Genomic DNA, 115,343 nt, shown 5'->3' with positions numbered 1-115,343 from the left:
GATGACCCAGGACTCGCGCAAGAGCACGCGCGCCTTTTTGGGTCCCCATGGGGACCCCACCTTCACCCGCCGGTTCAAGGAGATCATCGCGCCGCTCGTAGACCGCTTCGTCATGCCCGCCGGACGCTTTGGCCCGCGAGAGTCCGCCGTCGTACGCGAGTTCTACCTCTCCGGGCTCGTGGCCGTCATTAGCGCGTGGATCGTCGACGAGGACCCCATGCCCATCGACCAGTTCATCCTCCTCATCCTGCGTACCGTGCTCTAGCACTTCTCCTCCTTCTGCTTTTAAATATGAAATTGACTTTTATTTTCTATTGACATCACCAGGACCGGGTGCATAATTAAAACTGGTTTTCATATTACAAAGTGGATTTCTGAATCGACGGAGGCGGTTCGCAGTCCTACGATACTTCCGAGAAGACTCCGGGAGGCTTTATGGGCAAGAGAGCAGAGTACAGCACCGAGCAGCGCAGGTTGGTCATGTCGCACATGAATGCGCACGCAGATCGCTACCAGACCATCGACGAGGTCTTCGATGGCCTGCACGGTTGCGGGGCTCGCATTGGGCGCACCACGGTCTATCGTGCGCTTGAGAAGCTGGTCGACGAAGGCCTCGTCTCCAAGGTGGCTGCCGCGCGGGGCGCCTCAGCGTCCTACCGGCGCATAGACACCGCGGCAGACGAGCCGCAGGGACAGCTTCTGTGCCTCGACTGCGGGCGGGCATTTCCGCTCGACTGCTCCATGCTCCAGGGCTTCGCCGACCACGTTCGGGAGCACCACGGCTTTGTGATCGACCAGAGCAGGACCGTGCTGTGTGGGATATGCGAGGACTGTCGCCATGCCGAGGATGGCGTCCCAGAAGGGAAAGACGGACATGACTAGGCATGCACTGACCACGTATCAGGCGAGCGACTCCGACGAGGGCTTCTGGAGGCGTCCGCTCTCGCGGAGGTCCCTCCTGTCTGCCGCGCTTGGCGTGACGGGAGCGGCGCTTCTCGCCGGCTGCTCCGTGCCCTCTTCCAACGAGGACTCGGCGACGCCCGCCGCCGCTGACGCGGACAGCAAGCTCTCCGTCGTGGCGAGCTTCTACGCGCCCTACGACTTTGCCACCAAGGTCGCCGGAGACCACGCCGACCTCACCAACCTCACACCCGCCGGCACCGAGCCCCACGACTGGGAGCCCGCACCCACCGACATGGTCACGATCCAGAACGCCGACTTGCTCGTCTACAACGGCGCGAACATGGAGCACTGGGTCGACGACCTGCTCGCCTCCCTGGGCGACAAGGCCCCCGCGACCGTCAAGGCCTCCGATGGCATCACGCTGCGCCAGGGCTCCGAGGAGGACAACGGCGACAGCACCGACCCGCACGTGTGGCTTGCGCCCAAGAACGCCAAGCACGAGCTCGCCAACATCCGCGACGCGCTCGTCAAGGTAGACCCCGACCACGCCGATGACTACAAGGCTAACTACGAGAAGCACGCCTCTGACCTCGACGAGCTCGACAAGGAGTACTCCGAGCGCCTCTCCCAGGTACCTCATAAGACCATCGTCGTGTCGCACGAGGCCTTTGGCTACCTCTGCGACGCCTACGGCCTCACGCAGATTCCCATCACCGGCATGGACGCCGAGGGGGAGCCAGACGCCCAGACGATGGCCTCCATCATCGAGCAGGTCAAGGACCAGGGCGTTAAGACGATCTTCTCGGAGGACCTCGTAAGTCCCAAGGTCGCCCAGGCCATCGCAGACGCGACCGGCGCGACCTGCGAGGTGCTCAACCCCCTTGAGGGCCTTGAGCAGGATGACATCGACGCGGGAGCGGACTACGTGAGCGTCATGCGCGACAACCTCGACAAGCTCGTCGCCGCGCTGAGCTAATCTATAACGCATGGCATCTCACGAATCAGCGCTGGCGTTCGAAAACGTCACCTTTGCCTTTCCCAACCGGCTCGCCCCCGTCCTCGAGGGGGCGAGCCTCGCCGTGGCCCCAGGCGAGCTGTGCGTGCTCATCGGCGAGAACGGAGCGGGCAAGTCGACCCTTGTGCGGCTGGCCTTTGGCGAGCTTGCGCCCGACAGCGGCTCGGTGCGCATCCTTGGCTCCGACGTGCGCGCGCTCCACGATTGGACCTGCGTGGGCTACGTCCCACAGGCGGGCGCGGGAGGGCTTGCCGGCTTTCCCGCCACGGTACGCGAGGTGGTGCGCGCGAGCGTGACCGGCTCTCACCGGGAGGCCCGGCAGCGCGCCGACGAGCTCATGGAGCGCCTGTCGCTCACGGGTCTCGAGCGCCACCTCATGGGAGAGCTCTCAGGAGGGCAGCTCCAACGCGTCATGCTCGCGCGGGCCCTGGCCAACCAGCCTGGGCTTCTTCTGCTTGACGAGCCCACGAGCGGCCTCGACGAGGATGGGGCCCGGGACTTTGCCCGCCTCCTGCCGTCGCTTTTGCACGACGACCGCACGGCCGCGCTCCTCGTGACACACGACCTCGCGCGCCTGGGCGTGCTCGTCAGGGGCGCCCACGTCGTTCGGCTCGAGAACGGAAGGGTCGAGGACCATGCCTGACCTACTTGCCTACGGCTTCATGCAGCGTGCCCTCATCGCGGGGGCCATCTTGGGGGCCGCGATTCCGCTCGTGGGGGTCATCGTCGTCATTCGCCGGCTCTCGATGATCGGCGACGCGCTGTCCCACGCCTCGCTCGCCGGCGTGGCGGCCGGTCTCATCGCCGGGGTGAACCCCGTGCTCGGAGCCACCGTCGCCTCGCTCGTGGCCGCCTCGTGCATCGAGGCCATCCGTCGGCGCTTCGCCGACCGCGCCGAGCTGTCCATTGCGATCGTGATGTCAGCTGGCGTGGGCCTCGCGGGCGTGCTCTCCGGTTTTGTCCCCAACGGGGCCACCTTCTCGAGCTTCCTCTTTGGCAGCATCGTGACCGTGAGCGACGCCGAGGTGCTTGCCGTCGTGATCATCGGCGCGGCCGTGATCGCGGGCTGTGTGGCGCTTCGTCGTCAGCTGCTGCTCGTGGCCCTCGACGAGCGAACGGCACGGCTCGCGGGGGTGCGCACCGGGGCCCTCTCGGCCCTCTTCACGCTGGCCTGCGCGCTGGTGGTCTCCATCGCGTCGCGGACCGTGGGCTCGCTCATCGTCTCGGCCCTCATGGTGGTGCCCGTGGCGGCGGCGCTGCAGGTGGCCCGCAGCTGGCGCGGCCTCACCGTCATCTCGTGCGCGATCGGCGTGGGCGCCAGCATTGCCGGCCTGGTCATCTCCTACTACGTGGGTACCAAGCCCGGCGGCACCATCGTCCTCGTAGCAATCGCGGCGCTCGCCGTCTGCGCCGTCGTGAGGGCATGCCTGCGCCTTTCCAGCCGACGCAACGGCGCGGGCTCAAAATCCATCCCATCCGCGAGCGCCTAGGTGCGCGACAACCCCAGTCCCCGGGAGGCTCTGTGGACCTCTTCTCCTATCTCGAGCGCGAACTCGCCACCTTTGACGAGAGGCCCCTGGGCCCCGTGGACTCCGCGGCGCTCTCCCAAATCTGCATGGTCGACGGCGTCGGCGTGATTCCCGGGGCGTCAGGACACTCCACAGATGCGCCCTCACAGAGTCGCGCAATTGGCCGTCTGACCGAGCGCTGGCGCGCCCGTCGCGTTCCGAGCGTCCGCTTCTGTGACCTCTTCCGCGCTGAGCTCTTCGAGGGGATGTTTCGCGGGCTCACGCCCGAGCGCGTAAAGCACGAGCTCGCAGCTCTCGTGGCCAGCCCGCGATTCCGTGACCTCAGGCTCTGCGACTACACCTCCGTCATGGACGGAGCCGCGCACGTGCAGTTCTCGGCCACGACGTTCGTCTGGCACGGGCGAAGGCGCGACTCCGACTTTGCCTACATGGCCTTTCGTGGCACAGACAACTCGCTCGTGGGGTGGCGCGAGAACTTCGACATGGCCGTGGAACCACCCGTCCCGGCCCAGCGCCTGGCCGTCGACTACCTCGAGGACGTGGCCCGCCATCTGCCCGCGCGGCTCTACGTGGGCGGTCACTCCAAAGGCGGAAATCTGGCCACCTATGCGGCACTTCGCTGCTCAGAGGGCATTCGCGCCCGCATCGAACGCGTCTTTGACCACGACGGTCCCGGCTTCAAGCCCGGGTTTGCCAGCGCCGGGGAATTCGAGCGCCTCGCGGGACGCATCCACCGAACCGTGCCCGAGGAGTCCGTCGTAGGCATGATCATGGAGACTCCCGCGCCCACGCTCGTTGTGCGCAGCACCGCGCGGGGCATCGACCAGCACAGCATCTTTACCTGGGAGGTCTCCGGAGACGACTTCGCCTACGCAGACGGACTCTCTGACGGCGCGCTTCTCACGCACGACGTGCTGGCCGAGTGGCTCGACTCGCTCACCGACGCGGAGGAGCCACGGGTTGTGGAGGCACTCTTTCGCGCGATCGATGCGTCGGGAGTCACGGACGCGCGTCAGGTCTTCTCGGGAGACGCCCGGCCGGTCGCCCTTGTGGTGGAGGCTGCGCGTACCATGAGCCACGAGACGCGCGACGTCCTGGTACCCGCCCTCTCGCGACTCGCCGCCATCACGGCCCGCCGCGCCCTCCAGCGCCGCTAGGGAGCTTCCAAAAGCACCAAGGGGACTTATCCATAGATTTCGCGAGACACCCTGAGCAGTAGGCCTCGATGCTCTTACAGAAGACGAGGTCAGAGGCTTGCCCAAAATCGGGCTACTCGACCTTCCCCGTCAAATCTATTGACAAGCCCCCTTTTGCTCTCCGGGGGGCCAAAAAAACCACCTCGCGGCCTACTCCTCGCGGAAAAACGCCAGCACGATGGCGCCCGGACCCGCGTGAGTGCCAATCGTGGCCCCCACGAGAATGATGGGCAGGTCCTCCTCGCGCACGCGACCCTCCCAGATGCTCCGGTTGTCCTCAAGATACGTGCGCAGCAGCTGGTCGGAGAGGCCCGAGTAACCCAGCATGACGGGCATAGTGAAGTCGATGGCGCTTCTCTCGACCTCCTGGTGCAGGAGGTTGCGGCCGTTCTTGGAGCCACGCGCCTTGCCCAGCATGACGACCTCGCCGTCCACGACACCTATGACCGGCTTGACGGACAGGAGCTCGCCGATCGCCCCCACGCTCTTGGGAATGCGTCCGCCACGCCGCAGGTACTCAAGGGTATCGAGGAGCGCGACCAAGCAGACGTGCGAACGCTCTTGCTCGAGCTGGGCGGCTATCTCAGCCGCACTCAGCCCCTCGTCGACCAGGGTGAGCGCTCGCTCCACGAGGATGCGCTCGCCCACGGTCGCGTTCAGGCTGTCGACCACCTGGGCGCCGGGAAAGTCGGCCGCCGCCGAGACGGCACTTCGATAGGTCCCCGAGAGCTTGGAAGACAGGGTCACGATCACGGCCTCGTCGCCGGCCGCGCGCACCTGCTCGAGCGCCTGCGAGAAGGCGTAGGGGGTAACCTGTCCCGTCGTGGGCAGCTCGTCTCTTTCAGCGAGAAGCTGGTAGAAACGCTCGTGCGTAAGGTCGACGCCGTCGGCGTACGTCGTGGTGCCAAACGCAATGGAGAGTGGCAGCACCGTGAGGTGCGGGCTCAGGGCCCCCGTGATGTCGGAACCGGAGTCGGTGATGATGTGAACGGGCATGGCCATCCTTCCTGCGCCGCGCGCAAGGCGCGACGACGCACGCCTAATCGCGTGCGATGCTTTCCAGCCGGTTGAGTATCTGATTAAGCGAGTCGTACATCTGCGTGCGCTGTGACTCTGAGAGAACCTCGCCCGTCTCCCTGAGCACGCCGTTCACGATATCGTCTATGGGGCGAGCGGCTTCGTGGCCCCGCTCGGTAAGCGTGACGGGGACACGATAGCGCGTGGCATCACTCTGCGAGGAGCCCATCTCGACGAGCCCCTCCGCCTCCAGACGCGCAACGGTGCGAGAGATGGCCGCGCGGCTCACATCCGCACGACGCGCCAGCTCGGCGCTCGTAAGTCCCTCGGGATGACGCGCGAGGTAGTGGAGGCACATGACATCCGCACCCTTAAAGCCCAGCTGTTCGGCCTCAGATGCCTTGATGCGCCGAATCTCTCGATGAAGCGCGTCGATAAGCCCCACGAAGTCCTCGAATCGCTCCTCTGCCACTTCTTCTCTTCCTCTCTCTTCTCATTGTTGACTGGTTAACAATATGGAGCGAAGGGGAGACTGTCAACGCGCTCCTCACAAACGGCACGGGACCGCCACTCACCACGAACCGCTTTGTTTCAGAACGAAAAACTGTGAATTGTCTCCTTGCGCGCATGCTGCGCGGCGACGTATAGTCACCGCAACGCAACGAGAAGCTCACCGAAGGGAGCGCCCACCATGACCCTCATCGTCCGCAGCACGAATCTGTCCATGAACTGGTGGTGGCGCAGCCTCTCCTCGATCGGTCGATCGTGAGTCTCTCGCGCCATACCTTTACGCGCACAGAGGGCTTCCGGTAGACCGGGGGCCCTTTTTTATTGCCTCGATCCAACGTTTTCGAACCCAAATCCGCACGAACCCGAATGTCCATCACACAGCCAAGGAGAATCCCATGTCCGCAGATACCGACAAGAACACCGCCCGCACCGTCGCGACCACCGACCACGGCAAGCTCGACGTCCAGGCGCTCGTCCTGCTCGCCGTCCTTCTCGCCGCCGGCTTCATCTTGAACTTCACCGTGGGCAACGCCGTCTCCACGATGACGGGTGGCTTCATCCAGCCCGAGTTCATCATCGCCGCCTTCTGCCTGATGATCCTCATCGTGCGCCCGAGCGTCGCCCAGGCGCTCGTCATCGGCCTGATCTCGGCCGCGGTCATCCAGCTGACCACCAAGTCACCGCTCATCGACTTTGCCGCTGAGGGGGTCGCGGCCATGCTCATGGCCGTCATCGTCAAGGTCGGGATGCGCGGCGGCGCCAAGCGGTTCGTGCCCGCCGTGGGCACGTTCGTCTCCACCGTGGTCTCCGGCACCATCTTCATGATCATCAAGATGGCCACGATGGGCTTCGCCCAGAACCTGACCGCCGTGATGCTGCCCGTCGTGGTTGCGACCGGCGCCTTCAACGGCATCCTCGTCGCAGCCCTCTACCTGCCCATCAGAAAGGCCCTCAAGCTCGCGGACTAGCCCGGTCGTCCCGAACCGCCCGCCCGTAGGATCGCCCCACCTTGAAAGGAACCCCCATGTCCGAGAAAGATCCCGCCGCCCGCACCGTCAGCGCCGAGGCCCAGTCCCACGGCCTTCTCGACATCACGTCGCTCGTGCTTCTTGCCATCCTCCTGGCCGCCGGCTTCATCCTCAACATAACCGTGGGCAACGCGCTCGCCATGACGGGCATCAAGCCCCAGTTCATCATCGCCGCCTACGCGCTCGCCATCCTCCTCACCAACGCGAGCTTTGCCCAGGCCGCCCTCTACGGGCTCATCTCCGCGGCGCTCATCCAGCTCAGCACCTCCATCCCCGGCCTTAACTTCCTGACCGAGGTCGCCGGCGCCCTCACCATGGCCGCCCTCATGCGCCTCGACCTCACCTTTGCCGGCAAGAGGTTCACGCCGCTCGTCGCCGCCTTCGTGGCCACGCTCGTCTCGGGGAGCCTGTTCGCCGCCGTGGGCACCGTCGCGATGGGTGCCGAGCTGGCCACCGCCGTGGTCAAGATCCCGGTCGTCCTGGGCACGGCCGCCTTCAACGCCGTGGTGGTCCAGGCCCTCTTCGTCCCGCTTGCCAAGGTGCTCAGGCACTAGGGGCACTACCATGTGAGACGCCGCCTTCGGGCGGCGTCCTTTTTGTGAGAACGTCCGCAGGCCATGCCCACAAGCAGGGAGCAACTCAGCATGCCATCCACCACAGCACTCATCGAGATGCGCGACGTCTCGTTCACCTATGCGCAGGCAGACCGGCGCGCGCTCGACCAGGTGAGCCTGTCCGTGGGCGCCGGCGACTTCGTGGGCGTGATCGGCCCGTCAGGCGCCGGCAAGTCCACGCTTGCGGCCGCCCTGTCTGGCGCGATCCCCCATCACTTCACCGGCGAGCTCTTTGGCTCCACGCTCGTGGACGGCCAGGACACCTGCGAGGTCAGCCTCACCGATATCTCGCACGTGGTGGGCAGCGTCCTTCAGGACATAGATACCCAGATGGTCTCGTCCGTGGTCGAGGACGAGCTCCTCTTTGGGCTCGAGAACTTCGGCGTGGCCCACGACCAGATCGAGGGTCGCCTGGCGCGGGCCCTGGACACCGTGGCCATCCCCGATCTGCGCAAACGCGAGATCGCCACGCTTTCCGGCGGTCAGAAGCAAAAGGTCGCCATCGCGGCGATCCTGGCCTTGCGCCCCCGCGTGCTCGTGCTCGACGAGCCCACCGCAGCGCTCGACCCCGCAAGCTCGAAGCTCGTCTTCGAGACGCTGCGCACCATCAACGAGGACGAGGGCATCACCGTGGTGGTGATCGAGCAGAAGGTGGCGCTGCTCTCGGAGTACTGCAGGCGCATCCTCGTCATGAACGAGGGGCGCCTCGCCCTTTCGGGGACCCCCCACGAGGTCTTCGCCCACGGCGAGGAGCTCAGGCGCATGGGGGTGGATAGCCCCCGCGTGGCACGCGTGTCCAACAGCCTGGTGCAGCACGGCGTCGCCGCAGCCGGCAACGGGCCGTGCCTGAACGTCGCCGAGGCCGAGCGGTTCGTGGGCGACCTCGTGGCGGGGCACGTCTCGCCTGTCGCGGCGGACGTCGGACCCGCACCCGCCGCAGGCCGCACGGACTCTCCGCACGCGCCCGTGCGGCCGCACGCCCAGGGGGCCGAGCCCGTGGTCAGCCTCGTCGACGCCTGCTTTGCCTACCCCGGCAGCGGTGACGCCGTCCGCGACCTCTGCCTGACCGTCTACCCCGGAGAGCTCGTGGGAATCGTCGGGCAGAACGGGGCCGGCAAGACCACGCTGACCAAGCTCGTGAACGGCCTTCTGCGCCCCGCGTCTGGCGAGGTCCGCGTAGCCGGCCTCGCCACGCGCGAGACTCCCGTCTCCCAGATTGCCCAGCACGTGGCCACCCTCTTCCAGAACCCCGACCACCAGCTCTGCCGTGACACGGTCCTTGACGAGGTCGCCTTTGGACCAGAGTTGCACGGAGTGACCCCCGAGGAGGCGCGCCGTCAGGCCGCTGCGGTAATCGAGCGCTTTGGCCTGCCGTCCAACGAAGCGCCCTTCTCGCTGTCGCGCGGGCAGCGGCAGATGGTGGCCCTTGCGTCCGTGGTCGTGCTCAGGCCGCAGGTCGTCATCTTGGACGAGCCCACGAGCGGCCTGGACTATCGCGAGTGCATGACCGTGATGCAGACCGTGCGCGAGATGGCTGAGACGGGCTGCGCCGTCATCATGGTCTGCCACGACATGGAGGTCGTCTCGGACTTCGCCGAGCGCATCGTCGTCATGGCCGACGGCCGCGTCCTCGCGCGTGGCGAGAAGGACGGCCTGTTCGCAGACGCCGACCTCATGCGTCGCGCGAGCGTGGAGGCGCCCCAGGTCGTCCGCCTGTCCCAGGCGCTCGCTGCGGGCGTCTCGCCCGAGTTCGCCGGGATAAGCCAGGTCTCCGGCATCGTCGACCTCGTCCAGGAGATGGTCACCCGTGATTAACGTCATCGACTACGTGCCCGGCGCCACCGTGCTCCACCGCCTGAACCCCGTGACCAAGCTCGCGCTCGCGGCCGCCATCATCGTGGCCACCTTCCTCGCACAGACCTACGCGGCCCTGCTGGGACTTTTCGCGCTCACGCTCGCTCTGGGTGCCTATGCAGGCGTTCTGGGGCGTCTGGGGTCTCTGCTCAAGCTGCTCGTGCCGCTCGCCGTGGCGATGCTCCTGCTCCAGACGGCCTTCATGCGCACGGGCGAGCCGGTCTTTGCCTGGATCACCATCGACGGCCTGGCCACGGGGTCCAAGGCGTGCCTGCGCCTTCTGGGCGTGGCGCTGCCGCTCATCCTCGTTCTCACGGTCACCAAGCTGGGAGACCTGGCCAATGCCTGTGTCGAGGTGCTGCACGTACCGTACCGCTACGCGTTCACGTTCACCACGGCGCTGCGCTTCGTGCCCGTGTTTGGCCAGGAGATGAACGCGATCATGGAGGCGCAGACCGCCCGCGGCGTGGAGTACGACACCAAGAACCCCCTGAAGAAGCTCCGGCTCATGCTGCCTCTGTGCATACCCTTGTTGGTGAGTTCGGTGGGCAAGACCGACGCCACGGCGCTCGCCGCCGAGCAACGCGGCTTCTACCTGCGCTCGCGTGAGAGCAGCTACAAGCGTTACCCGCTCGTCGCGCGAGACAGAGCCGTCCTGGCTGCCTGCGTGGCGCTTATCGTGGTGGGCGCACTGTTCTAGGGGCTGACGGAGTGCCTAGCGCTCAGGGCTTCCTTGCCGACCATACCCGAACGCCGATTTGAGGCCATTTTGGACACCAGATCGGGCGTTCGGGTATGGTTCGTTTTTTACACCTACCCCCAGATGAGACCCAGAGGGGCCATGGGGATGAAGAGCACGATGATGCAGCCGCCCATTGCATCCCTTTCATCGGGGATTGCCCCTCCATGCTACGACTCCGACCGTCGCCCCTGCGCGCCCTTTCGCGTCATACTGTCTGGTAACACGTTGTTGGATGCTCGATAAGGAGGTCCCATGGCAGATTCCAATTCCACCGCCGCTCCGCTCGATTCGGCCGCCGCCGCGAAGGCGGCCTTTGAAGACGTGAGCGAGCGCCCCTTCCCCACCGACGTCTTCACCGCGCCCCACCTGCGCTGGGCCGTCATCGGTTGCGGCGTGATCGCCAACCAGATGGCGCAGTCACTCGCGCTGGCGGGCCGCTCGCTCGAGGGCGTCGCGAACCGCCACGTGGGCAAGGCCCGCGCCTTCGCCGAGCGCTACGGAGTCCCCAGGGTCTACGAGAGCTTCGAGGAGCTCTACGCCGATTCCGACATCGACGCCGTCTACATCACGACGCCGCACAACACCCATATCACCTATCTGCGCGGGGCCCTCGCGGCCGGCAAGCACGTCTTGTGCGAGAAGTCCATCACGCTCAACTCCGCCGAGCTCAACGAGGCCCGCACTCTCTCCCACGCCCACGGCGTCGTGCTCATGGACGCCACCACAGTCCTTCACATGCCACTCTACCAGGAGCTTCTCCGGCGCGCAAACGCAGGGGAGCTCGGTCCTCTCAACCTGGTCCAGCTCAACTTTGGCAGCTACAAGCCCTACGGGGACTTCACCAACCGCTTCTACAGCCCCAAGCTCGCCGGCGGAGCGATGCTCGACATCGGCGTCTACGCACTCTCGCTCGCGCGCCTCTTCCTGGCGAGTCAGCCCGATGAGGTCGTCTCTCTGGGCAACCTCGCCACGACCGGCGTGGACGAGGAGGGCGGCATCGTGATGCGCAACGCCGAGGGTCAGCTCGCCACGGTCACGATGTCGCTTCACTCCAAGCTGCCCAAGCGCGCCGTCCTCTCCTTCGACCGCTGCTACGTCGAGGTCATGGAGTACCCCCGTGCCGACACCGCCACCATCGTCTGGACCGAGGACGGCCGCCGCGAGGTCGTGCGCGCGGGCACCGAGGGTTACGCCCTGTGCTACGAGATGGCCGACCTCGAGCGCGCCGTCGCCGGAGACGCCGGAGCACGCGGGCTTTTCGACTACGCCTCTGACGTCATGGCGCTCATGGACCGGCTGCGCCGCGAGTGGGGCGTCGTCTACCCCGAGGAGCGCTGAGCTCGCAGGCGCCTGACAGGACAGTGCGGCACGCAGTAGCCGAGAAGTGCCGCATGCGCCCCGCATAGCCAGGGTCCGCTCTGCCCGGCGGGGCAATCGCCGCGTCACTCTCAACAAAATCGCCGCATGTGCCCCGCTACGCATAAGCTTCCTCGTTGCGCGGGGCGCTTACAGTGTTTCTCGGTTGTGGAATGCCGCATGTGCCCCGCTGCGCACTTCTCCCTGCCACAAGGCGGGGCATATGCGGCACCTCTGAGACACATCCCCTCTCGTTGCCATAAAATCCACGACCGAGGCGCACAATAAACAGCCGTCCGCCACGTCCCAAGGAGCTTGTCGCATGCCGCAGATCACGCCCGCCCAGGTGCTCAAGGAGACCTTTGGCTACGAGGCGTTTCGGCCCCACCAGGCTCAGATCATCGACGCAGCGCTCGCCGGCAGAGACGTGCTCGCTGTCATGCCCACCTCGGCCGGAAAATCGATCTGCTACCAGATTCCGGCCCTCATGCTCGGCGGCCTCACGGTCGTGGTCTCGCCGCTCATCTCGCTCATGGCCGACCAGGTAGGGGCTCTGCGCCAGTCGGGCGTGGCCGCGAGTTGTCTCAACTCGGCTCTGGGTGCCCAGGAGCGCGCCGACGTGCTGAGCGCCATGGCCGCGGGCGCGCTGAGCCTGGTCTACGTGGCCCCCGAGCGCCTCGACGACCAGCGCTTCCTCGAGGTTGCCGCCAGCTGCGGGGTAAGCCTTCTCGCCGTGGACGAGGCCCACTGCATCTCCCAGTGGGGAAACGACTTTAGACCCAGCTACCAGCGAATCATTGACTTCGTGCACGCGTTGCCCGCGCGCCCGCCCGTCATGGCGCTCACGGCCACGGCCACCCGCGCCGTCCGCGACGACATCGCAGGTGCGCTCGACCTCGCGAGCCCCCTCGTGGTGGTGGCGAGCTTCGACCGCCCCAACCTCTCCTTTGCCGTCGAGCGGCCTCGCGGCCGCGCCGAGAAGGACCGCGCCCTCGTGTCCTTTGCCCGCGAGCGTTCCGAGCTCTCCGGCATCGTCTACTGCTCGAGCCGCCACGCCGTCGAGGAGGTGTGCGACGCCCTCTGCGACGAGGGTCTTCTTGCCACGCGCTACCACGCCGGGCTCTCGGCCGCCGAGCGCGAGCGCAACCAGGAGGACTTCCTCTACGACCGCCGGCGCATCATGGTGGCCACCAACGCCTTTGGCATGGGCATCGACAAGTCCAACGTGAGCTATGTGGTCCACTACAACCTGTCCCTCTCGCTGGAGAACTACTACCAGGAGGCGGGCCGCGCCGGACGCGACGGCACGCGCGCCGAGTGCCTGCTGCTCTACTCCCCCGCCGACGTCCACACCGCTGAGTTTCTCCTGGACAGAAGCGAGCGCGACGACCTCACGGCCGGGCAGGCCGCCGAGCTGCACGAGCATGACGAGCGACGCCTGCGCCAGATGGTCTTCTACGCCACCACGACCGACTGCCTGCGCGCCCACATCCTGCGCTACTTTGGTGAGGAGGCGCCCGCATACTGCGACAACTGCTCGAACTGCCTGACCAGCTTCGACGAGGTGGACGCCACCACCGACGCCCTCAAGGTGGTGAGCTGCGTGGCGCGCATCGCCCAGCGCGGCCAGAGCGCCGGGGCCGCCGCCGTGGTGGACGTGCTGCGCGGCTCTCGTGCCGAGAAGATCTGCCGGCGCGGCTTTGACACCCTGTCCACCTACGGCATCATGCGCGACGTTCCCGCCCGTCGCCTGCGCCAGCTCATCGACGAGCTGGTCTTTCGCGGCGTGCTCACGCGCTCGGGCGGCACCTATCCCACGCTGGGGCTCTCCGGCGCGGCCAGAGGATTCCTGCGCCGAGAGGCCCCCTGGGACGCCCCCCTCATGCTCAAGGTCACCCAGGGTGCGCCACGGGCGGAGCGCTCCTCCTGGGCACCCGCGCGCGAGAAGACCCGCGCCGCCGCAGACGTCTCGGAACTCGACGCCGCCGGCCAGGAGCTCTACGAGCGTCTCGCGGAGCTGCGCGGCGAGCTCGCCCGCGAGCAGGGCGTCCCCGCGTACTTCATCTTCAACAACACGACCCTCGTCGACCTGTGCGCCAAGCGCCCTCGCACGACCGAGGAGCTCCTGGGCGTCTCGGGCGTGGGCGCCAAGAAGGCAGAGCGCTACGGCGATGCCTTCCTGGGGCGCATCAACGCCGCGCAGTCGTGACGCCGTCCCCGGCCTTTCGGGTTTGGGTTTGCGGCGGCGATCCCGTTGAGTACACTTCCTACAAAAGTGCAGATAACCCCGCTTTTAATTTCGTTTCGTATGATTTGGCGCCGTCGGGTGAACCCAAACTCAAATCGGGGTTTGGGTTCACTCGTGGCTACGAAAGAATCGTCCTCTGGCAAAAGACCGGCATAGGGCGACGTGGCTCCTCTGCACGGCCGGTACCACTAACCCAAATCCGTAAGAATGGCCACAAGAGGATGTGGGAGAAAGCTATAAAGACACCATCCATGGGGTTTTCGTCCCTAAATTGCCACTTATCAACTATCATTGCGTCAGCCACACAAGATGACAGGAGAACGATCACATGAACATAGTCAAGCGTGACGGGCGCAACGAGCCCTACGACGCGAACAAGATTACCGCGGCCATGGGCAAGGCCTTCGCCGACGTGGGCGAGGCCCCCAAGGCAGGCGAGCTCGAGGCGCTTCTCGCCTCCGTCGAGGACGAGCTGGGCACGGGCGGCGCAAGCGTGGAGGGAATCCAGGACCTCGTCGAGCTCGCCCTGATGGAGCACGGCCGCTACGACGTGGCCAAACGCTACATCCTCTACCGACACCGCCGCTCCGAGCTGCGCAGCGCGCGCCAGGCGATCGCGCGCGAGGCAGCCGGCGACGACGCCGAGCTCACAGACGCGCTGGACGCCGTCCTCGACCGCGTCCAGCACGACTTCCCCGACGAGCCTTACGCGCTGCCCACCCTCCTGGGACGCTTTCGCGCCTTCCTCAAGCCGCACATGGATGACGCCGAGCGCCTCGAGGCCCTCACGCGCGCGACCGTGGAGCTCACCACCCAGGACGCCCCGCGCTGGGAGATGGTCGCGGGACGCCTGCTCGCACTCTCGTTCGACCGCGAGCTCGCGTCCGCCTGTGAGGAGCGCGGCCTCTCCACCTTCTACGACAAGGTCCGCTACCTCACCGACCAGGACCTCTACGGCTCCTACATCCTCGAGCGCTACACCCGCGCCCAGATCGAGGAGGCCGCGGGCTTTCTGCGCCCGGAGCGCGACGACCTCTTCACCTACTCAGGCCTCGACCTCGTGCTCAAGCGCTACGTCATCCGCACCCACGATCACGTGGCGCTCGAGAGCCCGCAGGAGATGTTTTTGGGCATTGCCTTGCACCTGGCCATGGAGGAGCCGGTCGAGACGCGCATGGACTGGACCCGGCGCTTCTACGACACCCTCTCCAAGCTGGAGCTCACCATGGCCACGCCCACGATGAGCAACGCCCGCAAGCCCAACCACCAGCTCTCCAGCTGCTTCATCGACACCGTGCCCGACAGCCTCACGGGCATCTACCGCAGCGTGGACAACTTCGCCCAGGTCTCCAAGTACGGCGGCGGCATGGGCATGTACCTGGGCAAGGTTCGCGCCACAGGCGGCTCCATCCGTGGCTTTTCGGGCGTGGCAGGCGGCACCACCCGCTGGATCCGCGTCATCAACGACACCGCCGTGGCCGTGGACCAGCTGGGCGTCCGGCAGGGAGCCGTGGCCGTCTACCTGGACGTCTGGCACCGCGACCTGCCCGAGTTCCTCCAGCTGCGCACCAACAACGGCGACGAGCGCATGAAGGCCCACGACGTCTTCCCTGCCGTGTGCTACCCGGATCTCTTCTGGAGGATGGCCGAGGAGAGCCTCGACCAGGACTGGTACCTCATGGATCCGCACGACATTCTCACCGTGAAGGGCTACGCCCTGGAGGACTACTTCGGCGAGGAGTGGGAGCGCCGCTACCGCGGCTGCGTGGCCGACCCGCGTATCGAAAAGCGCGTGGTCACGATCAAGGATGTCGTGCGCCTGGTCCTCAAGAGCGCCGTGGAGACGGGCACGCCCTTCGCCTTCATGCGCGATACCGTCAACCGCGCCAACCCCAACCCGCAGGCCGGCATCATCTACTGCTCCAACCTCTGCACCGAGATCGCGCAGAACACGAGCCAGATCGAGGAGGTCAGCCGTAAGATCGTGAACGAGGACGGAGATACCATCGTGGTCACCACCACGCGCCCCGGCGACTTCGTGGTCTGCAACCTGGCCAGCCTCACCCTAGGCCACCTGGACGTGGAGGACGACGAGGCCTTGGGGTACGTGGTCGAGACGGCTGTGCGCGCCCTGGACAACGTGATTGACCTCAACTTCTATGCGCTGCCTTATGCCAAGCTGACCAATCGCCGCTACCGCTCGATCGGCCTAGGCGTCTCGGGCTACCATCACATGCTCGCCTCGCGCGGCATCGACTGGGAGAGCGAGGGGCACCTGTCGTTCGTGGACGACGTCTTCGAGCGCATCGCCTACCATGCCATCGACGCCTCCGAGCGCTTGGCCGAGGAGCGCGGCTCATATCCGCTCTTCGAGGGCAGCGACTGGGCCACGGGTGCCTTCTTCGAGAAGCGCGGCTACGACTCCGAGCGCTGGCAGGCCCTGGCGAATCGCGTGGCCACCCACGGCCTGCGCAACGCCTACCTGCTCGCCATTGCGCCCACGAGCTCGACCTCGATCATCTCGGGCACCACGCCCGGCATCGACCCGGTCATGCGCAGGTTCTTCCTCGAGGAGAAGAAGGGCTCCATGCTCCCGCGCGTGGCCCCCGACCTCTCGCCCGAGACCTACTGGTACTACAAGCCCGCGCACCACATCGACCAGAGCTGGAGCGTGCGCGCGGCCGGCGTGCGCCAGCGCCACATCGACCAGGCGCAGTCCATGAACCTCTACATCACGAACGACTATACCATGCATCAGGTGCTTAATCTCTACCTGCAGGCCTGGAAGGTCGGCGTCAAAACCGTCTATTATGTGAGAAGCAAGTCGCTCGAGGTCGAGGAGTGTGAGAGCTGCTCCTCGTAGACGCTCGGACCGGTACCCCCGCGCCCTCTAGGGGGCACGGCCTTGCCGCACGAACAACGGGGGCGGGCCCATCAGCTGGGCCCGCCCCCCAATTACGACAACGTCCCACAACCGGGCGGAACCCGGCTCAGCGGGCGTCAGACACCAGGTGAACCCATCGATCAAAGGCGGCCACGTACCGCCCGAGGAACGAGCGCGTCGACTCGTCGGTGAGTCTTCCCTCGTCATCGAGCAGAGAGGCTACCTCACGGACGTAGGCCTCGGGCTGCTGCAGCATGGGGACGTCCAGGAACATCATGACCTGGCGCAGGTGATGGTTGGCACCAAAACCGCCGAGCGAGCCCGGGGAGACGCTGACGATTCCACTTGGCTTGCCCGCCCACACGTTCTGCCCATAAGGTCGCGAGGCAACATCGAGCGCGTTCTTGAGAACGGGAGGGATTGAGCGGTTATATTCAGGCGTGACAAACAGGAACCCGTCAAACGACGCGACCTTCTCGCGGAAGGTCACCCAGCTCTGAGGCGTCCTTCCCTCGTCATCGTAGTCCTGGTTGAAGATGGGCAGGCCATCGATGTCGACCAGGCTCATGTCGAGCCCCTCCGGGGCCATACCCACAATCTCGCGCGCGATAGCCCGGCTGAAGGACGCCTTCCTGAGGCTGCCGACCAAGACACCTATCTTCTTCGCTTCACTCATGTGCTACATCTCCTTGTCTTCGTGCGGGACATCGGCGTCCGTCCAGGGGACACCTTCTACAACATACTAAGGGGATACCCTCTTCGCACCTTTTGAACGGGTGGAGGTCAAACAGGCCGCGACGAGCGGACAGCTCGGCGAGGCGCGCCAAACGGAAGTCGGCACGTGCAAAACTGCTCTGCCGAACGCGCATTCCCACCTATGGGTTATGCTTTAATGATAGGCAAGGCCGTGCAGACAGTGCTTCCTTTGACACGAAAAGGGGTTTTCCATGACAGACGCAGCCCCGCTCGATCTCACGCGCAAGCCCTTGTTCAACCCGGAGGGGGACACGGATATACGGGACCGCCGGATGATCGGCGGCAACACCACTAACCTCAACGACTTCAACAACGTGAAGTATCCCTGGACCACGAGCTGGTATCGACAGGCGATGAACAACTTCTGGATTCCGGAGGAGATCAACCTCGCGCAGGACGTCAAGGACTATCCCAAGCTCGAGCCGGCTGAGCGGGATGCCTACGACAAGATTCTCTCGTTTCTCATCTTTCTTGATTCCCTGCAGTCCGCAAACCTGCCCAACGTGAGCGAGTACGTCACGGCCAACGAGGTGAATCTCTGCCTGCACATCCAGGCGTTCCAGGAGTGCGTGCACTCGCAGAGCTACTCCTACATGCTCGACACCATCTGCAGCCCCGAGAAGAGAAACGAGATTCTCTACCTCTGGAAGACCGACGAGCGCCTGCTCACGCGCAACACCTTCATCGGCAACCAGTACAACGAGTTCATGGACCACAAGGACGCCTTCACGCTGCTCAAGGTCATGATGGCCAACTTCATCCTCGAGGGCGTCTACTTCTACTCCGGGTTCATGTTCTTCTACAACCTGGCCAGAAACGGCAAGATGTCGGGCAGCGCCCAGGAGATTCGCTACATCAACCGCGACGAGAACACGCACCTGTGGCTCTTCCGCAGCATCATCCTGGAGCTGCAGAGGGAGGAGCCCGGGCTCTTCTCCGACGAGAACGTCGCCGTGCTGCGCGGCATGCTCGAGGAGGGCATTCGCCAGGAGATCGCCTGGGGCCAGTACGTGATCGACGACAAGATCGCCGGTCTCACGCACCAGATGGTCGAGGACTACATCCTGTACCTGGGCAACCTGCGCTGGCGCTCCCTGGGCTTTGGGACCCTCTTCGAGGGCCACGACGAGGAGCCCGCCGACATGGCCTGGGTCAGCCAGTACAGCAACGCCAACATGGTCAAGACCGACTTCTTCGAGGCGCGCTCTACCGCCTACGCCAAGTCCACGGCCCTGGTGGACGATCTGTAGGAGCTGCGGGGACGCATCAAAACCTGGCCGGGGGTCGTTTTGCACATAGTGCGGCGGCCCCCGGTTTTCTCGGCAGCGCAGGAGTCTGCGGAACCCCATCCCTAGATTCGAACCCCAAAAACCCTCCAAGACCTCAAGAAAAATATTTATGTCGCCTCAGGTCGTACATAAATATCTATAAAACACCGGGTCGCCAGTCGACAAACGGCTAGCATCCATTATTTATGTACGAGTGCGATTATAAATAAATAATTTAATCAATGGGGATCAGGGGGCAGCACGAGCAGAGATGCTCTCCCCCGAGCTCTCGACCGCAAAAGCCCCCCCTGCGTGGCACCGTAGTCGCGAAAGGCACCGCTCGGCTCGGTGTTGGTGTAGACCAGTCGGCCGTGAAGCGGCGCGCCAGATTGCAGCACGGACCTTCCCTCTCTGCCTAATCCCCATAGGCTTGGAACTACTGCTGAAAGGCCATTGTGACGTGCGTTGAAATCAGGCAGAGAGGGTGACGCGAGAAGTTAACGTAACCGTCGTTGGCGGCGATTACGCAGAGGGTCCGGACACGTGTCCTAGCGGATGAAGTTCGTCTGCACGCTCTTGGAAGCCGCTGGCAGCTCGATGCCCGCCGCGCGCCCGGCCTCGATGCAGCGAAGCATCCACGCCATGTTGGCACCCAGCTGCCGCAGGATCTCGACGCCCTCCTCGTCGCGCAAGACGTCCTCGGCAGCGACGCCATGGATCAGGGGCCAGTAGAACGAGCTCACGAGCGGCATCTCGGCGTACTCGGGGTACTTGGCAAGCGCATCGAGCGTGGTCGTGGTTCCCGCGCGGCGCGCGGAGGCGAGAATGGCGCAGGGCTTCCCGGCCAGAAGATCGCGCGACGCCCTGCCCCAGAGAAGATCGAGAAACGTCTTGGCCTCGCCCGAGGGGCCTGCCCAGTAGACCGGCGAGCCAATCACAAGGCCATCCGCGTCAGGAAGCAGCCCCAAGGTGCGGCTGACCGCGTCCGCGTCCGTCACGTGGACAACCTCGGAGTCGATCCCCTGCTCACTGAGCACGTCAGACACGATGCCGAGCCCCGTGTAGGTGCAGCCCTTCGCACGACGACTGCCGTTGATCATCACTACGTTCATGTGCGCTCCTTCTGCCGGGTCCATTTGACGGCAACCATATACCTAGCGCCCCGCCTCCATCGTGCTGACGCACCCCGAAATTACTGGGTATGCTACGAAGCATGGCAAGCTCGTCCGTGACCACCGCAGGAGGGAACCCCTATGAGCTTTGAGACACGCGATAACGCTGTCGTCTATCTTGACGAGAACGGAAGCACGCTTGCTGAGGCGACGTTTCCCGAGGAATCCGCTGGCATCGTAAACATCGACCACACGTTCGTGGACCCGTCTTTGCGCGGCCAGGGCATGGCCGGCCAGCTCATGCGCCATGTAGCCGATGCACTGCGCACTACCGGACGCCGGGCGCACCCCACCTGCTCCTATGCCGTCACCTGGTTCGAGAAGCATTCCGAAGAAGGCGATCTGCTCGCCTAGGGTTGTTTTTTTGACCCCCAGGGGGACTTTCATCTGCCTTCTTCCAGAAAGGCGGCGGTCACAGAGTCTTCTGTGACCGCCGCCTTTCATAGGCTAAGCATGCGAGCTATACGATTCCCAGCAGGCCTAGCCCCAGGCCAATAATCATCGTACCAATAATGAGCCAGTTGACACTTACGTTCTTCCTCAGCAGCTTGAGACAGCCAAGCGTGTAAAGAATGGGCACGAGCCCCTTGAAAATGGTATCCAAATAGGTCTGGATCATGACCGGATCGCCCTGTGGCAGGGGGATGGACAAAATCATGTTGAACTTCACAAAAGACGCGGTCATGGCACCAATCATGAGCAGGCCCAACGTTCCGGCGAGCTTTGTCAGGATGCCCATCAAGCCACCCTCATAGAGCTTGGTGATGAAGCTCGACCCCACTCGATAGCCCAGGACGGTCAGGACCCAGCGACAAATCCAGGAGGGGACGTTGTAAATGAGAAGGAACGCAATGGGTCCTAGCACAGTGCCGTTGTCGGCACAAAGTGCCATGCCCACGGAGGCAGCAATCACACGCAGAACGCCCCAGAATATTGCGTCTCCAATGCCCGACATCGGCCCCATGAGAGAGGCCTTGACCGAGTCAATGGAGTGCGTGTCAAAGTCAGGCTTCTCGGAGTTCTCCTTCTCCATGGCCGCAACGAGACCCATGCAGAACGTTCCCACGTTTGAGGTAATGTTGTACCAGGTCGAATGCCTCTTAAGGGCATCGCAACGCCCCTCCTTCGTGGGGTAGAAGCGTTCGATGGCCGGCCAGATCGACCACATAAAGCCAGAAGCCCCCGCACGAGCACCGCCGCAGTACATGGCGAAGACGTTGAACGAGTGCCAGAAGATTCCATGCAGCATCTTCCTGTCCTCGTGTGAGAGGTCCTTGGTGGAGAGGGAAATCTTCTGACTTGCCCCGCTTTGCGACCCGCCGCTCTCGGGGGAAATCGTTTGAGTCGTGCTTGTCTCCTGAGTGCTCATGCGAAGAAATCCTCCTCTTCAAGTTCGGCCGGCGATGTGGCTCCACCCGATATTCCCTGTTCACGTAAGGTTCTAATCTGATTCTTGATATCGAACTCCTGCATGTCGCGCAGGCCGGTCACAACCACGACAACGGCACCCACGGCGGCCACCGCAATCATCGGCATGTTGAGATACGTGAAGAGAACAAAGCCCAGCAGGAAGAAGATGGCGGTCTTATTGTCCCAGAGCATACGTAGCAGAAGGGCCATGCCCACGGCGGGAAGCAAGCCTGCAGCAGCATTGAATCCGTTAGTCACCGCAGCGGGGATAACGTTCACAAGGTTTGCCACCGGCTCGGCACCCACGTAAACGCCAAGAAACGAGGGGACCGCAAATGCGGCATTCATAACAACGGCACCACCAAAGTGAACGAGAGCCACCTTGCTGCGCTCGCCCGATTCAGCCGCCCAGTCAATGAGTGGCGCCCAGAATGACATCAAGACGTTGAATATGAGCGAGTAAATGAGATTTGCAAAGACAGCCACGGCGACACCAAGGGTAATCGCAATGCCCTGATCCATGTTCATCTGCGTTACGAAGCAGATGGCCATAACCGTACCAGAAACCGGCTCAGCAGACGTTGCACCACCAACGTTGACACTGCCGATAAAAATCGCCTGGAGGGCCGCTCCGATGATAATGCCCGTTGTGACGTCCCCAAAAAGAAGGCCGGCCACCAGACCCACCCCAAGAGGCTGGTCGAGCATGGGCTGACCAAATGTCCATTGCACAAAATAGCAGATAAACCCGGCGAAAAACGCCATGAGCGCAGGACCCAACATGCCAAAGCTCCTTTCATATCGACTGCATATAACCGCACCCCCGCACACCTAGAACGAGGAGATGCATACCTCCTAAAGTTTGGCGAGAAGATCTGAGACCTTCGTCTTAGGATCCAAGACGCCCACCTGGTGCACGACGGGCATGTCAAGCTTGCAGAGTTCCCGAGCTGCATCGAGCTCCTGGGGATTGAGGGTGACCCCCGTTGTCAGCAGAACCTTTGAGGCCTCGTCCGAGCGATCAAAACGTCCGACGTTCGCTATGTTGATGCTTCCGATCTTGTCAGGCGCTCCCTGGGCAAGGCGAAGTGCGTCCGCGACGCTGTCCGTGAGCGCAAAGATGCGCATCTGCCCACCACGAGGGTCATTGACCACCTTGACGGCGTCATCAACACTGCGAATGAGCAGTTTCTGCCCTTGGGGGCAGGCCATCTTAAGCGTGGCTGCCTGCGTCGCATCAGATGCGGCATGGTCGTTGGCCACGACTATCCCCTTCGTATTGAGCTCTTTGCCCCACATAAGCGCGACCTGCCCATGGATTAGCCGGTCGTCAACGCGCAGCTGTACGATCATGTCCGTCTCCCGTCAGTAAAAACCCTTGCATCCCACACGCCGACTGACATGTGGACGCCTTTACGCGAAGAAGCTATCCTCGGTCTCCTCGTCCTCCCGTGCCTCAGGCTCGACGCTTATACGTTGCAACTGCGCCGACGCCGTAGCAATAACCTCGTCCACCACAGCTGGTGTCAGAGGCTCATCGGACAGCAGACACCCCAGAACGGCAATCAGATTGAATCCCGTAACATGCGTGATGCCGTGTTTCTCTGGCTGAAGCGTCAGTACCTTGTTGCAGACGCTTCCCCCCAGCAGATCCGTAAAGATGACCGCATCGTCTTCGGGCCCTACTGAGTTGATAAACGCCTCGACGACAGGCGTCTGGTCGGACTCATCCACGTAGAAGTCAACAGCAGTGAGCGCGCTCACGTCGCCCGTCAGAATCTTTACGGCACTTTTCATGCCGCTTGCTACATGACCATGAGATGCAATAAGAATCTTTCTCATACGACATCGTCCGCCTAAGCAAGGGGGGCTGCGCCATTGGCGAATACCTTGACCACATGTCCAAACGTCTGGACAAAGCTCTCGTAGGCGGCAACCGTCATGTCATGCCAGTAGACGATTGCATCCGAACCCTGCTTGGTGCGATCATCTATGACTGAGCGCACCGCCTCGCCGGCGTACTTGGCCCCATAGGTGTAGTAGTTGATCTTGCGAATTCCAGCGTCAATGGCGCTCCGATAGTCATCGTCTGAGACACCCGAGCCGCCGTGCATGACCAGAGGTACCTTAATGCGCTTGCGAATCTGCTCCAGCACATCAAAGTTAAGATGTGGCTCTCCCCTGTAGATACCATGCACCGTACCAAAGGAACAGGCCAGTATGTCCAGACCGGTACCTTTCACAAAGTCGGCTGCCTGGTCAGGATCGGTGTAGATGGCCCCGGCCTCCTCGGCCGTCCCGCCCTCGTCACGCTCTCCCCCCTCACGCGAGCCCATGGATCCGAGCTCGCACTCGAGTCCCGCCCCATACTCGACGCACATCTCTGCAGCGCGGCGAGAGTACTCGACATTCTGCTCGTAGGGGAGCGTCGAGCCATCGAACATGACCCCATTGAATCCCAGGTCGAGCGCGCGCTGCGCATAGGAGAGATGCTCACAGTGATCAAGGTTAATGCAGATCTGCGCACTTGAGCGCTCGGCGAGCGCGACGACGGCAGGTGCAATGGTCTTAAGCGGGACAACGCCCTCGTGTGCCTCGGCATGCTGGATGATGATGGGATAGCCCGTCTGCTCGGCCACGTCAATGGCGGCTCGGACCGCCTCCAGGCTTGCCGAGTTTACGGCGGCAAGCGCCATGTTGTTCTGCTCGGCAATCGCGCAGATATCTCGTAGGTTAGTTAGCATGTCCTGTTCCTTCCTCTTTGTCAGACCCAAAGCGAACTTAAATAGAACCATTTTTCGGTTTCAAATATACACGTTTATTTTCGATAAGTACCTCTTATGACCGTTTTTCAAAATAGTTTGGTGAGCGGTTTGTTTTGATTCGTAAGCGGTATGCTAGCCGCAAGATATAATTCAAAACGAATCCATCGAGAGGCACCCTATGGCCGAGAATCGCTCCTACTACCTCGAAGAGCGTCAAGAGCTGATTCTTTCTCAGCTGGAAAAGGATGCCATCGTACGCGTCGCCGACCTCAGCGCCCAGCTTGGCGTCTCGACCGCCACCATTAGAAAAGACATCCGCAGCCTTGAACATGAGGGCAAGCTTCGCAGAACGCATGGAGGTGCCATTAAGCCCGCAGCTGATAGCATCGAGATGAACGTGGACGTGGCAGCCTCGCGCGCTCACGCCGAGAAGGTCAGGATCGGCCGTCAGGCTGCCCAACTTGTCTCGGACGGGGACACGTTCTTCGTGCAGTCGGGCACAACGTGCACCGAGTTTGTGCGCGCGCTGCGTAACAGGCGCAACATCACGATGATTACCAGCGACTATGCTATTGCCATGCTCGCCGAGCAGATCCTCAAGGACAGCTCCGTTATCACCTTGGGAGGAACGCTACGCATGGGGTTTCATTATGCCCAGGGGTCCGAGACGCTCAAGCAGCTCGAGAGCTACTATGTCCCGACAGCCTATATGTGCTGCAACGCCTTCTCCTTCGAGCACGGCTTTACCGCGCATCGCCTCGAGCAGGCAGAGTACGTGCGCACTCAAATCAGGGCGTCCGAGCGGCACATCATGCTCCTTGACTCGACCAAGATAGGTTCGAGTGCGCTCACGCAAGCAGCCAGCCTTTCTGAAATCGACTGTCTCATCACCGACTCGGCCGTAAACGATGCCACACGCACCCGGTTTTTGGAGGAAGCTCCCAGCCTCGAAGTCATCTACGCATAGCCTGTAAGAGAAGCGCCTCTTAGAACAAGGCATGTCGGCTTTGTGACGAGAGCCCCTGTCGCAATTTATGTTCCACGCTCCCCTCATCATGGTTCTTAATCAGAACATGTGTTTGTGCGAGGGGGAACCATGGAACACTTCTATCTGTGCATTGACCTCAAATGCTTCTATGCCTCGGTGGAGTGCGTGGACCGGGGATGGGACCCCTTCAAGAAGCTCATGGTGGTAGCCGATCCGTCGCGCGGCCCCAAGACCATCTGCCTGGCCGTCTCCCCCGCCATGAAGAAGCTCGGCGTTCGCAGCCGCTGCCGCGTCTTCCAGATTCCCAAGAGCATCGACTACGAGAAGACCCGTCCGCGCATGCGGCGCTACATGGAGGTCTCAGCCAAAATCTATGCTCTCTACCTGCGCTACTTCTCGCCCGACGACATCCACGTCTACTCGGTCGACGAGTGCTTCATCGACGTGGGCCCCTACCTTGCGCTCTATGACAAGACCCCGCGCAAGCTGGCCTGCGATCTCATGAAGCTCGTGCTCGAGAAGACGGGCATCTGCGCCACGGCGGGCATGGGTCCCAGCCTCTTTCTTGCCAAGGTTGCGCTGGACGTCACGGCCAAGCACGTTGACGATCACATCGGTTACCTGGACGAGGACGAGTTCAAGCTGCGCATCTGGCGCCATCGCCCTCTCACGGACATCTGGGGCATCGGGCCGGGAATCGCGCGACGCCTCAAGAACATGGGCGTCTATGACCTCGCAGGCGTTGTTCTCGCCGATAAGGATGCGCTCTACCAGGAGTTCGGGGTCAATGCTGAGCTGCTCATCGACCATGCCTGGGGTGTCGAGCCCTGTACGATCGCGCAGATTCACGCCTATCGCCCTCAGGCCCGTTCAATCTGCAACGCTCAGGTGCTCCCCTGCGACTACGACTACGACGAGGCGCGTCTCATCCTGCGTGAGATGGTGGATGCCTCCGCGCTGGACCTCGTGGAGAAGGGCCTCGTCTGCGGACACATCTCGCTCTTCCTGGGCTATGCCGCCGAGCGCCCCAGCGAAGACGGAGGCCCGGGCCCTACCGCGTCGCCCACGTTTACGGGCGAGCACGGCACGAGACGGCTGGGTCACGACCTGCCGCACGCAGGAGGCTCGCGCAAGCTGAAAGCGTGCACCAACGCACGCGCCGAGCTCACCGAGAGCTTCCTGCGTCTCTACGATCAGACTGCGGATCGCAACCGCGCCCTCAGGAGAATCAGCCTCAGCATGGGGGAGCTCGTGCCCGAGGAGTTCGCCAACCTCACCCTCTTCACGGACGCCAAGGCGCGCCAGGCCGACCATCGCCTCTCGGAGGCCACCCTGGCCGTAAAGCAGAGATTTGGCAAGAACGCCCTGGTGCGAGGCATGAGCTTAAGGGACAAGGCCACCGCACGCGAGAGGAACGCCCAGGTGGGAGGGCATCATGAGTGAAGGCTCTCCCGAGTGGGGCAAGGAGCGCAAGGCGACCCACGTGGACCGCGCCGCACAGTTCATGCCATTTGCCGCCCTCACCGGCTACTACGATCTCGTTCGGGCCCAGGAGAGCGTCGTCGAGCCACGCCACGACCTCTCGGCCGAGGACGTCGAGCGCATCTCGTCGGAGCTCTCCCGAGTACACAAGGGGGACCTCGTGCGCGTGAAGCACTACACCGACGGCTCCTACGTCACGCAGGAGGGCATTGTATCTCGCCTCGACGTTGCATCACATGAGCTGCAGGTGGTGCGCACTTGCATACGCTTCGAGGACGTCTGGCGAATCGAGGCGCTGTAGGGTTTCTCGGGCAGCCTTGGCACGGCTGGGCGACACGATTGGGGAGCTTTCTTGATATGGAGCGCCTCGGGTCGACAGCGCTATGCATTTTTCCTTATTCTGAGCAGTAATAATGCACAATAATGCATCTCTTCTCGACGGAAGATGCTCGAATATCAAAAAAACGCCCCAATAGTGCAAAGGGGAGCGCGAGGCAGGAAGCCTCATCGCAGGCGAGAAGAGCGTGCAACAAAAAAGGGGCCCGGAGCGGACTCCAGACCCCTTGTGCGCTAGGAAAGGCGCAGTCTAGCCGCGGTAGCCGCCTCGGCTCGAGCCATAGCCGCCACGCGAGCCGCGGTCGTCGCGTCCGCTGCGGTCGCTGCGGTCGCTGCGGTCGCTGCCGCCACGATAGCTTCCGCGGTCACGGTCATAGCCACCGTTGTTGCCACGATAGCTGCCCCGGTCGCGGTCGTATCCGCCGCCGTTGCCCCGGTAGCTGCCATGGTCACGGTCGTGCCCACCGTTGCTGCCGCCGTTGCCACGGTAGCCGCTGCGGTCGCGGTCGTATCCGCCGCTGTTGCCGCCACGATAGCCACCGTGCCCGCCGCGATCGTGATGGTCGTCGCGGTCGTGTCCGCCAAAGCCGCCGCGCGGGCCACGGTCGCTGCCGCCACGATAGCCGCCCCGGTCGTGGTGGTCATCGCGTCCGCGGGGGCCGCCAAAGCCGCCGCGCGGGCCACGGTCGTCGGGGCGCCCGCGACGCTCGTCGCGGTCGTTCTCGAGGCCCATGGCCGCCAGCGGGTCAATTACCTGGTCGAGCTGGGCGAGCAGCTGAGCCAAGGTCTCGTCATCCAGACCCGGAACGTAGCGCTCGACCTGGGCGCTTAGCGCCTCGACGCGCTCGAGGGCGTCGACGCTCGCCGTTACGACGACCTTGCGCATGTCGGCATCCTCGGGCTCGACGCGCGACACGAGGTCGTCAGCCTCGGCCTTGACGAGAATCTCGTTGAGCTCGCGCAGGCGCACGCCCAGGAGCTCGGCCATCTCCTTCTGCTCCATCTTGGGCTTGAGCTCGAGCAGGCGCATCGCGCGCTCGAGGGTACCCGTCTTGCCCGAGCCCTCCTCAGCCTGCTTGGAGAGCATATCGCGCCTGTTGCGCAGCAGGCGAGCCGCACGGTTCGCCTTGTCCAGGAGCTGCCTGTCCAGATCGCCCGTTGCGGGCTCGGCCTTCTCGGTCTTCGCAGCCTCGGCTGCCTGGGGAGCCTCCGCGGGCTCCGTCGTCTTCTCGGGCTCCGTAGCCTCGAGGTCCTGCTCGTCGTTCTCAAACTGGGACATTCAGTCTCCTTCTGCGCGTCTGCGCACCATAAACGAGGGGAGGCCCCTCTCGGAACCTCCCGATACTGCTGTTTAGTGTACGTGCAATCCACCTGCGCGAACCGCACGAGCACATATCCACAGGAAAGGCGCGGACCTGCTGCGGGGTCTCCCCGTCGCTTCGCTATGCCTGACGATAGTCTGACAGGAAGTCGGCAAGGTCCTCCATGCACTCGTGCAGCACGCCCATGCGTGGCAGGTAGACCACGCGGAAGTGATCCGGCTTGTCCCAGTTGAACCCACCGCCGCGCGTGACCAGGATGCGCTTCTCGTGCAGGAGATCGAGCGCGAACTGCTCGTCGTCGGTGATGTTGAACTTCTTGGCGTCAATCTTGGGAAAGATGTAGAACGCCGCCTTGGGCTTGACCGCCGTGACGCCGTCGATGGCATTAAGCGCCTCATAGACGTAGTCGCGCTGCTCCAGGATGCGCCCGCCGGGCTCCACGTAGCGCTCGACGCTCTGATAGCCGCCCAAGGCCGTCTGCACGATGGACTGTGCGGGCACGTTGGAGCACAGACGCATGTTGGAGAGCATGTTGATGCCCAGGACGAAGTCGCGCGCGCAGCGCTTGTTGCCCGAGAGCACCATCCAGCCGATGCGGTAGCCGGCCACCATGTGGCTCTTGGAGAGGCCGGAGAACGTGACGCAGAACAGGTCGGGCACGAGGCTCGCAATGGAGACGTGCTTCTCGCCGTCCATGCACAGGCGGTCGTAGATCTCGTCCGAGAAGATCATGAGCTGGTGGCGACGGGCGAGCTCCGCAATCTCCTCGAGAACCTCGCGCGGGTAGACGGCACCCGTGGGGTTGTTGGGGTTGATGATGACGAGCGCCTTGGTACGCGGCGTGACCTTGGACTCCATGTCGGCGAGATCGGGGTACCAGCCGGCGTCCTCGTCGCAGAGGTAGTGGACGGGGGTGCCGCCGGCCAGGGTCGCGCAGGCCGTCCAGAGCGGGTAGTCGGGGCTGGGGATGAGGATCTCGTCGCCGTTGTCGAGCAGCGCCTGCATGCAGAGCTGGATGAGCTCGGAGACGCCGTTGCCCGTGTAGATGCCCTCCATGTCCACGTTGGGGAGGTTCTTGAGCTGCGCGTACTGCATGATCGCCTTGCGCGCGGAGAAGAGGCCGCGCGAGTCCGAGTAGCCCTCGCAGTCCGTGAGCTGCTGGCGCATGTCGCTTACGACCTCGTCGGGGGTGCGAAAGCCAAACGGCGCGGGATTGCCGATGTTGAGCTTCAAGATGCGCTGGCCTTCGGCCTCCATGCGCGCCGCCTCATCGACGACGGGCCCGCGCACGTCATAGAGAACGTTCTCCAGCTTGGACGACTTCTTGAACTCGCGCATGGCAGTGCTCCTTTGAGTGGGGTCTTGAGAGGGGGGCGCAGGTGTGAAGATAGGCGCGAGCGCAGGCTCAGCAGCGGGATTCGTCCCGTCGAGCCAGTCCTCCTCGACGCCCAAAATGCTGGTGAGAAGCTCGAGGACGTCGCGGCGCGGCGTGACCTTGCCACTCACGTATTGGCTGACCTGGCTCTTTCCGAGCTTCTTGCCTCGTTCGGCAGCCATGCGAACCAGATCGGCCTGCTTGAGCCCCCTCTGGTCCAAAATCACACCGAGCCGATCGGAAAACGTATGGTTCCGCACGAGGCCTCCTTGAAGTTCAATTTTGCTCCTTAAATTGAACTTATCGTTGCAAGAAGTTCAACTTTGGTCCACTCTAGCACAACGAAATTGAACTTCAGGCGGGGTCCGAAGATTGCTGATGCATCCAGACCCCGTCACGCCTGCACGGCACGCATGCGCAGGTCGTCCACCGCCTCCGCCACGATGGCATCCACCTCATCTGTGGGCACGTCTGCAAACGGGCGCTTCACGAACAGGTGAATCCAATCCGCCATGCCCTCCGAACCTGCCGGCCTCATGGGCCGATCGAAGAGCTCCGCATGCGTCACCCGCAGGCCCGCAGCCTCTACGAGCGGCGCGTACCCCCCCCCCAACCGTGGGAAACCAGAACGGAATCTCGTAGCCCCGTCCGCGCGCAACAACGAACACTCGCGCGAGAGCCCCGTGAATGCGCGCGCAGCAGTCGCGACCCCCGCACTCAAAGACGAACTGGCCCCGAGGCGCAAGGGCGGCCGACACGCAGGCCAGGGCGTCGGGGTGCTTCTCGCAATCAATCCAGCGCAGCATCGCGTTGGAGAAGACTACGTCGACGGGCTCGCCCAGCGTGAAGTTCGTGGCGTCGACCCTCACAAAGCGCAGGTCGGGGTGGCGGGCGCGCGCGAGCCCAATCATCTCGGCCGAGGCGTCCCGCCAAAGGCGTCGAGCCCACGCCGCCGCAGCTCTACCGTGAGCGCCCCGTTTCCGTAGCCCAAGTCGAGACAGGTGGCTCCCGGCCGCGCGTCAATCAGATCGATTACACCCCGCCCGTAGGCGGGCACGAGCAAGAAGCCTTCTCGTATCCCGCTGCATCCCAGCTGATGTTCATCGCGACTCCTCGCGCCTCACGTTTTATCATCTCAGTATGAACGCAGACGCCAACCAAGGGAGACTCATGCCGCGAGAGACCAAAAAAGCCAAGGTGGAGCGCGCCATCGAGGTGTGCCGACGCCTTGACGAGAAGTACGGTCCCGTCGAGTGCTTCCTCGACCACACGGACCCGTTCCATCTGGTCATCTCGGTGCTTCTCTCCGCGCAGACCACGGACGCACAGGTCAACAGGGTCACACCGGCACTCTTCGTGCGCTTTCCCACACCCGAGGCCATGGCGGCGGCAACGCCCGTGGAGATCGCCCAAATCATTCACTCGCTTGGCTTCTACAAGACCAAGGCCACGCACTGCGTGGAGGCCGCCCAGATGATCGTCTCGAACTTTGGTGGCGAGGTCCCGCACACGATGGCTGAGCTCACCCGCCTGCCGGGCGTGGGGCGCAAGACGGCCAACATCGTCCTTAATGTCAGCTTTGGCATCGTCGAGGGCATCGCAGTGGACACGCACGTCAACCGCATCGCGCACCGTCTGGGCCTCTCACCCAAGACTCACGAGAAGGAGCCCCTCAAGACCGAGCAGGACCTCCTCGCCCTGCTCCCCCGCGAGCTCTGGGGGCCAGTCAACCACCAGTGGATTCGCCACGGGCGCGAGACCTGCCACGCACGTGGCCCCCTCTGCGACGGCTGCGTGCTCGAGGACATCTGCCCGAGTGCCCATCGCTGCTGAGCCCCCAGAATGGAGTCGCGTTCCACCTGCACGCCACGGTGCCAGTAGGGAACAATTAGAGTGTTCGTGCAAAGGGGAGGGGGCTGCCCCCGTCGTCGAGAAGGAGTGCGCAATGATCAACCATCTCACCATAAACACGCTGGACTTCAACCGCGCAAAGGCGTTCTACGGGGCCGCGCTTGCACCGATTGGCTATACGCAGGCCTTTGAGCACCCCGGATCGGTGTGCTTCGCCGATGCCTCCGACGCGGACTCCGTCTGGGTTTCCACCGCCAAGCAGGGCGCGACGCCCACACCGGTCCACATCGCCTTCACCGCCGCCGATGAGGCCTCGGTACAGGCCTTCTACGACGCCGCACTCAAGGCTGGCGCCACCGACAACGGCAAGCCCGGTCCTCGCCCCGACTACGGCCCGAACTACTATGCCGCCTTCGTGCACGATCCCGAGGGCAACAACATCGAGGCCGTCCACAACGCGTAGCACCCCGAGCGTGATCGGTGCCGCGTCTCTAGAGGTAACGCCCAGTCACGCTCCGTGGGTTCGCCGCGACCTCTTCGGGCGTGCCGGTGGCCACGATGCGCCCGCCCGCCGCGCCGCCGCCGGGCCCCAGATCGATGACATAGTCCGCGCTGGCAATAACGTCGAGGTCGTGCTCGATGACCACCACGGTCGCGCCCGCCTCGACAAGCCTTTGGAACACCGAGAGCAGCGTCCGCACGTCAAGCGGATGCAGCCCAATGGTGGGCTCGTCAAAGACAAATACCGCATCGTCCTGGGCGCGGCCCATCTCGCTCGCGAGCTTGAGCCGCTGCGCCTCGCCACCCGAGAGCGCGGGTGTGGCCTCACCGAGCATGAGGTAGCCCAGCCCCAGATCGTGCAGCGTCTGCAACCGCGAGGCCACGCGCTTGAGGTCACCGCATGCGTCAAGGGCCTCGTCGACACTGAGCGCCATGAGCTGCGGCAGCGCGAGGCCGGTTCCCGCCGGCGCCCCCTCGGGAGGACGGCGGACGGACGAGGCTTCCCGTGCATAGCGCGTGCCCCCGCAATCGGGACAGTCGATAACCACATCGGGCAGGAACTGCACGTCGAGCGACACCTGTCCCGTTCCGTCGCAGGTAGAACAACGCAGTCGTCCCGTGTTGTACGAAAAGTCACCTGCCTTGTATCCTGCAACCTTGGCCTGATCGGTACGGGCGTAGGCGCGGCGCAGCTCGTCGTGAACGCCGGAGTAGGTGGCCACCGTCGAGCGCACGTTGATGCCGATCGGGCTCGCGTCGATAAGGTTCACGCGCCGCACCCCCTCGGCGTCGAGGGCGCGCACGTGAGCAGGTAGGGGCTCACCCGCAGCCTGCGCCACAAGGGCCGGCACCAGGGTCTCCAGGACGAGCGTGGTCTTGCCCGAGCCCGAGACGCCGGTCACGACTACGAGGCGTGCGCGCGGCACGTCGACCGAGAGGGGCCGCACCGTATGGAGGGCACCTGTCTCCAGATGAATGAACCCCAGGTCAAAGAGCTTGTCAGCGGCAGCGCGCGGTCGTGTGCGCGTGCTCTTCTGTCCCGTGAGAAAGCCACCGATACGAGACGCCGGGTTGACTGCGACCTCCTCCACCGTACCCTGCGCGACCACGCGCCCTCCGTCCGCGCCCGCGCCGGGGCCCATCTCAATCAGGTGGTCCGTCTGGGCGAGGATGCGCACGTCGTGGTCAACCATCACCACGGAGTTCCCGTCCACCAGAAGGTCGCGCATCACGCCCAGAAGGCCGTCCACGTTGGAGGGGTGCAGCCCGATGGAAGGCTCGTCGAGCACGTAGAGCACTCCGGTCGTACGGTTGCGCACGGCGCGGGCCAACTGCACGCGCTGGCGCTCGCCCGTGGAGAGAGTCGCCGCCGCACGGTCGAGCGAGAGGTAGCCAAGACCCAGGTCGAGCAGGCGCCGCGCCGTGTGGGCGAACGAGTCGCAGATGCTCTGGGCCATCGGGCGCATCTCGGCCGGCAGGCTCTGGGGCACGGCCGCGACCCAGCCCGAAAGCTCGTCGAGCGTCATCGCCGTGGCCTCGGCCAAGTTGATGCCCGCGACCTGGGGACCGCGCGCCGCAGCCGAGAGCCGCGTGCCCCCGCAGTCCGGGCACGTTCCCTCGGTGAGGAAGCGTGCCACGCGCTTGAGACCCTTCTCGTCCTTGACCTTGGCCAGGGCGTTCTCCACCGTGTAGATTGCGTTGTAGTACGTGAAGTCCAGCTCGGCGAGGCTGTCCCCTTTCTTGGGCCGGTAGAGGATATGCCTCTTCTCGGCAGGCCCATGAAAGACAACGTCACGCTCGGCGACGGTGAGCTCGGAGAACGGCACGTCCGTGCGCACGCCCATCTCACGGCAGACCTGCTTCATGAGGTCCCACATGAGCGTCCCCCATGGTAGCACGGCCCCGTCGTCGATGGAGATGGACTCGTCCGGCACAAGCGCAGCCTCGTTCACGGTGCGCACAACGCCCGTTCCCTCGCAGGTAGGACAGGCGCCGCCGCTGTTAAAGGCCAGACCCTCCGCGCTGGGACCCTCGAACTCGGTGCCGCACCGGGGACAGCGGATCGGCCGGCCGGCCGCCACGGCCAGCGTGGGAGACGCATGCGCCCCGCACGACGGGCACACGTGGCCGCCCGCGCGCGAGAAGAGCAGACGCAGGCCGTTAAGCAGCTCAGACATGGTACCAAAGGTGCTGCGCACGCCCGGCACGCCCGGGCGTTGGTGAAGCGCAAGCGCCGCCGGAACGTAGCGGACCTCGTCGACCGCTGCGCCGCGCGCCTGCGTAAGGCGGCGACGCGTATAGGTAGAGAGCGCCTCCAGATAGCGACGCGAGCCCTCGGCATAGAGCACGCCCAGCGCCAGGGACGACTTTCCCGATCCCGAGACGCCCGCGATCCCCACCAGCTCATGCAGGGGCACGTCCACGTCGACGTTCTTGAGGTTATGAACGCGCGCACCATGTACCTCGATGTGATCGGGGATTCGGCCGCGCGCGGAGCCCGAATCCGGGCTTTTGCGCGAGGGCATGGGGCTAGACCAGCTTCCCCTTGCAGTGGTCAATCATGTGCTGAATCATCTGCGCGATCCAGCCTGTGAAGTCGCGTCGATGAGACTTGAGGACGCCACCGTCAAGCTCGTCATACGCGACCTTGATCTTTGCGAAGCGCGTTACGCTCGTCTCCTCCTCGTGCGTCAGGCAGCTCTCGGTAAGCTTGGAGCTCGAGAGCCCCATGAGGAGCTTGGGATTGTACATGACGTGCGTCTGACCCTTGTCGTCCTGGTAGGCCACGACGGCCTTGGTGATGCCAATCTGGTTGGCGGCGAGGCACACGGCCTCGTCAAGCGAGGCGAGCGTGTCGACCAGGTCGATCGCGACGGCGGCGTCTGCGGTGGTAGCAGGCTCGCACGGCGTGGCGAGAAGCGCATCGTCTTGTACCAGGTCCTTGATCATGGGGGTCCCTTCAGGTTTGGGTTATGGACGTGCGTCCTGCAGGCCATTATAGCGGCAGCTACCACTCGGACGACATGCCTACGGCACGGCACGACGCTGCCAGCCTCATGTCTAAGCCGTCGTCGCGCAGTTTTGGCCTTCGATGCACGTTTTTCTAAAATGCTGCGCAGTTTCGGCTCCCGGTACACGTCCTTTGGAGACCCCGCTGAGTAGTAGGCTCAATCGTTCGGATAGAACAAGCCTCTCACCTGCCCATCTATCATGGTCCATCTGTCGGGTGGAGTAGGGTTTATCCAGAAGACCCCAAATGGACGTGCGTCGGAGAGCTAAACTGCGCAGGGATTCGACAAAACGTGTGTCGAAGGCCAAAACTGCGCAGATTGACAGATATTTCCAGCGAACGAGGAGGCATCATGCTCAACGTCGTGCTGTACGAGCCGGAGATTCCCGCCAACACGGGCAACATCGGGCGCACCTGCGTGCTCACGGGCTCCCGCCTGCACCTTGTGGGACCGCTCGGCTTCTCTCTGGACGACCACCTGCTGCATCGGGCGGGCCTCGGATACTGGGACAGCCTCGACGTCACCGTCTATAAGAACTGGAGCGACTTCCTCACGCGTAATGGCTTTGAGCTGGCCGGCTTCGAGCCGCGTCTGCATTTGCTCACCAAGAAGGCACGTCGTACCTATGCCGAGACGCCCCACGCGCGTGACGACTACCTGGTCTTTGGCAGGGAGAGCACCGGCATCCCCGACGACGTGCTCGCCTCGCTGCCACAAAGCTGCGAGCGCATCCCCATGCTGCCAGACGCCGCCTCGCTGAACAACGCCCAGACGTGGGCCGCAGGCAGTCCAAGCCGCGACCACGCTGCCCTCCGACAACAGGACATCTGCGGAAACTTCATTAACCCCGAGGACCACCGCATAAGCTCCCTCAACCTCTCCAACGCCGTCGCCATCGTCCTCTACGAAGCCCTGCGCCAGACCGGCTTCGGGGGCATGGAGCTGCCGGCTCGCTAAGAGCTGCGAGGCATTCCGTCGAGCTTGACCACGCGTCGATCGTAGGTCACCAGGCCGTTCGTCTCCTCCTCGACGTCGGAGAGCTGGGTATAGACAAACCCGGCAAGTCCCCGCTCCTCGAGCGCGTCGATTTGGGCAAGAAGCGCGAGCACCGAAGCGACGTAGCTCTCCACGTCGTCGAGCTGCTCGTAGCCGTAGGAGGATGCGAACGCGCAATGACCCGAAACTGCGCGGCTCAGCCCGCCAAACTCCGAGATGAGAAAGGCCCTGCGCGCACGAGAGTCATCCGGGTACACCTCGAGCGGCCTGAAGTAGTTATGCACGCTCAGGAAGTCACCGCAACGTTGGTCGTACCAGCCGCTCGTGGCGTCAATTGCGCGGGTCGGGTCAAGCTCGCGCACCATCACGAACGCCTTGGTCGCATCGAACTGCCCCCAGCCCTCGTTGAAGAGGCATCAGGCCACAATACAGGGATGATTGTGCAGGTGGAGCACGGTCCCCTGACACGTCTGAGTCCACTCGGCGCAATAGCGAGCGTCATCCGACGCGAGGGCCCGCATGCCGCGCAAAGTATGGTCCTCCAGGCGGCTCCAGGAGCATCGGAAGAGCGTGGGCTTATAGCTTGTTTGCCAGGCGTCGAGAGGGCCGCCCCCGCTCACCATGTCCTGCATCACGAGCATGCCGAGGTGATCGCAGTGGTAGTACCACCAGCCGTTGAGCGGGCAGGAGCTCGCGCGCGCAAACTGCGGGTGCGGGTGCGGCGCGGGTCGCCCCTCGCCGGCCTCGATCTTCTCGCCCCAGGGAGTGAGCAGTGGTCGGGGAACCGCTCCGTCCGGCTTGCAGGGCCTGCTCGCAAGGACGCGCCTGATGTCGAGCATGCGATCCCCCCCCCGGGGGGGTTCGTCGCCTCCATGGTAGTGTCGTTTTCCCCGAGCCTGCCGGAGCGCACGGAACGCGCCCCCGGAGAAGTCTTTCCGTGCACTCCGGCACGCTCGCGCGATCCACCCGCTTTGCCGCTTCTCTTCAGGCATTAGCAACGATACGGTTACGTAACATCAAACGCCGTTCCCGCCACGCCCACACGATAGGTAGAATTCGGATACTCGCGTATCTGCGACGGGCGGCGTCTCCGTGGGGCTGTCGGTCGCCACATCCAAGGAGGACTCATGGGATCCATCGGCAGGCGGACCTTCGTCACCGGCGCCGCAGGTGCGACTCTGCTCGCGCTCGGCGCGTGCGGCCAGTCCAACTCCGGCTCCACCGACACCGCATCCAGCACCTCGTCCGACAAGACCTACAAGATCGGTGTCCTGCAGCTCACCGAGCACGCCGCGCTCGACGCCGCCAACAAGGGCTTCATCGCCGCGCTCGACGAGTCTGGCGTCTCCTACGAGGCCGACCAGCAAAACGCCCAGAACGACCAGTCCGCCTGCACCACCATTGCCTCGAAGTTCCTGGGCGATGCCGACGACCTCATCTTCGCCATCGCCACCCCGGCGGCGCAGGCCGTGGCCGCCGTCACGGATGAGATTCCCATCGTGGGCACCGCCATCACCGACTATGCCTCCGCCGGCCTCGCCGACTCCAATGACGCCCCCGGGCGCAACATCACCGGCACCTCGGACATGAACCCGGTCGACCAGCAGATTGCCATGCTCCAGCAGGTCCTCCCCGAGGCCACGCACGTAGGACTGCTCTTCTGTACCGCCGAGGCCAACTCTGAGATCCAGATCGAGATGGCCGAGGCCGCGCTCGACAAGGCTGGACTCACGCACGACCGCTTCACGGTCTCCAGCTCCAATGAAATCCAGTCCGTCGTCGAGTCGATGGTCGGCAAGGTCGACGCCGTCTACACCCCCACGGACAACACCATCGCCGCTGGCATGGCGCAGGTCGGCCAGATCGCCAAGGAGGGAAAGCTCCCCATCATCGCCGGCGAGGAGAACATGTGCCTGGCAGGCGGCGTATGCACCCTCTCGATCGACTACACCACCCTCGGCCACATGGCCGGAGAGATGGCCGTCAAGATCCTCACGCAGGGTGCCAACCCCGCTGAGATGGCTATCGAGCAGGAGGACTCCTCTCAGCTCAAGGTCATCAAGAACGAGGACATGGCTGAGGCCCTCGGCATCGACCTCTCCGTCCTCGACGACTAGGCGCCCCCATGCAGATAGCAATTCTCGGCGCCGTCTCCCAAGGCATCCTCTGGGGCATCATGGTCCTCGGGGTCTTCATCACCTACAAGCTGCTGGACATTCCCGACCTCACGGTCGACGGCAGCTTTGCCACGGGCGGGTGCGTGTGCGCGGTGCTCGTAGTGAGCGGCCATGACCCCGCGCTCGCCATCGCGGCGGCCACGGCCGCAGGAGCCGTGTGCGGCCTGGTCACGGGCCTGCTCACCACGCTCTTCAAGATTCCCGCGATTCTCTCCGGAATCCTCACGCAGATCAGCCTGTGGTCCATCAACCTGCGCATCATGGGCAAGTCGAATACGCCTCTGCTCACGGGCGACACCATCTTCAACCAGCTCGGTGACTTCACGGGGCTGTCCAGCAACGCGGTCGCCATCATCATCGGCCTCGTGGTGGCCGCCATCGTGGTGGCCCTGCTGTACTGGTTCTTTGGTACCGAGCTTGGGAGCGCCCTGCGCGCCACCGGCAACAACGCGGCCATGATCCGCGCGCTCGGCGTCAACACGAACACAATGAAGGTCATCGCCCTCACGCTTTCCAACGCGCTCGTGGGCCTCTCCGGTGGGCTCATCTGCCAGATGCAGAAGTACGCCGATGTCGGCATGGGCACGGGCGCAATCGTCATCGGCCTCGCGGCCATCGTCATCGGCGAGGTGCTGGGCCGTCTCGTGCCCGGCGGGCTCTCGCAGTTCTCCACCAGGCTCGTCTCGGCCGTGGCGGGGTCCATCATCTACTTCCTCATCCGCGCCATCGTGCTGCAAATGGGCCTCGATGCCAACGACATGAAGCTGCTCAGCGCCATTATCGTGGTGCTGGCCCTGAGCGTGCCGGTCCTCTGGGAGAGCTTCCAGCGACGCCGCTCCTACGCGAAGGGGGGCGAGCTCTGATGGCCACCCTCAAGCTCTCGCACGTCACCAAGACCTTCAACCGGGGGACCGTCACCGAGAAGCGCGCCCTCACCAACGTGAGCCTCGACCTTGTCGACGGGGACTTCGTTACCGTCATCGGTGGCAACGGGGCAGGCAAGTCCACCCTGCTCAACATGGTCGCAGGAGTCTATCCTCTCGACTCGGGCACTGTCACGCTCGGGAAAACGGACATATCGCGCCTCTCCGAACCAAAGCGAGCCCGCTACCTGGGTCGCGTATTCCAGGACCCCATGCTGGGGACGGCCTCCGACCTGCAGATCGAGGAGAACCTCGCGCTGGCCAAGAGGCGCGGCAAGAAGCGCAGTCTAGCCTGGGGCGTCACCAAGCAGGAGCGCGAGGAGTATCCGCGGCTGCTCGCCGAGCTCGATTTGGGGCTTGAGAGTCGCATGAGCTCCAAGGTGGGCTTGCTCTCCGGCGGGCAGCGCCAGGCGCTCACCCTGCTCATGGCAACGCTCACCAACCCCGAACTGCTGCTCCTTGACGAGCACACCGCCGCGCTCGACCCCAAGACGGCCAAGAAGGTGCTTGACCTCACCCAGAGGATCGTCGGCGAGCGCAAGCTCACCACGATCATGGTCACGCACAACATGACCGACGCCATCCGCCTGGGCAACCGCCTCATCATGATGCACGAGGGCACCATAATCTACGACGCCTCCGGTGCCGAGAAGCACACGCTCACGGTACCTGACCTGCTGCAGAAGTTCGAGGAGGTCTCCGGCGGAGAGTTCGCGAACGACCGCATGCTGCTGAGCTAGCGCTCCTTTGCATATTCGCCGTGGCACGCGGCCATCGCCCAGAACAAAGTGTTTTTGGGCGATGGCCGTGCTCTTTTACGGACGCGGAGCGGCTAGGATGGACTTGTCAGCGGTTTTTTCCGCACTCCCCGAATAGCAAGCCTTCCGCAGATTGTAAAATATCAGGTCAAGGGCTTGCCGAAAATCGAGCCACTCAGGCCAACCTCTAAAAACTGCTGACAAGTCCCCTTGCGACCCAGAAAAGCCGCTAAGAGACGTGTACACAGGAGGATTCCATGGACACCGCAACACTCAAGCTCAACAACGGCATCGTCATTCCCACGCTCGGCTTTGGGACCTGGCTCATCCCCAACGACCAGGCGGCAGACACCGTATGCTGTGCCCTCAAGAGTGGCTATCACCACATCGACACCGCCCAGGGCTATGGCAACGAGGAGGGAGTCGGGCGCGGGCTGCGCCAGAGCGGCGTGGCACGCGAGGACGTCTTCGTGACCACCAAGGTCGCCGCTGGCCTCAAGGGCTACGACTCGACGGCTGCCTCGATCGACGAGTCCCTTGCCAAGCTCGGTCTCGACTCTCTTGACCTCCTCCTCATCCACAGCCCTCAGCCCTGGGACGCATACGGCTCCGATGACCGCTACCTCGCCGGCAACCGCGAGACCTGGCGCGCGATGGAGGACGCCGTCGGCGCAGGCAAGGTGCGCTCCATCGGCGTCTCCAACTTTCAGGTGGGCGACCTCCAGAACATCCTGGGGGTCTGCCACATCAAGCCCGCCGCCAACCAGATTCGCGCGCACGTGGGCGCCATGCCTTTCGAGCTCATCGACTGGTGTCGCGCACGCGAAATCGTGGTGGAGGCGTATTCCCCCATCGCCCACGGCGCCACGCTCGCCAACGCCGCGCTCGCCGCCATGGCCGACCGCTACGACGCGGGCGTGGGCCGACTGTGTGTGCGCTACTGCCTGCAGCACGACCTTGTGGCGCTGCCCAAGGCGGCCAATCCCGACCATATCCGCGCCAACGCCCAGCTCGACTTCACCATCTCCGACGAGGACATGGCCGCGCTCGACGCCGTCGACCCCATCGCTGACTACGAGCGCGACGAGCGTTTCCCCGCCTTTCATGGCAGGCTCTAGAACCGGCACCGCGCTTCGGCGCGCGTCGCGCAGCTTCTTTGTGGCCGCACATGCCAAGGTTGCTTGACTGACAAAACATATGACTTCTCTACCTGCGAAAACGTAGAGGCATCCTAGCAAAAGCCCTCTACTTCGACTTTTGCGGCCGCACAAAGCCTCCTAGGTCGGGCCTCGCGCGGAGAGGGGCGTCGTCAACGGCAGACCCAAGCGGGGCGTCCTAGCCGCCGTTTACGAGCGAGAGCACGTTGAGCACGGTCACTATGATACCTATGACCACGAGAAGGACCTTGAGCCCCACCCCGTTGGCGTAGCCGCCCATGACCCGCTTGGAGCTGGTCAGGTAGATCTGCAGGAAAATCGTGATGGGCAGCTGCAGCGAGAGCGCCGCCTGTGAGAGCACGAGACCCTGGAACGGATCGCTCACAAAGAAGATGGCGGCCGTGCCCAGTACGAACGTGAGCACCACGCCCAGCGAGCTGTGGCGATCGTGGATGTCGTACGGCTCGGCCGCCATGCCCGCCGAGATGGTCCCCGCCGCCATGCCCGCCGTGACGGACGAGGAGACGCCGGCCATGAGCAGGGCGAGCGCAAAGATGAACGAGGCCGCTCGGCCCAGCATGGGCGTGAGCGTTGAGGCCGCCTGGGCGAGGTCGGTAATCTGGACGCCCGCCTTCCAGAACGTAGCCGCCGCAAGGATGACCATCGCGGAGTTGATGGCCCATCCCACGATCATCGAGAAGAGCGTGTCCGTGAACTCATGCGACAGGCGCTCCCGGATGACCTCGTCACCCTGCATGTCGTACCTGCTGCTCTGGATGATCTCGGAATGCAGGAAGAGGTTGTGAGGCATGACCACGGCGCCGAGCACGCTCATGATTACCACGGACGAGCCGGCCGGCGCGCTGGGCACAACCCACGAGACCGCCGCCAGGGGCCAGTCGACCTGCACGAGCGCGATCTCGATCAGAAACGACAGGCCGATCACAGACACGAAGCCGATGATCAGCCGCTCGATGCGCTGATACGAGTTGGTGAGCAGCAAGGCGAGCGAGACGGCCGCCACCAGAATCGACCCGATCTGCAGGGGCAGCTGGAAGAGCATCTGCAGCGCGATGGCACCGCCCAGGACCTCGGCCATGGCCGTGGCCACGGAGGCGAGCATCGCCGTCGCAAGCACAACGCGGGAGACCGGACGCGGAAGATAGTCCGTCGTGGCCTCGGCCAGGCACTTCCCGCTCACGATCCCCAGGTGTGCGACGTTGTGCTGCAACACGACGAGCATGACGGTGGATAGGGTGACCACCCACAGGAGCGCGTAGCCATACGTGGAACCCGCCGCCATGTTGGACGCCCAGTTGCCCGGGTCGATAAACCCAACCGTGACCAGGAGCCCCGGTCCTATGGACTTGAGAACCTCGAGGCCCCCGCGATGCCCCGTGTGGACGTCTCCCCAGATCTTGCGCCTAGTGCACTCTCCTACCGTAGACGTAGCTGCCCCCGATTGCCCTCAAATGTCACAAGCCTCTCCTATTCTACCTGTCCGAATGCAACGGGGACAGGCGTTCAACGTGATTTGGGACACCAAGGGCAGCTTTGCCTTCTTCAAAGGGCAAAAGTCACGACCCCTATGCCTGCTTCTTGGCCTCCTCGGGCGTGCAGCCCAGAGCCTTGGGCGTGGAAGCGTACCCCACGCCCATGCGGTCAATGCCCCTGTCGATGAGCTCGAGGAAGTGCTCGCGGGTGCGAATGGCACCGGAGCCCTTGATCTTGATCTTGCCCTCGCCGGCCTCGATCATGGCCGCGACGACCTCGTTGGTGGCACCGACGTTCTCGTGGCCCGTGAGGAAGCCCGTAGAGCTCTTGATGAAGTCGGCCCCGGCCTTGACGGCGCACTGCGTGCCCTGCTTCACCTGGTCGATGGTGAGCGAGTCGGTCTCGATGATAACCTTGACGTTGACGCCGTGGGCATGGCAGGCCTCGACCGTGGGGGCGAGGTCGCTCACCACGTAGTCAAGGTCGCCGGAGCGCAGCCGTCCGTAGTTAGCCACGATGTCCAGGTCCTCGATCTCGTACTCGGAGCAGTATTTCTCGGCGAGAAGAGCCTTGGCCTCGGTGGTCGCCAGGCCAAACGGGAAGTCGCACACCACGCACAGGCCCGTAACGGTCCCCTTGACCATGGGAGCCACGATATCCAGCGAGGAGGGGTTGATACAGATGGTCTTGCAGCCGAAGTCGATGCCTTCCTGGCTGTACTTCTTGATCTCCTCGACGGTGAACTCGGGCTTGAGGACCGACTGGTCGATGTAGGCGGCCAGCTCGCGTTCGCACATCTCTGCTGCCTTCTTGGTGGGCTTCATGGCGTTTCCCTTCCTCTTGTGGCTCCGTGATAGAATTTCTTGGCGCGTCTGATTTAATTGATTCATTTGTATGATTCAATTCAATCTAGAAGTAACCTAGCAGACTGGCGTAGATGAAGAAGCAAAATCGGAGGCTTTCCCGTGGACGGCACAAAAATAGCCGCAAGCGTCACGCTTGACCCCCTGTCGGGCAAGCCGCTCTATCGTCAGCTCTCGGAGGGGCTTGCGCAGCTCGTCTTAGACGGAACGCTGCATCCCGGCGACCCCCTCCCCACCGAGGAGACCCTCTGCGACGCGCTGGGGGTCTCGCGCACCACGGCGCGCAAGGCCTACGCGGAGCTCGTCGACGCGGGCCGCGTGGTGCGCCGTCCCCGGAGGGGCTCGTTTGTCGCCGAGCCCAAGCTTCCCCGCAGTCTCGACACAGTCCACAACTTCTCGGAGGAGATGCTCAAACTCGGCATGAATCCCACCTCGAAGGTCCTGGGGTTCAGCGTCACCAAGCCGAGCGCCTGGGTCGCGGAGCGTCTGGGGATAGGCCCCCAGACGAACGTCTTCGAGATCTGCCGTCTGAGGCTTGCCGACGGCGAGCCCATCCTGCTCGAGACCGCCTGGATCCCCTGCCACTTCTGTCCCAACCTCAAGGAGGAGCAGCTCACACGCTCGCTCTACGCGCTCATCACCGAGGCGACCGGGCGGATCGCCCAAGGCGCGCACGAGACCTACGAGGCCGCGCGCCTCTCGCGAGTCGACGCGCGCCAGCTGGGCTGCGCCGAGGGGGACCCCACGTTCATCATCCGCCGCTCGACGTCGGACTCGGGAGGCGAGACGTTCGAGTGCTCGCGCATCGTGGCTCCCGGCGACCGCAACCAATATGAGGTGTCGCTGCAGCGCGACGGCTCCACGCACGCGGGCATCGTCCCCACCAGACAAGGCTGAGAAGACCATGGGCCCTGCCGAGACCGCGCGTAACCTCAATACCCTCGCTGCCTTCACGGGCATGCGCGACGTTGCGTCGCTCGATCGCTGCACCCTGGAGGCGGCCGGGGTGCCCGATGGCCAGGTTGACGTGGCCATCCTCACGGGAGGCACCATCCCTTCCGGGGCAGACGTGATGGCAGAGGCCATGCAAGCGCACGTAGCACGCACCTATGCCCTGGTGGGTGGCACCGGTCACACGACCGCGACCTTTCGGGCGCGCGCCCGCGAGCTCTGGGAACCGTTGGACTTCTCCGATGACGCGAGCGAGGCGGAGATCTTCGATGCCTATCTGCGCACGCGCCACGGGCTCGCCGCTGACCTCCTGGAGACGCGCTCAACCAACTCGGGCGAGAACATCGCGTTCTTGTTCAAGCTGCTTCGGGCTCGTGGGCTCGAGCCCACGAGCGTCCTTCTCATCCAGGATGCGACGCTGCAGCGGCGCCTTGACGCGACCCTGCGCCTCCAGGAGCCTCAGGTGCGGGTGGTCAACTACGCCGCCTATCAGACGCGCCTCGTCGTGTGGGGCGACGCGACCGCCTTTGCGCCGGAGCCCCTGGGCATGTGGGAGCCCGAGCGCTATCGGACGCTCCTCATGGGCGAGATGTCCCGGCTCATCGACACCCCAGGGGGCTATGGTCCCCTCGGTGCGAACTTCATCGCTCACGTGGACGTGCCGGACAGGGCCTGTCAGGCGTTCGAGCGACTGCGGGCAGCGTTTCCCGACTCCGCGCGCGACCTCACGCGTACTCAAGCGTGAGCGCCCCAGAAATCGACATCAGGCGAGAAACGCGTCTATCTCGGCGAGACGCGCCTCGGCCTGACGCCGACCCGACAGATAGAGCGTGAGCAGCGGCTCGCCCTCGTGCTCGTTGGTGCGCACCTCGACGGGCTTCTCGGGAGCAAGCACCAGGCACGTCCCGGAGCGCTCCAGCTCCCAGAGCCGCGCGCGCTGCGCGTTGTAGCGCTGGCCGCGCGTGGAGAGCGCCTCAAGATAGTAGGGGTAACGATCGTAGCGATGCGAGCGAAGGACCAGCGCCTCGGTGCTGGGTCCCTTCTCGTAGGCACGGTCCTGCGTGAGCACCACGAGCGCGCGGGAGGCCGGAACGTGGCCCTCTACCTCGCGAGCGCCGGAAAGCCCCATCGCCACCTCGAATGGGATGGAGTCAGTCGTTCCGCCATCCAGGTAGCGATGGCCCTCAATCTCGACCATGGTTGAGACTCCCGGCAGCGATGCCGAGGCACGGACCTTGATGACGTCCTCGGGAAAGTGGAACAGGGGCAGATAGGCCGCCGTGCCAAAGGTGACGTCGGAAGCGACCACGTAGGCGGGCAACTCGCTCGCATTGAAGGCGTCCGTATCGCAGGGGTCAAGATGATTCTGGACCTTGTCGTACATGAAGTCCGCACCGGCCATGTTGCCCGTCGACGCAAACGACCACAGCGACATGAAGCGTCGGTCGTCGCGGAAGGCCAGCATGTCGCGCATCGTGCGACCAATCTGGCCGGAGCGGAAGTTCGCAGCGCTGATTGCTCCGGCCGAGACGCCCCACATGCTCGAGAAGCCCGTGAGGCCGCGCTCCATGAGCACGTCGAGCACGCCAGCCGTGAACATTCCCCTGAAGCCGCCGCCCTCGAGCACGAGAGCGGGGATGTCGGTCTTCTCGTCTTTCACGGATCCTCCCTGCCGCTGCCTTCTGGGGTATGGTACCGCGGTCTCCGAAGCCGGCCACCCGTCGCACAAAAAACGGTCGCTCTGCATCAGAGCGACCGCGAGTGTACATGGTGGAGGTGCGGAGAATCGAACTCCGGTCCAAAGCAAATCCCTGACAGGTGTCTCCAGGCTCAGTTACCGGTTAGATCTTAGACGACGCGCACCCGGTGACCCGCGCGCGACGTCCCAGCTGGTTCGATCTTGGCGAGCGGCATACCAGCCACGTCCGCTCGTGCATCTCCCTAGGATGACGCCGCCCCGGAGGCGGGAGCAACCTCCGGTTTGACGCGCTGGTTAGTTAGTTAAAACTAAGCAGCGAGAGCCAGCTGAGGCTCAAAAGCGTTGTTGTCGTCAATTCAATTTGACGGTACCCCTGTTTAGCGTGGCGAGGAGACCACGGCCTGCTGCCCATCTCAGACCCACCCTGTCGAAACCAGTCACCCCCATGAGATGGTGCGAGGATGCTGCCACCATGCGATTGTCAAAGTACGGGCCGCTCGCGCGACTGCTGTTCTATTCTACCCGGTTTTCGCCCTCTGCCGCGCGACGCTGTTCGCAACGTCTCTCGCGGTCCACGAACATGAGCGCAAACGCCACCGAGAGCAGAGCCGGGCTCACCAGGATCGTACGCAGGTCCAGGATTGCGAGCAGGACGCTGCCGACCAAGGCCCCCAGCACGAAGCAACCAATCACGAAGTAGTAGACGAGGCCGGCCTCGAGCCGCTCGCGCTCATGGGTGTGCGCATAGGTCACGAGCTCCTGGGTCCCGCTGCGCAGGTTGCCGATGCACATCGTCGTGGCAAAGGCGCGCCCGTGCAGCTTGCGAAACGCCTGGACCTGTATGCCGCACGCCAAGGAGGTGAGACTGTTGGCCAGAAGGTTGTAGTCAGTCGGGACAAAGGCCACGGCCACCAGGATGAGCGCCTCGATCACGAGCACGAGCTGCCTCCAGTGGAGGTGCTCAAGGCGTGCGAGCAGCTTAATGTTGTGCGCCAGGGCAATCCCCGCCGCAAAGCTGGCAACGGGCAGCGCATAGCGCAGGCAGCGCTCCAGGTCCCCCTGGGCAAGGCTCACGCCGAGCAGCAGCATGTTGCCCGTCTGGGCGTTGGCGAAGACCTGGCCGCGTCCCAAGTAGGAATAGGCGTCCATGAGACCGCCCGAAAGGGCGAGAAAAACCGCGAGCTCAAGGGATTCTGACGACTGCCTGGCACGCTTCATGAAACGAGACTTGCCCTTCTTAAGATCAATGATGCCGCACCACCACGGTAGGCATGCGCGATACGAAGAAGGGACGACCTCCCAAGGAGACCGCCCCTCGCAAACGCAAAATCAGCCGTTAGTCCTCGACAAGCTCGAACATGTCAGGGCCGACGCCGCAAACCGGGCACACGAAGTCCTCGGGCAGCTCGGGAGTGTCGACGGTAACCTCATAGCCGCAGACGGTGCAACGGAACGTGTACTGCTTCTTCTCGTCAGCCATAGTTCTTCCTCTCTCGCCCTCTTGAATACCTTGGCAAATGCTATCACAACGGCTGCGCTGTTCGCCGCCGCGGTGGTCGTGCTCGCTTATACCTCCACGTAGGAGGATGCCTTCTCGGGCGTCTTGCCTTTGAGCGTGCCGTGATAGTACGCATAGGTCATCGGAGGCTCGGACGAGAGGTTGCCCGCGTCCGTCATCTCCCCAACGAATACCAGGTGAGTACCTACGTCAAAGGTCTTGACCACGCGACAGGCCACGTAGGAGCAGACGTGCTCGGTGGGATAGAGGTCTCCCGTGGAGGCCGTCGCATGCGCGACGCCATCGAACTTGTCGCACGTCTCTGAGGTCCTAAAGCCAAAGCGTCCCACGAAGGTCATGTCCGCCGTCTCGTCCACGACCGCAAGCGAGAAGTGCCCGGCCTTCTGGATGACGTGCGCCGTGTAGTTCTCCTTGTTGACCGTCACCGAGACCTGAAGAGGCTTTGACGTGAGCTGCAGGCCCGTGTTGATCAGGCAGGCGGAGACGCACTCCCCGTCGTTGGCTGACACGATGTAGAGACCCGACGAGAACTTGAACAGTGCGGTGGCGTCCATACCCTCTCCTCTCCTTTCGAGCGGTCCCCTCAGACACGCCCGAACCGGTGCTCTAGCGGCTCATCTCCTTGATTGCGCGGGCAACCTCTCGGTCGGAGTCGCGGCGCGCCATATCAGCGCGCTTGTCGTAGAGCTTCTTGCCTCGCGCGAGGCCCAGACACAGTTTAACGCGGTTGTGATCGTCGAAGTAGAGCTCGAGCGGCACGAGCGCGAGACCCTTCTGACGCAGTTTGCCGTCGAGGTAGTCAATCTGATGACGATGCATGAGGAGCTTGCGCTTGCGGTCGGGGTCGACGTTCCACACGCCCCCGTTGGAGTACGGGTGGATGTGCACGCCATGCAGCCAGATCTCATGGCCCCTGACCAGGCAGAAGGCGTCAGTGATCTGGCAGGCGCGCTCGCGCAGGCTCCTGACCTCGGTGCCCGTGAGCACGAGGCCCGCTTCGAAGGTCTCGTCGATGAAGTACTCGTGGCGTGCGGAGCGGTTCCGGGCGATGGTCTTTTTCTCGCGCTTAGTGGGCTGCATCGCTACCGTCCTCTTCGCCCTCGTCCTCGTCGGCGTTGATGAGCTCGAGAAGGGCGCGCGCCGCCGGCTCCCCCACCAGGTCCCGCGCGCGCAGCGTGAGGCTGGCGGCAAGCTCGCGCTCGTCGGCATGGGCGGCGTCGCCCGCGCACATGAGCAGGCAGATCGCGATCTCGGCGTTGGCACCGTCAGGGAGCCCCTCGTTGCCAAGAAGCTCCCCGATCTCGGCGTCAGACACGAGGTCGGGGTCGTGATCGGTCCCCGTCGCCTGCTCAAGCGCCGCGTCGAGCGCGGAGTCGGATGCGCCAAGCATCCGCCCGGCATGCAGGGCAGCCGCAGCAGCGCGCGGCTTCTCGGAGGTCTCAAACCATCCTGCGAAGTTCGCGAAGGCGCGCGCGAGGTGGCGCACGTCGCTCGCGCGCTCGAAGACGCTATAGGTGAGCGCGAGATACTCCTGCATGTTCCCGTTCACGCGAAAGAGGTCGGCGAGGTTGAGCCGGGAGCCGCAGTCCATGGGGTTCCAGCGGACGGCGCACTTGAGCGCCTCGACGGCCTCGCCGTAGTCGCCCACCTGCACGCTGGCGAGCGCGAGGTCCCCATAGAGACGGTCGAGCGGCTCTCCCACATCGCGCAGCTCGCGCGGGTCGTTCTCCACGCGTCGATATGCGAGGCGCTCAAAGATCGCGGGGAAGCTGAACCACTGCACCTCGTCGGTCGTGGGGCAGTTCTTGTCCACGTACTCCTCGACGTCCTCCGCCAGACGGGCGAGAAGCTCCACGGCGGCGTCGGGCTGCCCCTGGACCATGAGCCCCTCGGCGCGGTCGAGCTCGTCCGTCAATCCTGTCTGCTCCATCTGCCCTCCCTGCGGCCGGAACTTCCCGAGCCTCTTATCTGTCCTCTCATTATTGCTCAGGGCGCGGTGTCGGTCGAGCGCTCAGCGCAAAGTCAATCTGCCCTCGCGCCTTGTTCGTGCCCGCGACCTCCACCACGACGCGACGGCCCAGGCCCCAGACCTCGCCCGTCTCCTCGCCGGTGAGGGTCATGCGCTCCTCATCATAGGAAAACCACTCGGTCCCCAGAGCCCGGACGGGGAGAAGCCCCTCGGCCCTGGACTCGTCGAGCGTCACGAAGAGCCCGTAGCGCTCGCAGCCGCTGACCCGTCCCGCAAATCCCTGTCTCACCTGAGTCGAGAAGAGCTCGGCCATCTTGATCTTCTGCGAGGCGCGCGCCGCGGCGTCGGCGGCACGCTCGCGCTCGGAGCACGTGCCGCAGAGCTGGGGAAGCGCGGCCGCCTGAACCCGCATCGCGTGCCCCTCGAGCTTGCCGGAGATGAGCGCCTTGAGCGCGCGGTGCACGAGCATGTCGGGATAGCGACGAATCGGGGAGGTGAAGTGGCAGTAGGCCGAGGCCCCGAGCGCATAGTGCCCCTCGTTGACGGGAAGGTAGACGGCGCGCCTCTGGGCACGCAGGAGCAGGGCGCTCGCGAGGTAGGCCCCCTCGGTGCCACGCGCGCGCGCAAGCACGTCCTGAATCGCAAAGGGGTCACCCGCGAGCAGGCCCGATGCGGCGTCGCCCTCAAGCAGTCCCAGCTCGCGTAGGGGCAGAGCGCAGGCGCGCAGGTCCTCGGGAAGGGGACGCTCATGGACGCGGTAGGCGGCCGGGGCCTCGGCGTCCGCGAGCATGCGAGCCACGCACTCGTTGGCCACGAGCATGGCCTCCTCGACGAGGCCCGTCCCCCGCGTGCGACGACGCACCGAGACGCCCGTTGGAACGCCCTTGGCATCGAGCGTTACACGGGACTCCACGGTGTCGAAGTCCAGGGCCCCTCGCCTGCGGCGCACCTGCTCACGCAGGTCCCGCACCTCGTCCAGGATAGAAAGCATCTCGGCCACCTCGTGGGCGCAGGAGCCCTCGCAGGGCAGGTCGCCCTCTGACACATGCCCCTCAAGCAAGGCGTCGACAGTATCGTAGTCAAGGCGCGCCGACGAGCAGATCACCGAGGCCACAACGTGGGATCGCTCGACTTCACCCAATGAGCCCAGGCGCATAAGGACGCTCATGGCCAGGCGATCGGATTCGGGGACGAGCGAGCACACGTCATTGCAAAGCCTCTCGGGAAGCATGGGAACCACGCGGTCCACCAGGTAGGCCGAGCAGGTCCTTCTCTTGGCCTCGTTGTCGATCGGTGAGTCCGCCTCCACGTAGCGGGAGACGTCCGCGATGTGGACGCCCACCTCGAAGCCTCCCCGAGGCAGGCGACGCGCGCTCACGGCGTCGTCAAAGTCGCGCGCGTCGGCGGGGTCAACGGTCACGCAGAGAAGATCGCGCAGGTCACGACGACGCGGGTCTGAGGCCAGAGCCTCGCCGGGGCACACCTCGATCCCCTCGGCCTGGTCGAGCGCGGAGGCGGGAAAGTCCCCCGCGAGGCCAAAGGAGGCCATCACGGCCTCGACGTCAAGGTCAAGCTCGTCAGAGGAGCCCACTCGGCGCTCCAGGGTCACCACGGCCGCGCTTTGCCTCGTGGGGTACTCCGTGATCCGCGCGACCACGACGTCGTCCTCCCCCGCCCCAAGGCGCTGCGGGCTCGCGTCCTCGGGAACTACGAAGAAGTCGTGCCCCAGGCGTGCGTCGAGCGGGGTGACGGCGCCGAGAGGCCCTGCGTGGGAGAATCGGCCCAGGAAGGTGCTCGTGGCCCGCTTCACGACGGAGCGGACCACGGCACGCGGGGAACCCCGACCCTCCACGAGCACGATCTGGACCACGTCTGCGTTCATGGCCTCGCGCTGGCCACGGTGTGCCAGGTCGAAGCTGCCCTCGGGCGTCTCGACGTGCCCCACCCCCGCGCGCGTGAGCACGAGTGTTCCCTCGAGCGTCTGACGCTGGGCGGGCGCGCGGCGCCCTGAGCCGCGACGACGGTTTCCATGGTGCGGCTTCTTGCGCGCCACGAGATCTCCTCCCTTCGCAAACGGGGGCGGTGCACCCTCGCGCACCGCCCCCGCTGCCTGTACGCTAGGTGCGCGAACTATACCTTCAGATAGCGCCTCATGGCGATTGCCGAACCAAAGAAGCCGATGAGGACGCCCAGCAAGAGCAAAAGGCCAAAGGTGGCATACAGGGTCATGCTGGAGACGTCAAATGCCAGAAACGCCATGCTGCTGGAGAGCGCGGGCAGAAGTGCGTTCACGCCCACAAAGAGAACGACGATTGCGAGCAGGGCGCCGATGACGGCCTCGAGCGTGCCCTCCATGATGAACGGACCCCGGATGAACCCGTTGGAGGCGCCCACCAGGCGCATGATGCCAATCTCGCGACGACGCGCCGTGATGGCCAGGCGAATCGTGTTGTTGATGAACACAAAGGCCACGAAGGTCAGCAGGGCCACGAGCACGATTGCCCCGATGCGCAGGTAGTTGGTCACGCTGAAGAGCTTCTCGACCGTCTCTTGACCGTATTTGACGTCACCGGCGGGGTTGTCGGACTGGTCGCAGATCTTCTGGAACGTGCTGCTCTGGGCGATTTTCTGGGCTGTGGACTCCACCTGCTGGGGGTCGGTCAGCTTGATCACAAGAGAGGCGGGCAGCGGGTTCTCGCTGTCCAGGGCGGCCAGGGCGTCCGAGGCATTGCGATTGGACATCGAGGTCTGATAGTCCTCGAGCGCCTCGTCCTTGGACTTGTAGGTCACGGACTCCACGTTGTCCCAGCTGGCGATATCCTCCTGGAAGGAGTTGACCGTCGCCTGGTCGGCATCATCGGAGAGAAATGCCTGGATAGTGACGCGATCCTCCACGCTGCCGACCATGTTGTTGATCATGGCCGACGCAATCACGAACAGCCCGATGATGAAGAGCGAGAGGAAGATGGTGACGACGGCGCCGAGCACCGTTGTCCAGTTGCGGCGAAAGTGATGGCCGCACTCGCGCAGCGAGTAGCCAAAGTTAGAGGGCACCATAGTAGCCATAGCCTCCCTTCTCCTGGTCACGCACCACGCGACCAGCCTCGAGCGCGATGACGCGCTTGCGCATGGAGTCGACCATCTCGCGGTCGTGCGTGGCCATGACGACGGTTGTGCCGGCACGGTTGATGCGGTCGAGCAGCTTCATGATGCCCAGCGAGATGGCCGGATCCAGGTTGCCCGTAGGCTCGTCGCAGACCAGAAGCGGCGGGCGGTTGACCATGGCGCGCGCGACGGAGACGCGCTGCTGCTCGCCGCCCGAGAGCTGGTCGGGAAAGTGCTCCATGCGCTCGCCCAGGCCCACGAGCCTGAGCACCTCGGGAACCTGGGCCTTAATGATGGAGCGAGGCTTGCCGATGCACTCAAGGGCGAAGGCAACGTTCTCGTAGACCGTCTTGTCGGGCAGGAGCTTAAAGTCCTGGTAGACGGTGCCAATCTGGCGTCGCAGATACGGGACCTTCTTGTTCTTCATCTTGGTGAGGTCCTGGCCGGCCACCATGACCTGACCGGAGGTAGCGCGCAGCTCGCGCGTGACCAGACGGAGCAGAGACGACTTGCCCGAGCCCGAGTGCCCGACGATAAAGACGAACTCGCCCGGGTAGATGTCCAGGCCCACCTCATCGAGGGCAGGCTTGTTGGGCTGGGCCGGATAGATAAGGGTTACGTTCCTGAATGATACGGTGGGGGTGCCGGTACGCGAAACAGCCGGTCCGTCCTCGTCCGCAAGGGGCGCGAACACACTGGTAAAGCCCGGCTGCTCGGCAGGATCTGCCGGCTCGGCAGCGGTGACGACATGGACCTCCTCGAGAGGGTCGCTCTGCGAGGCGCTCGAGTCGTTGGAATCGGCGATCTCTGCCTGCGGAGCCGCTTCGGGCACTACAGCCTCGGGCTGTTCGGCGCCGTCCGACCCCTGTTGCTCAGCGCTGCGAAAGTGACTGGCCACAGAAGCTCCTTTTCCTTAGCTCACAATGAATAAATACCTGCTTCAGTCTAAGCAAAGAGCCTTGGTTTCACCAAACTCCTCTCATTTTGCGCCCATAAAGCAGAACCTCCCCACACGCATTGCGGGGGAGGTTCAGGTTCGTCTATGCGTCCGGGCGCCTAGCGGCCGAGAAAGTCCTCGACCTCGCGGGCGACGCCCTCGGCGTCGAGGCCGAACTCGTGGAGCAGGTCGACGGCGGGACCGGAGTGGCCGAAGACGTCGTGCACGCCGATCCTGCGCACGGGCGTCGGGAGGCGCTCGGACAGGGCCTCGCACACCGCGCCGCCCAGGCCCCCTATGACGGAGTGCTCCTCGCAGGTCACGACCCGACCGGTCTTCTCGGCGCTCGCCACGATGGCGTCGACGTCGAGCGGCTTGATGGTATGGATGTCGAGGACCTCGGCGGAGATGCCCTTCGCTTCGAGCGCCTCGGCGGCCCCGAGGGCGGCCTGAACCATGAGCCCCGTGGCGATGAGCGTGACGTCGGAGCCCCCGCGCTGGGTGAAGGCCTTGCCCATGTGGAACTCGTAGTCGGGCCGGTCGTTGACCACGGGCACTGCGAGCCGGCCAAGCCTCAGGTAGACGGGCCCGTCAGTCTCATAGGCGGCCCGCACGGCAGCGCGCGCCTCCACGTCGTCGCACGGGCAGATGACCGTCATGCCCGGGATCGTACGCATGAGGGCGATGTCCTCGTTGCACTGGTGGGTGGCGCCGTCCTCGCCAACCGAAATGCCAGCGTGGGTGGCGCCGATCTTGACGTTGAGGTGCGGGTAGCCGATGGAGTTTCTGACCTGCTCGAAGGCGCGGCCGGCGGCGAACATGGCGAAGGTGCTCGCAAAGGCCACGTGGCCCGCGGCGGCGACGCCGGCGGCCATGCCCATCATGTTGGCCTCGGCGATGCCCGCGTCGAAGAAGCGGTCGGGGTAGGCGTCCCTGAACTTGCCGGTCTGGGTGGCCGCCGCGAGGTCCGCGTCGAAGACCACGAAGTCGTCGTGCTCCGCGCCCAACGCGACGAGGGCCTCGCCGTAGCTCTGCCGGGTGGCTATCTTCTTCACGCCGTCCATTACTGGGCCTCCTTGTCGAGCTCGGCCATGGCCTGGGCGTACTGCTTGTCATTGGGTGCCTTGCCGTGCCAGCCCACCTGGTTTTCCATGAAGGAGACTCCCCTGCCCTTGACGGTCTCGGCCACGATGCACGTGGGCGCGCCCTTCGTAGCGCGGGCCTTCGTCAGGGCCGCACGGATTTGGGACATGTCATGTCCGTCCGCGAGCTCCACCACGTGGAACTTGAAGGCGCGGAACTTTTCGGCCAGGGGCATCGCCGAGTTGACCTCCTCGATCGTGCCGTCGATCTGCAGGCCGTTGTGGTCCACGATCAGGCAGAGGTTGTCGAGCTTCTGGTTGCCGGCGAACATGGAGGCCTCCCAGACCTGGCCCTCCTCGCACTCGCCGTCGCCGAGCATCGCGTAGACGCGATGGTCCTCTCCCCAGTGCTTGGCCGCAAGCGCCATGCCCACGGCCGCCGAGACCCCCTGGCCAAGAGACCCCGTGGTCATGTCCACGCCGGGGGTGTCGCGCATGTTGGGGTGGCCCTGGAGGTGGCTGCCTATGTGGCGCAGACCCTCGAGGTCGGAGGCGGGGAAGAACCCACGCGCGGCGAGCGTCGCGTACAGGCCGGGAGCGCAATGACCCTTGGACAGGACGAAGCGGTCGCGGTCGGGCCAGCCGGGCCTGTCCGGGTCGATGTTCATTTCCTCGAAGTACAGATAGGTCAACATGTCGGCCGCGCCGAGCGACCCGCCGGGGTGCCCGGACTTGGCTGCGTGCACCGCAGTCACGATCCCCTTGCGGACCTCGTTGGCGACCCTCTCGAGCTCCTCGTCGCGCATGGGCTGTCTCCTTTTTTGCTTTTATCTCTTACGTCTTTTGTCCCGCCCCTCTCCCCGCAACGGGGAAGAGCGCAAGATGCTGGCCGGCGCTACTGCGCCGCCACGACCTTGACCCAGTCGGCGTCGAAGGAGGCCATGCCCTGGTCGGTCAGGGGGTGGCGCACGCACCTCCTGAGCGCGGCGAGGGGCACGGTGGCGATGTCGGCGCCCAGGAGGGCCGCCTGCGTCACGTGGCTGGGCGTGCGAACGGAGGCGGTGATGACCTCCACCCGGCCGTCCACGTTCCTGCCCCCCCAGTCGTAGTTGCCGATGCAGGCGACCACGTCGGCGAGCCGGTCGACGCCGTCCTCGCCGACGTCGTCGAAGCGGCCCACGAACGGGCTCACGTAGCGGGCGCCGGCGCTGGCGGCCAGGAGCGCCTGCGGGGCCGAGAAGACGAGCGTCACGTTGACGCGCACGCCCTCGGAGGCCAGCCGGTGGGTCGCCGCCAGGCCGGCCTCGCAGACGGGGAGCTTGACCACGATGTTGGGGGCCAGGGCCGACAGCCTGCGGCCGTCGGCGACCATGCCCTCGACGTCCTTGGCCTGGGACTCCGCCGAGACGGGCAGCCCCTCGCAGAGCTGGGCGATCTTGACCATGTGGGCCTCGAAGTCGTCGAGCCTGCCGCCCGTGCGGGCGTACAGCGACGGGTTGGTGGTGACGCCGTCCAGGCACCCCCACGAGAGGGCCTCCCGGATCTCGCCGAGGTCCGCGGTGTCGATGAAGAACTTCATGGTGCCCCTTCCCTACAAGCTGCCAGACATCTCTACGATACACATCCGAGGTTCCCGCTGCCTTCATAAGACCGTAAACGGCGGCATTTCATCGAGCAGCAGAGGATGCTCCCGCGCGAGTTTCATCGATGATTCTTCTGACCTGCGCCGCGTTGGCGGCGATCTCCTCGGAGGTACCCTTGGTGAGAAGGCTCCCCATGCCGCAGCAGTCGACGCCCGCACCGATCCAGATACTGAGGTTCTCCAGGCTGATGCCACCGGAGGCCATGAGGGGCATCCAGGGCGTCGGGGTCTTGAAAAGGCTCACGAGGGACGGACCGTACACGTTGGAGATGGGGAAGCACTTGATGTAGGCGGCACCGAGGGCGAGCGCATGGTTGGCCTCTGTCGTTGTGGTGCAGCCGGGCGCGTACGGAATCTGGTAGAGGTTGCAGATGCGCGCCACCTCATCCGAGAGGCAGTTGGCCACGATGAACTGAGCTCCGCTCAGGATGGCAAGGCGCGCCGTTGTGGCCTCCATGACCGTTCCGGCGCCCACGAGCATATCATCGCCAAAGCGCTCCTTGATGCCTGCGATCACCTCGCCGGCGTTGGGCAGGGTGTAGCTGACCTCCATAGCGCGGACGCCACCTTTGACCAGCCCCTCGGCAATCTCGCACCCCCTCTCGATGGTGGGGACGCGCACCACGGCAAATGCGGCTGTGTCGTAGAGCGCCTGGGTAATCTCGGCCTTCTGAAGAATCATGAGAGCTGTCTCCTTTTTTTCTCAGTACAAGAACGCCCCCTATACGGAGGCGTTCGGATTCACGCAGTCTTAGTGGTGAGCGATGCGGTAATGGTCGAGCATCGCACGTATTTTATCGTCCACTCCCGCAGCGACCTCGGCGACGGGGAAGCGAGCAGGGCCCACGGGATATCCGGCAAGCTCAAGGGCGCGCTTGAGGGTCTGGGGCGTGGACCCCAGGTGCAGCACGTCGCGGATCGGCTCGACCTCGGCCTGCAGGCGCTCAGCCTCCCGTTCGCTGCCCGACTCAAGAGCATTCCAAAGATCTGCCACGACTTTCGTAATGAGGTTCGCGGTGCCGGCAACGGCACCCGATGCTCCGAGCGCATGTGCCTCCGAGATCTTGCCATCGGAACCCACCAGAACGTCAACGTCCGTGCCCCTCACCGCGTCAAGATAGCCCTTGAAGTTATCCATATTGCCGGAGGAGTCCTTGACGCCCCTCACGTTGTCGACCTGGGCAACCTCGCGGACGACCTCGGGCGAGACATTCATGCCCGTGGCCTTGGGGATGTTATAGAGCATAACGGGGACCTTCACGCTTTCGGCCACCGTGATGAAGTACCCCTTGAGCTGGTCATCGGAGATGCCCAGGAAGTAGGGGTTTATGACGGAGAGCGCGTCGGCCCCTATGGCCTCGGCACGCTTGGACAGCTCGACGGCCTCGTGGGTCGAGCACGCGCCGGTGCCCACGTAGACGGGCACGCGGCCAGCGACCTTCTCGATCACAAACTGGGAGAACGAGATCTTCTCGTCGGGGGTGCAAACGTGGAATTCACCGTTGGACCCAAAGGTGAAGATGCCGCTGGCCCCCTCGGAGATGAGCTTCTCGACCAGGAGCTCCGCAGCCTCGTAGCTAATGGTCTGGGTGTCATCCCGCGTGAAGGGGGTGACCATGGGGACGATGACGCCCTGGAACTTGGACATGCGTGGATTCCTTCTCTTCTCTGGAGTGTGTGATAGCGTGGTGGACGAGCTACTTGGCGTCGCGAATGGAGGCGCCGAGGGCCCCGCCCGGGTGCCACTTGACGTACTGCTTGGGATCGAGGCCGAACTCGTTCTGAAGCAGGATGGAGAGACACTGGAGCTCGATGATCTCGGCCAGGATGGAGGCACGCGGAGGTTTGTTCATGGAGTCGCCCTCCTGCGCGACGCCCGCGATGAGCGCCACGTCACCCTGCCGGGCAAGCCAGCTCTGGGGGTTGCCCGTGAGGGCGATGATCTTGGCACCGTTGCCCTTGAGGCAGCTGACCGTGGCCTTGAGCTCTGCGGTCTCTCCTGAGTTGGAGATCGCGATCACCACGTCGCCCGGACGGACCTGCCCTGCCGAGCCGTGCACGCACTCGGTGCCGTGCAGCTCATAGGTCGGCGTGCCGGTGGACGAGAAGAGCGACGCGGCGTAGCCCGAGACGTGCCCTGGCTTGCCAATGCCCGTCACGTGCAGACGTCCACCCGCTTTCTCGGCAGCAAGGATAAGTTCCTTGGCCGCGCTCAGGGCGTCAAAGTCGATGCCGGACACGTACTCGTCAAGAGACTTCTTGGCGATATCCAAAAACTCGGTGACTTGCTCTTTGTCGGTTGCCATGGTGATGCTCCTTTGTTCGCTGGCCCCTCGTGGGGACTCGAAATACTGCACTCGTGCCCTATACGCGCGCGCTCACGCGATGCTCGCGCATGATCTGCGCCACCTGGTGAGAGAGCTCGTCGAGCGTGTCCGCCTTAAACGGTCGATTGATGTCAACGAGCTGGTAGCCTGATGGATGCGTGACCCACGCGCCCGAGAGCAGCAGGCGCATGGCCCTGCCCTGGCGGATGAGCCGATAGTTCTTTATGTCCTTGTAGGGGATGACGAGGGCCTTCTTGGGGTCTGCCCTCTCGTAGACGAAGATGTGGCGCTCGCCGAAGTCGATGACGTTGGTGTGCGAGAAAAGCCGGTTGAAGCGCTTCCCCATGGCCCTCGACACAAACCAGGCGACGGTGAGAAAAACGATGACCAGCAGCAGAAAGACCACATTACCGGTCAGGTTGGCCGCGCCCCAAAAAACAAGGGTGGCGACAAGCGCAAAAAGCACCGCGAGGAGCAGACCCGCGCCCTGCACGACGAGCCGCGTGCGGTCCTCCTCGACGGCAAGGACGATCTTGTCGTCGGGTCGCTCGAGCGGCTCCTTCTTCTTCCCCCCGACGCCCAGCATGTCGCCGAGGACGTTCTCTGATACCTTCTTGGCAGTTCCCGCAGCCCCGAGGCGCTCCTCCGTCTGCTCAACGGCAGTAGACGCGTCTTTCTTGGTCGCGCTCGCGACCTTTTTCTTCTTTGCCATGTGCTACCTCGCGTGTGGCCGACCCTGCGCCTGGGCGCGCAGTCGGTCGTAGTCTGACGCGGCAGCGGAGAGGGCGGCGCGTAGGATGTGCGCATCAAGGGCAGAGACCATGAGATTGATGTCCGGGGCGTAGCGGGCGATGAGTTCGTTTCCGCCAATGATGCCAAAGCCCTTGTGCGCGGCCTTGCAGGCATCACTGACGCGATCGATGAGCCGAAGCTCCTCGTCGCATCCGACCTCATCCGGGCGTCCCATTGAGATTGCCAGGTCGCAGGGACCAATAATGGCGGCATCGATGCCGTCCACCGCAAGGATCTCCTCGACGCTCTCAACGCCCGCGACGGTTTCTATCTGGACAATTGCCAACGTCTGCGCGTTGGCGTGCTTCATGTTGAGCGCATGGCCTCCCGAGGGGCCGTATCCCGTATGGGCACCGCCCGAGTAGCTTCGACGCCCGAGGGGCGGATACTTGGCCCACGATGCCAGCTGTCGCGCCTGCCCGATCGTCTCGATCATGGGGACCATGACGCCCGTCGCTCCTCGGTCGAGAAGCCGCGAGACGTCGGCGCGGGCAAGCTGCGGCGCGCGTACGATCGAGGGAAGGCCCACGGCGTTTCCCAGCATCATGAGAGAGCTCAGGCGCGCGTCGTCCACGTCTCCGTGCTCGTTGTCGAACAGCAGGAAGTCGATGCCGGCGTTACGTGCCATCATCACGACGGGTGCGGAGTCAATCACCTGCACGAGCAGGCCACCGAGATGGGCGTCGGCAATGCGAGCGGCTTCGAGCATGGGTGTCTCCTTTCACTTTACGAGGCGAGGGCGCCCGTGGGCTTCCACGAGCGCCCTCGGCCAAAGACCTTAGAGCTGAGTAGGCAGAGCGTTCCCAGGCTGGGAACTATGCAAAGATGTGACCAATCCCGTAGATGATCGAGCCGATGATGTTGTAGTCGACGTTCGGGAAGGAGGCCTCGGCGATGCCGAGGTTGGCGAAGGCCGGATAGAGCACGAGCGGGCCTGCGCACAGGAAGATGCCCACGATGAAGGAGCCAAGAAAAGCTCCACGCCATCCGCCGTAGGCGTAGCCGCACACGCCGCAGGTGCCGCCCGAGAAGAAGCAGATGCCGGCAGCCGGGATCATGATGGTCTCGGAGTGGAGGGCAACCATGAAGGCCATGGCCACGAGGCCACCCAGGAAGGAGCCAATGAAGCCAATGATGACGGCGTTCGGCGCAAACGGGAAGATGGCCGGGCAGTCAACGGCAGGGCGAGCGTCGGGGATGAGCTTCTCGGAGATGCCCACGAACGCGGCAGTGATCTCGGCGATGAACTGGCGAACGCCGTAGATCAGGACAGACATGCCTGCAGCGAACTTGAGGCCTGCGAGGAAGGGCCAAATCCACCACACGTCGTTTCCGAAGTAGCTGGTAAAGGCCTTGCCGGAGGCAAGCTCGGTGTCAAACTGGCCCGTGACGAAGCAGGCGATAGTCACGATGTAGAAGAGCACGATCATGAACAGGGCCACCGAGAAGACGAAGTCCTTGAAGAGCTTGAAGAACTCGGGAAGCTCCTTCTCCTCCTTGCCCTCATCGGCGTCGTTCTTCTTGGCGAAGAGCTTGCCCACGTATCCGGAGAAGGCGTAGCCGATGCAGTTGAAGTGGCCAAGGGCGATGCTGTCGTTGCCCACGAGCTTGTTCACGAACGGCTGGCAGAGCGTGGGCAGAGAGGCTCCACAGAAGCCCAGGATAATGCCACCGAGAATGACCGTCACAAAGGTCGGAGCACCGAGTGCGATAAAGACGAGCGCTAGGACGCAAGCAAAATACAGGAAGTGCTGACCCGTCAGGAAGACGGCCTTGAAGGGCGTCACCTTGGCGAACACGAGGTTCATGACGAAGCCGAGTACCATGACGAGCGCGACCTCGGTACCATAGGTGTTCAGGGCGAGCGCCGTGGCGACCTCGACCTGGGTCACAACGCCATGGACGCTAAACGCCCTGGTGAACATGTCAGAGAAGATGGTAATCTGCGCCGACATGGCATCAGATCCGATGTTGAAGATCATGAAGCCGATGATGGTCTTCACCGTACCGGAGAAGACATCGACGGCCGACTTCTTCTGCAGCAGGAGGCCGACAAGGGCAATGACGCCCATGATGACGGCCGTATCCCTAATCTGCATGAGGAGGGCATCAAGCATACGTTTTCCTTCCAAGAGTACCAATAGTTTCGTTTGACCTACTCAGTCAGAGGCAAGGCAAAAAACGCGAGAGGGCTATGCGGCATGCTCGGCGAGCCACGCAGTGAGCTTCTCCTTGATCTCCTTCTTGTCGACGATATTGGTGATACCGATGGCGGAGGGAACGCGGGGGTCGGCGCTGAGCTCATTGGTTAGGTCGGACATGGTGATAACAAGGTCACCGGTAAAGCCGATAAGTGAGTCGAGGTTACCGTGCTCGGTCTCGATGGGGAGCTTCTCCTCATTGATGACCTGGTCACACTTGATCTTGAGCATCATAGACGAGCCCATTCCGGCGCGGCAGCAAACTAGTGCCTGGTACTTTTTCTGAGACATTACGATCTCCCTTCCTTTGTGTGGACAAGGTCCACGACGTCCTGTGGCGTTCTGGCGTTTTCCAGCTGGGCAAAAAAGTCCGGATCGCTCAAGAGCTCAACGAGGGACTGTAGGGCGCTCAGATGGCTGTCGTTATCTTTGGCACTCAGAGGAAACAGGAACTTGACGGGGTCGTTATCGGCGCTGCCAAACTCGACGGGGTCCCTAAGCGTGACAATCCCCACGGCAGACTCAAGCGCGCCGCTTTCGGGACGCGCGTGCGGAAGGGCCACGTGCTCCGTGATGACGATGTAGGGCCCAAGATCGAGGACGCCCTTGATAATGTCGTCGACGTAGCCCGGGGTGACCTTACCGTTTTCCACCAACGGCTGGGCAGACTTTCTGATAGCGTCTTGCCAGTCGGTGGCCTCGACATTAAGCCGAACGAGGCTCTTGTCGAGAAGATCACTCAGCATGCGTACTCACCTCAACTTCCCATGCGTGGTTCACCAGGAGCGATTCTTTGTCGCTCGGCTGCTGAATTTTCCAAATCCAACGTTCGTAAGTGTGTCACTAAATGAACGCCATGGCAACGATTTTTTCACATTAACTTCTTCATTTTTTCAGAAGTTCTGTCAGTGGTCCTTTTTCATCCCTAAAAGGTATATCATTTAATTTACTTTATAAATCTAGTTTTGAGTGTTTAACATCTATATACTATTCATTATTATGAGATTTATACTGTTTATGAATGCTCTATACGAAAAAGTAGGCCTAAGTATTTTTATTTACTTTTTATTCTATTTATATGAGCTTTTATCTTATATTTTATAATTGGTTATGGTTGATTTTTTGGATAGCATTCGTATAATGCTCTGTAACCATCCAGCTTCATCAAGCCACGTATTTTTCAGGGAGCTGTCCATGAAGAGGAGCAAGGCCTTCGTTGCCTCGCGTCGGGATGCCATTATCGCTCTGCTCGAGAGCCAGGGCCAGGTGAGCGTCTCGGATCTCGCCGAGCATTTTGAGGTGTCGGCCCTTACCATCCGCCGTGACCTCGACTACCTCGAGACGCGCCAGGTGGTCTCGCGCCAGTATGGGACTGCCACGCTCCTGAACCCCCTTGGTCGACCCTCCGGCTCGCGCCAGATTCGCGCCAATCGAGCCATCGCCCACGAGGCCGCCCAGCACGTCGAGGACGGGGACTGCATCTTTCTCAACGCAAGCTCGACCGCCCTGGGCATCATCGACTTCATCACGGCGCAAGACGTCACCGTCATCACCAACAATGGCAAGGCGCTGCTTCTTGATGAGTGCCCCAACCTTGCCATCCTGCTCACGGGCGGCGAGATTCGCCCACCGCGCGCCTCCATGACCGGCGAGATTGCCCTTGCCTACATAAAGCGCGTCACGGCAACCAAGTGCTTCCTCGGCCTCACCGGTCTGTCGGCGAACTACGGGCTCACCTCGGCCACAGCCCCGGAGCCCGCCATCAACGCGCTCATGCTCGAGCGCTCCAAGCTGCACGTCATCGTCGCCGACTCCTCCAAGATTGGACTCACCTCGAGCTTCCAGTTTGGCTCGACCGACGAGGTTGACCTGCTCATCACGGACACAGGGGCAACGGACGCACAGGTCTCCACGCTCAAGAATTACGGACTAGGCGAGGTCATACGCGTCGATCCCACGCTCGAGACAGACAGCGGCAGCAGCGGGCGCTAGCCCTCGATCTGCTTGAATCCCTCGCCAAAGACCTCGTGGACCTCAGAGATAATCACGATGGCCTCAGGGTCGCATGCGGCGACGATCTTTTTGAGGCGCGTACTCTCCGAGCGCCCCAGCACGCAGAAAAGAACCGGTCGGGAGCTGCCACTCCAGACGCCACGCGCCTGAAGCTCGGTACAGCCCCGGTTGAGGGTGTAGAGGATCGCGTTGGCGATCTTGTCGTGCTCGACCGAGATGATGTAGGCGGCACGCTCGGTGCGCGGACCGTCCACCACGGCGTCAATGACCTTGCCGCAGATGAACATCGCCACGGCTGCATAGAGCGCCTGCTCAACCGAGAAGACCGTAGCCGAGAAGGCGATTATGATACCGTCCACGATAATGACGGCCGTACCCATGGGCATGCCAAATCTGCGCACGATGACCTGCGCGATGATGTCGGTCCCTCCGGTGTTTCCCCCCGTGCGAAACACGAGACCCAGTCCCACTCCCGTGATGACGCCACCCCATAGGGCGCACAGGAGCAGGTCGCGCTCACCCGTGAGCACAGGAACAATCGGGGCAAGAACGTCGGTCAACACGCCGCAGGCAATGATGCCGCCCAGGGTCCGCGCAATGTATCCCCTATCACCCGAGCGAATGACCACCGTCATAAGCAAAGCGTTCATGACGATGGTCTGCAGGCCCACGGGAAGGTAGAACCCCGCAGTACCGGCCATGGCATGAAAGACCGTAGCCAGACCCGTCACGCCGCCAGCGGCAAGGCCATTGGGAATCTCGAAGCTGTCCACACCCACGGCAAAGATGAGGGAGCCGACCACGATGAGGGTCGCATCACGAGCGATCGCGCGCCACCGGGAGCCGCTCACGAGGAGGACTCCCCACCACCCGCCGCCCAGCGGTGATAGCCCACGATGAACTTGTCCAGGTCACCATCGGACAGGACGGACTCGACGTTGCCGGTCTCCACACCCGTACGCAGGTCCTTCACGAGCTGATAGGGGTAGAGCACGTAGCTTCTGATCTGGTTGCCAAAGCCAATCGCGCGCTTGGGCCCTCTCAGCTCGTCGAGCTCCGCCTCGCGCCTGGCCATCTCCAACTCGTAGAGACGACTGCGCAGAATCTGCAGGGCAGCAGCCTTGTTCTGGAGCTGGCTGCGCTCGTTCTGGCAGGTCACGACCGTGTTCGTGGGAAGGTGGGTGATGCGCACGGCCGAATCGGTCGTGTTCACCCCCTGACCGCCGGGGCCCGATGCATGGTACACGTCGATGCGCAGGTCGGAAGGATCGATGTCCACTTCGACGTCCTCGGGGACCACGGGGAGGACCTCAACGCCGGCAAAGGTCGTCTGCCGGCGCTTCTTGTCGTCCGTGGGAGAGATGCGCACAAGACGATGAACGCCCTGTTCGGCACGGAGCATCCCATAGGCGTTCTTACCGCTCACGGTAAACGTGGCACGGTCGAGTCCGATAACCTCCGCGACCGGGGCGTCGTTGACCGTGACCTTCCAGCCGCGCCGATCACAGTAGCGCAGGTACATGTGGAAGAGCATCTCGCACCAGTCCTGGGCCTCGAGACCGCCCTGTCCCGGCGTCACCGTGACGATGGCGTCTCCGTGGTCGAAGTCACCCGAAAACCAGCTCGAGAGCTCGAGCTCGGAGAGGTCGTGCTCGAGTGACGCACAGAGCTCGGCCGCCTCCCCGAGAAGGTCCTCGTCGTCCATCTCCTCACCCAGCTCAAAGGCGGCGCGGGCGTCTCCCAGCTTGGCCCGGGCCGACTCCATGCCTGAGACGTCATCGCGCGCGCTCGAGAGGCGCGCCATGGTGGCGCGGGCGGCATCGGCGTCGTCCCAGAAGCCAGCCGCGGCGCCCCTCTTCTCCAGGTCCGCGATCTCACCTCGGCGCGCGTCAAGGTGCAGGTAGCCCTCTACCTCGTCGAGCCGCTGCGCAAGGGCATCAAGGGTCGCTTTTGCAACGTCAGCCATCTACCGGTTCCTGCCATGACAGTTCTTGAACTTCTTGCCGCTCCCACAGGGACAGGGGTCGTTGCGACCCACGCCCACGTAGGGATCGGGGTCGTCGGCCTTGCGATAGGTGCGCGGCTTCGCAGCTCCGGGGTTGGCACCCTGGGGACCGGCGGGATCCTGGAGAGTCGAGGGGGCGGGCGCACGACGCGCGCCTTGGTCCCCGTCGACCTCCGACGGTCCCGAGTACTGGGCGCCGTGCAGCTCGTCAGGCTCCTCCTCGCTCGGGGTGGCGCGGGGGCGCATCACGACCTCGAGGCGCAGGATCGTGCGCAGGAAGTCCTCGTACATCGTGCTCACGAGCTCGGTGAAGGCGGAGTAGGCCTCGCTCTTGTACTCCACCAGGGGGTCGCGCTGGCCAAAGCCGCGCAGGCCGATGCCCGTCTTGAGGTAGTCCATCTCCTGGAGGTACGCCATCCAGCGCGTGTCGATCACACGGAGCATGACCTGAGCGGAGAGGGCGTGCATGGGATCTTCGCCGATGCGCTCGGCCTTCTCGGCAAAGCAGCGGTCCACGTAGTCGTCGACGAGGGCGGCCACGTCGTCGGGCTCAGGGTCGACATCGGGGTCGATCGTGGGAACGTCCTTGCGACCCGTGAGCTCCATGAGCCACTTTGAGAGGCCGCGCGCGTCCCACGTCTCGTCATGGTCCTGTGGCGCAAAGCCACTCACCTCACGCTGGACCGTCTCGAGGGCAACCTCGTCGATGTGCTCCATCAGGTCCTTGCCATCAAGAATCTTGTTGCGCTCCTCGTAGATGACCTGGCGCTGAGTGTTCATGACGTTGTCGTAGTCAAGGACGTTCTTGCGCATCGAGAAGTTGACTTCCTCGACCTTGCGTTGAGCACTCTCGACGGCCTTGCTGACCATCTTCGCCTGAATGGGCATGTCGTCCGGCATCTCGTAGCGCTCCATCATGGCCGAGATGCGGTCCATGCGGTCGCCGCCGAACAGGCGCATGAGGTCATCTTCGAGGGAGAGGTAGAACTGCGTCTCGCCGGGGTCCCCCTGGCGGCCGGAACGACCGCGCAGCTGGTTGTCGATGCGTCGGCTCTCGTGGCGCTCGGTGCCAATGACGCACAGGCCACCGGCCTTGATGACGTTGTCATGCTCCCGCTTGCACGTCCTCTTTGCCTCTTCGAGGGCGGCGTCGTGCTGCTCCTCGGTCGCCTCCTCGGGCTCCACGCCCTGTGCGCGGAGAAGGTCGAGCGCGATGAGGTCAGGGCTGCCGCCCAAAAGGATGTCCGTGCCGCGGCCGGCCATGTTCGTGGCAATCGTGACTGCGCCCTCGCGTCCCGCCTGGGCAACGATCTGCGCCTCGCGCTCGTGGAACTTGGCGTTGAGGACGTTGTGCTTGATGCCGCGCTTGTCGAGGATGCGTGAGAGGCGCTCGGAGTTCTCGATGGAGACAGTACCCACCAGACATGGCTGACCCGTTGCGTGACGCTCGGCAACGTCATCGGCGACGGCCTGGAACTTGCACTCGATCGTGCGATAGACAAGGTCCTCGTGGTCGATGCGGACGATGGGCCGGTTGGGCGGAATGACCTCGACGGGAACGTGATAGACCTCGCGGAACTCCGCGTCCTCGGTCATGGCGGTGCCCGTCATGCCGGCGAGCTTGTCATACATGAGGAAGTAGTTCTGCAGCGTAATCGTGGCGAGCGTCTGGTTCTCCTCGCGGACGATCACGCCCTCCTTGGCCTCGATCGCCTGGTGCAGGCCCTCGGAGTAGCGCCTGCCCTCCATGATGCGGCCCGTGAACTCGTCGACAATCTTGACCTCGCCGTCCGTGACCACGTACTGCTGGTCGCGGTGGAACATGTACTCGGCCTTGAGGGCCTGCTGAAGATGGTTCACGAGCTGACCGGAGGCGTCGGAGTAGAGGTCTTCGATGCCCAGGGCGCACTCGATCTTCTTAAGGCCCTCGTCGGTCGTGGCGATCGTGTGCTTGGCCTCGTCCATCTCGAAGTCGACTTCAGACGTGAGACCGCGCACGGCGCGTGCGAAGTCCTTGTAAGTGGTCGCGGACTTGGTGCCGGCACCCGAGATGATGAGCGGCGTACGGGCCTCGTCGATGAGGATCGAGTCTGCCTCGTCAACGATGGCGTAATGGTGACCACGCTGCACGCGCATGTTGGAGCGCGTGACCATGTTGTCGCGCAGATAGTCAAAGCCGAACTCGGAGTTCGTGCCGTAGGTAACGTCCGCCTCGTAGGCAGGCTTCTTGAGATTGAGCCGCATGCCGTTCTGGAGCAGGCCGACCTTCATACCCAGGTAGCGATAGATTCGCCCCATCCACTCGCTGTCTCGCTTGGCCAGGTAGTCGTTCACCGTAACAATGTGGACGCCTTCGCCGGGAATGGCGTTGAGGTAGCCTGCGAGCGTCGAGACGAGCGTCTTGCCCTCGCCGGTCTTCATCTCGGCAACCGTCCCGCGATGCAGGGCGATGCCACCGATAATCTGCACGTCAAAGTGGCGGAGCCCCAACGTGCGACGCGAGGCCTCGCGCACGGCCGCGAACGCCTCGGGCAGAAGCTCGTCGAGCGTCTCGCCTTGGGCATAGCGCTCGCGGAAGGCGGTGGTGCAACCCCGGAGCTCCTTCTCGCTCATGGCCTCGAAGCTTGGTTCGAGGTCGTTTACCTGCGCCGTAATATGCTCAAACTCCTTGAGCTCCCTGTCAGATCCCATAGAGAGCAGCTTGGAGAGAAAGTTTGCCATGTGACACCCTCTGCAATCGGAAGGCGGTACCCCGCCGGGACACTCATCCTTTTTACTTTACTCATAGCGCGCAGTAAGGTTCCCCAAAGGGGCAGGTCTCACTAAAAGCGCAACCTTACCTTGGCCTCCACCCGGCAATCACGACCTCATAGCATGCCTCGTCCCCGTGCCTGTGCGCTGGGTAGGGTCAGACCCTCCTCCCCCACCGCCTGGCGCAGCATGCGGGAGGGAGGACGGCTGGACGCCTGTGCCAGCCTGTGGGTGTAGCTACGGTAGTGCTGGTCAGCCTCTGCGTTTCTTCCGCTCGCCCTGAGTGCCTGGACCAAGACGATAAGGGCGTCCTCTCGCATGTCGTCAGCTAGGATCGCATCGGTCGCAAGGCGGACGGACGTGCGCTTTTGCCCCAGGCGCAGCGCCGCGTCAGCGCCCGCCACCATTGCGTCGATGTAGAGCGTCCTCAACTCTCGGCGCGCCGCCGCGAGCGCCCCCGTCGCATCCATGAGCGGCACATAGAGGTCTCCCTCGTAGAGCTTCTCTGCGCGACGAGCCATCGCGACGGCGCGAGCGTCCCCCTCGCCATCCGAGGCCTCTCGGGCGCACGCCCTGAACTCGTCAACGTCGCAGCTCACCAGACTCATGTTCAGGGTCACCGACTTGCTCGAGCGCGACATGACAAAGGGGTCAAGATCCTCGTCAAGCTCGGAGACGGCCGCGCGCACCGTGCTCGTGGCCTGGTACACCTTGTTGAAGCCGGAGGTGTAGTCGCTCTCGGGCCACACCTGCTCGACAATCCGATGGCGTCTCGCGGTGCCCCCGCGCTGCAGGGCCAGAAACGCAATCATCGACTTCGCGTTGCGACGATCAAGCTTCCATTCGGGAACCTGCGAGCCCCGCACGCGCATCTCGAAGCCTCCGAGCAGGTGTATCTCAAGGGGAGCGGCACGGCCCTCGGCCCCTGGCGCCGGATGAGCCGGCACGAGCACGGGAGAGGAGCCCGCCTTCGCATACGAGGGCCCTCTGCGCGCGCCCCTCGCCCTCAAGAGCGTTCGTGCCCATGAAGGGGGGATCTGCTCTCGCAAGAGCTCGGAGAACTCCCCCATCCCCTCAGTGAGAACAAAGAGCAGCCAGAGCGCATCCCGGGGAACGTCTGGCGCAATTCTATCGCAGGCCAGGGCAGAGTCTCCCCTTGACGTGATCACCTCGCCCACGAGAGCGCACACGACTCCTAGGTCATCGTCTTTGGGCTCCTCGATCCTCTCGGAGTCGTCGCGCTCCCCCAGGGAGAAGGGCGCGACCAGGCCGAACAGGCTTGCCACGCGACCCAGGTAGTCCAGGTGGGCGCTGCGTGCGATGACCTGCGCCAATGCCGCACGAACGTGCGCCCTCGAGTATGCGCCCCGACGCACGTCAAAGACGCAGCCCGCCACGAGTGCCAGCACCCGTACGGGGGTGTCGCCCCCTCGCTCCGCGCGCACCGCAAGCGCGTCTGCCTCCGCAGCCCCCTCGTCGTCTGCAGACAAGAGCGAGGCCATGACCTCAAGGCAATCGGGATAGCCCTCAAGTCCCGGGAGCCCCGACGTGCGAAAAGTCTCCCGCGTCTGTGCGAGGACCTCCTCCGTGCTTGCCGAGCTGTCGAGAAGAAGCAGACGTGTCATTGCAAGATCGCAGCTGAGTAGCGCCACTGAGGTCCCTCTCTGCGACTTAGGACACTGGCGGGCCGCAAGCAGGTCCAGCGCCGCCGAGAGATGTCCGCGCGCCATGAGCCCGCATGCCTCTTGATGCAGGAGAAGGCGCTGGCCCAGTGCGTCTTGCATCCCCTTGGAAGAGACGCACGTCGTAAGTCCGCCCCGCAGCGCCTGACGAGCCGCTGCAAACAGGGCGATCGCGCGCCCCTCCTCATCCTCAATGGACACGCGGAAGGCGGCTTCCCTCTGAGCCAAGGGCAAAGGCTCCGTCTTGTTCCCCAGATTCGCCACGACGCGGGCTAACGCCTGCGAGCGGCCGTCATCCAAAGACGCCCTCTTCTCCACAGCCTCACTCACCAGGGCCATCTCACCGGCTTCGATGAAACCCGACCCACTCGCGATCACGAGGTCAAGCGCACTCTGATCAGGCACCATGCCGATCACGATCGCGGCCCGCGCATAGGCGTCCCTCTTCACCAGAAGCTCCGCACACGCGAGCCCCACGTCCGGAAAGAGGGCGCACGATGAGCTCAGAGCGGGAAAACAAGAGGTGAGAAGCGTGGTCGTGTCGGATCGAAGACAGACAAAGGAGTCCAGTCGTTCCGAGACGCCAAAAAGAGGAGCATCTCCCCTGAGGCTCGCCAGGAGCTCATCATCAGCACCCCCAAGAACCTGTTCGAGATCCCTTACCCTTCCCTGTCCCAGGAGCAGCATGGCAAGACGGGCCCTGAGGTCGCCCTCGGTGAGCGTGACGCGCAGAGATAAGGAAACGAGTCGCGAAAGCGCGTCATAGTATGAGCTGGGCACCACGAGCTCGGTGGCCCCAGAAGTGTCGACAACCCTGAGTCCCCTCACCAGACTGGGAATCCCTCGCGTCAGCGTACGAACTTCGTAAAGCGGGTCGCTCCGAGACGCCGCCACAATCGCGCGAACGAGCAGGTCGTAGGCCCCCACGACCACGCACTCCGGCAGAGCCTCAAGAAGCTGACGCGCTTCGGGAGACAGCGAGAAGACAATCGAGGCCCCCGACTCCCACATCCTGTGCAGGGCACGCGCCTCCCGACGCACGCACGCCTCGTCAGCTGCGGGAAGCTCGTCCAAACCCACTACGACGCCGTTGTCCATACGCGAAACGTTGCGTGCCATTCTTACCAGCTGTGCAGCGGTCGCCTCGGGGCCAACGCCACGAAAGTCGCGCCTGAGCACACGCGCGCCCTCATCCGAGGCCCGCGAGAGCGTAGCCGAAATGACATCACGACGTCCCATTCCCGGCTCTGAGCACAGGGCAAGCATGCGCGGGCGAGCCTCCTCGCCCAGAAAGACCGTAAGGGGAGCTCCCTGGGGAGGAGCATCCTCGGCCTCTTCAACCGAGAGCTCTTCAATTGCCGCCCTATCCATGCTTTGTGCCTCACACGACGCCCGAGTCATCACGCCCGCCTCCCAGCCTCTTGTCCTCGTACAGCAAAAATGCGCTGCCCTAACCTCAAGCTAGCATTCAGCTGGCATTAAAGAGCCGTCAATTCGGCGTATAGAACAATTAGTTTTGGTATCTTATGGAAAGATTACGGGCAGATTCGTGCAAGATGGTGTAACAAAGTAGTTACATCGTCTCGAATCCTCTTAATGATATTTTTTTATAGGCAGCATATAAAAATACAGAAATGAACAGGGGGTGTCGGCAAGGGTAGTGTCTCAAAAGTTGGTGTAAGCGGTGCCTTCGCCCGTGAACCCGCTTCCTCCTAACGCATCCTATGCCGCCCTCCTCCTCGAGTCAACGCCGTCCGCCTTCACCAGCCGGATGATGGCGGCGGCATGCTCGGCCGCGGTTCCCTCGTACGTCGGTGCCGGCGCTGGCGTACGCTGGGAGTCCTCCTCGTAGGCCTCCTGGATGGACCCTGCGGAGAACCAGCGTCTCGACTGCCAGGCCTCGTCCATCTCCGAGAGAGCGGCACCGACGTACCTGAGGAGGCTCCTCCTCGAGGGGAAGACCTGCACGACGCGGCTCCTGCGCTTGATCTCCCGGTTGGTGCGCTCCTGGATGTTGTTGGTCCTGAGCCTGATGTGGTGCTCGTAGGGGAAGTCGAGGTAGGCGAGCGCGTCAGCCTCGGTCTCCTCCAGGAGCTCGCCCGCCGCGGGGCAGATGGCGCCAACCTCGTCGATCGCCAGGTGGTAGAGCTCCCTGACGAGGTCCGGGTCACGCTCCGCGAACACGGCCGAGAGCACCTGCCCCACGAGGGCGCGCTGGCGCCTTGTCCTGGCGAGCGAGCAGCAGTTCCTCTCGAGGTGGACGATGCAGCGCTGCCAGGCGGCGCCCGGGAAGGTCTCCTCGATGGCACGCCTCAGCCCCTCGTGGGCGTCGGAGACGACGCAGATGACGTCCGCCACGCCACGGTCGCGCAGGCCCCCTCAGGAACCCGAGCCAGGACGCGTAGGACTCCGTGTCGACCGCGTCGACGCCGACGAGGTAGCGGTGGCCGTCATCGGCGGCCGCTATCGCCGTCACCACGGCCACGGAGCCGACGTGCCCGCCCTCCCGGGCCTTGATGTAGGTGGCGTCGAGCCACAGGTAGGGGAAACGCAGGTCGCGGAAGACGCGCCCCTGCAGGTCTGCGACCGTCTCGTCGAGCGTGGCGCACATCCGGGAGACGGCATCCTTGCCGAGCCTGTCGGCACCGAGCGTGTGGGCCACGCGCTCGACCTTCCTCGTCGAGACCCCACAGGTGACCATCTCGGCCACGGCCGCCACGATCGCGCGGTCGGTCCTGGAGTATCGCTCCACCAGGTCCTCGGGGAAGAAGGACCCGCGCCTGAGCTTGGGTATGCGGAGGGTGATCGTGCCGACGCTCGTGAGCAGCGAGCGCTCCCGGTAGCCGTTCCTCTGGTTGCCGCCCTCGCACTCGAGGTCGGCCTCGACGCTCATCACCTCGTTGACGACGGACTCGGCGAGCACCCTCGCCAGCTCGCCCACGTTCACCATCCCGTCGTCGAACCGGGGCAGCCCCGGTGTCACACCGTCCTGCCCATCGCCTATGATTGCCATAGCGGTCATCGCCTCTCCTAGTCCCGATACGTCGCTGTTCGGGATTCTAGGGCGATGGCCGTTCCCCTCAGGCCTTCAGGCCTGAGGGGAACGTGCTTACACCAACTTTCGCGACACGATCTCGGCAAGGTGCGAACCAAGCCAAGATGCTCAGGGCAGGCAGATGCTCCTATATGGGACCCCCACCGCTCTCTTTTAAAGCTTTGGATTCCCTCCCGACATGCGGGAGGGGGCGGGGGAGCCGCCGGCTCCCCCGCCCCCTCGACGGGAAAATGCCCCTTGTTGGTCAGCGACGTCCTGCTCTCCCACGGACTACACCGCAGTACCATCGGCGCTAGGGGGCTTAACTTCCGGGTTCGGAATGGGACCGGGTGTGCCTCCCCTGCCATGGTCGCTGACCAACAAGGGGCATTCTTGCCTGGGGACGGCGCTCGACCGTGCCCTCAGGGCCGCACAGCGTGACCTCGATCCCCCTCGCGAGGGTCGCATACGAGACTCGAACACGTAAATGAAGAGGAGAAGAGCTCGGCCGATTAGTACCGCTCGACTCAGCGCCTCGCGGCGCTTACATCTGCGGCCTATCAAACTCGTGGTCTACGAGTGGCCTTACCGAAAGGAAAACTCATCTCGGGACTGGCTTCCCGCTTAGATGCTTTCAGCGGTTATCCGAACCGGACTCAGCTACCGGGCTATGCCGTTGGTCGACAACAACTACACCGGAGGTCCGTCCACCCCGGTCCTCTCGTACTAGGGGCAGCCTCCCTCAGTTTTCCTACGCCCACGGAGGATAGGGACCGAACTGTCTCACGACGTTCTGAACCCAGCTCGCGTACCGCTTTAAATGGCGAACGGCCATACCCTTGGGACCTGCTCCAGCCCCAGGATGCGATGAGCCGACATCGAGGTGCCAAACCTTCCCGTCGATGTGGACTCTTGGGGAAGATCAGCCTGTTATCCCCGGAGTACCTTTTATCCGTTGAGCGACGGCCATACCACACTGAGCCGCCGGATCACTAGAACCTGGTTTCCCATCTGCTCGACTTGTCTGTCTCGCAGTCAAGCCTGCTTGTGCTCTTGCACTCAAAGGGACGGTTGCCGACCGTCCTGAGCAGACCTTACGTGCGCCTCCGTTACATTTTAGGAGGCGACCGCCCCAGTCAAACTACCCACCTGACACGGTCCCCGCGCCGGATAACGGTCGCGGGTTAGGCTGCCAGAACGTCGAGGGTGGTATTCCAAGGGCGACTCCCCAGAGACTGGCGTCCCTGGTTCGAAGTCTCCCACCTATCCTCTACACGACGGACCGGCAGCCAATGTCAAGCTGCAGTAAAGGTTCACGGGGTCTTTCCGTCCTTCCGCGGGTAAGTCGCATCTTCACGACTAATGCAATTTCACCGGGTCTATGGTTGAGACAGCGTCCAAGTCGTTACGCCTTTCGTGCAGGTCGGAACTTACCCGACAAGGAATTTCGCTACCTTAGGACCGTTATAGTTACGGCCGCCGTTTACCGGGGCTTGGATTCGCCGCTTCGCTTGCGCTAACGGCTCCTCGTGACCTTCCGGCACCGGGCAGGCGTCAGACCCTATACGTCGTCTTACGACTTCAGCAGAGTCCTGTGTTTTTGATAAACAGTCGCTTGGACCTATTTACTGTGGCCGGCCTGGGCTCGGGGAGCAAGTCCCTCCACCCTGTCCGGCACCCCTTCTTCCGAAGTTACGGGGCAATTTTGCCGAGTTCCTTAACCATAGTTCTCCCGATCGCCTTGGTATGCTCTACCCACCCACCTGTGTCGGTTTTGGTACGGGCCCCTGCGGGCTCCCTAGGGGGTTTTCTTGGGAGCATGGGCTCGCTGGCTTCGCTCATTCGCTTCGTCCGGCACCTCGGCCCCAGTGGGAGCCGCGTTTCACAAGCTCCCGGCCTACGTGCCATCGCGGGGACGTCCAGAACCCCGTCCAGCTACCCTTCTCCGTCGCCCCATCGGTGATGACGTCCGCTCGGGGGTGCAGGAATGTCAACCTGCTGTGCATCGACTACGCCTTCCGGCCTCGCCTTAGCTCCCGACTGACCCTGGGAGGATTAGCCTTGCCCAGGAAACCTTGGGTGTACGGCGGGGGCGTTTTCCACGCCCCTCTCGTTACTCATGCCAGCATTCTCACTTCCGGCCGGTCCACCGAGCGTCGTCGCTCGGCTTCGCCCCGGACGGAAGCTCCCCTACCACTAATTAGATTAGTCCGCCGCTTCGGTGCCATGCTTAGCCCCGTATATTGTCGGCGCATGTCCACTCGACCAGTGAGCTGTTACGCACTCTTTGAATGAATGGCTGCTTCTAAGCCAACATCCTGGTTGTCTGAGCAAACGCACATCCTTTGCCACTTAGCATGGACTTCGGGACCTTAGCGGGCGGTCTGGGCTGTTTCCCTTTCGAACACACGGCTTAGCCCACATGTTCTGACTCCCGGACTCTGGACCTACGGTATTCGGAGTTTGATTGGATTTGGTAGGCGGTGAGGCCCCCGCGTCCATTCAGTGCTCTACCCCCGCAGGTAAACGTCCGAGGCTAGCCCTAAAGCTATTTCGGGGAGAACGAGATATCTCCAGGTTTGATAGGCCTTTCACTCCTATCCACGGGTCATCCCCCCAGTTTTCAACCTAGGTGGGTTCGGCCCTCCACGGGGTCTTACCCCCGCTTCAGCCTGCCCATGGATAGCTCACCTGGCTTCGCGTCTACGGCATGCGACTCATGCGCCCGTTTGGGACTCGCTGTCGCTGCGGCTCGCTTGCTAGCTTAACCTCGCCACATGCCGTAACTCGCTGGCTCATTCTACAAAAGGCACGCCGTCACGCCACGCGGGCGCTCCGACTGCTTGTAGGCAAACGGTTTCAGGTACTATTTCACTCCCCTCCCGGGGGGTGCTTTTCACCTTTCCCTCACGGTACTGGTTCGCTATCGGTCACAGGAGAGTATTTAGGTTTGGAGGGTGGACCCCCCAGGTTCCCACCGGGTTTCACGTGTCCGGCGGTACTCAGGTACCGTGCGGCAGTCCTCGCGGATTCGCGTACGGGGCTCTAACCCTGTCTCGCCGGCCTTCCCATGCCGTTCCGCTTCCACGAGGTTTTGTAACTGCGCTGTGCGCGGCCCTACAACCCCGGCGGCGCTTGCGCGTCCGCCGGTTTTGACCTAGGTCCCCGTTCGCTCGCCACTACTACTAGGGGAATCTCGTTTGATTTCTCTTCCTCGGGGTACTTAGATGTTTCAGTTCCCCCGGTTGCCTCCCGGCGGCCTATGTGTTCGGCCGTCGGTGCGTGGCAATGACGCCACGCGGGTTAGCCCATTCGGAGATCCACGGGTCGAGCGGGCAAGTGCCCCTAACCGTGGCTTATCGCAGCTTGTCGCGTCCTTCGTCGGCTTCCTGTGCCAAGGCATCCACCGTTTGCCCTTACCATCTTCTTTTCTTCTGATGGTTCGAACATACAAATATGCTGCGGCCCGCGCGTCAGCGCGGCCGCGTCTGAGATGCGATCTTCTTGAAGAAAATCTTGGTCACGCTATGCAGCTCTCAAGGTACGGCGAGGGCGAGCCCCCGAGACCGGACACTGCGCGCCACGGGGGCGCGACGAAGGCAATCAGCTGGGAATGGACGGGACGCACCGTCAAAAAAAAAATCTTACTCTTCTGGAAGAGGTGTTTCTCCCTAGAAAGGAGGTGATCCAGCCGCACCTTCCGGTACGGCTACCTTGTTACGACTTCACCCCCCTTACCAACCACACCTTCGGCGCCTCCCTCTCGTGAGAGTTAGGCCGACGACTTCGGGTGCAATCGACTCGGGTGGTGTGACGGGCGGTGTGTACAAGGCCCGGGAACGCATTCACCGCGGCGTGCTGATCCGCGATTACTAGCAACTCCGACTTCACGGAGGCGGGTTGCAGCCTCCGATCCGAACTGGGGCCGGCTTTGGGGATTCGCTCGGCGTCGCCGCCTGGCAGCCCATTGTGCCGGCCATTGTAGCACGTGTGCAGCCCAGGACATAAGGGGCATGATGACTTGACGTCGTCCCCACCTTCCTCCGGCTTGACGCCGGCGGTCTCGCATGGGTGCCCGGCCGAACCGCTGGCAACATGCGACGAGGGTTGCGCTCGTTGCGGGACTTAACCCAACATCTCACGACACGAGCTGACGACAGCCATGCACCACCTGTCTAGGCTCCTCTCGGCCACGGCGTTTCCGCCGCTTCACCTAGATGTCAAGCCCTGGTAAGGTTCTTCGCGTTGCTTCGAATTAAGCCACATGCTCCGCTGCTTGTGCGGGCCCCCGTCAATTCCTTTGAGTTTTAGCCTTGCGGCCGTACTCCCCAGGCGGGACACTTAATGCGTTAGCTGCGGCACGGAGGGCAGATCCCCCCACACCTAGTGTCCATCGTTTACGGCTAGGACTACCAGGGTATCTAATCCTGTTCGCTCCCCTAGCTTTCGCTCCTCAGCGTCAGTTGTGGCCCAGAAGGCCGCCTTCGCCACCGGTGTTCTTCCAAATATCTGCGCATTCCACCGCTACACTTGGAATTCCGCCTTCCCCTACCAAACTCAAGTCCGCCGGTATCGGATGCGAACGGGGGTTGAGCCCCCGGATTTGACACCCGACCAGACGGACCGCCTACGAGCGCTTTACGCCCAATGAATCCGGATAACGCTCGCCCCCTACGTATTACCGCGGCTGCTGGCACGTAGTTAGCCGGGGCTTCTTCTGCAGGTACCGTCACCTCGCGGCCTCGTCCCTGCTGAAAGCGGTTTACGACCCGAAGGCCTTCGTCCCGCACGCGGCGTCGCTGCGTCAGGCTTTCGCCCATTGCGCAATATTCCCCACTGCTGCCTCCCGTAGGAGTCTGGGCCGTGTCTCAGTCCCAATCTGGCTGGTCGGTCTCTCAACCCAGCTACCCATCGTTGCCTTGGTGGGCCGTTGCCCCACCAACGAGCTAACAGGCCGCGGGCCCATCCCCCTCCGTCTGGGCTTTCCCGCGCCCCCCATGCGGGGGTCGCGGAGTATCCGGTATTAACCACGGTTTCCCGAGGCTGTCCCGGAGAGGGGGGCAGGTTGCCCACGTGTTACTCAGCCGTTCGCCACTCTATACGCACCCGAAGGTGCCTTAATCGTTCGACTTGCATGTGTTAGGCGCGCCGCCAGCGTTCATCCTGAGCCAGGATCGAACTCTCCGTTCAAATTGGACCGGCCTAGGGCCGGTGCGATTCAAAGCTTGGTCCGTCTCTGTCCTAAGATCCCGCTGATCTCGGATTCGCTGAAAAATGAATTGACGAGCCGGGCTCTCGCCCGGCATCATTCGAATCTCGCTAGTCTGTCTTCGTCGATCTTTCGATCGCAGTATCCGGTTTTCAAGGTTCGCCGCGCAGGTCGCGGGCTCTGGCCTCGTTGCTGCGCGGGGAATTACTATACGCACTCGGCACCCGCCGCCCGGCGGGAATCGGCGGGCACACGGTTCCTACACAACTGAAACCGCTTAAGGCACCAAAACAACCGCTGGCATAGGTTTACCCACGTGCAGCTTTGGATTCCCTCCCGACATGCGGGAGGGGGCGGGGGAGCCGCCGGCTCCCCCGCCCCCTCGACGGGAAAATGCCCCTTGTTGGTCAGCGACGTCCTGCTCTCCCACGGACTACACCGCAGTACCATCGGCGCTAGGGGGCTTAACTTCCGGGTTCGGAATGGGACCGGGTGTGCCTCCCCTGCCATGGTCGCTGACCAACAAGGGGCATTCTTGCCTGGGGACGGCGCTCGACCGTGCCCTCAGGGCCGCACAGCGTGACCTCGATCCCCCTCGCGAGGGTCGCATACGAGACTCGAACACGTAAATGAAGAGGAGAAGAGCTCGGCCGATTAGTACCGCTCGACTCAGCGCCTCGCGGCGCTTACATCTGCGGCCTATCAAACTCGTGGTCTACGAGTGGCCTTACCGAAAGGAAAACTCATCTCGGGACTGGCTTCCCGCTTAGATGCTTTCAGCGGTTATCCGAACCGGACTCAGCTACCGGGCTATGCCGTTGGTCGACAACCCGTACACCGGAGGTCCGTCCACCCCGGTCCTCTCGTACTAGGGGCAGCCTCCCTCAGTTTTCCTACGCCCACGGAGGATAGGGACCGAACTGTCTCACGACGTTCTGAACCCAGCTCGCGTACCGCTTTAAATGGCGAACGGCCATACCCTTGGGACCTGCTCCAGCCCCAGGATGCGATGAGCCGACATCGAGGTGCCAAACCTTCCCGTCGATGTGGACTCTTGGGGAAGATCAGCCTGTTATCCCCGGAGTACCTTTTATCCGTTGAGCGACGGCCATACCACACTGAGCCGCCGGATCACTAGAACCTGGTTTCCCATCTGCTCGACTTGTCTGTCTCGCAGTCAAGCCTGCTTGTGCTCTTGCACTCAAAGGGACGGTTGCCGACCGTCCTGAGCAGACCTTACGTGCGCCTCCGTTACATTTTAGGAGGCGACCGCCCCAGTCAAACTACCCACCTGACACGGTCCCCGCGCCGGATAACGGTCGCGGGTTAGGCTGCCAGAACGTCGAGGGTGGTATTCCAAGGGCGACTCCCCAGAGACTGGCGTCCCTGGTTCGAAGTCTCCCACCTATCCTCTACACGACGGACCGGCAGCCAATGTCAAGCTGCAGTAAAGGTTCACGGGGTCTTTCCGTCCTTCCGCGGGTAAGTCGCATCTTCACGACTAATGCAATTTCACCGGGTCTATGGTTGAGACAGCGTCCAAGTCGTTACGCCTTTCGTGCAGGTCGGAACTTACCCGACAAGGAATTTCGCTACCTTAGGACCGTTATAGTTACGGCCGCCGTTTACCGGGGCTTGGATTCGCCGCTTCGCTTGCGCTAACGGCTCCTCGTGACCTTCCGGCACCGGGCAGGCGTCAGACCCTATACGTCGTCTTACGACTTCAGCAGAGTCCTGTGTTTTTGATAAACAGTCGCTTGGACCTATTTACTGTGGCCGGCCTGGGCTCGGGGAGCAAGTCCCTCCACCCTGTCCGGCACCCCTTCTTCCGAAGTTACGGGGCAATTTTGCCGAGTTCCTTAACCATAGTTCTCCCGATCGCCTTGGTATGCTCTACCCACCCACCTGTGTCGGTTTTGGTACGGGCCCCTGCGGGCTCCCTAGGGGGTTTTCTTGGGAGCATGGGCTCGCTGGCTTCGCTCATTCGCTTCGTCCGGCACCTCGGCCCCAGTGGGAGCCGCGTTTCACAAGCTCCCGGCCTACGTGCCATCGCGGGGACGTCCAGAACCCCGTCCAGCTACCCTTCTCCGTCGCCCCATCGGTGATGACGTCCGCTCGGGGGTGCAGGAATGTCAACCTGCTGTGCATCGACTACGCCTTCCGGCCTCGCCTTAGCTCCCGACTGACCCTGGGAGGATTAGCCTTGCCCAGGAAACCTTGGGTGTACGGCGGGGGCGTTTTCCACGCCCCTCTCGTTACTCATGCCAGCATTCTCACTTCCGGCCGGTCCACCGAGCGTCGTCGCTCGGCTTCGCCCCGGACGGAAAGCTCCCCTACCACTAATTAGATTAGTCCGCCGCTTCGGTGCCATGCTTAGCCCCGTATATTGTCGGCGCATGTCCACTCGACCAGTGAGCTGTTACGCACTCTTTGAATGAATGGCTGCTTCTAAGCCAACATCCTGGTTGTCTGAGCAAACGCACATCCTTTGCCACTTAGCATGGACTTCGGGACCTTAGCGGGCGGTCTGGGCTGTTTCCCTTTCGAACACACGGCTTAGCCCACATGTTCTGACTCCCGGACTCTGGACCTACGGTATTCGGAGTTTGATTGGATTTGGTAGGCGGTGAGGCCCCCGCGTCCATTCAGTGCTCTACCCCCGCAGGTAAACGTCCGAGGCTAGCCCTAAAGCTATTTCGGGGAGAACGAGATATCTCCAGGTTTGATAGGCCTTTCACTCCTATCCACGGGTCATCCCCCCAGTTTTCAACCTAGGTGGGTTCGGCCCTCCACGGGGTCTTACCCCCGCTTCAGCCTGCCCATGGATAGCTCACCTGGCTTCGCGTCTACGGCATGCGACTCATGCGCCCGTTTGGGACTCGCTGTCGCTGCGGCTCGCTTGCTAGCTTAACCTCGCCACATGCCGTAACTCGCTGGCTCATTCTACAAAAGGCACGCCGTCACGCCACGCGGGCGCTCCGACTGCTTGTAGGCAAACGGTTTCAGGTACTATTTCACTCCCCTCCCGGGGTGCTTTTCACCTTTCCCTCACGGTACTGGTTCGCTATCGGTCACAGGAGAGTATTTAGGTTTGGAGGGTGGACCCCCCAGGTTCCCACCGGGTTTCACGTGTCCGGCGGTACTCAGGTACCGTGCGGCAGTCCTCGCGGATTCGCGTACGGGGCTCTAACCCTGTCTCGCCGGCCTTCCCATGCCGTTCCGCTTCCACGAGGTTTTGTAACTGCGCTGTGCGCGGCCCTACAACCCCGGCGGCGCTTGCGCGTCCGCCGGTTTGACCTAGGTCCCCGTTCGCTCGCCACTACTAGGGGAATCTCGTTTGATTTCTCTTCCTCGGGGTACTTAGATGTTTCAGTTCCCCCGGTTGCCTCCCGGCGGCCTATGTGTTCGGCCGTCGGTGCGTGGCAATGACGCCACGCGGGTTAGCCCATTCGGAGATCCACGGGTCGAGCGGGCAAGTGCCCCTAACCGTGGCTTATCGCAGCTTGTCGCGTCCTTCGTCGGCTTCCTGTGCCAAGGCATCCACCGTTTGCCCTTACCATCTTCTTTTCTTCTGATGGTTCGAACATACAAATATGCTGCGGCCCGCGCGTCAGCGCGGCCGCGTCTGAGATGCGATCTTCTTGAAGAAAATCTTGGTCACGCTATGCAGCTCTCAAGGTACGGCGAGGGCGAGCCCCCGAGACCGGACACTGCGCGCCACGGGGGCGCGACGAAGGCAATCAGCTGGGAATGGACGGGACGCACCGTCAAAAAAAAATCTTACTCTTCTGGAAGAGGTGTTTCTCCCTAGAAAGGAGGTGATCCAGCCGCACCTTCCGGTACGGCTACCTTGTTACGACTTCACCCCCCTTACCAACCACACCTTCGGCGCCTCCCTCTCGTGAGAGTTAGGCCGACGACTTCGGGTGCAATCGACTCGGGTGGTGTGACGGGCGGTGTGTACAAGGCCCGGGAACGCATTCACCGCGGCGTGCTGATCCGCGATTACTAGCAACTCCGACTTCACGGAGGCGGGTTGCAGCCTCCGATCCGAACTGGGGCCGGCTTTGGGGATTCGCTCGGCGTCGCCGCCTGGCAGCCCATTGTGCCGGCCATTGTAGCACGTGTGCAGCCCAGGACATAAGGGGCATGATGACTTGACGTCGTCCCCACCTTCCTCCGGCTTGACGCCGGCGGTCTCGCATGGGTGCCCGGCCGAACCGCTGGCAACATGCGACGAGGGTTGCGCTCGTTGCGGGACTTAACCCAACATCTCACGACACGAGCTGACGACAGCCATGCACCACCTGTCTAGGCTCCTCTCGGCCACGGCGTTTCCGCCGCTTCACCTAGATGTCAAGCCCTGGTAAGGTTCTTCGCGTTGCTTCGAATTAAGCCACATGCTCCGCTGCTTGTGCGGGCCCCCGTCAATTCCTTTGAGTTTTAGCCTTGCGGCCGTACTCCCCAGGCGGGACACTTAATGCGTTAGCTGCGGCACGGAGGGCAGATCCCCCCACACCTAGTGTCCATCGTTTACGGCTAGGACTACCAGGGTATCTAATCCTGTTCGCTCCCCTAGCTTTCGCTCCTCAGCGTCAGTTGTGGCCCAGAAGGCCGCCTTCGCCACCGGTGTTCTTCCAAATATCTGCGCATTCCACCGCTACACTTGGAATTCCGCCTTCCCCTACCAAACTCAAGTCCGCCGGTATCGGATGCGAACGGGGGTTGAGCCCCCGGATTTGACACCCGACCAGACGGACCGCCTACGAGCGCTTTACGCCCAATGAATCCGGATAACGCTCGCCCCCTACGTATTACCGCGGCTGCTGGCACGTAGTTAGCCGGGGCTTCTTCTGCAGGTACCGTCACCTCGCGGCCTCGTCCCTGCTGAAAGCGGTTTACGACCCGAAGGCCTTCGTCCCGCACGCGGCGTCGCTGCGTCAGGCTTTCGCCCATTGCGCAATATTCCCCACTGCTGCCTCCCGTAGGAGTCTGGGCCGTGTCTCAGTCCCAATCTGGCTGGTCGGTCTCTCAACCCAGCTACCCATCGTTGCCTTGGTGGGCCGTTGCCCCACCAACGAGCTAACAGGCCGCGGGCCCATCCCCCTCCGTCTGGGCTTTCCCGCGCCCCCCATGCGGGGGGGTCGCGGAGTATCCGGTATTAACCACGGTTTCCCGAGGCTGTCCCGGAGAGGGGGGCAGGTTGCCCACGTGTTACTCAGCCGTTCGCCACTCTATACGCACCCGAAGGTGCCTTAATCGTTCGACTTGCATGTGTTAGGCGCGCCGCCAGCGTTCATCCTGAGCCAGGATCGAACTCTCCGTTCAAATTGGACCGGCCTAGGGCCGGTGCGATTCAAAGCTTGGTCCGTCTCTGTCCTAAGATCCCGCTGATCTCGGATTCGCTGAAAAATGAATTGACGAGCCGGGCTCTCGCCCGGCATCATTCGAATCTCGCTAGTCTGTCTTCGTCGATCTTTCGATCGCAGTATCCGGTTTTCAAGGTTCGCCGCGCAGGTCGCGGGCTCTGGCCTCGTTGCTGCGCGGGGAATTACTATACGCACTCGGCACCCGCCGCCCGGCGGGAATCGGCGGGCACACGGTTCCTACACAACTGTCCTTAGACCCCCTGGCGCACAATGTCGCAGGCTCCCTCCAGAAGCTCATCGCGTTCGCACTCGGAGGGGGCCTCGGCATAGACCCTCACCAGAGCACCTGCCCGCGACGGACGCATGAGCACCCAGGAGTCGTCTTCGAACTGGAGGCGCAAGCCGTCGGCATGGCTCACCTCGACGGGCACCCGTCCGGCAACGTCAGGGGGGTTGAGCCCCGGCAAGACGTTTCTGAAGGCCTGAGTCACGGCGGGATCGAGCCGCACGTCCCGTCTCGTGTAGCGCATGCTGCCTATCTTGGACTCAAGTTCGCTCACGAGCTGGCTCATCGGCACGCCCGAGGTCGCCAGGAGCTCGACCGCGAGCAGGGCCACGAGCAGGCCGTCGCGTTCGTGCAGGTGCGCAGGGACGCAGATTCCACCGTACTCCTCAGCCCCTAAGATGACGTCTCCCTCGAGGACCTCCCGGTAGATGCGCGGAAAGCCCACTGGCACGCTGACCATCTCGCACCCAAGGCGCGCTGCCTGCCGAGAGACGAGCGCCGAGCAAGTCAGCGTGGTCACGACGCGTCCCGTGGCACCGTGTCCCTCGACGAGGTGTCCCATGACGAGGGGAACGAGCAGGCGCGCGGGGAGAATGGACCCGTGCTCATCCACCACGGCGGCCCGGTCCCCGTCACCGTCGAGGAGCACGCCCAAGGCGGCTCCCTGAGCGACCACCGCCTGCTCGCAGGCATCGGCCCACGGGTCTTGGGGGGCGGGGTGGATGCCGTCGAAGTCCTCGTGGGGCTCAACATGAATCTCCACCACGTCGCAGCCCACGGCGGTGAGCAAAGCCGCAAGATGGCCGGAGCCCGCCCCGAACATGGGGTCGACGACAACCCTCGGTCGCGCGGCCGCCAGTGCGCCAGCGTCCACAAAGGAGGTGAGGGCAGCCATGTAGGGTCCCATGAGGTCGCGCTTCTCGATGAGCCCGCGCTGCTTAGAGGGGCTCGACGAGATGGTCTGCTCGACCTCGTCGAGAAACGAGCGCGGGCAGGGGCCGCCGTCGGCCGCGCGCACGAGGATGCCCCCGTACTCGCAGGAGCGCTCGCTCGCCGTGATGACGAGGGTGCCGAGAGCCGCCTCGTCCTGAGCGCAGGACCACGCCACGGCAGGCGTCGGGCAGGCCACGTCGGACACGCAGGCCCTGAGGCCAAAGGACGAGAGGACGCCCGCAGCCTCACGCGCGAGCACAGAGGAGTCATGGCGCCGGTCGTAGCCCACGTAGATGGTGGCGCCCGGCGCGTCGTCGGACCAGAGCAGCCCGAGCGCGTCGACGACTCTCACTACGTTGGCCTCACTGAAGCCGTCGTCGAAGCGAGCGTGCCACCCATCGTTTCCGAAGCGGATGATGTCGGGCTGTCTATCCAAGGAGCGCCGCGTTCCTCTCCCCCAGCGCCTCGCGGAAGGCGTCGGCCTGCGCAGAATCGTCGAGTGCCATGCGCGCGTTCGTGGCGGCCCACGCGGCGGGGGTGCCGGTGTCGCATCCCTCGGCTGGGTCGACGACGAGCGCGTACATCTCCTCCTCGGCGAGCAGGCGCTCCAGGGCGTCGGTCAGCTGAATCTCGTTTCCGGCGCCGGGGCCCTGAGTCGCGAGCAGCTCCATGACCCGCGGGGAGAGCAGGTAGCGACCCACGATGAACAGGTGGGAGGGTGCGTACTCGGGCCGGGGCTTCTCGACGAGGCCCGTCACCTTCCAGACGGCCCCCTCCTGCTCCCCCGTGGCGTCAAAGCCCGGAAGGCTCCCCACGCACGTCCCGGCGATGATGCCATAGCGGCTCACCTGGTCGGCGGGAACCGGGGCAACCGCAATTACCGAGGCGTCGCCGTGCTCGTGTGAGATCTGGTCCATGCGGACGCACATCTGGTGATCGGGAACGAAGTAGTCGCCGAGAAGCACGAAGAACGTCTCGTGATGAATCTCGTCGGCGGCCATGAGAACCGCGTGGCCCAGGCCGCGCGCCTCGTTCTGATAGACGAAGGAGACCGGAAGCGTCGAGGCCTTGTGCACGCGCGCGGCCTCCGCTGCCTTGCCGCGCTTGCGCAGGAGGGACTCGAAAGCGTGATCCACCGAGAAATAGGCCTCTATCTGGGGCTTCTCGTGGGAGTTGACAATGACGACGCCGTCGACGGCATCCGGCTCGAGAGCCTCTTCGACCACATACTGAATAACGGGCTTGTCAAGGACAGGCAGGAGCTCCTTGGGCGTGCACTTCGTGGCCGGCAAAAAGCGCGTGCCTAGTCCGGCCGCAGGAATGATTGCCTTCATGGTGATCCCCCTTGGGTTGTATGCTCGAGCCTGCCAGACGCGTGTCCGACGGCATTCACGACAAGCAACCACAACATACCCCAACGAGCCGCAGAGAATTCCGCCGCTCCCGCAGACGGACAGAGAAGTGCGCACTCCGTAAGGAGGAGGACGCGCCACCACAGCATGTCCATGCAGGTTTGAAAAAGAGCTACTCGGGGACGGGGATGCCCTGCCTCTCGAGATAGTCAATCAGCCGCTGCATGGTGTCTGCAGACAGCACGTGCTCCATCAGACACGCCTCCTCGTCGGCTGACTTGGGATCGACGCCCAGGTCAGACTCGAGAAAGGTGCGCAGGGCGCGGTGCGAGCGCCACACAAGAGCCGCGTACTTCTCGCCTTCGGGCGTGAGGCTCACGCGCCCGTAGCGACTCTGAACCACCATGCCCCCCTCCTTGAGCATGGAGAGGGCCTTGTTGACGCTCGCCTTGGAGACGCCGAGCTGGTCGGCCACGTCCACCGAGCGAACGGACCTGTCTCCGGTGGCCTCCTCGAGTGAGATACGGTAGATGGATTCGAGGTAGTCCTCTCCGGCCCTGGTCAGCGTATGGTCCTCGGTAACCCCCGTGTTCATCATGACAATCCCCTCGCTTCTCTCCGACTCCAGATATATCTGCAGCCCCCTCTGTGGACGAGCTCGACCCTAGAGGGGCGCGTCCTCGTCATCGGGTACGCTCGCGCGCGTCACACGAGCCCCCAGACTCGTGAGCTTCTCGACAAACCCCTCGTACCCTCGATCGATGTGATGAATCTCGGAGACCGTCGTCAGACCGTCGGCCACCAGGCCGGCCATGACAAGGGCCGCGCCGCCACGCAGGTCAGGCGACTTTACCTGCGTGCCCGAGAAGCGTTCCACCCCATGGACGATGGCGTGATGGCCCTCTATGACGATGTCCGCCCCCATGCGCGAGAGCTCGCTGGCAAACATGAAGCGGCTCTCGAAGACGTTTTCGGTGATGACGCAGCTTCCCTTGGCGAGCGCGAGCAGACACATGGTCTGCGCCTGCATGTCGGTGGGAAATCCGGGAAAGGGCAGCGTCTGAATGTCGGTGGGCACAAGTGGGCGATCTCTCCAGACGGTGCAGGAGCGCTCCTGGCGCTCGACGGAGGCGCCCATCTGCTCGTACTTCTTGAGCACCAAGCCCAGGTGCCGAGGGTCAAACCCGCTCGCCGTCACGGGGTCGCCGACGAGCGCCCCCATGGCCAGAAACGTGCCCGCCTCGATGCGGTCGCCCACGACCTCGTGGGTAACGGGCACAAGCTCGCGAACCCCCTCTATCTCGATGACGGGCGAGCCCGCCCCGGAGACCTTGGCCCCCATCTCGTTGAGTAAGTTGGCGAGGTCAACAATCTCGGGCTCGCGCGCCGCGTTGTCAATGGTAGTGGTGCCCCGAGCGAACACCGAGGCCATCATGAGGTTCTCGGTCGCGCCCACGCTCGCAAAGGACAGCGTCACGGTGTCTCCCACCAGGCCATGCGGGGCATGGGCGTGGATGTTGCCGTGATCGACCGTAAACTCGACGCCAAGGGCCTCGAGCCCCAGGATGTGCATGTCAATCTTGCGGGCGCCGATGTTGCAGCCACCCGGCATGGCCACGATTGCCTTGCCAAAGCGCGCCAGGAGCGGTCCCAGGACAGCCGTCGACGCGCGCATCTGGGCTACCAGATGATAGGGGGTCTCCCATGAGTCCACCTGGGAGGTGTCGATTCTGAGCTCGTGCGCGTTCACGACCTCGATACGGGCGCCGATGTTCTTGAGAACCTTGCCCATAACGTGGACGTCGGCGATGTCAGGGACGTTGCGCAGGGTGGTCACGCCCGGGGCCATGATGGTGGCCGCCATGAGCTTGAGCGCCGAGTTCTTGGCGCCCTCGACGCGCACCTCTCCCGCGACGCGGTGTCCACCTTCGACCTGAATGACGTCCATACGACCTCCGTACTAGCGGGAGCTCGCAGCAGCGTCCCCCATGACCTGTTTCAACAAAAGGTTACACCAGCTCACCTTGTTTGCGTAGTAGGCGCGCCGGTGATCGCCCTCGGGAATGCCCTCCATCTGCTCGATCGCATGGTCGCGCGTCTCGCGCACGACGTCAGGATCGATGTCGTCCGCGCGACGGGCGTGGTCGGCCAGGATGATCACGCCGTCGTCGTCTATCTCGGCATAGCCGCCCGAAACCACGACGTCATACTCTGCGCCCCCGTCCTCGGGCCGGCGCCTGATGCGCACCACGCCGTCTCCGAGTGCCACGATCTCGGGCGCATGTCCCGGCCAGACGCCAAGCTCGCCCGCATAGGTGACCAGCACGAGGTTCGCGACAGGCCCCTCGAGGAGGGACCTGTCGGGCCTGACGAACTGACAGTTGAGTTCTGCCATGGCGCTTCCTAGCTCTTGGAGTCCGCGGCGGCCATCGCAGCGGCGCGCTGACGAACGTCCTCGATGTTACCCGCAAAACGAAACGCCTGCTCAGGAAGGTCATCGCACTTGCCGTCGATAATCTCCGCAAAGGAGCGGACCGTATCCTCGACGCTGCAGTAAACGCCTGGGTTACCCGTGAACTTCTCGGCGACATGGAAGGCCTGCGAGAGGAACTGCTGGATCTTGCGCGCGCGAGAGACCACGTTCTGCTGCTCCTCGGAGAGCTCGTCCATGCCCAGGATCGCAATGATGTCCTGGAGGTCGGAGTACTCCTGGAGCGTCTCCTGGACGGCCGTGGCCACCCGGTAGTGCTCCTCCCCCACGATCGAGGGGTCGAGCGCCGAGCTCGAGCTGGCCAGGGGGTCGACGGCCGGGTAGATGCCGAGCTCGGTGATCGAGCGAGACAGGACCGTCGTGGCGTCGAGGTGCGTGAACGTGGTGGCCGGAGCCGGGTCGGTGAGGTCGTCCGCGGGGACGTAGACGGCCTGGACCGAGGTGATGGAGCCCTCCTTGGTGGAGGTGATGCGCTCCTGGAGCTCGCCCATCTCGGTGGCCAGCGTGGGCTGGTAGCCCACGGCGGAGGGCATGCGGCCGAGAAGGGCTGAGACCTCGGAGCCAGCCTGAGAGAAGCGGAAGATGTTGTCGATGAAGAGCAGGACGTCCTGGCCCTGGTCGCGGAAGTACTCGGCCGTGGTGAGGCCGGCAAGCGCGACGCGCATGCGAGCTCCGGGCGGCTCGTTCATCTGCCCGTAGACCAGACAGGTCTTCTCGATGACGCCGGACTCGGTCATCTCGAGGTAGAGGTCGGTGCCCTCGCGCGTGCGCTCGCCGACGCCGGTGAAGACCGAGGTGCCGCCGTGCTGCTGCGCGAGGTTGTTGATGAGCTCTTGGATGAGGACCGTCTTGCCGACGCCGGCGCCGCCGAGAAGGCCCGTCTTGCCACCGCGCACGTAGGGCTCGAGCAGGTCGATGGCCTTGATGCCCGTCTCGAAGACCTCGGTGGTCGTGGTCAGCTCGTCAAAGGAGGGCGCCGAGTGGTGAATGGGGTAGTACTGCAGGTCATCCGGCAAGCCCTTGCCGTCGACGGGCTGGCCCATGACGTTCCAGACGCGCCCCACCGTGGAGGGCCCGACCGGCATCATCATGGGATGGCCGGTATCCTTGACCTTGAGGCCGCGCCTGAGGCCGTCGGTGGAGGACATGGCCACCGTGCGGACGATGCCGCCGGGCAGCTGGGACTCCACCTCAAGGGTCGTGCTCACGTGGCCGACGGGCGTGTCGCCGTCGACGACGAGAGCGGTGTAGACACGCGGGATCTGATCCTCGAACTTGACGTCAACGACCGGGCCGACGATGCGCACGATCGTGCCCGTACCCACGCTCTTATTGAGCTTGTGGTACGCGGCCTCCTCGAGGGCGCTGCGCTGCTCCTGACTGCACTCTGACATTAGTTGTCCTCCAATGCGGACGCACCACCAATGATTTCGTTGAGCTCGGTGGTGATAGCTCCCTGGCGCTTGCGGTTGTAGATGCGGGCAAGCGAGCTCAGGACCTCCCTGGCGTTGTCGGTCGCGGACTGCATGGCACGACGGCGCGCGCCATGCTCCGCCGCCGCCGAGTCGAGCAGGGCGTGGTAGATAACCGTCCTGAAGTAGGCGGGCATGAGCTGGCCCAGGACCTCCCCGGCGGACGGGTCGAAGGCGAAGTCGGTGTACTCATGGGTCCCGACCTTGGAGAGGGCCTCGGGAGTACGGGGCTTGTTGGGCATCGTGAGCTGCTCCTTGCTGATGGGAAGAAGCTGCTCGGCGACCTGGTCCTGCTCGACGCGGTTCTTGGCGTGCCAGTAGTACAGCATGACGCGGTCGACCGCTCCCGAAGAGTATCCCTCCATGACGTAGGAGGCTATGCGATCCGCCTCGTCCATGTTGGGATCCGACGAGATGCCCACGAAGGACATCGCCGGCGCGACTTTGCGGTACGTGAAGTACTCAGTCGGCTTGCGCCCGCAGGTGATGACCGAGGATGCGACGCCCCTGGTCTCGAGGCGCTGCATCGCATGCTCGACCGCGCGCTGCTGCACGATGTTAAAGCCGCCCGCAAGCCCTCGATCGGAGGCGATGAGGACGAACAGGACGTGCTTCTCCTCCAGGTGCTTGGCCAAGAGCGGCTGGGAGTCGTCGAAACCGGAGGTGGCCACGTTGGCCAGCATGCGCGTGATGGCCTCCTTGTACGGCTCGGCCTCCTCGGCACGGTCCAGCGCCTTGCGGATGCGGGCGGTGGAGATCATCTCCATCGTGCGCGTGATCTGCATGGTGCTCTTGACGGAGCTTCTGCGCCTGGCTATATCACGAAGGTTCGCCATCGCACGCTACTCCTGCGCCAACGTCGTGGAGCCGGAGTGATCGACGGTCTCTTCGGCTGCAGCTTCGACGTCCTCTGCACGCTTCTTGTTGGGGTTCTCGTCGAGGAACTGCTCCTTGAAGTGCGCGATGTGCATCTTCAGGCGGTCCTGCTGCTCGTCGGAGAGCTTGCCCTTAACGAGCGCGCTGCGCAGCGCCGGATGCCGCTCGGCCATGTGCTTGGCGAGCCCGTCGCGGAACAGGTTCACGTGGTTCAGGTCGATGTCGTCCAGGAAGTCCTCCTTGGCGGCGAAGATCGAGATGATCTGATCGCGCACGTCAAGCGCCGAGTAGCGTTGCTGCTTGAGCATCTCCATCATGTGCGCGCCATGGTTGAGCTGGTATTGGGTCGTGGCGTCAAGATCGGAGCCAAACTGCGAGAAGGCCTGCTTCTCTCGGTAGCTCGCAAGATCCAGACGCAGCGTGCCCGCGACCTGCTTCATGGCCTTGACCTGGGCGTCTCCACCCACGCGCGAGACCGAGATGCCCACGTCGACCGCAGGGCGCTGGCCCTGGAAGAACAGGTTCGACTGCAGGTAGATCTGGCCGTCGGTGATGGAGATCACGTTGGTGGGGATGTAGGCGGAAACGTCGCCCTCCTGCGTCTCGATGATCGGCAGCGCCGTGAGCGAGCCCGCGCCGTTGGCGTCCGAGAGCTTGCATGCGCGCTCGAGCAGGCGAGAGTGCAGGTAGAAGATGTCGCCGGGATAAGCCTCGCGTCCGGGCGGACGATGCAGCGTCAGCGACATCTGACGGTAGGCGACGGCCTGTTTGGAGAGGTCGTCGTAGACCACCAGGACGTGTCCGCCGGGGTGCTTCTCGTCGGCGGGGTTGCCCTCGGCGTCGTTGTACATGAAGTACTCGCCGAGCGCGGCGCCGGCCATGGGGGCGATGTACTGCATAGGCGCCGAGTCGGCGGCCGTGGCAGCCACGATGACGGTCTTCTCCAGAACGCCGTGACGTGCGAGCGACTCGCGAATAGCGGCGACGGTCGAGGCCTTCTGGCCTATGGCCACGTAGATGCAGACCATATCCGTCTCGCGCTGGTTGACGATGGCGTCGATGGCGATGGCGGTCTTGCCGGTCTTGCGGTCGCCGATGATGAGCTCACGCTGGCCACGGCCGATGGGGACCATCGCATCGATGGCGAGAAGGCCCGTCTGGACGGGCTCGCACACCGGCTGGCGCTCCATGATGCCGGGGGCCTTGAACTCGATGGGGCGACGATGCGTCGCGTTGACGGGGCCGAGTCCGTCGATGGGCTGGCCCAGGGGGTTCACGACGCGCCCGAGCATGGCGCGACCGGCGGGGATGTCCATGACGCGGCCGGTCGTGCGGCACTCGTCGCCTTCCTTGATGTCCTCGACGTCGCCGAAGAGGACGGCGCCGACCTCGTCGCGATCCAGGTTCTGCGCGAGGCCGTAGACGTCGCGGCCTGTGGATGAGCTTGTGAACTGCAGAAGTTCGCCTGCCATGGCGGTCTTGAGACCCGAGACATGTGCGATGCCGTCGCCGACCTCAGTGACGACCGAGGCCTCCTGGCGATCGACCGTCACGCTGATGGCCGCGAGGTTCTCGCGCAGCGTGTCCATGATCTTCTGCGAGCTGATGGTATCCGTCACTTTTCCTCACCTCCGATAAATGAAGAGGAAAGCGTCTTTCTGATGTTGGCGAGCTGCGCGCGGACGGACGCGTCGTAGCGCTTGCCGCGCGCCTCGAGCATGATGCCGCCGATGATGGACGAATCGACGCGCTCGACGAGGTACACCGAGGCCTTGATTTCCTTCTCGGCCTTGGCGCGCACCTTGGCACGCAGTTCATCGTCCATGGGGACTGAGGTGGTCACCGTCACGAGGACCGTGTTGTCCCGCGCGTCGAGAAACTCCTTGTACTGCTTGGAGACCGCCTCGACGAGGTCGATGTCATCCCCATTCTGCATGGCAGCGATGGTCGCAATGACCTCAGGCGAGAACTTGCGCGCGTGCTGCCACTGCACGAGATCACAGTCGGCGCGGTCCTCGGCGCGTGCCGCATCCATGAGAGCTCGGGTGTAGGCCTCGATCTTCTCCGACTCACCGTGCTTACTGGCCATCGGAGGTTCCAACTTCCGCGAGGTACTTCTCCGCGAGCCTGCGCTGCGCGTCCTCGCTCAGATCGTTGCCAATGATCTTGCCCGCAATCTCGACGGAAAGGTCAACGACCGAGCCCGAGAGCTCGATCATGGCCTTGTGGCGCTCCGACCCCACGGCCCCATGGGCCTTGGTGATGATGTCAGAGGCCTCGCGCTGAGCCTTGGCAAGGATCTGGGAGCGCTCCTCCTCGGCCTCCTTCTTGGCCTTGGCAACGATGGCCTCGGCCTCATGATGCGCGTCGGCGATCTTTCCCTCGTAGTTCTTGACCTCCTCGGCTGCCTCGAGCTTGGAACGCTCGGCGGAGTCGAGGTCGGACTGAATCTTCTCCTGGCGTTTCTCCATCATCTGGAGAACCTGCGGCATGACGAACTTGGCAAGCACAAACCAGATGATGAGGAAGGCAATAAGCGCGGGGATGAACTCGGCGGGCTTGGGAATCAGGATGTCTGCCCCCACCGCCGACTCATCGGCAAACGCAAAGGCCGGCGTCGCCAGGACGCCAGCGGTGGCAATGCCGCCTGCCGTGCCCGCGCGGACGAGAAGACCTCTCGTGGTGCTGTTCATACGTGCCTCCAACTCGCGGTGTTCTGCCGACAGCGTCTTACTTGACGATGAGGCTGACGACAAAGCCGATGAGGGCGAGTGCCTCGACGAAGGCCGAGCCCAGGATGAAGACCGTAAAGAGACGACCCTGGACCTCAGGCTGACGAGCCATGCCCTGCGCGACACCGTAGGCGGCCAGACCGATGCCCAGCCCCGCGCCGATAACGCCGAGACCATACCCAATGACACCAAGAGCTCCCACTGTTCCTCCTTTGTCATACGCCCCTCACCCTGCTTCTTCTCCGGGGCGCGTTTAACCATGTGACGTACTGCTATGCACTGCGGGCGTGCCCGCGAATTGCTTGGGTGCTAACCCTCGTCGGACTCGGCGATCTGAACGTAGACGGCCGTGAGAAGCGCGAAGACGTAGGCCTGGATGACCGCGACCAGAAGCTCCACCGCGTAGATGATGAGCAGAATGCCCACCCACAGAACCGAGGCGCCCGCCTGCGCGATCGTAGCCAGCGAGACCGCCTGCAGCAGAGGCTCGAAGAAGAGGGATGCCAGAATCGCAAAGGTGCCCATGACGACGTGGCCGGCAAAGAGGTTGCAGAAGAGTCGCACAGCGAGCGTGATCAGGCGCAGAATCGTGGAGAAGACCTCAATGAGCCAGACGAGTGCGTTCAGCGGAAAGGTCACGCCGGCGGGGGCGAGACTCTTGACGTAGCCGAGCGTCCCGTGCTTCTTGATGCCACAGGAGATGAAGTAGACGAACGAGCAGAGCGCAAGGGCGCCCGTGGTGGAGATGGTGCCCGTACCCGGCTTCATGCCCGGAATGACCCCGATGATGTTGTTAATCAGGACCACGAGGAAAATCGAGGCGATGAAGGGGAAGTGCTTCTTCCAGGTGTCTCCGAGCAGGCCCTTGCACATGTCGTCACGGATGAACTCGATGCCCCACTCGACGCCGTTGACAAAGAAGCCCTGGGGCACGAGGCCCTTCTGCTGCCGCTTCTTAAACGCGAAGAGAGCCACGAGAAGCACGATCAGGGCGACGGCGAACCAGAACGAGTACTGGGTGAAGCCGACCGTGTCCAAGTTTCCAAAGATTGCCTGGGACTTGAAGCTCGAGACGAGATCGTTCACCTCGGTGCTGAGACTGTCCAGCGGATTGCTCACGCTCGTCCATCCTCCTCTCAGCCCTGCGCCCTGCCATTGGCAGCTCGCCAGGCCCTTAGTGCTTCCACTGCCCAGAAGAGCAGAAAGGAGGCAACCATCGCACACCCAAACTCCAGAAGCCCCGTGTCCGTGACGAGGTACACCACGAGCAGGACCCCTGACAGTACCAGAAACGAGACCATGATGCTGGCGATCCCGGCGCTCATGCTCACCCTTGTACCCGGCCTGAGAGCCCGCTCAAACACAACGGCGGGTGTCACGCACCCCACGAGCCCACAGATGCCCCCGGCGACGATGGCCGTCGAGAAGTCCATGAGCCCTCCTCAAGGACGGTTTTCAAGAGCGCGACTAGTCTAGTGAAACCATTTTTGAATGCAAGCCAGCAGAGCCGAGACCGTCTTAGTTTCATCACATTTCGCCCGGGAGTGACGGCGCTCCCGGGCACCGCCCTACTTTGTGCCGTAGATGCGGTCGCCTGCGTCACCCAGACCGGGAAGGATGTAGGCGTTCTCGTTGAGCTCACGGTCGAGGGCGCAGGTGTAGAGGCGCACGTCCGGGTCAAAGTCAAGCGTGGCGCGCACGCCCTCGGGAGCCGAGACGAGCGTGAGGCAGCGGATGTCGCGCACGCCCGCGTCGCGCAGGAACTTGATGGCAGCCGTGAGCGAGCCACCGGTGGCGAGCATGGGATCCACGATCAGGCAGATGCGGTTCTCGATGTCGGCGGGGAACTTGCAGTAGTACTGGTGCGGCTCGTGGGTCTCCGGGTCGCGATACATCCCCACGTGCCCCACGCGAGCGGACGGGACGAGCTGGAGGATGCCGTCGACCATGCCCAGGCCGGCACGCAGGATCGGGATGATGGCGACCTTCTTGCCGGAGAGGCGCCGACAGGTGGTCGTCTCGAGCGGGGTGGTGACCTGGACGTCCTCGAGGGGGAAGTCACGCATGGCCTCGTAGCCCTCGAAGATGGCAAGCTCGTTCACCAGCTCGCGGAACTGCTTGGTGGCCGTCCGCTGGTCGCGCAGGATGTGAAGCTTGTGCTCCACGAGGGGGTGGTTGATCACCATGAAGCGCTTTGGATCGAACTCTTCTGCCATGTGAATTTCCTCTCCGGCCCCGAGGGGCCTTGCTCTTTCTAACCGAGCTCAGGGTATAGGGGGTGCCCCTCGAGCAGCTCGCGAACCTCGAGACGAGTCCTCTCGGCCAGCTCCTCATTGGCAGGGCTGCTCACGACGGCCCCGATAAGCTCGCCCACGCGCTCACACTCGGCCTCGGTAAAGCCGCGTGTGGTGACGGCCGCCGATCCCACGCGAATCCCGCTCGTGACAAACGGGGAGCGCGTCTCTCCGGGAATCGTGTTCTTGTTGACCGTGATGCCCGTGGCGTCGAGGGCGTGCTCGGCATCCTTGCCCGTAACGTCGCCGGCCGGTGTGAGGTCAACGAGCAGCAGATGGTTGTCGGTCCCGCCGGAGACCAGGCGCAGGCCCCGGGACTCCATGCCCCGTCCGAGCGCCCGCGCGTTGACCAGGACGGCGTCCGTGTAGTCGGCGAAGCTCGGCGCGAGGGCCTCCTTCAGGGCCACGGCCTTGCCGGCGATGACGTGCTCGAGCGGGCCTCCCTGCGTTCCGGGGAAGACCGACGAGTTGAGCCGCTTGGCAAGGTCGGGGTCGTTTGCCAGGATGAGGCCGCCGCGCGGGCCACGCAGCGTCTTGTGCGTGGTCGTGGTCACCACGTCCGCGTAAGGAATCGGAGACGGGTGGCGCCCCGTGGCCACGAGGCCCGCGATGTGGGCCATGTCCACGATGAGGTAGGCGTCCACGTCGTGGGCGATCTGAGCGAAGCGCTCGAAGTCAATCGTGCGGGGGTAGGCGGAGGCACCGGCGATGATGACCTTGGGGTGGTGCTTGTTAGCCAGCTCGGCCACGGTGTCGTAGTCGATGCGCTCGGTCTTCTGGTCGACGCCGTAGGAGACCACCTGGTAGAGCTTGCCGGAGAAGTTGGCCGGCGAGCCGTGCGTGAGGTGGCCGCCGTTGTCGAGCGCCATTCCCATGATGGTGTCGCCGGGCTTGGCGAGCGCGGCCAGGGCGGCATAGTTGGCCTGGGCACCGGAGTGCGGCTGCACGTTGGAGAAGCCCGCGTCAAAGAGCTGGCAGGCGCGGTCGCGCGCGAGGTTCTCGACCTCGTCCACGGCCCAGCAGCCGCCGTAGTAGCGCTTTGCGGGCAGCCCCTCGGCGTACTTGTTGGTGAGGGGCGACCCCACGGCCTCCATGACCGCCAAGGAGACGAAGTTCTCCGAGGCGATGAGCTCGATCGAGGAGCGCTCGCGGCGCAGCTCGTCGTGGACGGCGGAGAAGATCTCGGGGTCGGATGCCCTCAGGTGCTCGTCGAACATGGAAGCCTCCTCGAAGTGACGGGCCCACGGCCCTTGGCCGCAGGGACCCTGCAGACAGGACGGCCGCAGACTAGCGACCGAAGCCGGCGGGAACGCCGGGAAAGTCCGCGTCGTCCTCGCGCATGATCTTCTCGACGCGACCGGCGTGACGACCACCCGCAAACGAGGTGGTAAGGAAGGTGTCAAGAATCTGCTCGTTGTCCTCGAGCGAGACGAAGCGCCCCGAGAGGCCGATGACGTTGGCGTCGTTGTGCTCGCGGGCCAGACGGGCGAACTGAGTCGTCTGGATGGGCACCGCACGCACCCCGGGGACCTTGTCGGCGGTCATGGCAACCCCGAGGCCCGTTCCGCAGATGAGAACGCCGCGCTCGGCGTCGCCTGAGGCCACGAGGCGCGCGACCTTATCGGCAAAGTCGGGGTAGTCGCAGCGCGCGTCCGTCGTGGGGCCTAGGTCGAAGACCTCGTGACCCTGGGAGCGCAGGTACTCGGCGAGAGGATCCTTCTGAACGAAGCCGGCATGGTCTGACGCGATAGCAATGCGCATGTGAGCTCTCTCCCTTGACGCAGGCGTTTCATGGCCACTGCATAGAGTACCACGATGGCCGGGCGCGCCCTGCCGCAGGGCCCCTCACACGGCGAGAAGGACCTCGTGCCCCGAGAGGGCGCCCTCGCGCAGGATGCGAGGGGCCTTACCCGTGGCCTCCACGATCGTGGAGGCCACGGCAAGCGGCGCCGCCCCCCCGTCGAGCACGAGGTCGGCCTCCCGGGCGATGGCGGGCTCGACGCTTTCCCCGGAGGTGGCTGAAGCCTGGCCGTGCGTGTTGGCGCTCGTCTGCGCAAGGGGCCCGACCTCGCGCACGAGGGCGCGCACGAGCTCGGAGCCAGGAACGCGCAGGGCGATGGTGGACGGCCCCCCATCGAACGCATGCGCGTACTCGGGCGGGACCTCCGAGGAGGCGCGCACCACGAGCGTGAGAGCCCCCGGCCAGAAGCGCGCGGCAAGGCGATGGGCCCACGCGGGCACCTGGGCACCGTAGCGATCGAGGTCAGACGCGTCCGCCACGAACCACGGCAGCGTCTGGGCGCGGTCGCGGTGCTTGATGTCAAAGATGCGCCCGTGAGCGGGATTTGCGGGCGTGGCCGCACAGGCGAGGCCGTAGACGGAGTCGGTGGGAAGCACGAGCACGCCTTGCGAGCGAAGGGTCTTGGCAGCCTGCTCCACGACCTCGGGGCTGGGGTTGTTCTGGTCCACGTAAAGCACGGGGGTCATCGTTTCTCCGCCTTTCTGACGGCCACAAGAATGCGCGGGCGATGGGTGAGGTCCTCGCATATCTCGACCCTCTCCCAGCCGCCCTGGGCTCGCGCGAGCGCGGCGGCAGCGTCGAGCGAGCCCTCGTAGAGCTCGACGGCGAGCATGCCCCCCGGTGCGAGCGCAACGGGGGCCAGCCCCAGGAGGCGCCGATAGACGTCGAGTCCGTCGGAGCCGCCGTCAAGGGCGAGCGCGGGCTCGTGGTCGACCACCTCAGCTGGCACCTGCTCGGAGAGGACCGAGGTGGGAATGTACGGTGGGTTGCAGACAAGCACCGAGAAGCTCCCCATGAGCGACGGGTCAACGTCGGCGGCAAGGTCCGTTTGCACGATGCTCACGACCTCGCCCAGCTCAAGCGCTTCGCAGTTGCGCGTGGCCAGGCGAACGGCCTCCTCGGAGAGGTCAGTGGCCACGACCTCGGTGCCAGGACGCTCCGAGGCGATCGAGAGCGCGATGCAGCCGGTGCCGGTCCCCACCTCGAGCACGCGCGCGGGATCCGCGCCCACGTCCGCCGCGCGGTCTACGCCCTCAAGCGCCGCGTCCACAAGAATCTCCGTCTCGGGACGCGGGATGAGCACGCCCTTCTCGCAGCGCAAGACGATGTGGCGAAAGGGCATCTCGCCGGTCACGTACTGGAGCGGCTCACCAGCCGCACGTTGCTCGATTGCCGCGTGCATGCACGCGAGCTCATCGGGCGAGAGGGGCCGGTCGAAGTTGACGTAGAGCTCCACGCGCGAGAGGCCCGTGACGTCGGCGAGCAGCCACTCCGCCGAGAGACGCGGGTGCTCGTCTCCCTTACGCTCGAGGTAGCCGCTCGTCCAGTCGAGGATGCGCTTGGTGGTCCATGGTTCTTGCGCCACGAGTCACGTCCTTCCCTCTCGCGGACCGGTTGGTAGCCCGCATCATATCCCAGGGCTCACACTGCCTGGGCGAGCTTCTCGGCGCGCTCGGCGGCCGCGAGGGCCTCGATGACGCTGGGCAGGGTGTCACCCAGAAGGACGCCGTTATAGGTTCCGTTGAAGCCGATCCGGTGATCAGTCACGCGATCCTGCGGCTGGTTGTACGTGCGAATCTTCTCGGAGCGGTTGCCGTGGCCGATCTGCGAGAGGCGCTCGGCGCCCTGCTCGGCCTGCTGGCGCTCGAGCTCCTTCTCGTAGAGGCGGGCGCGCAACATCTGCATGCAGACCTCGCGGTTCTGGATCTGCGAGCGCTGGTCCTGCGACTGGACCACGGTATTGGTGGGCAGGTGGGTGATGCGCACCGCCGAGTAGGTGGTGTTGACGCACTGGCCGCCAGGGCCGGAGGCGCAGTAGGTGTCGATGCGCAGGTCCTCCTGGCTGATCTGGATGTCTATCTCGTCGGCCTCGGGGAGCACGGCCACGGTGGCCGTGGAGGTCTGGATGCGGCCCTGGCTCTCGGTCTTGGGGACGCGCTGGACGCGATGGACGCCCGACTCGTACTTAAGGATCGAGTAGACCTTCTCGCCCGTGACCTTGAACTCGATGGTCTTGAAGCCACCAGCCTCCGACGGGCTCGAGGAGAGAGCCTCGATCTTCCACCCGCGCATCTCGCAGAGATGCTGGTACATCCTGTAGAGGTCCCCGGCAAAGATGGCCGCCTCGTCGCCGCCCACGCCAGCGCGGATCTCGACGATCGTGTCCTTCTCGTCGTTGGGATCGCCGGGGATGAGCATGACCTTGATGTCGTCCTCGAGGGCGGGGAGCTTGGCCTCGTTGGAGGCTATGTCATCCTGGAGCATGGCCTTCTCGTCAGCGTCCGCTGCCTCGTGCAGCATCTCCTTGGCCGCCTCGATGTCGTCGAGGGCCGAGAGGTACTCACGTGCCTTGGCCACGAGCTCGGCTTGGTTGGCGTGTTCCTTGGCCAGGCGCGCGTACTCCTTGGGATCCGAGACGACGTCCGGATCCATGAGCCTCTTCTCGAGCTCCTCGTAGGCCTCGATGATTTTGATGAGCTTGTCCTGCATGATTTCTCCTTGGGTAGAAGCGCTTGGTCTGAGTTTTTGCAGCCGTCACGGACACGCTATGCGCGCCCGGCAGAGCTAGAGCTTGTCAAACCTCAGATACATGCGGTCCTCCCTCGTGTGAACCTTAGTATCATACCCCGTCTGCGAAAGGCTCGAACGGGCGGGCTTGGCGCTCCACGACGCGCCCTCGATATGCGACACTAGGACATCATCCACAGGGAGGCCGCATGTCAGAGTCCCAAGAAAATAAGGATCGCGCACGCGACGACGCAGGGCCCGCCGCCGCGGATGACACGCTCGCCGGAGAGACTACCCGCATTCCCGACACACAGCCAACCAAGGAGCACCCCCTCCTTGAAGCGGAGTCCACGGCCGCACGACCTGCTGACCAAGAGGATGCTCCCCACCTGCACGACGTGACCCTGACGCTCGGCAGCTATCTGCGAGGCCGCGCGAATCGCATCAAACATTTTTCTAACGAGCACCGGGCCGCCTTTGTCGCCCTAGCTCTTTTTGCCGTAGTTGTCATCGTCTTCCTGGCGCTCGCCTTCGCTCGTGCCAGCAGCGTCCCCTCCACCAAGGTCATCTCGGATGACGCCCTTGAGCGCGTGGGTGCTCCCTCCTACTCCAGCGGTACCTTTGGCCCGGACGCCATCCTGGTGGCACGCGACGTCGAGGTGCGCTCGAGCAAGCGGACCGCGGTGGCCATCACCAGCAACGACGCCCAGTTCGGGGCCTCCGGCTACGCGAGCGCGAACGTCCTGGTCACGTTCTCGAGCGACGCCGTGCGCGCCGAGAAGACCGCGACTCTGGGATACGCGCACGTGGACGGAGCCTGGGTCGCAATCGGAGGCGAGACCGACGCGAAGGTGGCCTGGCACGCCACCTCAGGCGTTGACCAGCAGAAAGTCGTGGACAACCTGAGCGTCGTGCTGACGCGCGCCGAGAGCTCCCTTGACTCGGACGACGACTCCGCCCCCCACGAGATGAGCCTTGCCAGCATCTACGCCACGAGCGACGTGAAGATTGCCCGTGAGTCCTTTGACGAGGACGCCCAGACCGACACCCTGCAGATAAACTGCGTCAAGGCGAGCTCCTACGAGTCCTATACCTGCCAGCTCAACGTCACCTTCGCCTTTAGGCCGGCCAGCGGGCAATGGGAGATTGACCAGGCCACGGTGAGCCAGAGCGCCAAGACGCGCACCTTTGATCCACTTGAGGGCACATGGACGGGCACCTTCCAGAGCCAGGAGACCGATGGGACCAAGTGCCTGGCCGCACGGGACGCGGGCCTTACGGTCACAATCGACGCAAACAGCGTCACCGCTAGCGGAGCCCAGCTCACCGGCACGATCAGTGGCCTGGCTCACTATCACGACCACCCCTCCGAAGACGCCCAGAGCTGCGAGGGAGACAGCGCCTTTGAGGACGTGCTCTTCACGGCCACGCTCGTGGGAGGTTACAACGAGGCGACCGGCAGCGATCTTGCCTTCGTGGCGACGCTCCCCGAGGATGTGGGAGGCACCGTCACCGTCACCCTGGGCTTTGGCTCGTCGGACGATCCGGACCGCGCGGTGGCCGTGGTGCAGACCACCTATCCGCACACTGGCTCGTTCCTGTTCATCCCCTACGACGAGACGCTCGTCTACACGGACCTCTTCGTGATGAAGCAGGCGGACTAGAGGCGCGTGGTGCTTGCTCCTTTGCCGACCATACCCGAGCGCCGATTTTAGGTGAGTTTTGGCCCCGGACTTGGCGTTCGGGTATGGTCGCGTTTTTAGAGCACGGGTTTAGGGCCACTCGAGCGCGTTCCGGCATAACGTTTCGGCATGAAAGGGGCGCCCCGCAGAGCCTTCTCTGCGGGGCGCCCTCGATGTTGCTTGTGGGTAGGATTACTCGGCCTCAGTGGCCTCGGCAGTCGCGGCAGGAGCCTCCTCGGCGAAAGCGGGGGCAGCAGCGACCTCTACTTCGGCCTTCTTGGCAAACTCAGCTGCGCGCTTGGCCTTCTCGGCGGCCTTGGCCTCCTTGGCGGCCTTCTTGGCAGCGGCCTCCTCAGCAGCCTTGGCGGCCTTGGCGGCCTTGGTCTCCTCGGCCTTCTTGAGCTGCGCCGCGGCGGCGCCACCGAACTTGTTGGAGAAGCGCTGGACGCGGCCACCGGCGTCGACGAGCTTCTGCTGACCCGTGTAGAACGGGTGGCACTTGTCGCAGAGGTCTACGACAATCTCGCTCTTGGTGGAGCGAGTCTTCCAGGTGTTACCGCAGGTGCATCGAACGGTGCACTCCACATAGTCGGGATGAATTCCTTGCTTCATGGCAAAGCTCCTCTGCATCGGCCCTGGTTTCCGACCAGGGCAGGGGTCGCCTCGAAACCGAACGAGGCACGTAAACTGTTGGATTGTATCAGAAAGTCGATGGGACATCTGTGAAGACGTCTCCTGCTGGGGATAATCAGGGGGCATGCGCCCAGACAGAGAAAGAGGCACCCATGTTCCTTGCCATCGACGTCGGCAACACGCAGACCACGCTCGGCCTCTTTGGCCCAGACGGCGCGCTCGTGCACGGCTGGCGCATGGCGACAAACGCCAGCGACACCACGGACACGCTGCACGCGAACACCTACGCCTACTTTGCGAAGGACGGCCTCGACCTGGCGGGCGTGACCGACGCGGGGGTCGCCTCGGTGGTTCCCGCGCTCGAGCGCGGATGGCGCCAATGTCTAGGGGACCATCTGGGCCATACGCCCCTTGTCGTGAGTGCGGCCCACGGCTATGGCATGAGCATCGCGATGCCCGACCCGCTCCAGGTGGGAGCCGACCGCATCGCCAACGCCATCGCCGCGCGCGCCACCTATGGGGTACCCGTCATCGTGGTGGACTTTGGCACCGCGACCAACATCGACGTGGTCGACCAGGCCGGTGCCTATCGTGGGGGGGCCATCTCCCCGGGCCTCATGCTCTCGGCGGAGGCGCTCTTCTCCAAGGCGGCCAAGCTCGCGAGCGTGTCCGTGGAGGCCCCGGCGCACGCGCTGGGGGACTCGACCGAGACCGCCCTGCAGTCAGGGCTGGTGGTGGGTGCCGCCGCGCAGGCCGAGGGGCTCGTCAGGCGCATCCGCAGCGAGCTGGGCGCACCCGAGGCGACCGTGGTGGGGACGGGTGGCCTCGCACGCACGGTGGCGCAGGCGACCGACCTCTTTGATGCCATCGACCCCGACCTCACGCTGCGCGGCATCCGAGAGATCTGGCTGCGGGAGAACGAGCGGAACCAGGACCGCCGAAGCTAGCCGTCGGAGCTAGTCTTGCTCGCCGACGGGGCGAAGCCCGCCCTGCTCGGGGGCGAGCTCGAGCGTGCGCCCGTCATCCAGGTGCACCGTCACACGACCCCAGACGTCCATCCCGCCGAGAAGGCCGCGTCCCAACGAGCGACCGGAGCGCACGACCTCGACCGGAGCGCCCATGAGCGGCATCGCGTCGAAGAGGTCCGACAGCACGGACGCAAGCGGACCCGCCGCCGCGCAGCTGGCACAGACGGAGGCCGCCCAGGCGTCCACGCGAGCGCGCACGGCCTTCTTGACTGCCGAGGCAAAACCCGCAGCGTCATTCATCAAGACGTTGCAGACGGCGAACATGCCCTCCTCGTCGTAGCCCGCACGCACACGGACCTCAGCAAGAGGCCCCTGGGGCGTGACTACGTCATACGGCCAGGCCACCCCCGCCTCGGTGATACCCGCCTCCCGCAGTGCCTCGCAGACCGCGAGCGCGCACACGAAGGGCACGCCCCCGAAGTAGCCCATGGGCACCGGGGGGCGAAGCGTCACGGACACGGTCGCGTCCGCGGCATCTCCCTCTACTCCCATACGACCTCTCCTAGCTCAGCGGTCACATGACCCACGCGCTCCTCGCGCGGAGCCACCCGCACGCCCGCATGTGCGAGGAAGCGCTCGGGATCGTGCATGAGGTCCTCCATGGGCACGATCACGTAGTCGCGCTCCCCCAGGCGGGGATGCGGCAACGTGAGCTTGGCACCCACGTGACTCTCGCCCTCAATCCAGACCAGGTCGCAGTCGATCGTGCGCGGACCGCTCCCGGCCTCCTTGGGGTCCCGGTCATCATCGCGGATGCGTCCGAGGGAGTCTTCGACCTCGAGCAGCTTGTCCATGAGCACGAGGGGGTGGAGCTCGGTGCGAATCTCGGCCACGGCGTTGGCCACCGGGGTAGCGATGCCGTAGGCAGGCTCGGTCTCGTAGGCATGGCTCGCGTTGACCACGCAGGTCAGCGGAATCTCGTCGATGAGCTGCACCGCGCGCGCAAGGTTGGCGACGCGGTTGCCCACGTTCGAGCCAAGCGAGACGAACCCCTGACGCGAGTCCTTGTGCGAGACGGCCCAGTAGGCGTTTATGGCCTGCGAGACGCCGGCCACGTTGTGGACGCGCACGATGCGCGCGCCCTGGTCGATGGCGGAGATACAGATGCCAGCCGTGGCCGCGTCGCGCGACGTGACGTCAGTCGCGCCCGAGACGGCCCCCACGAAGCGCTTGCGTGAGACGGCACACAGGAGCGGATAGCCCATCGAGACCATGGAGTGCGTGGCGCGCTGGATGACCACATCCTCGTCGGCATACTTGTTGAAGCCCGGGCCCGGATCCAGGCAGATGCGCTCTCGGGCGACGCCGGCACGCAGGAGAATGCGAGCCTGGTCCCCCAAAAAGCCCATGACCTGGCGCATGATGGGGGCCTCCTCGGGAAGGGTGAAGCGCCGCTGCGAGGTCACGGGGTGGGGCACGGCGGACCCGTTGGGACGGCTGTCGTCGAGAAGGACCTGGCGGCGCGCAACGTGCGTGCCCAGCCCCCCCTCGTCCTGGTCCCAATGCATAATCACACAACCACAGGAGGTATCCGCGGCAACCTTGACCATATCGGAATCCGTGAAGCCCGTGACGTCATTCACGATTGAGGCTCCCAGGCGCATGCACATCCGGGCCACGTCCGCGTGGCGCGTGTCCACCGAGACGATGGCACCCTCCTCCACGAGCGCGCGCACCACGGGCACAATGCGCTCGGCTTCCTCCTGAGGGGAAACGGCAACATGACCGGGACGGGTGGACTCGCCGCCCACGTCGATGATGTCGGCACCCTCGTCGAGCATGGCCAGGCCCCGCGCGACGGCCGCCTTGGCGTTGAGGTTCTGCCCGCCGTCAGAGAAGGAGTCGGGCGTCACGTTGAGGATGCCCATAATCCGCGGGCGGGAGAGCGAGATCTCGTGCGCACCGCATCTCCAGGTGGTGTAGCTCTCTCTCAGCATGGCCTTCCCTTCTCCAAGCCTCTTCACATGCGTCTCATTGTACCCGCCGCGCGAGGACGCGGGCGTCCTTCTCAACAGCTCTAGAAGTCGAGCTAGAAGTCGAAGGCCTGCGCTATGTCGCAGGCGCACACGAGGTCCGCCCTGCCGTCGGCCGGTGTGGGGTCGCGGTTGACCACCACGAGCTCGGAGCCGCCAAAGTAGCCCAGAAGGCCTGCTGCGGGGTACACCACGAGCGACGTGCCTCCGATGACCATGAGGTCCGCCTCCGAGATGGCCCGAACGCTGGCGAGAAGCACCTGCTCGTCGAGCTGCTCCCCATAGAGCACCACGTCGGGCTTGACGAGGCCGCCACAGGCGTCGCAGTGGGGGACGCCCTCGTGCGCGAGGACCCACGCGGCCGAGTAGGTGGCGCCGCACTCCTGGCAGATGTTGCGATGAACGGAGCCGTGCAGCTCCAGGACGTGCTTCGAGCCCGCCATCTGGTGCAGGCCGTCGATGTTCTGCGTGACCACAGCCGCCAGGTGCCCCTGGGCCTCGAGCTCGGCGAGCTTCTCATGCGCGCGATTGGGCCGCGCGTCGGGCGCGATCATCCGCTCTCGATAGAAGTCGTAGAACTCGGCGGTGTGCGTCATGAAGAAGTCATGCCCGAGCATCTCCTCGGGCTCGTGGGAGAAGTGCTGGTGATAGAGGCCGTCTGCGCTGCGAAAGTCCGGAATGCCGCTTGCCGTGGAGACGCCCGCCCCGCCAAAGAAAACCGCGCGATGAGCGTGCGGGAAGCGCCTCGAGAGCTCCGAGGCGGCCTCTGCGGGATCGGTAATCGTGCGTGCCATAGCTGCTCCTTTTCTGGGTTGTATGCCATGGTAGTCCATGCGCCGCGCGTGGTTTTTCTCCCGCGTGATTTTTGACCTGCGTTCAAAGTGGGATACTAGGTAAAATTTTCTATGATTCTGCACGGCAAGGTACCGAGGAGGTCCCATGGAAGCCCTCGTCAACAACGTATTCGACTGCGCCCTCGTGTTCGAAGGGGGAGGCTATCGCGCGAGCTATACCTCGGGCATTGCGAACGTCCTTCTGGAGCAGGGAATCTACTTCGACTACGCCTGCGGCCTCTCGGCGGGTGCGAGCAACACGATCAACTATCTCTCACGCGACCGTCGGCGCGTGAGAGACTCGTTCATGGTGGACCAGCGCACGCGCAACGCCGTGGGCATTCGCTCGCTTCTGCACGGCAAGGGCTACTTCGACGCGGACGCCCTCTATGCCGGAGCGCTCGCAGACGACGCTCTGCCCTTTGACTGGGAGGCGTTCTCCGCCAACCCGGCACGGGCGCGCATCCAGGCCTTCGAGCGCGACACCGGTCGCACGGTATGCTTTTGTCGCAAGGATATGAGCGACCTCGTCAGGACAATCAACCTCGTACGCGCCAGCTCGACCCTGCCGGGGGCCATGACGCCTTTGCCCATAGACGGCCGGGTGCTCTACGACGGCGGCATGGGGACGGGGGCCGGCATTCCCATCTGCATGGCCGAAGACGACGGCTTCAAGCGCTTCTTCTTCGTAGCCTCCCGGCCGTGTGGCTACCGCAAGGAGGCCCCCACAAACGGCGAGCGACGCATGTACGCGCGCGTCGCCAAGGACCATCCCTACCTAAGAAACGCGCTGCTCACCCGATGGGAACGCTACAACGCTGCGCTCGAGCACGTCGAGGAGCTGGCCGAAGAGGGGCGCGCCCTCATCGTCTACCCTGACGAGATGCCCGTCTCCAGCACCACGACCAGTCCCAAGAAGCTCGCGGCCGCCTACGAGGCGGGGCACGCGCAGGGGGTCAAGGAGATCGGCCGCTGGCGCGAGTTCCTCTTTGGCGCTCCCGACGCAGGACCCCCTGCGGGCCCCGAGACGCCCGCCGAGCCCGACGGCTACGTCACAATCGAGTAGGTCTCACCCTGCGAAACCCAAAACCGAAGGGGGCGCCCGCGCGGCAAGGTACACTGGTGCGCGTTAATGAACTGTCGAACGGAGAGTATCGTGCCCACAGACACTCGCGAGCTGAGGCTCGTTTCCTGGAACGTCAACGGCCTGCGCGCCGTCGCAAAGAAGGACCCGAGCTTCGTGGAGGTGGTCGAGACCGCAAACGCGGACGTCTTCGCCATCCAGGAGACCAAGCTCCAGGAGGGACAGATTGACCTCGTACTCCCCGGCTACTATCAGACGTGGAACTACGCGGAGCGCAGGGGCTACTCGGGCACCGCGGTCTTCTCGCGCGAGGAGCCCCTGCGTGTCATCAGGCAGATAGGCGCACCGGCCGCAGACGACGAGGGACGCGTCTGCGCGCTGGAGTTCGATACCTATTGGTTCGTGGACGTCTACACGCCCAACTCCCAGGGCGAGCTCGCGCGCCTAGACACGCGCCTTGCCTGGGACGCGACCTATCGCGCCTTCCTCACGGAGCTTGCTGCCGACAAGCCCGTGGTGACCTGCGGCGACTTCAACGTGGCCCACCAGGAGATCGACCTCAAGAACCCCGGTCCCAACCGCGGAAACGCGGGGTTCTCGGACGAGGAGCGCGAGAGCTTCACGCGCCTTCTTGACGCGGGCTTCACCGATACCTTCCGCGCGCGCCACCCCGGCCTGACGGGCGCCTACAGCTGGTGGAGCTACCGCTTCAACGCGCGCAAGAACAACGCGGGCTGGCGCATCGACTACTTCCTGGTCTCCAACGACATCGCGAGCCGCGTGACGAGCGCCTCGATCCTGAACGAGGTCTACGGGAGCGACCACTGCCCCGTCGAGCTCGCCATCACGCTGTAGGAGGGGCTTCGCCCCCCTGGAAGTGACCTCGCTCCCTCCGCCGACAGCCCCGCCAAGGATCGGGCGCTCTTTTGATGTGGGCGCGTTCTTCTCGGCACTCTCAGGAGCGTCAACAGGGAAAACGTCAGAGCGAGAAAGCGCTTTGACGCCACCTTCTCGCAGGTGCATAAAAATAGCGCCCCGATCCAGAAGGTGTCCAGGGGCCGGGCGCTGAGCGACTGGCGAGAAACCGGATGGCCGGAAGGCCGGGCGGCGAGGAGCTGGGCGGCAACCGGCGGGCCTTACGCGGAAGCGTCAAATCCCGCGCGGCCCATCGCGCCGAGAAGCGCCTCGGCGTCGCTGCACGCCACGAGCGCCTGGGGGAAGTCGATGCTCTCCAGCAGGCGCTTCACCTTGAGATAGCGTCCCACGTCCGTGCAGATGTGGGCGTCGCTGCCAAACGAGACCTTGCAGCCCAGCTCGGCACAGCGCTCGGCCACGTGCGTGCAGGGCTCGAGCGAGCGCTCGCGGTTGTGCCCCGCAAGGCTCGACTCGTTGATCTCGATCAGCTTGCCCATGTCGCGCGCGGCCTCGAGCACGGGGTCGAGCTCGAAGTCCACGTGCGAGCGCCCCACGTGACCCAAGACGAGCACCTTGGGGTCCTCGAGCGCGTGGATGTACATCTGGGCGTTTTGGGCGGGAGAGGCATCACGCGTGAACGTGCGGTTGTGCACGCTCGCGATCGCGTAGTCGCAGTGGTCGAAGACAAGCTCCTTGAGGCTGCGCTCGCGCATCGGCGTGTCGGAGATCTGCCGATCGACCCTGACGTCATGCCCAAAGAGGTTCCCCTGCCCGTCGACGATGTCGACCTCGCAGCCGCGCAGCAGTCTCACGCCATGCCACGAGCGCGGCCAGACGTCCAGGTTGGTGAAGAACTGGAAGTTTTTGAGCGTCTGCTCCTCGAACAGCATGTCCGAGAAGTGGTCGGTGACGCCCAAGAGCTCGAAGTCCTGGTCGGCCGCGGCCCACACGTCCTCCTCGACGGTGGAGTAGGCATGACGCGAGAAGAGCGTGTGCGTGTGGATGTCACAGGAAATGCGAATCATGCTCGTCCTTCCTACCGGTAGCTCTGCGCCAGCTTCTCCCACGCCGGCAGCGAGTTCACGATGATCTCGCGCGAGACGCAGTAGCCCACGCGCACCCAGCCGGGGCAACCAAAGGAGTCGGACGGAACCGGAAGCAGCTCAAGGGCTCGAGCCCGTTCAAAGAAGGCCTGCGCATTGGGCTCCAGAGCTTTGACCCACAGGTAGAACGCACCGTCAGGCTCCACGAACTCGTAGCCCAGGCGCGTGAGGCCCTCCGTGAGCGCGCGACGATTCTGGGCGTAAGCCTCGACGTCCGAGGGCACGTCCACGCAGTCCACGAGCACGCGCTGGAAGAGCGCCGGCGCGCAGACGAAGCCCAGCTTGCGGCCGGCCCCCGCCACGGCACCCACGAGCTCGTCGTGCTCGGGGCTCGTGGGCGGCACGAGGACCCACCCGATGCGCTCGCCCGGCAAGGAGAGCGCCTTGGAGTACGAGTAGCACACGACCGTGCGCCCGTAGAGAGCCGGCACCCAGGGAACCTCGACGCCGTAGGTGATCTCGCGGTAGGGCTCGTCGGAGACGAGCGTGACCTCGATTCCCAGGCGCTTCTCGGCAGCACGCAAAACGTCCGCAAGCGCCGTGAGGTTTGCGGACGCATAGACCGATCCCACGGGGTTGTTGGGTGAGTTCACGATAATCGCGCGGGTGCGCGGCGTCAGGGCGCGCTCGACGGCCGCCACGTCGATCTGGAAGGTCTTCTGGTCGGCCAGGACCTCAACGCAGGTGACACCCGCCGCCTCTATCCAGACGCGGTACTCGGGGAAGTACGGGGCGATTACGATGACCTCGTCACCGGCCCTGAGCAGCGCGTGAAAGCTAATGGAGAGCGAGGCCGCGGCCCCACAGGTCAGGTAGACGTCCTCCGCGCGCGCAGCGTCCTCGCCAAAGCGGCGGCGCAGGCTCGCCGCCACGGCCGCGCGCGCAACGGGCAGGCCCGAAGCAGGCGTGTAGCCGTGAAGCTGGGTGGGCGGCAGGGCAAGGCTCTTCTCGATGGATGCGCGCACGGCATCCGGGGCGGGAACCGAGGGGTTGCCGAGCGAGAAATCAAAGACGTTCTCCGCGCCGATCTGCGCCTTGCGCTCACCGGCGTAGGCCGCAATCTCTCGGATGGAGGACTTCTGCGTCCCATAGGCGTAGCTCTGTTGGTTGATCGGCACGGGCTTCTCCCCTTCTGCGGCCGGGCCGCACGCACGCTGCTGCGCCCCATTGTACTCGCGTGACAGACGAGCAGCTCAGTCGCGATGCGAGGAGGAGGGGTCGTGCAAGGGTAGGCGCTGGGGGCGCATGGAGCCCTGAAGGGAGAGGACCTCGCGACCCAGGACCGTGATCTCATAGGTGTTGGCGTCACGTCCACCGTCGCGCCGGCGCACGCCGCGCACGATGATGAGGCCCCTGTCCACAAGGACCCGACAAGAGCGACGAACCGTAGCAAGGCTGAGCTGCAGCTCGTTGGAGAGGGCGCGCGCCGTGAGCGAGACGGGGCCCGTGGCGACCGGCGAGAGCCTTCCCAGGAGGTGAAGCAGGGCGAGGTCGCTCTCGTTGATGAAGATATCGAGCGAGACATGAAACTTGACCTTGCGCGCCATAGGTGCCGGCACCTCCCCTACAAAAAGAAATCGAAGGGCATGCGTAGTAACATACCCCCTGATATATACAGACACTAGCATTAACGTTAATCTACTAACAAGTTTATTTATAGTATTCTACCTGCATATATTTTAACTAGTGGGTCATTCAATCCGAGAAAATCGCCGTTATTTTAATGCATTTTATCGTGCAAGTTATACATTTATGATGAGGGGTATAGTCACTTTTTACTCACAGATAAGAAATTCCCTCTTCTAGGAGAAAAATAAGGGCAGAAATCTACCCCCTAGTCATAAAAAGGGCCCGTATATGCGGGCCCTTCGGATTCTGCCATTCTCTTGACGAGCTACTCAGCGCTTCTCGTAGAATCATGCTCCCCGTGATGTGCCGCAAGGTATTCGTCCCACGTTCCGTCCAGCAGGGCTGCGACGGCCTCGCCCTCGACGGTTTCGCGCTCGAGCAGCACCCGGGCCATCGTGTCCATCTGCGCACGCCGCGCCTCCAGCACCGTGCGCGCTCGCTCGTGGGCCCCCCGCATGATGCGCTCGACCTCGTCGTCGATGCGCTTAGCCGTCTCGGCGGAGTAGTCCTGACGCTCAGCGTAGTCCCTGCCGAGAAACACCTCGTGCTGCGCCTCGCCAAAGACCTGCGTGCCCAGCTGCTCGCTCATGCCATGACGCATGACCATGGTGCGTGCGAGCTTGGTAGCGCGCTCGAGGTCGTTGGAGGCACCTGTGGTGACGTCGTCGCAGAAGAGCTCCTCGGAGGTGCGGCCGCCCAAGAGCACCGCGATTTGGTCGAGCATGCCGCTACGCGTCTCCAGGAAGTGGTCCTCCTCGGGCACCTGCATGGTGTAGCCGAGCGCCTGACCACGGCTGATGATCGAGATCTTGTGAATGGGATCGGAGTTCTCGAGCACGTGGCCCACGAGGGCGTGGCCGCTCTCGTGATAAGCGATGATGCGACGCTCCTTCTGGGTGATCAGGCGGCTCTTGCGCTCGGGGCCGGCCATGACGCGCTCCATGGCCTCCTCGACCTCGCTCTGGTCGATCTTCTCCTTGCGCTGACGCGCAGAGAGCAGGGCCGCCTCGTTGATGAGGTTGGCAAGGTCGGCACCCGTGAAGCCCGCCGTGACCTTGGAGAGCCGCTCGAAGTCAACGTCGTCGGCAAAGGGCTTGCCCGCCGCGTGGACCTGCAGGATCTGCTCGCGACCGCGCACGTCGGGACGGTCCACCGTCACCCGACGGTCGAAGCGGCCCGGCCTCAGAAGGGCAGGGTCAAGGACGTCGGGGCGGTTCGTAGCGGCAATGAGGATGACGGATGAGTTGTCCTCGAAGCCGTCCATCTCGACCAGCAGCTGGTTCAGGGTCTGCTCGCGCTCGTCGTGGCCGCCGCCCAGGCCGGCACCGCGCTGGCGGCCCACGGCGTCGATCTCGTCGATGAAGACGATGCAGGGGGCGGACTCCTTGGCCTGCTTGAAGAGGTCGCGCACGCGACTCGCGCCCACGCCCACGAACATCTCCACGAAGTCGGAGCCGGAGATGGAGTAGAACGGCACGCCCGCCTCGCCGGCCACGGCTTTGGCCAGAAGCGTCTTGCCCGTGCCTGGGGGTCCCACGAGCAGCACGCCGTGAGGGATGCGCGCGCCCATCTTGTGATAGCGCTCGGGATCGGAGAGGAAGTCGCGCACCTCCTGGAGCTCCTCGACGGCCTCGTCGATGCCCGCAACGTCGGAGAACTTGACCTTGGGCCGCTCTCTCTCGGTGGTGAGGGCCTTGGTCTTGGCGAACGACATCGTCTTGTCGTTCTGGCTGGACATGCGCCGCATGTAGAAGATGAAGACCCCCACGAGCAGGACCGTGGGCACCACGGAGAGCAGGATGGTCTCGAGCATCGCCGACGAGCTCGTGTCGATGCGATAGGTGACGTTGGGGTGCGAGGCCATGAGGGCGGCCAGCGAGTCGGAGCCCACGTAGACGCTCTTATAGTCGTGGGCGTCATCGTCGACCTCGTAGGTGCCCGAGACGCTGCCGTCGTCGGTCTTGTACGTGACGCTCGTGACCCGCCCCGCCTCGACGGCGCTCACGAACTCGTTGGTGGCCAGCACGTCAGGGGGAGACGCACTGGGGAAGAGGTTTCCCCCCATCGTAAAGAGCAGGTAGACGACGATCGCGGCAACGACGAGCAGCGAGAGCACGGCGGAGCGCTGCTGCTGGTCGGGGCTGCCCTTTCCCCCGGGAAGGGGGGTGTGGTCGGAAGTGTTCTTGTCTGGCACGCTAGCTCCTCGCATCCCGTGTGAGACAACCCTTGTGAAGGGCCGCTTTACTTCTTATAGGCCTCGGGCTTGAGGATGCCAATGTAGGGAAGGTTGCGATAGCGCTCCGAGAAGTCGAGCCCGTAGCCCACGATGAACTCGTCAGGCACGTGGGCACCCACGTAGCGCGGGGTGACGGCCGGCGTGTTGCCCTCGACGTCCTTGACGAGAAACGCCGCAACCTCCACGGAGGCCGGGTTGCGGTTCTCGAGCATGCGCATGAGGTAGGAGAGGGTGAGGCCCGAGTCCAGGATATCCTCGACGATAAGGACGTTGCGACCCTCAATCTTGGTGTCCAGGTCCTTGACGATGCGCACGACACCGGAGCTCTTGAAGCCCTCTCCGTAGCTTGACACGGCCATGAAGTCGATGGCCAGGGGACAGTCTATCTCGCGCATGAGGTCTGCGGTGAAGACCACGGCCCCGCGCAGCACGGCCACGATGAGCGGGTTCTTGTCGGCATAGTCAGCCGTAATCTGGGCTCCCATGCGGGCGACGATGTCGTGGATGTCATCCTTGCTGAGCAGAATCTTCTTGACATCCGGGTGCAGTGACTCCATGGTGCTCCCCTCTGACGTGCCACGCGGCGCGCGGCAGGCCCTTTTTTTGACTTTCCCAGCATAGCGCATGCTCGCTACGGTGCTGGTAGAAGGCTCAATTCTAGCAGCTGAGACGTAGCGGGGACGCACTTTGCGCGCTCGTCCGCGCGAATCCCCGCCACCCACACGACCGCGCCGGTGGGCGACGTACGCACGATGGGGACCAGGGGGCGCTCCTCAACGGGCACGTGGGCCTCGCCGAGCAGGTCCGAGAGCTTCTTGGACTGGCCGTGCATCCCCAGGGGGCACAAGACGTCGCCCGCATGGGCAACGTCGACCCAGAGCCTGCCCCCCTGGACGGGGTCGATGCCGACGGCCGCGGCGTCAAGCAGGACGGACTGGCCGACCCACTCGAGGGCATGGGAGCGCGCATAGGCGCAGACGTCGCCCGGCGGCACCAGATGCAGGCGTGCCGCGAGCACGCGGCCGTCGGACAGGGGAAGACGTCCGGGCACCTCCAGCCACGCGGCCACAGCCGCAGGAAGCGCCTGCCTGGACCGTATGACCAGAAGCCCGTGCTCCACGCGCGCCTCGACGCCCAAAGGGACCGTGGTCGCCCCCTCACCCGCCGCGACCAGCTCGAGCACACGGGCCACGTGCCGCGCCTCGAGACGCAGTTCGGAGCAGACGCCAAGCAGCGCCTGGCGCACCATGCGGCGCGCGAGGGCGACCTCCGTCGCCGCAAGGCGGGCCGCGTCAATGACCACGAGACCAAGGCCCTCCCTGCGCACGAGCTTGCGCAGGGTCCGCGCGGCCACGGACGTGAGGTAGGCGTCCTCGTCGGAGAGAATGTCGCAGGTATTGGCCAGGCTCGCCACGACGTGCGGGTTACGATGCTCCACGACGGGCATGACCTCGTGGCGCACGAAGGCACGCAGA

Annotated in this window: 102 protein-coding genes, 6 rRNA genes, 1 other RNA gene and 2 pseudogenes (2 of these 111 running past the window's edge); 32 read left to right on the top strand and 79 right to left on the bottom strand. The window is 63.9% G+C overall.

Going from position 1 to position 115,343, the window contains the following annotated elements; genetic code table 11:
- The 6 genes from INP52_RS01075 to INP52_RS01050 form a co-directional block, all read left to right on the top strand.
- A protein-coding gene (locus tag INP52_RS01075; protein ID WP_194371641.1) for a TetR/AcrR family transcriptional regulator crosses the window boundary here: on the top strand, positions 1-265 show its final stretch. Its footprint begins 281 nt before the window's first position; only the last 265 of its 546 coding nucleotides appear in the window; its start codon lies beyond the left edge, outside the window; the stop codon is at positions 263-265.
- Positions 266-435: 170 nt separating this feature from the next.
- Positions 436-882 carry a Fur family transcriptional regulator gene (locus INP52_RS01070; protein ID WP_194371639.1) on the top strand — a complete coding sequence of 149 codons (447 nt, stop codon included), beginning with the start codon at positions 436-438 and terminating at the stop codon, positions 880-882.
- Positions 875-1,879 carry a metal ABC transporter substrate-binding protein gene (locus INP52_RS01065; RefSeq protein WP_194371637.1) on the top strand — a complete coding sequence of 335 codons (1,005 nt, stop codon included), beginning with the start codon at positions 875-877 and terminating at the stop codon, positions 1,877-1,879. The genes INP52_RS01070 and INP52_RS01065 overlap by 8 nt, the downstream gene beginning before the upstream one ends.
- A gap of 10 nt (positions 1,880-1,889) precedes the next feature.
- Positions 1,890-2,561 carry a metal ABC transporter ATP-binding protein gene (locus INP52_RS01060; RefSeq protein WP_194371635.1) on the top strand — a complete coding sequence of 224 codons (672 nt, stop codon included), beginning with the start codon at positions 1,890-1,892 and terminating at the stop codon, positions 2,559-2,561.
- Entirely contained in the window at positions 2,554-3,408 is an 855-nt protein-coding gene (locus tag INP52_RS01055) for a metal ABC transporter permease (protein WP_194371633.1), read from the top strand. Before INP52_RS01060 ends, INP52_RS01055 begins: the two co-directional genes overlap by 8 nt.
- 32 nt (positions 3,409-3,440) lie before the next feature.
- On the top strand, positions 3,441-4,604 hold the full coding sequence (locus INP52_RS01050) for an Mbeg1-like protein (protein ID WP_194371631.1): 1,164 nt from the start codon (positions 3,441-3,443) through the stop codon (positions 4,602-4,604).
- 189 nt (positions 4,605-4,793) lie between these two features.
- Here INP52_RS01050 and INP52_RS01045 read toward each other — a convergent pair whose 3' ends face one another.
- Complete coding sequence (locus tag INP52_RS01045; RefSeq protein ID WP_194371629.1) at positions 4,794-5,639, bottom strand: DegV family protein; 846 nt, start codon at positions 5,637-5,639, stop codon at positions 4,794-4,796.
- 43 nt (positions 5,640-5,682) lie between these two features.
- Positions 5,683-6,132 carry a MarR family winged helix-turn-helix transcriptional regulator gene (locus INP52_RS01040; protein WP_194371627.1) on the bottom strand — a complete coding sequence of 150 codons (450 nt, stop codon included), beginning with the start codon at positions 6,130-6,132 and terminating at the stop codon, positions 5,683-5,685.
- A 433-nt stretch (positions 6,133-6,565) separates the two neighbouring features.
- Between INP52_RS01040 and INP52_RS01035 the strand changes: the two genes are divergently transcribed.
- The 7 genes from INP52_RS01035 to INP52_RS01005 all read left to right on the top strand — a co-directional run bounded on the left by INP52_RS01035 (position 6,566) and on the right by INP52_RS01005 (position 16,875).
- The gene (locus INP52_RS01035; RefSeq protein WP_194371625.1) at positions 6,566-7,138 is read left to right on the top strand and encodes a hypothetical protein; all 573 of its coding nucleotides are present in this window, start codon (positions 6,566-6,568) and stop codon (positions 7,136-7,138) included.
- Positions 7,139-7,194: 56 nt separating this feature from the next.
- Positions 7,195-7,752, top strand: a complete 558-nt coding sequence (locus INP52_RS01030; protein WP_194371623.1) for a hypothetical protein — start codon at positions 7,195-7,197, stop codon at positions 7,750-7,752.
- Positions 7,753-7,842: 90 nt separating this feature from the next.
- Positions 7,843-9,627: an ABC transporter ATP-binding protein gene (locus INP52_RS01025; protein WP_194371621.1), complete on the top strand. Its 1,785-nt coding sequence runs from the start codon at positions 7,843-7,845 to the stop codon at positions 9,625-9,627.
- Complete coding sequence (locus INP52_RS01020; protein WP_194371619.1) at positions 9,620-10,366, top strand: energy-coupling factor transporter transmembrane component T family protein; 747 nt, start codon at positions 9,620-9,622, stop codon at positions 10,364-10,366. Before INP52_RS01025 ends, INP52_RS01020 begins: the two co-directional genes overlap by 8 nt.
- Before the next feature lie 294 nt (positions 10,367-10,660).
- Positions 10,661-11,746, top strand: coding sequence for a Gfo/Idh/MocA family protein (locus tag INP52_RS01015; protein WP_194371617.1), 1,086 nt, complete (start codon positions 10,661-10,663; stop codon positions 11,744-11,746).
- Between the two features lie 340 nt (positions 11,747-12,086).
- Positions 12,087-13,973 (top strand): DNA helicase RecQ, encoded by a 1,887-nt coding sequence (gene recQ / locus INP52_RS01010; RefSeq protein WP_194371616.1) that lies wholly within the window; start codon positions 12,087-12,089, stop codon positions 13,971-13,973.
- Positions 13,974-14,340: 367 nt separating this feature from the next.
- The gene (locus tag INP52_RS01005; RefSeq protein WP_194371615.1) at positions 14,341-16,875 is read left to right on the top strand and encodes a ribonucleoside-diphosphate reductase subunit alpha; all 2,535 of its coding nucleotides are present in this window, start codon (positions 14,341-14,343) and stop codon (positions 16,873-16,875) included.
- Positions 16,876-17,002: 127 nt separating this feature from the next.
- Here INP52_RS01005 and INP52_RS01000 read toward each other — a convergent pair whose 3' ends face one another.
- Positions 17,003-17,572: an NADPH-dependent FMN reductase gene (locus INP52_RS01000; protein ID WP_194371614.1), complete on the bottom strand. Its 570-nt coding sequence runs from the start codon at positions 17,570-17,572 to the stop codon at positions 17,003-17,005.
- Positions 17,573-17,843: 271 nt separating this feature from the next.
- Here INP52_RS01000 and INP52_RS00995 point away from each other — a divergent pair, with 271 nt between their 5' ends.
- Positions 17,844-18,902 (top strand): ribonucleotide-diphosphate reductase subunit beta, encoded by a 1,059-nt coding sequence (locus INP52_RS00995; RefSeq protein WP_194371613.1) that lies wholly within the window; start codon positions 17,844-17,846, stop codon positions 18,900-18,902.
- A 566-nt stretch (positions 18,903-19,468) separates the two neighbouring features.
- On the opposite strand, the gene INP52_RS00990 is transcribed toward INP52_RS00995, so the two are convergent.
- On the bottom strand, positions 19,469-20,032 hold the full coding sequence (locus INP52_RS00990; protein WP_194371612.1) for a flavodoxin family protein: 564 nt from the start codon (positions 20,030-20,032) through the stop codon (positions 19,469-19,471).
- 141 nt (positions 20,033-20,173) lie between these two features.
- Between INP52_RS00990 and INP52_RS00985 the strand changes: the two genes are divergently transcribed.
- Positions 20,174-20,446 carry a GNAT family N-acetyltransferase gene (locus INP52_RS00985; protein WP_194371610.1) on the top strand — a complete coding sequence of 91 codons (273 nt, stop codon included), beginning with the start codon at positions 20,174-20,176 and terminating at the stop codon, positions 20,444-20,446.
- A 106-nt stretch (positions 20,447-20,552) separates the two neighbouring features.
- Here the strand turns inward: INP52_RS00985 and INP52_RS00980 are convergent, their stop codons facing one another.
- The 5 genes from INP52_RS00980 to INP52_RS00960 form a co-directional block, all read right to left on the bottom strand.
- Positions 20,553-21,461 carry a PTS system mannose/fructose/sorbose family transporter subunit IID gene (locus tag INP52_RS00980; protein WP_194371608.1) on the bottom strand — a complete coding sequence of 303 codons (909 nt, stop codon included), beginning with the start codon at positions 21,459-21,461 and terminating at the stop codon, positions 20,553-20,555.
- Positions 21,458-22,285, bottom strand: a complete 828-nt coding sequence (locus tag INP52_RS00975; protein ID WP_194371607.1) for a PTS mannose/fructose/sorbose/N-acetylgalactosamine transporter subunit IIC — start codon at positions 22,283-22,285, stop codon at positions 21,458-21,460. Before INP52_RS00975 ends, INP52_RS00980 begins: the two co-directional genes overlap by 4 nt.
- Before the next feature lie 72 nt (positions 22,286-22,357).
- Positions 22,358-22,855: a PTS system mannose/fructose/N-acetylgalactosamine-transporter subunit IIB gene (locus INP52_RS00970; protein WP_194371606.1), complete on the bottom strand. Its 498-nt coding sequence runs from the start codon at positions 22,853-22,855 to the stop codon at positions 22,358-22,360.
- A 60-nt stretch (positions 22,856-22,915) separates the two neighbouring features.
- Positions 22,916-23,344 carry a PTS sugar transporter subunit IIA gene (locus tag INP52_RS00965; protein WP_194371605.1) on the bottom strand — a complete coding sequence of 143 codons (429 nt, stop codon included), beginning with the start codon at positions 23,342-23,344 and terminating at the stop codon, positions 22,916-22,918.
- A gap of 14 nt (positions 23,345-23,358) precedes the next feature.
- A complete protein-coding gene (locus INP52_RS00960; protein ID WP_194371604.1) occupies positions 23,359-24,246 on the bottom strand; it encodes a class II fructose-bisphosphate aldolase in 888 nt (295 codons plus the stop codon).
- A 199-nt stretch (positions 24,247-24,445) separates the two neighbouring features.
- On the opposite strand from INP52_RS00960, the gene INP52_RS00955 reads away from it, so the two are divergent.
- From INP52_RS00955 to INP52_RS00945, 3 genes are all read left to right on the top strand, one after another.
- A complete protein-coding gene (locus tag INP52_RS00955; RefSeq protein ID WP_194371603.1) occupies positions 24,446-25,234 on the top strand; it encodes a DeoR/GlpR family DNA-binding transcription regulator in 789 nt (262 codons plus the stop codon).
- 129 nt (positions 25,235-25,363) lie between these two features.
- On the top strand, positions 25,364-26,698 hold the full coding sequence (locus tag INP52_RS00950; protein WP_194371602.1) for a Y-family DNA polymerase: 1,335 nt from the start codon (positions 25,364-25,366) through the stop codon (positions 26,696-26,698).
- Positions 26,691-27,038, top strand: coding sequence for a hypothetical protein (locus INP52_RS00945; RefSeq protein ID WP_194371601.1), 348 nt, complete (start codon positions 26,691-26,693; stop codon positions 27,036-27,038). Before INP52_RS00950 ends, INP52_RS00945 begins: the two co-directional genes overlap by 8 nt.
- Before the next feature lie 285 nt (positions 27,039-27,323).
- Here INP52_RS00945 and INP52_RS00940 read toward each other — a convergent pair whose 3' ends face one another.
- The 3 genes and pseudogenes from INP52_RS00940 to INP52_RS10110 all read right to left on the bottom strand — a co-directional run.
- Positions 27,324-28,352 carry a MarR family winged helix-turn-helix transcriptional regulator gene (locus INP52_RS00940; RefSeq protein ID WP_194371600.1) on the bottom strand — a complete coding sequence of 343 codons (1,029 nt, stop codon included), beginning with the start codon at positions 28,350-28,352 and terminating at the stop codon, positions 27,324-27,326.
- A gap of 163 nt (positions 28,353-28,515) precedes the next feature.
- Positions 28,516-30,030: an aminotransferase class I/II-fold pyridoxal phosphate-dependent enzyme gene (locus INP52_RS00935; RefSeq protein WP_194371598.1), complete on the bottom strand. Its 1,515-nt coding sequence runs from the start codon at positions 30,028-30,030 to the stop codon at positions 28,516-28,518.
- 471 nt (positions 30,031-30,501) lie between these two features.
- Positions 30,502-30,771: pseudogene (locus INP52_RS10110) on the bottom strand (class I SAM-dependent methyltransferase); the annotation flags it as partial.
- Positions 30,772-30,940: 169 nt separating this feature from the next.
- Between INP52_RS10110 and nth the strand changes: the two are divergent.
- Positions 30,941-31,603, top strand: a complete 663-nt coding sequence (nth, locus tag INP52_RS00925; RefSeq protein WP_194371596.1) for an endonuclease III — start codon at positions 30,941-30,943, stop codon at positions 31,601-31,603.
- A gap of 112 nt (positions 31,604-31,715) precedes the next feature.
- Positions 31,716-32,084, top strand: a complete 369-nt coding sequence (locus tag INP52_RS00920) for a VOC family protein (RefSeq protein ID WP_194371594.1) — start codon at positions 31,716-31,718, stop codon at positions 32,082-32,084.
- Positions 32,085-32,112: 28 nt separating this feature from the next.
- Here INP52_RS00920 and INP52_RS00915 read toward each other — a convergent pair whose 3' ends face one another.
- Together INP52_RS00915 and INP52_RS00910 are read right to left on the bottom strand one after the other, a co-directional pair.
- Complete coding sequence (locus tag INP52_RS00915) at positions 32,113-34,647, bottom strand: excinuclease ABC subunit UvrA (protein WP_194371592.1); 2,535 nt, start codon at positions 34,645-34,647, stop codon at positions 32,113-32,115.
- A gap of 4 nt (positions 34,648-34,651) precedes the next feature.
- Complete coding sequence (locus INP52_RS00910; protein WP_194371590.1) at positions 34,652-35,071, bottom strand: peptide deformylase; 420 nt, start codon at positions 35,069-35,071, stop codon at positions 34,652-34,654.
- Between the two features lie 413 nt (positions 35,072-35,484).
- Here INP52_RS00910 and INP52_RS00905 point away from each other — a divergent pair, with 413 nt between their 5' ends.
- Positions 35,485-36,090 carry a tRNA (cytidine(34)-2'-O)-methyltransferase gene (locus tag INP52_RS00905; protein WP_194371588.1) on the top strand — a complete coding sequence of 202 codons (606 nt, stop codon included), beginning with the start codon at positions 35,485-35,487 and terminating at the stop codon, positions 36,088-36,090.
- Here the strand turns inward: INP52_RS00905 and INP52_RS00900 are convergent.
- Both INP52_RS00900 and INP52_RS00895 read right to left on the bottom strand, forming a co-directional pair.
- Positions 36,087-36,494 (bottom strand): hypothetical protein, encoded by a 408-nt coding sequence (locus tag INP52_RS00900; protein WP_194371586.1) that lies wholly within the window; start codon positions 36,492-36,494, stop codon positions 36,087-36,089. The genes INP52_RS00905 and INP52_RS00900 overlap by 4 nt on opposite strands.
- 51 nt (positions 36,495-36,545) lie before the next feature.
- Complete coding sequence (locus INP52_RS00895) at positions 36,546-36,968, bottom strand: hypothetical protein (RefSeq protein WP_194371585.1); 423 nt, start codon at positions 36,966-36,968, stop codon at positions 36,546-36,548.
- Between the two features lie 288 nt (positions 36,969-37,256).
- Here INP52_RS00895 and INP52_RS00890 point away from each other — a divergent pair, with 288 nt between their 5' ends.
- The 4 genes from INP52_RS00890 (at position 37,257) to INP52_RS00875 (ending at position 41,105) form a co-directional block, all read left to right on the top strand.
- Positions 37,257-38,246, top strand: a complete 990-nt coding sequence (locus INP52_RS00890) for an ABC transporter substrate-binding protein (RefSeq protein WP_194371584.1) — start codon at positions 37,257-37,259, stop codon at positions 38,244-38,246.
- A gap of 8 nt (positions 38,247-38,254) precedes the next feature.
- The gene (locus tag INP52_RS00885) at positions 38,255-39,169 is read left to right on the top strand and encodes an ABC transporter permease (protein ID WP_194371583.1); all 915 of its coding nucleotides are present in this window, start codon (positions 38,255-38,257) and stop codon (positions 39,167-39,169) included.
- Complete coding sequence (locus INP52_RS00880; RefSeq protein WP_194371582.1) at positions 39,169-39,969, top strand: ABC transporter ATP-binding protein; 801 nt, start codon at positions 39,169-39,171, stop codon at positions 39,967-39,969. Before INP52_RS00885 ends, INP52_RS00880 begins: the two co-directional genes overlap by 1 nt.
- Positions 39,970-40,244: 275 nt before the next feature.
- Complete coding sequence (locus tag INP52_RS00875) at positions 40,245-41,105, top strand: aldo/keto reductase (protein ID WP_194371581.1); 861 nt, start codon at positions 40,245-40,247, stop codon at positions 41,103-41,105.
- A 217-nt stretch (positions 41,106-41,322) separates the two neighbouring features.
- On the opposite strand, the gene INP52_RS00870 is transcribed toward INP52_RS00875, so the two are convergent.
- On the bottom strand, positions 41,323-42,561 hold the full coding sequence (locus INP52_RS00870; RefSeq protein ID WP_194372810.1) for an Nramp family divalent metal transporter: 1,239 nt from the start codon (positions 42,559-42,561) through the stop codon (positions 41,323-41,325).
- A gap of 169 nt (positions 42,562-42,730) precedes the next feature.
- Complete coding sequence (gene deoC / locus INP52_RS00865; RefSeq protein WP_194371580.1) at positions 42,731-43,462, bottom strand: deoxyribose-phosphate aldolase; 732 nt, start codon at positions 43,460-43,462, stop codon at positions 42,731-42,733.
- A 141-nt stretch (positions 43,463-43,603) separates the two neighbouring features.
- On the opposite strand from deoC, the gene INP52_RS00860 reads away from it, so the two are divergent.
- Together INP52_RS00860 and INP52_RS00855 are read left to right on the top strand one after the other, a co-directional pair.
- A complete protein-coding gene (locus INP52_RS00860; protein WP_194371579.1) occupies positions 43,604-44,398 on the top strand; it encodes a GntR family transcriptional regulator in 795 nt (264 codons plus the stop codon).
- 7 nt (positions 44,399-44,405) lie between these two features.
- A complete protein-coding gene (locus INP52_RS00855; protein ID WP_194371577.1) occupies positions 44,406-45,197 on the top strand; it encodes an ElyC/SanA/YdcF family protein in 792 nt (263 codons plus the stop codon).
- A gap of 18 nt (positions 45,198-45,215) precedes the next feature.
- Here INP52_RS00855 and INP52_RS00850 read toward each other — a convergent pair whose 3' ends face one another.
- The 21 genes from INP52_RS00850 to INP52_RS00750 form a co-directional block, all read right to left on the bottom strand.
- Positions 45,216-46,112 carry a patatin-like phospholipase family protein gene (locus tag INP52_RS00850; RefSeq protein WP_228478355.1) on the bottom strand — a complete coding sequence of 299 codons (897 nt, stop codon included), beginning with the start codon at positions 46,110-46,112 and terminating at the stop codon, positions 45,216-45,218.
- A gap of 108 nt (positions 46,113-46,220) precedes the next feature.
- Positions 46,221-46,596, bottom strand: a transfer-messenger RNA (tmRNA) gene (gene ssrA / locus INP52_RS00845).
- Positions 46,597-46,664: 68 nt separating this feature from the next.
- A complete protein-coding gene (locus tag INP52_RS00840; RefSeq protein ID WP_194371573.1) occupies positions 46,665-47,369 on the bottom strand; it encodes a YoaK family protein in 705 nt (234 codons plus the stop codon).
- A gap of 118 nt (positions 47,370-47,487) precedes the next feature.
- Entirely contained in the window at positions 47,488-47,631 is a 144-nt protein-coding gene (locus INP52_RS00835) for a rubredoxin-like domain-containing protein (protein WP_194371571.1), read from the bottom strand.
- Between the two features lie 86 nt (positions 47,632-47,717).
- On the bottom strand, positions 47,718-48,224 hold the full coding sequence (locus INP52_RS00830) for a flavin reductase family protein (RefSeq protein ID WP_194371569.1): 507 nt from the start codon (positions 48,222-48,224) through the stop codon (positions 47,718-47,720).
- 52 nt (positions 48,225-48,276) lie between these two features.
- Positions 48,277-48,750, bottom strand: a complete 474-nt coding sequence (smpB, locus tag INP52_RS00825) for an SsrA-binding protein SmpB (RefSeq protein ID WP_194371568.1) — start codon at positions 48,748-48,750, stop codon at positions 48,277-48,279.
- Positions 48,737-49,600 (bottom strand): hypothetical protein, encoded by an 864-nt coding sequence (locus INP52_RS00820; protein WP_194371566.1) that lies wholly within the window; start codon positions 49,598-49,600, stop codon positions 48,737-48,739. Before INP52_RS00820 ends, smpB begins: the two co-directional genes overlap by 14 nt.
- Positions 49,601-49,649: 49 nt before the next feature.
- Positions 49,650-51,692 (bottom strand): ribonuclease R family protein, encoded by a 2,043-nt coding sequence (locus INP52_RS00815; RefSeq protein ID WP_194371565.1) that lies wholly within the window; start codon positions 51,690-51,692, stop codon positions 49,650-49,652.
- A gap of 77 nt (positions 51,693-51,769) precedes the next feature.
- Positions 51,770-52,705, bottom strand: coding sequence for a permease-like cell division protein FtsX (gene ftsX, locus INP52_RS00810; protein ID WP_332307364.1), 936 nt, complete (start codon positions 52,703-52,705; stop codon positions 51,770-51,772).
- Positions 52,683-53,642, bottom strand: coding sequence for a cell division ATP-binding protein FtsE (gene ftsE / locus INP52_RS00805; protein WP_194371564.1), 960 nt, complete (start codon positions 53,640-53,642; stop codon positions 52,683-52,685). Before ftsE ends, ftsX begins: the two co-directional genes overlap by 23 nt.
- Positions 53,643-53,800: 158 nt before the next feature.
- Positions 53,801-54,745, bottom strand: a complete 945-nt coding sequence (locus tag INP52_RS00800; protein ID WP_194371563.1) for a transketolase family protein — start codon at positions 54,743-54,745, stop codon at positions 53,801-53,803.
- The gene (locus INP52_RS00795; RefSeq protein ID WP_194371562.1) at positions 54,745-55,569 is read right to left on the bottom strand and encodes a transketolase; all 825 of its coding nucleotides are present in this window, start codon (positions 55,567-55,569) and stop codon (positions 54,745-54,747) included. The genes INP52_RS00800 and INP52_RS00795 overlap by 1 nt, the downstream gene beginning before the upstream one ends.
- A gap of 89 nt (positions 55,570-55,658) precedes the next feature.
- Positions 55,659-56,342 carry a transaldolase family protein gene (locus tag INP52_RS00790; protein ID WP_194371560.1) on the bottom strand — a complete coding sequence of 228 codons (684 nt, stop codon included), beginning with the start codon at positions 56,340-56,342 and terminating at the stop codon, positions 55,659-55,661.
- An 88-nt stretch (positions 56,343-56,430) separates the two neighbouring features.
- Positions 56,431-57,087, bottom strand: a complete 657-nt coding sequence (locus INP52_RS00785; protein WP_194371558.1) for a beta/alpha barrel domain-containing protein — start codon at positions 57,085-57,087, stop codon at positions 56,431-56,433.
- A 69-nt stretch (positions 57,088-57,156) separates the two neighbouring features.
- Positions 57,157-58,053, bottom strand: a complete 897-nt coding sequence (locus INP52_RS00780; RefSeq protein WP_194371556.1) for a dihydrodipicolinate synthase family protein — start codon at positions 58,051-58,053, stop codon at positions 57,157-57,159.
- 49 nt (positions 58,054-58,102) lie between these two features.
- Entirely contained in the window at positions 58,103-58,711 is a 609-nt protein-coding gene (locus INP52_RS00775; RefSeq protein ID WP_194371554.1) for an SIS domain-containing protein, read from the bottom strand.
- A gap of 58 nt (positions 58,712-58,769) precedes the next feature.
- Entirely contained in the window at positions 58,770-59,444 is a 675-nt protein-coding gene (locus INP52_RS00770) for a hypothetical protein (protein WP_194371552.1), read from the bottom strand.
- A gap of 3 nt (positions 59,445-59,447) precedes the next feature.
- On the bottom strand, positions 59,448-60,233 hold the full coding sequence (locus INP52_RS00765) for an HpcH/HpaI aldolase family protein (RefSeq protein ID WP_194371550.1): 786 nt from the start codon (positions 60,231-60,233) through the stop codon (positions 59,448-59,450).
- Between the two features lie 106 nt (positions 60,234-60,339).
- Complete coding sequence (locus INP52_RS00760; RefSeq protein ID WP_194371548.1) at positions 60,340-61,641, bottom strand: PTS ascorbate transporter subunit IIC; 1,302 nt, start codon at positions 61,639-61,641, stop codon at positions 60,340-60,342.
- A 75-nt stretch (positions 61,642-61,716) separates the two neighbouring features.
- Positions 61,717-62,016 (bottom strand): PTS sugar transporter subunit IIB, encoded by a 300-nt coding sequence (locus INP52_RS00755; protein WP_194371546.1) that lies wholly within the window; start codon positions 62,014-62,016, stop codon positions 61,717-61,719.
- On the bottom strand, positions 62,016-62,471 hold the full coding sequence (locus tag INP52_RS00750) for a PTS sugar transporter subunit IIA (protein ID WP_194371544.1): 456 nt from the start codon (positions 62,469-62,471) through the stop codon (positions 62,016-62,018). Before INP52_RS00750 ends, INP52_RS00755 begins: the two co-directional genes overlap by 1 nt.
- Before the next feature lie 448 nt (positions 62,472-62,919).
- Here INP52_RS00750 and INP52_RS00745 point away from each other — a divergent pair, with 448 nt between their 5' ends.
- Positions 62,920-63,717 (top strand): DeoR/GlpR family DNA-binding transcription regulator, encoded by a 798-nt coding sequence (locus INP52_RS00745; RefSeq protein WP_194371542.1) that lies wholly within the window; start codon positions 62,920-62,922, stop codon positions 63,715-63,717.
- Here the strand turns inward: INP52_RS00745 and INP52_RS00740 are convergent.
- From INP52_RS00740 to prfA, 30 genes and pseudogenes are all read right to left on the bottom strand, one after another.
- On the bottom strand, positions 63,714-64,589 hold the full coding sequence (locus INP52_RS00740) for a YitT family protein (RefSeq protein WP_194371540.1): 876 nt from the start codon (positions 64,587-64,589) through the stop codon (positions 63,714-63,716). The two genes, INP52_RS00745 and INP52_RS00740, sit on opposite strands and share 4 nt — an antisense overlap.
- Positions 64,586-65,704 (bottom strand): peptide chain release factor 2, encoded by a 1,119-nt coding sequence (gene prfB, locus INP52_RS00735; RefSeq protein WP_194371538.1) that lies wholly within the window; start codon positions 65,702-65,704, stop codon positions 64,586-64,588. Before prfB ends, INP52_RS00740 begins: the two co-directional genes overlap by 4 nt.
- A complete protein-coding gene (gene secA, locus INP52_RS00730) occupies positions 65,705-68,464 on the bottom strand; it encodes a preprotein translocase subunit SecA (protein WP_194371536.1) in 2,760 nt (919 codons plus the stop codon). It abuts the gene before it with no gap.
- A 146-nt stretch (positions 68,465-68,610) separates the two neighbouring features.
- Positions 68,611-71,547: an AfsR/SARP family transcriptional regulator gene (locus tag INP52_RS00725; protein ID WP_194371534.1), complete on the bottom strand. Its 2,937-nt coding sequence runs from the start codon at positions 71,545-71,547 to the stop codon at positions 68,611-68,613.
- 351 nt (positions 71,548-71,898) lie between these two features.
- Positions 71,899-73,189: pseudogene (locus INP52_RS10225) on the bottom strand (IS256 family transposase).
- A gap of 284 nt (positions 73,190-73,473) precedes the next feature.
- Positions 73,474-73,588, bottom strand: a 5S ribosomal RNA gene (rrf, locus tag INP52_RS00715).
- Positions 73,589-73,702: 114 nt separating this feature from the next.
- Positions 73,703-76,640: ribosomal RNA gene (locus INP52_RS00710) — 23S ribosomal RNA — on the bottom strand.
- Positions 76,641-76,885: 245 nt separating this feature from the next.
- Positions 76,886-78,400 (bottom strand): 16S ribosomal RNA (locus INP52_RS00705).
- 424 nt (positions 78,401-78,824) lie between these two features.
- A 5S ribosomal RNA gene (gene rrf, locus INP52_RS00700) occupies positions 78,825-78,939 on the bottom strand.
- A gap of 114 nt (positions 78,940-79,053) precedes the next feature.
- Positions 79,054-81,986, bottom strand: a 23S ribosomal RNA gene (locus INP52_RS00695).
- A 244-nt stretch (positions 81,987-82,230) separates the two neighbouring features.
- Positions 82,231-83,747 (bottom strand): 16S ribosomal RNA (locus tag INP52_RS00690).
- The 16S, 23S and 5S rRNA genes sit together here, the layout of an rRNA operon.
- A gap of 292 nt (positions 83,748-84,039) precedes the next feature.
- Positions 84,040-85,443 (bottom strand): phosphohexomutase domain-containing protein, encoded by a 1,404-nt coding sequence (locus INP52_RS00685; protein WP_194371532.1) that lies wholly within the window; start codon positions 85,441-85,443, stop codon positions 84,040-84,042.
- The gene (locus INP52_RS00680) at positions 85,436-86,341 is read right to left on the bottom strand and encodes a UTP--glucose-1-phosphate uridylyltransferase (RefSeq protein WP_194371530.1); all 906 of its coding nucleotides are present in this window, start codon (positions 86,339-86,341) and stop codon (positions 85,436-85,438) included. The genes INP52_RS00685 and INP52_RS00680 overlap by 8 nt, the downstream gene beginning before the upstream one ends.
- A 190-nt stretch (positions 86,342-86,531) precedes the next feature.
- The gene (locus INP52_RS00675) at positions 86,532-86,957 is read right to left on the bottom strand and encodes a metal-dependent transcriptional regulator (RefSeq protein ID WP_194371528.1); all 426 of its coding nucleotides are present in this window, start codon (positions 86,955-86,957) and stop codon (positions 86,532-86,534) included.
- Between the two features lie 66 nt (positions 86,958-87,023).
- Positions 87,024-88,307 (bottom strand): UDP-N-acetylglucosamine 1-carboxyvinyltransferase, encoded by a 1,284-nt coding sequence (gene murA / locus INP52_RS00670; protein ID WP_194371526.1) that lies wholly within the window; start codon positions 88,305-88,307, stop codon positions 87,024-87,026.
- 12 nt (positions 88,308-88,319) lie between these two features.
- Positions 88,320-88,754: an ATP synthase F1 subunit epsilon gene (gene atpC / locus INP52_RS00665; RefSeq protein WP_194371524.1), complete on the bottom strand. Its 435-nt coding sequence runs from the start codon at positions 88,752-88,754 to the stop codon at positions 88,320-88,322.
- A gap of 8 nt (positions 88,755-88,762) precedes the next feature.
- A complete protein-coding gene (atpD, locus tag INP52_RS00660; RefSeq protein ID WP_194371522.1) occupies positions 88,763-90,244 on the bottom strand; it encodes a F0F1 ATP synthase subunit beta in 1,482 nt (493 codons plus the stop codon).
- Positions 90,244-91,158, bottom strand: a complete 915-nt coding sequence (gene atpG, locus INP52_RS00655; RefSeq protein ID WP_194371520.1) for an ATP synthase F1 subunit gamma — start codon at positions 91,156-91,158, stop codon at positions 90,244-90,246. Before atpG ends, atpD begins: the two co-directional genes overlap by 1 nt.
- 6 nt (positions 91,159-91,164) lie before the next feature.
- Complete coding sequence (gene atpA / locus INP52_RS00650; RefSeq protein WP_194371518.1) at positions 91,165-92,817, bottom strand: F0F1 ATP synthase subunit alpha; 1,653 nt, start codon at positions 92,815-92,817, stop codon at positions 91,165-91,167.
- The gene (locus tag INP52_RS00645; protein ID WP_194371516.1) at positions 92,814-93,287 is read right to left on the bottom strand and encodes a F0F1 ATP synthase subunit delta; all 474 of its coding nucleotides are present in this window, start codon (positions 93,285-93,287) and stop codon (positions 92,814-92,816) included. Before INP52_RS00645 ends, atpA begins: the two co-directional genes overlap by 4 nt.
- Positions 93,277-93,891 (bottom strand): F0F1 ATP synthase subunit B, encoded by a 615-nt coding sequence (atpF, locus tag INP52_RS00640; RefSeq protein ID WP_194371514.1) that lies wholly within the window; start codon positions 93,889-93,891, stop codon positions 93,277-93,279. The genes INP52_RS00645 and atpF overlap by 11 nt, the downstream gene beginning before the upstream one ends.
- 37 nt (positions 93,892-93,928) lie before the next feature.
- Entirely contained in the window at positions 93,929-94,132 is a 204-nt protein-coding gene (gene atpE, locus INP52_RS00635; RefSeq protein ID WP_194371512.1) for an ATP synthase F0 subunit C, read from the bottom strand.
- A gap of 107 nt (positions 94,133-94,239) precedes the next feature.
- A complete protein-coding gene (atpB, locus tag INP52_RS00630; protein WP_194371511.1) occupies positions 94,240-95,049 on the bottom strand; it encodes a F0F1 ATP synthase subunit A in 810 nt (269 codons plus the stop codon).
- A gap of 17 nt (positions 95,050-95,066) precedes the next feature.
- Positions 95,067-95,363, bottom strand: coding sequence for a hypothetical protein (locus tag INP52_RS00625; RefSeq protein WP_194371510.1), 297 nt, complete (start codon positions 95,361-95,363; stop codon positions 95,067-95,069).
- A gap of 135 nt (positions 95,364-95,498) precedes the next feature.
- Entirely contained in the window at positions 95,499-96,146 is a 648-nt protein-coding gene (upp, locus tag INP52_RS00620; protein ID WP_194371509.1) for a uracil phosphoribosyltransferase, read from the bottom strand.
- Positions 96,147-96,184: 38 nt separating this feature from the next.
- The gene (gene glyA / locus INP52_RS00615; protein WP_194371508.1) at positions 96,185-97,441 is read right to left on the bottom strand and encodes a serine hydroxymethyltransferase; all 1,257 of its coding nucleotides are present in this window, start codon (positions 97,439-97,441) and stop codon (positions 96,185-96,187) included.
- Between the two features lie 70 nt (positions 97,442-97,511).
- A complete protein-coding gene (gene rpiB / locus INP52_RS00610; RefSeq protein WP_194371507.1) occupies positions 97,512-97,985 on the bottom strand; it encodes a ribose 5-phosphate isomerase B in 474 nt (157 codons plus the stop codon).
- An 84-nt stretch (positions 97,986-98,069) separates the two neighbouring features.
- On the bottom strand, positions 98,070-98,711 hold the full coding sequence (locus INP52_RS00605; RefSeq protein ID WP_194371506.1) for an L-threonylcarbamoyladenylate synthase: 642 nt from the start codon (positions 98,709-98,711) through the stop codon (positions 98,070-98,072).
- A complete protein-coding gene (gene prmC / locus INP52_RS00600) occupies positions 98,708-99,610 on the bottom strand; it encodes a peptide chain release factor N(5)-glutamine methyltransferase (RefSeq protein WP_194371505.1) in 903 nt (300 codons plus the stop codon). The genes INP52_RS00605 and prmC overlap by 4 nt, the downstream gene beginning before the upstream one ends.
- A 56-nt stretch (positions 99,611-99,666) precedes the next feature.
- Positions 99,667-100,734: a peptide chain release factor 1 gene (prfA, locus tag INP52_RS00595; protein WP_194371503.1), complete on the bottom strand. Its 1,068-nt coding sequence runs from the start codon at positions 100,732-100,734 to the stop codon at positions 99,667-99,669.
- 227 nt (positions 100,735-100,961) lie between these two features.
- Here prfA and INP52_RS00590 point away from each other — a divergent pair, with 227 nt between their 5' ends.
- Positions 100,962-102,416, top strand: coding sequence for a hypothetical protein (locus tag INP52_RS00590; protein WP_194371501.1), 1,455 nt, complete (start codon positions 100,962-100,964; stop codon positions 102,414-102,416).
- Between the two features lie 210 nt (positions 102,417-102,626).
- Here the strand turns inward: INP52_RS00590 and rpmE are convergent, their stop codons facing one another.
- Complete coding sequence (gene rpmE / locus INP52_RS00585) at positions 102,627-103,046, bottom strand: 50S ribosomal protein L31 (protein ID WP_194371499.1); 420 nt, start codon at positions 103,044-103,046, stop codon at positions 102,627-102,629.
- Positions 103,047-103,219: 173 nt separating this feature from the next.
- Here rpmE and INP52_RS00580 point away from each other — a divergent pair, with 173 nt between their 5' ends.
- Positions 103,220-104,014: a type III pantothenate kinase gene (locus tag INP52_RS00580; protein WP_194371497.1), complete on the top strand. Its 795-nt coding sequence runs from the start codon at positions 103,220-103,222 to the stop codon at positions 104,012-104,014.
- 9 nt (positions 104,015-104,023) lie between these two features.
- Here INP52_RS00580 and INP52_RS00575 read toward each other — a convergent pair whose 3' ends face one another.
- The 3 genes from INP52_RS00575 to INP52_RS00565 form a co-directional block, all read right to left on the bottom strand.
- The gene (locus tag INP52_RS00575) at positions 104,024-104,587 is read right to left on the bottom strand and encodes a hypothetical protein (RefSeq protein ID WP_194371495.1); all 564 of its coding nucleotides are present in this window, start codon (positions 104,585-104,587) and stop codon (positions 104,024-104,026) included.
- Positions 104,578-106,032 carry a dihydropteroate synthase gene (gene folP, locus INP52_RS00570; protein ID WP_194371493.1) on the bottom strand — a complete coding sequence of 485 codons (1,455 nt, stop codon included), beginning with the start codon at positions 106,030-106,032 and terminating at the stop codon, positions 104,578-104,580. The genes INP52_RS00575 and folP overlap by 10 nt, the downstream gene beginning before the upstream one ends.
- Before the next feature lie 92 nt (positions 106,033-106,124).
- Positions 106,125-106,862, bottom strand: coding sequence for an NAD-dependent protein deacylase (locus tag INP52_RS00565; RefSeq protein ID WP_194371491.1), 738 nt, complete (start codon positions 106,860-106,862; stop codon positions 106,125-106,127).
- A gap of 145 nt (positions 106,863-107,007) precedes the next feature.
- Here INP52_RS00565 and INP52_RS00560 point away from each other — a divergent pair, with 145 nt between their 5' ends.
- Positions 107,008-107,967 (top strand): patatin-like phospholipase family protein, encoded by a 960-nt coding sequence (locus tag INP52_RS00560; RefSeq protein WP_194371489.1) that lies wholly within the window; start codon positions 107,008-107,010, stop codon positions 107,965-107,967.
- A 90-nt stretch (positions 107,968-108,057) separates the two neighbouring features.
- Positions 108,058-108,840: an exodeoxyribonuclease III gene (locus INP52_RS00555; protein ID WP_408647682.1), complete on the top strand. Its 783-nt coding sequence runs from the start codon at positions 108,058-108,060 to the stop codon at positions 108,838-108,840.
- 281 nt (positions 108,841-109,121) lie between these two features.
- Here the strand turns inward: INP52_RS00555 and INP52_RS00550 are convergent, their stop codons facing one another.
- The 6 genes from INP52_RS00550 to tilS all read right to left on the bottom strand — a co-directional run.
- On the bottom strand, positions 109,122-109,925 hold the full coding sequence (locus INP52_RS00550; protein WP_228478354.1) for a PHP domain-containing protein: 804 nt from the start codon (positions 109,923-109,925) through the stop codon (positions 109,122-109,124).
- Between the two features lie 11 nt (positions 109,926-109,936).
- On the bottom strand, positions 109,937-111,121 hold the full coding sequence (locus tag INP52_RS00545) for a pyridoxal phosphate-dependent aminotransferase (RefSeq protein ID WP_194371485.1): 1,185 nt from the start codon (positions 111,119-111,121) through the stop codon (positions 109,937-109,939).
- A 75-nt stretch (positions 111,122-111,196) separates the two neighbouring features.
- On the bottom strand, positions 111,197-111,550 hold the full coding sequence (locus INP52_RS00540; protein WP_194371484.1) for a GntR family transcriptional regulator: 354 nt from the start codon (positions 111,548-111,550) through the stop codon (positions 111,197-111,199).
- A 347-nt stretch (positions 111,551-111,897) separates the two neighbouring features.
- Positions 111,898-113,841, bottom strand: coding sequence for an ATP-dependent zinc metalloprotease FtsH (gene ftsH / locus INP52_RS00535; RefSeq protein ID WP_194371483.1), 1,944 nt, complete (start codon positions 113,839-113,841; stop codon positions 111,898-111,900).
- A 32-nt stretch (positions 113,842-113,873) separates the two neighbouring features.
- On the bottom strand, positions 113,874-114,425 hold the full coding sequence (gene hpt / locus INP52_RS00530) for a hypoxanthine phosphoribosyltransferase (RefSeq protein ID WP_194371482.1): 552 nt from the start codon (positions 114,423-114,425) through the stop codon (positions 113,874-113,876).
- Between the two features lie 74 nt (positions 114,426-114,499).
- Positions 114,500-115,343: the 3' portion of a tRNA lysidine(34) synthetase TilS gene (gene tilS, locus INP52_RS00525; RefSeq protein WP_194371481.1), read on the bottom strand. The gene runs 659 nt beyond the window's last position; only the last 844 of its 1,503 coding nucleotides appear in the window; its start codon lies off the right edge, out of view; it ends in the stop codon at positions 114,500-114,502.

The sequence above is a fragment of the Thermophilibacter immobilis genome, from assembly GCF_015277515.1.
Taxonomy (GTDB): Bacteria; Actinomycetota; Coriobacteriia; order Coriobacteriales; family Atopobiaceae; genus Thermophilibacter; species Thermophilibacter immobilis.
Note: the sequence above shows the minus strand (reverse complement) of the source record. Positions and strands in the feature narration are given on the sequence as shown.

Coding starts and splice junctions, on each gene's coding strand:
- INP52_RS01070 (WP_194371639.1), top strand. CDS start 436: ATGGGCAAGAGAGCAGAGTACAGCACCGAGCAGCGCAGGTTGGTCATG.
- INP52_RS01065 (WP_194371637.1), top strand. CDS start 875: ATGACTAGGCATGCACTGACCACGTATCAGGCGAGCGACTCCGACGAG.
- INP52_RS01060 (WP_194371635.1), top strand. CDS start 1,890: ATGGCATCTCACGAATCAGCGCTGGCGTTCGAAAACGTCACCTTTGCC.
- INP52_RS01055 (WP_194371633.1), top strand. CDS start 2,554: ATGCCTGACCTACTTGCCTACGGCTTCATGCAGCGTGCCCTCATCGCG.
- INP52_RS01045 (WP_194371629.1), bottom strand. CDS start 5,639: ATGCCCGTTCACATCATCACCGACTCCGGTTCCGACATCACGGGGGCC.
- INP52_RS01035 (WP_194371625.1), top strand. CDS start 6,566: ATGTCCGCAGATACCGACAAGAACACCGCCCGCACCGTCGCGACCACC.
- INP52_RS01030 (WP_194371623.1), top strand. CDS start 7,195: ATGTCCGAGAAAGATCCCGCCGCCCGCACCGTCAGCGCCGAGGCCCAG.
- INP52_RS01025 (WP_194371621.1), top strand. CDS start 7,843: ATGCCATCCACCACAGCACTCATCGAGATGCGCGACGTCTCGTTCACC.
- INP52_RS01015 (WP_194371617.1), top strand. CDS start 10,661: ATGGCAGATTCCAATTCCACCGCCGCTCCGCTCGATTCGGCCGCCGCC.
- recQ (WP_194371616.1), top strand. CDS start 12,087: ATGCCGCAGATCACGCCCGCCCAGGTGCTCAAGGAGACCTTTGGCTAC.
- INP52_RS01005 (WP_194371615.1), top strand. CDS start 14,341: ATGAACATAGTCAAGCGTGACGGGCGCAACGAGCCCTACGACGCGAAC.
- INP52_RS01000 (WP_194371614.1), bottom strand. CDS start 17,572: ATGAGTGAAGCGAAGAAGATAGGTGTCTTGGTCGGCAGCCTCAGGAAG.
- INP52_RS00995 (WP_194371613.1), top strand. CDS start 17,844: ATGACAGACGCAGCCCCGCTCGATCTCACGCGCAAGCCCTTGTTCAAC.
- INP52_RS00990 (WP_194371612.1), bottom strand. CDS start 20,032: ATGAACGTAGTGATGATCAACGGCAGTCGTCGTGCGAAGGGCTGCACC.
- INP52_RS00985 (WP_194371610.1), top strand. CDS start 20,174: ATGAGCTTTGAGACACGCGATAACGCTGTCGTCTATCTTGACGAGAAC.
- INP52_RS00980 (WP_194371608.1), bottom strand. CDS start 21,461: ATGAGCACTCAGGAGACAAGCACGACTCAAACGATTTCCCCCGAGAGC.
- INP52_RS00975 (WP_194371607.1), bottom strand. CDS start 22,285: ATGTTGGGTCCTGCGCTCATGGCGTTTTTCGCCGGGTTTATCTGCTAT.
- INP52_RS00970 (WP_194371606.1), bottom strand. CDS start 22,855: ATGATCGTACAGCTGCGCGTTGACGACCGGCTAATCCATGGGCAGGTC.
- INP52_RS00965 (WP_194371605.1), bottom strand. CDS start 23,344: ATGAGAAAGATTCTTATTGCATCTCATGGTCATGTAGCAAGCGGCATG.
- INP52_RS00960 (WP_194371604.1), bottom strand. CDS start 24,246: ATGCTAACTAACCTACGAGATATCTGCGCGATTGCCGAGCAGAACAAC.
- INP52_RS00955 (WP_194371603.1), top strand. CDS start 24,446: ATGGCCGAGAATCGCTCCTACTACCTCGAAGAGCGTCAAGAGCTGATT.
- INP52_RS00950 (WP_194371602.1), top strand. CDS start 25,364: ATGGAACACTTCTATCTGTGCATTGACCTCAAATGCTTCTATGCCTCG.
- INP52_RS00945 (WP_194371601.1), top strand. CDS start 26,691: ATGAGTGAAGGCTCTCCCGAGTGGGGCAAGGAGCGCAAGGCGACCCAC.
- INP52_RS00940 (WP_194371600.1), bottom strand. CDS start 28,352: ATGTCCCAGTTTGAGAACGACGAGCAGGACCTCGAGGCTACGGAGCCC.
- nth (WP_194371596.1), top strand. CDS start 30,941: ATGCCGCGAGAGACCAAAAAAGCCAAGGTGGAGCGCGCCATCGAGGTG.
- INP52_RS00920 (WP_194371594.1), top strand. CDS start 31,716: ATGATCAACCATCTCACCATAAACACGCTGGACTTCAACCGCGCAAAG.
- INP52_RS00915 (WP_194371592.1), bottom strand. CDS start 34,647: ATGCCCTCGCGCAAAAGCCCGGATTCGGGCTCCGCGCGCGGCCGAATC.
- INP52_RS00910 (WP_194371590.1), bottom strand. CDS start 35,071: ATGATCAAGGACCTGGTACAAGACGATGCGCTTCTCGCCACGCCGTGC.
- INP52_RS00905 (WP_194371588.1), top strand. CDS start 35,485: ATGCTCAACGTCGTGCTGTACGAGCCGGAGATTCCCGCCAACACGGGC.
- INP52_RS00900 (WP_194371586.1), bottom strand. CDS start 36,494: ATGGTGCGCGAGCTTGACCCGACCCGCGCAATTGACGCCACGAGCGGC.
- INP52_RS00895 (WP_194371585.1), bottom strand. CDS start 36,968: ATGCTCGACATCAGGCGCGTCCTTGCGAGCAGGCCCTGCAAGCCGGAC.
- INP52_RS00890 (WP_194371584.1), top strand. CDS start 37,257: ATGGGATCCATCGGCAGGCGGACCTTCGTCACCGGCGCCGCAGGTGCG.
- INP52_RS00885 (WP_194371583.1), top strand. CDS start 38,255: ATGCAGATAGCAATTCTCGGCGCCGTCTCCCAAGGCATCCTCTGGGGC.
- INP52_RS00880 (WP_194371582.1), top strand. CDS start 39,169: ATGGCCACCCTCAAGCTCTCGCACGTCACCAAGACCTTCAACCGGGGG.
- INP52_RS00875 (WP_194371581.1), top strand. CDS start 40,245: ATGGACACCGCAACACTCAAGCTCAACAACGGCATCGTCATTCCCACG.
- deoC (WP_194371580.1), bottom strand. CDS start 43,462: ATGAAGCCCACCAAGAAGGCAGCAGAGATGTGCGAACGCGAGCTGGCC.
- INP52_RS00855 (WP_194371577.1), top strand. CDS start 44,406: ATGGGCCCTGCCGAGACCGCGCGTAACCTCAATACCCTCGCTGCCTTC.
- INP52_RS00840 (WP_194371573.1), bottom strand. CDS start 47,369: ATGAAGCGTGCCAGGCAGTCGTCAGAATCCCTTGAGCTCGCGGTTTTT.
- INP52_RS00835 (WP_194371571.1), bottom strand. CDS start 47,631: ATGGCTGACGAGAAGAAGCAGTACACGTTCCGTTGCACCGTCTGCGGC.
- INP52_RS00830 (WP_194371569.1), bottom strand. CDS start 48,224: ATGGACGCCACCGCACTGTTCAAGTTCTCGTCGGGTCTCTACATCGTG.
- smpB (WP_194371568.1), bottom strand. CDS start 48,750: ATGCAGCCCACTAAGCGCGAGAAAAAGACCATCGCCCGGAACCGCTCC.
- INP52_RS00820 (WP_194371566.1), bottom strand. CDS start 49,600: ATGGAGCAGACAGGATTGACGGACGAGCTCGACCGCGCCGAGGGGCTC.
- ftsX (WP_332307364.1), bottom strand. CDS start 52,705: ATGGCTACTATGGTGCCCTCTAACTTTGGCTACTCGCTGCGCGAGTGC.
- INP52_RS00800 (WP_194371563.1), bottom strand. CDS start 54,745: ATGGACGGCGTGAAGAAGATAGCCACCCGGCAGAGCTACGGCGAGGCC.
- INP52_RS00795 (WP_194371562.1), bottom strand. CDS start 55,569: ATGCGCGACGAGGAGCTCGAGAGGGTCGCCAACGAGGTCCGCAAGGGG.
- INP52_RS00790 (WP_194371560.1), bottom strand. CDS start 56,342: ATGAAGTTCTTCATCGACACCGCGGACCTCGGCGAGATCCGGGAGGCC.
- INP52_RS00785 (WP_194371558.1), bottom strand. CDS start 57,087: ATGATTCTTCAGAAGGCCGAGATTACCCAGGCGCTCTACGACACAGCC.
- INP52_RS00780 (WP_194371556.1), bottom strand. CDS start 58,053: ATGTCCAAGTTCCAGGGCGTCATCGTCCCCATGGTCACCCCCTTCACG.
- INP52_RS00775 (WP_194371554.1), bottom strand. CDS start 58,711: ATGGCAACCGACAAAGAGCAAGTCACCGAGTTTTTGGATATCGCCAAG.
- INP52_RS00770 (WP_194371552.1), bottom strand. CDS start 59,444: ATGGCAAAGAAGAAAAAGGTCGCGAGCGCGACCAAGAAAGACGCGTCT.
- INP52_RS00765 (WP_194371550.1), bottom strand. CDS start 60,233: ATGCTCGAAGCCGCTCGCATTGCCGACGCCCATCTCGGTGGCCTGCTC.
- INP52_RS00760 (WP_194371548.1), bottom strand. CDS start 61,641: ATGCTTGATGCCCTCCTCATGCAGATTAGGGATACGGCCGTCATCATG.
- INP52_RS00755 (WP_194371546.1), bottom strand. CDS start 62,016: ATGTCTCAGAAAAAGTACCAGGCACTAGTTTGCTGCCGCGCCGGAATG.
- INP52_RS00750 (WP_194371544.1), bottom strand. CDS start 62,471: ATGCTGAGTGATCTTCTCGACAAGAGCCTCGTTCGGCTTAATGTCGAG.
- INP52_RS00745 (WP_194371542.1), top strand. CDS start 62,920: ATGAAGAGGAGCAAGGCCTTCGTTGCCTCGCGTCGGGATGCCATTATC.
- prfB (WP_194371538.1), bottom strand. CDS start 65,704: ATGGCTGACGTTGCAAAAGCGACCCTTGATGCCCTTGCGCAGCGGCTC.
- secA (WP_194371536.1), bottom strand. CDS start 68,464: ATGGCAAACTTTCTCTCCAAGCTGCTCTCTATGGGATCTGACAGGGAG.
- INP52_RS00725 (WP_194371534.1), bottom strand. CDS start 71,547: ATGGATAGGGCGGCAATTGAAGAGCTCTCGGTTGAAGAGGCCGAGGAT.
- INP52_RS00680 (WP_194371530.1), bottom strand. CDS start 86,341: ATGAAGGCAATCATTCCTGCGGCCGGACTAGGCACGCGCTTTTTGCCG.
- INP52_RS00675 (WP_194371528.1), bottom strand. CDS start 86,957: ATGATGAACACGGGGGTTACCGAGGACCATACGCTGACCAGGGCCGGA.
- murA (WP_194371526.1), bottom strand. CDS start 88,307: ATGGACGTCATTCAGGTCGAAGGTGGACACCGCGTCGCGGGAGAGGTG.
- atpC (WP_194371524.1), bottom strand. CDS start 88,754: ATGGCAGAACTCAACTGTCAGTTCGTCAGGCCCGACAGGTCCCTCCTC.
- atpD (WP_194371522.1), bottom strand. CDS start 90,244: ATGTCAGAGTGCAGTCAGGAGCAGCGCAGCGCCCTCGAGGAGGCCGCG.
- atpG (WP_194371520.1), bottom strand. CDS start 91,158: ATGGCGAACCTTCGTGATATAGCCAGGCGCAGAAGCTCCGTCAAGAGC.
- INP52_RS00645 (WP_194371516.1), bottom strand. CDS start 93,287: ATGGCCAGTAAGCACGGTGAGTCGGAGAAGATCGAGGCCTACACCCGA.
- atpF (WP_194371514.1), bottom strand. CDS start 93,891: ATGAACAGCACCACGAGAGGTCTTCTCGTCCGCGCGGGCACGGCAGGC.
- INP52_RS00625 (WP_194371510.1), bottom strand. CDS start 95,363: ATGGACTTCTCGACGGCCATCGTCGCCGGGGGCATCTGTGGGCTCGTG.
- upp (WP_194371509.1), bottom strand. CDS start 96,146: ATGGCAGAAGAGTTCGATCCAAAGCGCTTCATGGTGATCAACCACCCC.
- glyA (WP_194371508.1), bottom strand. CDS start 97,441: ATGTTCGACGAGCACCTGAGGGCATCCGACCCCGAGATCTTCTCCGCC.
- rpiB (WP_194371507.1), bottom strand. CDS start 97,985: ATGCGCATTGCTATCGCGTCAGACCATGCCGGCTTCGTTCAGAAGGAT.
- INP52_RS00605 (WP_194371506.1), bottom strand. CDS start 98,711: ATGACCCCCGTGCTTTACGTGGACCAGAACAACCCCAGCCCCGAGGTC.
- prfA (WP_194371503.1), bottom strand. CDS start 100,734: ATGCAGGACAAGCTCATCAAAATCATCGAGGCCTACGAGGAGCTCGAG.
- INP52_RS00590 (WP_194371501.1), top strand. CDS start 100,962: ATGTCAGAGTCCCAAGAAAATAAGGATCGCGCACGCGACGACGCAGGG.
- rpmE (WP_194371499.1), bottom strand. CDS start 103,046: ATGAAGCAAGGAATTCATCCCGACTATGTGGAGTGCACCGTTCGATGC.
- INP52_RS00580 (WP_194371497.1), top strand. CDS start 103,220: ATGTTCCTTGCCATCGACGTCGGCAACACGCAGACCACGCTCGGCCTC.
- INP52_RS00575 (WP_194371495.1), bottom strand. CDS start 104,587: ATGGGAGTAGAGGGAGATGCCGCGGACGCGACCGTGTCCGTGACGCTT.
- folP (WP_194371493.1), bottom strand. CDS start 106,032: ATGCTGAGAGAGAGCTACACCACCTGGAGATGCGGTGCGCACGAGATC.
- INP52_RS00565 (WP_194371491.1), bottom strand. CDS start 106,862: ATGGCACGCACGATTACCGATCCCGCAGAGGCCGCCTCGGAGCTCTCG.
- INP52_RS00560 (WP_194371489.1), top strand. CDS start 107,008: ATGGAAGCCCTCGTCAACAACGTATTCGACTGCGCCCTCGTGTTCGAA.
- INP52_RS00550 (WP_228478354.1), bottom strand. CDS start 109,925: ATGATTCGCATTTCCTGTGACATCCACACGCACACGCTCTTCTCGCGT.
- INP52_RS00540 (WP_194371484.1), bottom strand. CDS start 111,550: ATGGCGCGCAAGGTCAAGTTTCATGTCTCGCTCGATATCTTCATCAAC.
- ftsH (WP_194371483.1), bottom strand. CDS start 113,841: ATGCGAGGAGCTAGCGTGCCAGACAAGAACACTTCCGACCACACCCCC.
- hpt (WP_194371482.1), bottom strand. CDS start 114,425: ATGGAGTCACTGCACCCGGATGTCAAGAAGATTCTGCTCAGCAAGGAT.